The sequence below is a fragment of the Streptomyces sp. cmx-18-6 genome (assembly GCF_046548915.1).
Classification (GTDB): Bacteria; Actinomycetota; Actinomycetes; order Streptomycetales; family Streptomycetaceae; genus Streptomyces.
In genome coordinates this window covers 1-115,343 of sequence record NZ_JAEBEP010000011.1, presented here as the reverse complement: position 1 = coordinate 115,343, position 115,343 = coordinate 1, and the positions used below count along the sequence as shown (strand labels likewise).

Sequence of the window (115,343 nt, the reverse complement as noted above, 5' to 3'; positions counted from 1 at the left end):
CGCCGATGTTCGAGCCGAAGAGCTGGAGCTGCTTCGCGTAGTAGACCGGGGCAGCGGGGTTGATCTCCTCCACGATGCGGTGGTGAGCCTCTTCCCACGTCTTCGCGGCTTCCTCCGGCTCCTGGGTCACGGCCTTCTTGATGAGCTCGTTGACCTTGGCGTCGTTGATGTGCGAGTAGTTCGGCGCACCGTCAGCGATCAGGGTGCCGTCGTAGACGGGGGTGATCACCGTGGAGGGCGACGGCCAGTCCTGGCCCCAGCCGATGGTGTAGAGGTCGAACTTGTTGTCGACCTTGCCGATCTGCTCGTAGAAGCTCGCGGAGTCGATCTCCTTCGACTGGAGGTCGATGCCGATCTTCTTCAGCGCGTCCGCAACGAAGACCTGCTGCTTCTGGCCACGCGGGGTGTTGGCGTAGGCGTAGGTCAGCTTGGTGCCTTCCTTGAAGCCCGCCTCCTTGAGCAGTTCCTTGGCCTTCGCGATGTCACCGTTGGGCTTCTTCTGCTTGCCGAACGGGTCGTAGTTCGGGTCGTAGCCCGGCAGGGTCGGGGCGAGCAGACCGCCGGCCAGCTCACCGCCGTACTTGCCGCCGTCAGCCTGGAGCATGCTCTGGTTCGGGAGCGCGTAGGTGATGGCGTCGCGGACCTTCTTGTCCTTGATGCGGTCCAGGTTGAAGGTCGTCTGCCACACGTAGGGCTGGAAGCCCTTGATCGTGCGCTTGTTGACCGCGGGGTCTCCGACGACGTCCTTGATCTGGGCCGGGTCGACCGAGGTCGTGAACTGGATCGCGTTCTTGGCCTCGCCCTGGTCGGCGATCAGACGCTTCGTCTGGCTGGCCTGCTCGATCGTGGTGGTGAAGTCGTAGCCGTCCACGTACTGGTGGCGAACGGCGTCGGTCTTCGGGTCCCAGTTCTCGTTCTTGGCCAGCTTCATGGACTTGCCGGACTTGTACTCGACCAGCTTGTACGGACCAAGAGCCTTGGGGGCCTTGTCGTACTTCTCCTTCGTGTCCTGCTTCTCGGGCACGATGGCGTAGCCGGCCATGGCCAGGGCCTGCGGGAGGTCCGGCTGCGGCTTGTCGAAGTGGAAGATGACCGTCTTCTTGTCCGGGGTCTCCAGGACGGAGTCCGGCAGGTGCTTGCCCTTGTACGGGCCGTCCGGCAGCGCCTTGCGGTAGTCGGAGCCGGAGAGCCAGGTCTGGAGGAACGACGGACCGTCGAAGATGACCTTGGAGTACAGGCGCTCGACCGAGTGGCGGACGTCGGCGGACGTGATGACGTTGCCGTCCTCGTCCTTGATGCCGTCCTTCAGCGTGTACGTCCAGGTCTTGCCGCCGTCCGAGGACTTGCCGGAGTCGGTGGCTATGTCACCGACGACCGTCAGGTTGCCCTCAGCGTCCTCCTGGTAGTTCGTCAGCTTGCGGTGGATCAGGTTCGAGAACTGACCGGCGTCGCTGACGTAGATCTGGCCCGGGTCCAGGTGGGTCAGGTCCGCCTGCAGGTAGACGTTCATGGTGCCACCAGGGGTGGCGCCCTTCACCTCTTTGGCAGGACCGGTGGAAGCGGCCGCGTCACCGTACTCGACGGGCTTCGACTGTTTGGCGGCGTCTTCCTTGGTCTTGGACTGGTCCTTGGTGTTGCCACCGTCGTTGGAGGAGCAGCCGGTGAGCACCAGCGAACCCGCCGCGAGGGCGACGACCGCTGCGCGCGCGGAACGCGTTCTGATGGACTTCATGAGACTCGTGTACCTGCCTGTCGGTTGATATCCAGAGATGCTGCCTGACCAGCCGGTTGCCCGGCGCGGGGGCGGCAGCCGTCCCCGCACGTGGACGCTATCGTCCGGTCTTGGGGTCGAACGCGTCGCGGACCGAGTCGCCGAGAAGGTTGAAGGCCAGGACGAAGGTCACCAGCGCGACGCCGGTGAAGAGCAGGAACGACGGATTCTGTTCGTAGTTCCCACGAGCAGCAAGGGCGAACATCCGGCCCCAGTCCGGTGTCGGCTCGACGAACCCGACACCGACATAGGAGAGGAAGGCGATGGAGAGAATGGCGCTGGGAAGCATGTAGGTGCCCTGCACCAGGATCGGCGTCACGATGTTCGGCAGGATCTCCTTGCGGACGATCCGCCACCGTGAAGCGCCGGACACCTTCGCGGCCTCCACGAACTCCCGGTCACGCAGAGAAAGCACGGAACTGCGTACGAGACGCGCCATGCCCATCCAGCCGAGGAACCACATCACCAGGATGATCGCGGTGGCGCGCAGATAGGTGGGTGTCTCGTCCGAGGGCGAGACGAAGAGCGCCACGACGACCGGCATGAAGGCGATGAAGAACAGCTGGCTGGGGAAGGCGAGGAAGAAGTCGGTGACGCGGCCGAGCCAGTAGTCGACTTTACCGCCGAAGTACCCGCTGACCATGCCGATGAGGACACCGGTGACGACGCTCAGCACGGTCAGCACGACCGCCATGTACAGCGAGGTGCGCATGCCGTAGAGCAGCATGGTGAACACATCGCGTCCCATGTCGGGTTCGACGCCGAACCAGAAGTCCCCGGATACACCGCCGAAGCCGGCGGGCATACCGAAGTCGTCCAGCAGGAAGGGATAGTCCGGCTCCTGCGCGTAGAGCGTGTACGGGTTCTTGCCGTAGAGCGACGCGATCACCGGGGCGAGCGCGGAGACGACGAAGAAGAAGATCACCACGCCCGCCGAGACCATGCCGGTGCGGTCGCGCTTGAAGCGCATCCACATCAGCTGCCCCGGAGACCGGCCGATGGGTGCCTTCACGTCCGGGGCGGTGGTCTCCGCCGCGGGCTTCTTGTCCAAGGCGACAGAGGCCGTGGCGTCCTCGGCCTCAATTGGACTGGTCATGATGTGTCCATTCACAGATGTCGGGTACCGACGCTCCACATCGGGTAGGCGACGGTCGAGTTCACTTCACTCGGTGCGTCGCGCCTGACGCACGGCGATCCCGTGCCACGGAGCGCCCTGAGGGACGGTCGCGGGGCATGGCCGCCGCCTGATGGAGATCACCTCAGAGCGGAGCAGCCGGAAGGAGCGCCGACGGGAGTGGGTTTCACTACCGGGAACGCGAGTTGAGCGGTTTGGACGGGCCGAGAATCGTCAGCCGAAGCTGACGGCGGGGCCGGGCGATACTCGATGAACGAAACCGGCCTGGCACATCGTCCAGGACGTCGCGCCCCCACAGGTGCTCAGAGCACCACGCATGGGTTCCTCCTCGTGAGTCCACGTAAACAGTTCTGGTACCTGTCGTCCGTCGACACCCCTGCAGACGGAAAGAGCGGTACCCCGTGCGCTCGTGAGCCGGCACTCCCCACAGTGCGTGACCCATTGACCCGAGCTCAATGGAGCCAACTATTAAGTACGGCCGGGCTGTAAACCACACTCATAGGGTCTCGTTTTGACAACATCAATCGTGCGCGTAGACCCGAAATACGGACAAAGGGATACCAGACAGACACGGCCGAAACGGACCGTTAACACATGTTCCGGAGAGCGATGCCCGATAGTCGGACGTTCCGCCATTGAAATCGGGTTGCGTTTCGACGCCCCACGCTCAACGCTTTCGCCCGAGGCGCGTACGCACTCCGAACGCCTCGGAACGCCTTCGAGCGCCTCGGACCGCCGGCGCGACGTCCCGCCGGGCCGTGCGGGCCGACCGACAGGGCGCGCGGGCGGGTGAGGCCCCGGAAGGCCCGGCGGCGCTTCCCCGGCGGCCTTCAGCCGGCCTCGGGGGCATCGCAGGCCCCTGGTTCCCGGTGGGCGTGCCCCGCCCCCGTCCACCGGCGAACAGCGGTGACGCCCGCGACCCGCCCGCACCGCCGGTACGCGGCACGGGCGGGTCGATTATTTTCCCAACGACCTGTGCGGGAAAGTCTTTTGAGGAAAACTTGAGGCGCCGTCAGGGATGTGGGGCGGACCGGATCAGCAGTAGCTCTTCTTCGCGGCCGCCGCGAGGGTGCCCGCAGGGACGTTGGCCTTGCAGCGCACGCCCTGCGCCGACGCGGCGGACGCGGGCGCCACCACGGCCGCCGACATCGCGGCGCCGGCCAACGCCACTGCCAGGATCTTCTTCATGACCCACCCCTTGCTTCCGCGAATAGTCATGCCTCGCGGCCCGTCCCCCACCTCACCGATCGGCGCGGCTGCGTCACATCCTGAGTCCAGCAGGCGTGTGCTGGAGGCGAGTTGAGGAACATCTGAGGATCAAGCGCACGCGAGAACACAACGAGCAACTGGAGCAAGAGGCTCCGCATAGTGTTCCCGCCTGCACATGTCCCCGTACTTCACCGGACGCAAAAAGGCCCGGCCCCCTCCGTGCTGCCGATGGAGGGGGCCGGGCCTGCCGTCCGCGAGGCGCCGCGTCACCGATCGATGCGGGACCGTGGCGGGGCGCTCAGGTGCGTGCGTACGGTGATGCGGGTCAGCGCTTGGCGCGGGACGCGGCGCGGCCGCGCTCCTTCGCGTCCAGGACGACCTTGCGGATGCGCACGGTCGCCGGGGTCACCTCGATGCACTCGTCCTCGCGGCAGAACTCCAGGGACTGCTCCAGCGAGAGCTTGCGGGCCGGGACCACGTTCTCCGTGGTGTCCGCGGAGGCCGCACGCATGTTGGTGAGCTTCTTCTCCTTGGTGATGTTCACGTCCATGTCGTCGGCGCGCGAGTTCTCGCCGACGATCATGCCCTCGTACACCTCGGTGCCGGCCTCGGTGAAGATGACACCGCGCTCCTGGAGGTTGACCATCGCGAACGGCGTGACCGAACCCGAACGGTCCGCGACCAGCGAGCCGTTGTGGCGGGTGCGCAGCTCGCCGAACCACGGCTCGTGGCCCTCGAAGATGGAGTGCGCGATGCCCGTGCCGCGGGTCTGCGTCAGGAACTCCGTACGGAATCCGATGAGGCCGCGGGAAGGAACGATCCACTCCATGCGGACCCAGCCCGAACCGTGGTTCGTCATGGTCTCCATGCGGCCCTTGCGGGTCGCCATGAGCTGCGTGATCGCGCCGAGGTGCTCCTCGGGGGAGTCGATCGTCATGCGCTCGATCGGCTCGTGCGTCTTGCCGTCGATCTGCTTGGTGACGACCTCGGGCTTGCCCACGGTCAGCTCGAAGCCCTCGCGGCGCATCTGCTCGACCAGGATGGCGAGCGCGAGCTCACCACGGCCCTGGACCTCCCAGGCGTCGGGGCGCTCGGTGTCCAGGACGCGGAGCGAGACGTTGCCGATCAGCTCGCGGTCCAGGCGGTCCTTCACCTGGCGGGCGGTGACCTTGTGGCCCTTGCCGCCCTTGCCGACGAGCGGCGAGGTGTTGGTGCCGATGGTCATCGAGATGGCCGGCTCGTCGACCGTGATCAGCGGCAGCGCGATCGGGTTCTCGGGGTCGGCCAGGGTCTCGCCGATCATGATGTCCGGGAAACCGGCGACGGCACAGATGTCACCCGGGCCCGCCACCTCGGCCGGCTTGCGGGTGAGCGCCTCGGTCATCATCAGCTCGGTGATGCGGACGTTGGACATGGTGCCGTCGCGCTTGATCCAGGTGACGGTCTGGCCCTTGCGCAGCTCGCCCTGCTCGACGCGGCAGAGCGCGATACGGCCGAGGAAGTTGTCGGCGTCCAGGTTGGTGACGTGGGCCTGGAGCGGCGCGTCCTCGTCGAACTCCGGGGCGGGGACGTGCGAGAGGATCGTGGAGAAGAACGGCTCCAGGTTGTCGCTGTCCTGCGGGACGGTGCCGTCCTCGGGCTTGGTCAGCGAGGCGACGCCGTCACGGGCGCAGGCGTAGACGATCGGGAACTCGATCTGGTCCTCGTCCGCGTCGAGGTCCAGGAACAGGTCGTACGTCTCGTCGACGACCTCGGCGATCCGGGAGTCGGGGCGGTCGGTCTTGTTGATGCACAGGATGACCGGCATCTTCGCGGCCAGCGCCTTGCGCAGCACGAAGCGGGTCTGGGGCAGCGGACCCTCGGAGGCGTCGACGAGCAGCACGACCGCGTCCACCATCGACAGGCCGCGCTCGACCTCGCCGCCGAAGTCGGCGTGACCGGGGGTGTCGATGATGTTGATCGTGATCGGGTCCCCGCCGTCCTTGGGGTGATACTTCACCGCCGTGTTCTTGGCGAGGATCGTGATGCCCTTCTCACGCTCCAGGTCGTTCGAGTCCATCATGCGATCGTCGAGGTGCTCGGCGGCGTGGGCGGCGAACGCTCCGGCCTGCTTGAGCATGGCGTCGACCAGCGTGGTCTTGCCGTGGTCGACGTGGGCGACGATGGCTACGTTACGGATGTCGTGGCGCGTGGGCATGGGTGGCTTGCGCTTCTCTCGGATCGTGGGATCAGGCGTCTCAGTCGGTCTTCGAGTCCTCGTACGCCCGCCGGGCGGCACGCCACGGCTCGTCCCATGGTACGGGCCCTGCGCGTGCGGGGCTTCCCGGGCCGAACCGCAGAGGCGGTCTTCCGGTGTGATTCAGCCGATATTCAGCCGCTGTCAAGGAACAGTCCGAGCCACGAAGAGGGCCAGGAGAAGAGCCCGGGGGCAGGCCGGATGCGAGCGCGTACGGGCGCAGCCGCGAGTGACGAGCGCGGGGGGTGCGGGGGTGTGGGAGGCGTGGAGGGTGTGACGGGGAGGAGAGACGAACGGCCCGGGTCAGGGCAGGGACCACCTTGCCCGCCGCGGCGGCGACGGGCAAGGTTCTTGAGCAGCTTCTGAGCTTGGTCAGGCCGTTGACCTGCTAATTCTTCTGGTTCGCGGCGGAACCGGCCGCCTGCCGCTCCGTGAACCCGATGTCCTGGTAGCGAGGGGCGGCGAAGCCGAAGGCTCCGACGTTCGCGAGCTTCTTGTCCACCGCGACGAGCTGCGGGCGCTGGAAGAGCGGAATCGATCCGGCGGCGGCCCAGATCCGGGCGTCCGCCTGCTTGATCAGCTCCCGTCCGGCCTTCTCGTCGAGTTCCGCGACGGCCTGGTCGAAGAGCTGGTCGATGTGGTCCGTGCCGACCCGGGTGTAGTTCTGCTCGACGAGGAGCGATCCGTCGGTGGCCGGCTCCGGCTTGGCGTAGATCGGGCGGCCGTCCGTGGCGGGGTAGGCGGTGGCGGGCCAGGAGTAGAGGGCCAGGTCGTAGTCGCCGGAGGCGACGTGGTCCTTGAAGTAGCTCTCGTCGGAGACCTTGGTGATCTCCGTACCGATCCCGATCTTCTCCAGCATCACCGCGATCCGGTCGCCCACGGCGCGCAGCGACTGCGAGCCGGGCCCGGAGGGGAGCACGAAGCGCAGGGTCAGCGTCTTGCCGTCCTTGCCCAGCGGCCCGTTGACCGACGCGGGGGCGGGGGCGGCGGTGCCCACGGGGGCGTACGCACCGGCCGCGCCGCCGGGCTGCTTGTCCTGGGCCGCGAGCCGCGAGGGTACGCCGGCGGCGTCGCCGTCCTCCCGGAGCGCGCCGGCCTGACGGAGCACCGCGAGGCTCTGGACGGCGGCCGTGTGAGCGGGGGCGAGGGCGTGGGAGGAGGCGGCGGCGGAGTCGGTGCCCCGGAGGGGGGCCGCGCCCGGCTTGTTGTCCTCGCCGACGATGTAGAGGCCCTCGGCGCGGGAGGCGGCGGAGTCGGGGGCGGAGTCGGACCGGGAGCCGGAACCGGCGGCGGAGTCGGCCTTCTTGTCGTTCTTCTCGTCCGCCTCCTCTTCTTCCTTCTCTTCCTTCTCTTCCTTCTCTTCCTTCTCTTCCGTGTCGGCCTTCTCGCTCTTCTCGGTCTTCTCGCTCTTCGTCTCGCCCGCGTCCTTCTTCTCCGACTTCTCCTCGCCCTCTTCCTCTTCCTTCTTCTTCTCCGCCTCGCTGCCCGCCTTCGTGTCCTTGGGCAGCTCGGCCGCGCCGCCCCGGGTCCAGCCGGCGTCCGCCAGCAGGGCCTGGGCCTCCTTGGTGTTCTGGTCTCCGAGCGCCCCGCTGCCGTCCTTGTACCCGGGCTGTCCGGCGAGGGCCAAGTGGCTGCCGAGCGGCTTCGCCGGGAGCCCGAGCGGCTTGAGCACGGCCTCGGCCAGCTCCTGCCGGTCCAGGGCGCGGGCCACCGCCCGGCGCACCCGGTCGTCCGCGAGCGGGCCGGACTCGCCGTTCAGGGCGAGCTGGGTGTAGGCGGGCTCCAGGGACTTGCGTACGGCGTAACTGCGCAGGGCCTTCTGCTCGGCCCCGTACGCGACGACGGCCTTGCGGTTCTTCTCGCGGGCGGCCTGGGCGATCTCCGCCTGTTCCTCGTCGGAGCCGTGGGCCAGCGCCCAGGAGCGCAGGGCGGCGGCGGGCGTGAGGTCGGAGCCGGGGCCGTGGGTGAGCGGCTGTCCGTTGCCGCCCCGGTCGCGGGCGGCGAGGGCGATGCGGTCGGCGGTGGCCGGGTCGACGTCCGTGACGTGGACGGTCCCGTCCGCGAGGGCCTTGGTGCGGTCCTTGGGGGCGACAGCCCGGAAGACGAGGCCCTCCAGCTTGGCCTTCTCGCCCCACCAGCGGGGGTCGCGGGCGAGGGTGACGGTGCCCTTGGCCTTGCTCACGCTCTTCAGCCGGAAGGGGCCCGCGGTGTTCTTCAGGGCGGTGCGCGCCCCGTCGTTGAAGGCGTCCGGCGAGCCGGTGACCTCCTTCGGGTAGAGCGGCGAGAACAGCGAGCGCCAGTCCGCGTACGGCTTGGCGAACGTGACCCTGACCTGGAGGTCGTCCGCGCCGCGCTCGATCTTCTCGATGCGCTCGTAACCGGCGTTGCGGGCGGTCCAGAAGGCCGAGTCCTTCCCGCTGAGCGCCCGCCACTGGGCGACGAAGTCGGGGGCCCCGATCTCGCGGCCGTCGCTCCAGACCGCCTGTTGGTTGATCTTGTAGAGCACGACCTGCTTCGGCTCGCGCTCGATGATCTTCGCGGACTCCAGGTAGTCCGGGTTGAGCTTCGGCTGCCCGGCCGCGTCCATCGGGAAGAGCGTGGGCAGCAGAGCCCCGGTGATCTTGGTGGTGGCACTGTCGGCGTCGGCCTGGAAGGCGTTGAAGGTGGCGGGCAGCGCGTCGATCGCCCAGTTCACCGTCGACCCGTCCGCGACCCTGTCGCGGGTGGCGGCGGCGATGTCCTGCGGGACCCCCCTGGAGGTCTCCTCGGTGCCCGAGCTGCACCCTGCGAGCACCGGGATCGTGAGCACCCCCGTCGTGAGGAGCGCGAGCGAGCGGCGCTTTCGTACCGTCCCGCGCGGGACGCCGACGTGGGACATGGCTGATACCTCCGGGGCCGGCCCGGACCACCCCATACCGGAATGGACCGGATAGTGCTTATTTGGTGGCATTTGCAGTTGATCACACTGGTTCCTGCCACCCACTGAAAGCGTCCCTTCGCGCGAGGGGACGCCGACACGGCGGGCCGAGGCCCCAACCTCACCCGCCCGGAGGAACGTTTTCTCACTCCGGGCCTCCGGCCGCGCTCCCCCGAGCCGCCCCGATCTCACCCACCCCGCGCCGCCCGACCGCACTCCCCGGCGACCCACACCCCGGCACGACACCCGATACACCCGTAAAGTCCGTAAAGCCGAGAAGAGCACCAACCCACCAACCCACCAACCCACCGACCACACGACCCAACGACCAGCGGAAGGCGGCACCGGCATGGCAGGCACGATCCTCATCACCGGAGCGGGAACCGGATTCGGCAAGGAGGTCGCGCTGCGCCTGGCCGCGGCCGGGCACGACGTCATCGCGGGCGTGGAGATCGTCGCCCAGGTCACCGCCGTACGCGAGGCGGCGAAGGAGCGCGGCGCGCGGCTGCGGGTGGAGAAGCTCGACGTCACCGACCCCGACGACCGCGAGAACGCCTGGGCCTGGGACGTGGAGGTGCTGCTCAACAACGCGGGCGTCTCCGAGGGCGGCTCCACCGTGGACATCCCCGCCGACCGGCTGCGCCGCCAGTTCGAGGTCAACGTCTTCGGGCCCGTCCTGCTGACCCAGGGCTTCGCCCGGAGGATGGCCGCGCGCCGCAGTGGCCGGATCGTCTTCATGTCGTCCGTCGCCGGGCTCACCGTGGACCCGTTCACCGGGGCGTACGCGGGCTCGAAGCATGCCGTCGAGGCGTTCGCGGACGCGCTCGACCAGGAGCTGGCCGAGTTCGGCGTCACGGTCGCGACCATCAACCCCGGCCCGTTCCTGACCGGCTTCAACGACACGATGTTCGAGACCTGGAAGCAGTGGCGCGACGACCCGTCCCAGCGGCTCTTCGACTACTCGAAGATCGCGTTCCCGCACGAGCAGTACGATCCCGAGCCGGTGTACGACAGGACGGTCAAGGTGCTCCTCGGCGAGGACCCCCGCTACCGGCACGTGCTCCCGGCCGGGATGGAGCCCTCGGTACGGGACCAGGTCGCCGCACAGTGGGAGCGCCGGCTCAACGACGGTTCACGGCCCGAACTGGTCGAGAAGTCCTTCACCATCGCCCCGGCCACTCCCGTCGAGCGCTGACGGGACTCCGTACGGGGGCAGCACCGTCCCGTACGGAGTCCTGGCCTGATACATCGTCAACTGACGCTCACCGCAGACCCGTTACTCGTACCGGTACTTCAGCGAGTCCGCCTCCACCTGCTCGATGTCCGCGATCGTCAGTTCCGGCAGCCGCAGTTGGGCGAGCGTCACCTCGGCCGAGGTCGGCTGGGCGTCCGCCGACAACCACTGCTCCGGCTTCCAGGCCCCGCTGCGCAGGAGCGACTTGGGGCAGTGCGGATAGACCTCCTCGATCCCCACCACCAGCGCACTGGCCGGCGGCTTGCCCACGGCGGTCAGCTGCGACAGCAGCTCCGGACGGGTGGAGACCACGGCCCGGCCGTTCACCCGCAGGGTCGTGGTCCGCCCGGGGACGACGAACAGCAGCCCGGCCCGTCCGGTGGCGATGACGTTCTGAAAGGTGTCCAGCCGCTTGTTGCCGGTCGCGTCCGGTATCGCCACCGTCCGCGCGTCCAGGACGGCGACGAACCCGGCCGGGCCCCCGCGCGGGGAGACGTCGCAGTTGCCCTCGGCGTCCGCGCTGGCGACCAGGACCAGCGACGAGCAGCCGATCAACCGCCGCGTCTGATCGGTGAGTTCGGTGATCTGCTTGCGCACGGCGGCGTCGCTGGGGAGTTCGTAGACCCGGCGCAACGCCTCCTGATCGCGCACGGCGTCGAGGCTGAGCGAGTCGAAGGCACTGCCGGTGAGGGGTGTCGTCATGCCTCCGACCCTATGGGGGCGGACCCGTCCCCTTCCCTTCCTTCTACGCGGGGAACAGGTGCGGGTACTCCCCCGCGAGCGCCGCCTCCACCGCCGCTTCGTCGGCGGCGGCGTCCACGATCTCCCACCCGTGGCCGGAGGGGTGCCTGGCGAACAGTCCGCACGAGCTCTCGCCCCGGGCGTCGGGCGCCACGCACCACAGCAGCCCGGCGAGGTTCGTGCCGTTCGCGTTCCAACGGGCCCAGACGGCCTCGTCGTTCGCGTCGTCGTCCCACAGCATGGCCGCGTGGTCGCCCTCGTGGCCCTCACCGAGTTCGCAGAGTACGTGTCCGGCTTCCGGCGGGCTGCCGGGAGCGGCAAGTCGGACCACGTGCTCCGGGGGTGGCAGCAGGGCCGAGGCGGTGCATTGCTTCATGGGGCGGAATCCTCTTCACAGTTCGATGGGATGAGATGAGGGGGTACGGTCACGGGTCGCCGGCCGCTGTCAGGGATCGGCGATCAGCTCGCCGAGGGGGTCGGTCACGGAGAAGGAGTGCGCCCCCGGGTGGTGGTCGAAGTACACGCACCCGATGGTGGTCCCGGTGGCCAGGTGGCGGAGGACGGCGGGGCACACGGGCAGGACGTCCAGCCGGTGGACACGGCGTGCGCCGGAGCCGGTCCACAACAGCCACAGGTCCCGGTCGTCCCGGGTGTCGGCGGTCCAGATGTGGGCCGCGTGCTCGGTCGACTCCTCGTGCTCGCCCAGCTCGCACAGCCGGAACTCCGCCGGCTCCACGACGTCCCGCGCGTGCACGGGACCGCCCTCCATGGTGGCGAGGGCCAGAAGCGCTTCGAAGAACGGTACGTCGGTCACGGCGGTGCACTGGAGCACGTCAGGTCTTCTCTGTGTGATGCCGGGGAGGGACGGGCGGTACGAAGCCGGGCGACGGGCAGGCCGTTCTCTGCGTTCAGCCGGTCGCGCATGCGCTCAGGTGCTGCTGCCCGCGGCCGCTCCGGAGGGGCTCCGGCAGACGGCGGATGCCGGGCGAGACACGCCGGGGACACGGGCCATCCGGCCAGGGTCACGCACAGTCCGACAGCGGGGTCGACCACCGTGAGCAGCGCCGGCGAACCCGACTCCAGGGCCCGTATCGCGTGATCCTGGCGCTCGTCGTCACCCGCCCACGCCCGGAGCGCTTCCGGGGCGTCGGAACCGTGAAAGGTCACCTGCCCCACGTCTCTCGCCCGCAGCCAGGAAGCAGCGGTCGGCAGGTCCCGCCCGTGCCCTTCCGCGAGCCGCAGCGCCTGCCTGCGCAGCCACCGGAGGACGAGCCGACGATGGGGCACGACGATCCCGCCGAGCGAGAGGGTGCGTCCACCGGCCGTCGCGGTGACCCCGGCCACGTACACCTCGTCCCTCATGCGGCGCGCTCGCCGCTGTCCGGGGGAACCACCAGGCTCCGCAGCCGAGCGGCCGCCGCCTCGACGGCGTGCACCATCGCCTCGCGCTCCGCATCCCGGTCCGTGATCGCCGCGTCCAACTCCGCGAAGAACAAGGCCCGGTAGGCCGGGTCCGACTCGATGCGCCGCAACTCGGCGCAGGGCGGGCCGTGTTCGGCCGCCGCGCGCGGAGTGAGGGCCTGCGTGAGCCGGGGGAAGCGCAGCCGCAGACGGATTTCCGCCGCCCCCAGGGCGAGGGCGACGCGCACCGACAAGCGGGCCAAGGGCTTCGGCGACCTGCGGGCCCTCACAGCACTTCCCCGCGACTGCGCGCGTTCATCCGCGCGATCTTGGCCCGCAGTTGCTCCATGAGCAGCGCGGGCCGGACCCGCCGGGGCTCCGCCTCCCACTCGGTCCCGCCGCCCAGCGGGCGCAGCGACCAGTAGGGGCCGGCGACCCCACGGAACTCCCCCACCCGGTCCCCGTGACCGGTATCCACCACGAGGGTGCCGGGGGCCGGCGGGTCCGGGGGCTCATGGGTATTCGGGCAAACGTTCTGACCGCACACTTTCGCTCCTCTCTGTAGCCAAACGACTACCGGGGGGACCGAGCGTGGCCTACTGTCGATACGTCTTCAACGTGGCGGATTTGGGGGGTACGTTGGTAAACCGTAAGGAACTGAACCCTGACGCAGGCCCGAAAGCGGCCTACGGAGCGCGTTTGCGCAAGGCACGCGAGGCACGGGGCTGGAAGCAGGACGACCTTGGCCAGCGGATCGGATACACGGGGCGTCATGTCTCGGGCGTGGAAACCAGTAACAAGCCGCCAACTCGCAAGTTCTCGATCGGCGTTGACGTCGCACTCCAGTTCGTGGGGACGGCAGAGTCGTTCGAACGCGAGTGGAACGAGATCAAGTACGGCGTGCTGTTGCAGGGGTTCCCCGAGTACCTGGCACTGGAGGGCAAAGCAGCTGAGATCAGACTGTTCGAGTCTGGCGTGATCCCTGGTCCGCTTCAAACACTGGAGTACGCGCAAGCGCTGGCCGATGGTGCTGTCAAGCGAGGCGTTATCACCCGCGAGAAGGCAGACGAAGAGGTCAGGCTCCTCGTGGAGCGTCAGGCGGCATTGACTCGGTCCGTACCGCCCATGCTGATCGCGGTGTTAGACGAGAGCTGCATCCGTCGACCGATTGGCGGACCAGGCGTCATGGACGCGCAGTTGCAGCATCTGATCGACTTCGCCGGACAGTCGAACACCGTCCTCCAGATCGCCCCGTACAGTCTCGGTGAGCGCCGCCCTTTCTATCGGCAGGTGAACCTGCTGACCCTTCCGGACCGGTCCGTGGTCTCCTACGTCGAGTCGGAAACGCAAGGGCATCTGGACCGCGAACTGGCCTCCGTATTGCCGCTGGTGAGGAGCTACCATCAGCTACAGGCCGCGTCTCTGTCGCAGGCAGAATCCGTGGATGTGATCCACCAGCTTCGAAAGGGCACCCCGTGACGACGACCGACACCACAACCCCGTACTGGGTCAAGTCCTCCTACAGCGGCAACGGCGGCACTTGCGTGGAGTGGGCCCCGCGCACGGCGATCGCCACCGGCATCGTCCCCGTACGCGACTCGAAGAACCCCACCGGCCCGGTCCTCAGCGTCCCGGCCACCGCGTTCTCCGCCTTCGTGACGGGCGTCCGGGCCGGGGACTTCGGCACCGTCTGACCGGCCCCACCCCAACACCGCCCCACCGTGCCGAGCGCGGTGGGGCGGTGGCGTTGAAGCTGCCTCCCCTGCACGGGCCATCAGCCTCTGGTGGCAAGACCGCGTCAACTCGTATATTCAAGAGGAACCTTGAAGACGTGTCGGGCCTGATGGCCCGATGTTCGACCGGCTTGACCCACTGCTCCTGGTCCCACATCATCCGGTTGCGAAAGGGCACCCCGTGACGACAAGCGAAACGACGACCCCGTACTGGATCAAGTCCTCCTACAGCAACAACGGCGGCACCTGCGTCGAGTGGGCCCCGCGCACCGCGTCCACCACGGGCATCGTCCCCGTACGCGACTCCAAGAACCCCGGCGGCCCGGTCCTCAGCATCCCCGCCGCCGCGTTCGCCACCTTCGTCACGGGCATCCGCACCGGGGACTTCGACACCGTCTGACTCGGCCTGCCCGCCAGAGGCTTGGGGCACTCGCCGACGTCGTGCATCTGGAACCTCGCCATCAGCCCCTGGAGATCGCACCCACCGCATACGCAGCGGCCGAGATGAGACAGGCCCCGCCCACCCCCAGAAAGAGGACCCGGGTGACCGACTTGGCGACCACCGCGTTTCGCTCGTCCTGTCGCGCCGCGATCATTCTGCCCTGCGCCCGGGATGCATAGATTCCGATGGCGACGAACAGCACTCCGAGCAGGAGGAGCACGAGAACGGCAATCATGACGGGTCTCCTGATCTGAAATTGCCTGTTGACAAAGCCTTCGGCGGCAAAACTCCCGAATTCCGTCGCTGCGTAGCGGGCTGTGAAAGGGTGGAGGCCGGTGAGATCCTGGTAGCTGTCCGCGAATCGGTAGGACTGCGCCAGCGGTTCACTCGCGTCGGCGCAATGCACGCCGCGGGGGCTGTAGGCATAGGTGTTGTTGGCCTTGGCGCCCGCTTCGGCGGCCAGTGTGACGACGCTGCCGAGTGCGTCGGTGAGGTGATAGTGATTCTTGCCCGGCGGGTCATGGAGTTCAGGGTTCCCCCGGGTTCGCGGTTGAATCCCGTGTCCACTCCGGCCGTTGAGGTGCGGTGCCGGACGCCGTGACCTCGGTCATGACCCGCCGGACACCCCCTAATACTCCAGCCGTAGATCGTGATCTTGCTGCTGGGGCGACTGAGAGACGGGTACGGCCACCGCTGATCATCGGTGTGTGAAGACTGAAGATCATGTGGTGGCCGCAGGTCGCAGCGTAGACCCTGCCCGCTGGCAGGAGGCGTTCGAGGCCCTGATGGGTCGGATCGCGGGCCGATTCGCGCGGGTTGAACCCCGGCGCCGGGTGCGGGACTTGGTGCTGGGGCTGCTGTCGGACCTGCCGCGCAAGAACTGCTGGTCGATCGCCGAGTGGGCCGGAGAGGCCACTCCGGACGGTATGCAGCACCTGCTCGGTCGGGCCAAGTGGGATGCCGATACGGTGCGCGACGACGTGCGCGAGTACGTGCTGGAGTATCTGCACCACGAGGATGCGGTGCTGGTGGTCGACGAGACCGGGGACGTGAAGAAGGGCACCGAGACCGTCGGTGTGCAGCGCCAGTACACCGGTACCGCGGGCCGGATTGAGAACGCGCAGGTCGCCGTCTACCTGGTCTATGCGGGAGGGCGCGGGCACGCGGCGGTGGACCGTGAGTTGTACGTGCCGCGCTCGTGGACGTGTGACCCGGAACGCTGCCGGGCCGCGGGCCTGGGCGAGGACCCCGTCTTCGCGACCAAGCCGGAGCTGGCCGCCCGCATGATCGGCCGGTTCCTGGACGCCGGGCACCGCGTGGGCTGGGTCGCGGGCGACGAGGTCTACGGTGGCAACCCCTCGCTGCCCTCCGTGCTGGAAAATCGCCAGGTCGGCTACGTGCTCGCCGTTGCCTGCTCTCATGAAGTCACCACCGGCGCGGGGAAGTTCCGTGCGGACGCTCTGGCTGCGAAGCTGCCGAAGCGGGCCTGGCAGAAGCTGTCGGCCGGGGCCGGCGCCAAGGGGCACCGCTTCTATGACTGGGCCGTCATCGACCTGGTCGAAGGGTGGCCCGGCAGCCACCGGCTGCTGATCCGCCGCAACCGTACCACCGGCGAACTCGCCTACTACCGCTGCTGCTCGCCGACCCCGGTCTCCCTGGCCACGCTGGTCCGTGTCGCCGGATCGAGGTGGCGGGTGGAGGAGACATTTCAGGCCGGAAAGGGCCTGGCCGGGCTGGACGAGCACCAGGTTCGCCGCTATACCTCCTGGTCTCGCTGGGTCACCCTGGCTATGCTCGCTCACGCCTTCCTCGCCGTCGTCCGCGCCGACGAACACGCCCGCCACTCCGCCGCGGACGGACTGATCCCGCTGACCTGCAACGAGATTCAGCGCCTGTTCACGACGCTCCTCGTCCGGCCCGTACACGATGCAGCCCACCGGCTCCACTGGTCCGCTTGGAGGCGCCGCCACCAGGCCCGAGCCCAGGCCAGCCATTACCGCAGACAAGCCACGAATCAGCCCTGAAGATCACGATTCATAGCCGGGCTGCTAACGCCATTCGGCCACCAGCCACTTCCCGTCGACCTCGGAAAGCAGCAACTCGCTGATCTGGAGAGGGTTGTCATCGACGTTTATGTGTCCGAGGCTGCCGTCTCTCGGGAAGAACCGGGATGCGTAGGAGCCGGCCAGTTCGTCTCGTTCCGCGTCGCTCAAGGGGCCTATGAACGCTTCGACGGCATGCGGGCATGTGTCCTTGCGCTGGGCGGCAGCGAGTTCGGACCGCGCTGTCCGGGTCATGAGCGCGCAGGCTTCATCACCCTGCCCTGAGCCGAGGGCTTTCAGGAACGCCTTGCCGGAGTTCTCCAGAGCCCCGAGGTCGGCACGGGTCTCCCGAACCGCGGAGAAGAGCCCGATACCCGCGATCGCGAGCAGCAGGCCCAGCCCCCCATAGAACAACAGGAATCCCTTGTCCAGCCATTTCGTGCGGACCAATGTGGCTCATCCCCCGCTGCCGCAGTCTGCGCGCCTACCGGCGTGCTCGTCAGCGGAAGTGTCTCAGTACGGGACTCCTCCATGCGAGCCATACCCACGGAGGCGACGGCACACCCGAATGACGGCGACATCGGCGCCCACGACGCGGCTGGCTGATCTTCTGCCTCCATGCACCGGTGGTCACCGGTGACACGCACCGCTCCCTGACCGCCACCGCCACCGCCACCGCCACCGCCAGCAAAATCACGATCTACGGCTGGAGTACTAAGGGCTGTCCGCCCGGAGGTTCCGAAGGCAGATGATGCCGCAGGCGAGTTGTCGTAGTCCGAGGTGGAGATCAGCACGCATCTCGCAGCGGATCCGGAGTCTCTTGAACGATGTGGTGTTTGCTTCCTGGGCGGCCCCTGTCGACGGGCGATGGTCCGGTGTGAGCTCCCCCTTTCAGACTGAGGACGTATGAGCCGTCGATGGCACAGTCGTCCATCTCCAGGAGTCCGGCCTTTCGCAGCTCGGCGAGGATCGCAGCATGCAGGCGTGGCCAGACGCCGGCCTCGGTCCAGTCCCGTGGACGACGCCAGGCTGCACCCGTGCGCAGGACGAAGAGGATGCCTGCCAGGGTGGTGCGGTCCGTCTGTCCGGCGTCGTCCCGGATGCCGATTCCGCCGCTGCGGAGGGGGTGGCAGAATCGGAGCGATGCGGGCCCACAGGTCGTCGGGCACGAGATCTCTGATCACGTCGAGATCGTGGCGGAAGAAGCCCGACCAGCGGGTCTGTTCACCAGCGAACTCGCTTGATGAGTGTGAGCGGACAGCAGGGATTCTGCAGCGCCCCGTGATCTGAAGCCCGACTTCTTGCTACTTGCTCGTTTCTGAGACTGGGGTGGGCGAACGTGCTCGTGGTTCTTGTTCTGGCAGCCGGGGCTGTCGTGTGGGCGGTAGCGCTGTCGGTGTCTGACGTTCGGGGTCGGCAGCGGCGGATCTCTCTGGAGGTCCCGTGTTCCGGGTACGGGCCGGGCCGGTTCTCCTCGGATGAGACGCGTTATCACTTGGGACCGGTCGTGCACGAAGGGCGCGTGATAAAGGGCTCGCTGTACGGGAAGAAGTTGCGGATCTCAGTCGGCCAGGCCGTGAAGGTGGAGCTTGACCCGCGAGAGCCGACCCTCATGTATCTGCCGGGCACCATGCCACTGTTCGCACACAAGGTGGCAGCCCTTTTGTACGGAGGGCTGGGAATGGCCCTGATGGGGGCTGCGTTGGCGATCGGCGTGTGAGCGCATCAGCATGACGGTCGGGGGTGGACCGCGGCGGTGCTCCGGCCACCACCTCCACGACGCGCTCGCTCCTGGCCGACTCTTCAGGGACGGCAGGCTCGGACATGTTTCCATCGAGAGCGACGGAGACCACGTCCGAGCCCGCAGCCAACGTCTGACTACGACGCTTCATTGTGAAACGGTCAGTTAGTGCACCCGAGCGCGCGGGCCCGCCGGCGGCACACGGTGGTGCCTCGCCTTCTGCTCGGGGGTGGGTTCCCATGTCCTCCGGCAGCCGGCGCAGTACCAGACCCACCTGTGCGGGTGGGCCGGGGCGGTTCGGCTGGTGTCTCGCCAGAGCACCCGGCCGGCCGGGCAGTGGGGGCAGATCGGCGGCAGGTCCACGGCGTCCTCCTGAAAGGTCTCGGGTCAGCGTGTCCCGGCCGTGTGGGCGGTGCGGCGCTCACTCGCCTCGGCCACCCGGACGGGTGACGGGCGGGAGCGAGCGGGCGGGCGGGCGGGCGAAGAGGGAGTCGCCGCGTTCCGTCGCTCCGTAGGATCGCGGCATGCCTGCCGAAGAACGCGTCACCCGGTCCTCTCTCGCCCGTCGCCTTCAGCCGATATCCGATCCTCGGCCGATGCCACGACCGCCCCAGCGAATCTGGTCGGGCGACGAGTGGGAGCGGATTCAACTCGGCTACGCGTCACGCGGCATGGACGAGAAGTGGAACGTGTTCACCGAGGGCGACACCGTCTTCCTGCACCGGAGCTGGACCGGCAGAGGGATCTTCGCGGCGACCTTCGCGCCGGTCGACGACGGTGGGTGGCGGATCACCGACGCCGTGGCCGAGCGCGATCCCGAGCGCTACGGCGGAACGGACGACGCGTACGACTGCGTCATGCTCGAACTGGTTCTGAGCGCCATCGTGCTGGGCGAGCCGGCGGCTGATCTCCGCGCGAAGCTCGTGGAGTCGACGAGCCGGAACACCAGCTCTGCGGATGTGCCGGCCGGGCTCGTCCAGCACAGTGCGGTGGGGTTGCGTTCGGATTCCCCGACTGATGGACGTTCCGTCCAAGGCGGCTGAGGAAGGCGGCAGGCGCATCGGGCGGCGGGCGGCGGCCCAGGGGCACGTCCCATGACGTCCCGGCGAGGCTCCCGCGTACCGCCGATGTCCCAAGCATCCGACATTTGTGCAGGTCAGCGAGGTCGGCGTCCCGGGAACGCCTCATTTGCCGTCACGTCCACCGGGACGGCTCCACCGCTCCCTAGGGTTGTTCCCGAGCGGCTCACCAGGTTGACCCGCCCCAGCCGACCCGACCCCGCCCCCAGAAGGAGCACGCCTCCATGCCCCGCACAGCCCGCAGCGCCGCAGCCGTCACCCTCGCCGCCTCCCTCGCTCTGACCGGCGCCGCGCTGACCGCCCCGGCCGCCCACGCCGCGCCCAAGATCGACGGCTTCGCCAACACCATGCACCGGGACGGCTCCAGGACCATCACGGTGCGTCTCGACGGGAAGGTCGGCGGGAAGGTCACCTGGAACGCCGACAAGCACTCCACCGGGAACAACCGCAACGGCGACACGGTCTACATCACCGACAGCGCCGGCGACGGCTACTACATCCGCGCGGAAGTCATCGTCGCCGGCACGGGCAAGAGCGTCGTCAACCACACCAGCCGGGGGCACAAGGCCCCCGTCACCGTCTCCAAGGGCAAGAACATCGCCGAGAACACCAAGCTGAAGTTCCGCGCCTGCATGGGCAAGGGCGGCTACATCCACGGCTGCACCAAGCTGTACGACGCCAAGTCCTGAACCACCACTCCGAACAGCCCGGAACAGATCGCTTCACAGACGGGGCGGGTACGGGGGGTCCCGCCCCGCGTGACGAGAGCGGGCGCAGGGGCTCCCGTTCCGGCCGGCGAACCCTGAACAACAGGTCGAGTGCCGGGGCCGGGCCTCCCGCCACGCCCCCTGCGTCACTACGGCCTCCTACTCGTCGAGGTAGAGCAGCGCCGTGATCGTCTTCTTGCACACATCGCAGTGCATGGGGGCTTCCATGCTGGCCAGGTCGCATTCGATGGACGTGATACGGTCCACGACCCCCGTTTCCGCCTCGCCCCGCCAGGCTTCATGCCACCGCGCGGTGTTGCCCTGAAGCCGTGAGATGTATCCGCGCGTCATCTCGTAGAACGCTCGTACGCCATACTCCTTCATGTAGCCCCAGTTGAATTCGAGGCTGCGGAGTACGACGGGGAACGGGTGGAGGCCCTGCGTCCGGCCCCATGTCTCCAGCACGTCCTGAACGTCCAGCCTGGTGGCTCGCTCGTTCAGGACGTCCCACATGCCGGACGCGTCGTAGTCGCTGAACACCTGGTCGAGGATGCCCGCGCAGCGCAGAAGATTGGTCTTCTTGGCGTCGAACACGCGCGAGACCTGGGCGTGCGTCTCGTCCGTGCGTTCCTTACGCGCCTTGCTGATGGCGCGGGTCAGTTCCGTGCTGAGGGCTGCCTCGTCACAGAGTGAGTCCCCGAAACTGAGCCAGGGGTCCGGAAATCCCTGCTCGGCCGTGATCTGGAAGATGCGATCGCCTTGCGTTCCCATCCGTTCCTCCTCAGAACGAGTCGGCAGCGGAAGGGGCCCGCTGCGTCAACTGGAGGGCGCGCACCGCCGGGAGAGGTCTTCGGCGGCCTGATCGAACGGGACCTGGACCTGTTCACCGCTGTCCATGTCCCGCAACGTGACGGTACCGGCTTCGCGCTCGGCCGCGCCGTAAATCACGCAGAATCTGGCCCCCTGGTCACTGGCCCACTTCATCTGTTTGGCGAATTTCCCGCTTGACCCGAGGTAGACACCCGTGCGGACTCCGGCACGGCGGATCCGGGCCGCAAGTCGGAAGCTGTCTGCGGCCTGCTCCTCGCCCATGACCGTGACGGCAACGTCAATCTGCGCATACGGGGTTCCCTCGGCCGGGGAGAGCAGGGGCAGGATGCGTTCGATGCCCAGGGAACCACCGCAGGCAGGTGCGTCCTTGCCTCCGAGACGCCCGATGAGGCTGTCGTACCGTCCTCCCGATGCGATCGACCCGGGCACGCCGGGAGCGACCACCTCGAAGATGATGCCGGTGTAGTAGTCGAGCCCGCGCACGAGGTTCGGCGTGAATCCGATGCGCTCGGCGGGGATGGTGTCCTTGGTCAGGCTCAGCAGGTGGTCAACCTCGGCCAAGCCTGCCTGACCGGTTTCGCTGGACTTCAGGCGTGTCCGGACCCGTTCGACGGCATCGGGCGCCGTGAGATCGTCCACCAGCCCTTGGGCCATCTCCTGCGACAGGCCGCGACTGGCCACCAATTCGGTCACAACGGCTTCCGGAGAGAGCTTGTCGAGCTTGTCGAGCGTGATCAGCGCGCCGGAGCCGAGCTCGTCGGGAACCTGGTACGCCTCCAAGAGGCCGAACAGGGCGTGCCGGGAGTTCACCAGGAAACGGAACTCCGGCACTCCGAGTGAGTCGAGTGCGTCGTGCAGCGCCAGGACCACCTCCGCGTCCGACAGGGGTGAGGAAGAGCCAACGATGTCCAGGTCGCACTGGACGAATTCGCGGAACCGACCCTTGCCCGGCCGGTCCGCTCGCCAGACCGGGGCGATGGCGTAGCGCTTGTACGGAGAGGGAAGCTGGCTGCCGTACGCCGCCGCCGCTCGGGCCAGGGGGACGGTGAGGTCGTAGCGCAGTGCGAGATCAGCTTCTCCGCTCGCCTCGTGCTCGCCGCGCCGGAGGATCTTGAAGATCAGTTTGTCGCCCTCGTCTCCGTACTTGCCGGTGAGGACGTCCAGCCGCTCGAAAGCAGGGGTCTGGAGCGGCTGGAAGCCGTAGCGGGTGAACACGGTGCGGATCGTTGCGAACGCGTGCTCGCGCCGTTCGTATTCGGCTGCGAGGAAGTCGCGGGTCCCGGATGCGGGGTCGAACTGCTTCGAGGAGGCCATGCGGGCTATAGTCCCGGACGCCAGTGGCCGAGGGCAAAACGCTTGCGCGGCTCTGCTCATGGGCGCGTTGCGCAGCCCGCGAGCGCAGGCGGGAGAAGGCCGCGACCAGGGTCCGCCGCGTCACATGCGGAGTGTGACCGCATCCGTCCGACCATCTGATCGGAGTCGACTGATCGGAGTCGACGTTGACGCCTTCCTCCTCCGGACCTTCTATCGCGACGACGAGGACGACCTGTCGCGGATGCCGTCCCTGACCCTTGACCTCCTCGACATCCGAGGAGACCAGGAGGAGCGGGAATCGGCCACCCTGACCCCGGAGACGACGCACTCGGCAGACAGGGCGCATCTGGTGGGGGGTCCTCCCCCTGGAGCCCGGACGGCATCGGCTGTACTGGTCCTGCGGCGACTGGCCCGGCATCATCGCCTCGGACGCCGCGACCTCCGACAGCCCCGAAGGACTGCGGAAGGTCGCCGCCCACAGCCTGCCCGATGTGGCTCGCGCGCGGCCTTCGGACGATCCGTACTGCTGGAAGACCGCTCCACTGTTGGAGTCCTGACCTCGGCGCCGGCCTGATGACAACCCGAGGTTGTCGACGTACGCGTATTACCGGCGACGGCCCTTGCGTGAAAGGAACCAAGAGAGGGCCGGAACCGAGGCGATGGCGAAAATGAGCATCGCGGAAGTGCGCGATGCCGCGGAGATTCCGACGACCAGACCGATGGCGAGAAACACGAGAACGACGCGGAGGACAAGAGCCAATTGGCGTTTGTCCACCCGGTTCCTCGCGGATGTCAACGGTTTCCCTTTCGGCGGATCACGAAAATGAGCACCAGCGAGACGATCGCCACGACCAGAGCCGCCCACCAGGCAGCCGTGACAGCCAGAGCGTTCGGGGAGAAGACGACGAGACAGATCACGGCGATGGAGGAGATGAGGACGAGGACGGGACGCTGTGCCTCGTTCATGGCTGTCGCCCTCCCTTCCACAGGTCGTTGAACCAACGTGCCCCCAGGATGCCGGTTGAACCCCTGTCCGCGACACGCGTGGCGGCGATCCGTACGTCGGCCGGAGAAAAAGTCGGGCGAGGATGTCGAGAACCCGCAACCGGCTCCGTCCCCGTAGTGAACGCGACAGTGAACACGACCGGAACGACCGCCGCGCGACCCCCACGGGCCGCCCGCACCGAGGAGAAACCCATGGCCAAGTACCTGCTGCTCAAGCACTACCGGGGCGCTCCGGAGGCCGTCAACGACGTGCCCATGGACCGGTGGGCGCCGGAGGAGGTCTCGGCGCACATCCAGTACATGAACGACTTCGCCGCCCGGCTGGAGAAGAGCGGGGAGTACGTCGACGGGCAGGCGCTCGCTCCCGAGGGCGCGTGGGTCCGGTACGACGGTGAGGGGCGGCCGCCGGTCACCGATGGGCCGTTCGCCGAGACCAAGGACCTGATCGCCGGGTGGATGATCATCGACGTCGACACGTACGAGCGTGCCGTCGAGCTGGCCGGAGAGCTGTCGGCCGCCCCCGGCGCGGGCGGGAAGCCGATCCACGAGTGGCTGGAGGTGCGCCCGTTCCTGACCGCGCCGCCCACCATCGCGGAGTGACGTGACCGATGGACGAACCACTGCTCCGGAGCCTGACGCCGGGCGTGCTCGGGATCCTCGTCCGCCGCGGAGCCGACTTCGCGGCGGCCGAGGACGCCGTGCAGGACGCGCTGATCGAGGCGGTGCGGGTCTGGCCCGCCGATCCGCCGCGCGACCCGAAGGGGTGGCTGGTCACCGTGGCCTGGCGGCGGTTCCTCGACGCGACCCGGTCGGACGCCGCCCGTCGTCGGCGCGAGGAGCTCGTGGACGAGGAGCCGGGGCCCGGGCCCGCGCCCGGGGCGGACGACACGCTCCAGCTCTACTTCCTCTGCGCCCACCCGTCCCTGACGCCCTCGTCCGCCGTCGCGCTCACCCTGCGCGCCGTGGGCGGACTCACCACCCGCCAGATCGCCCAGGCGTATCTGGTGCCCGAGGCGACGATGGCACAGAGGATCAGCCGGGCCAAGCGGACCGTGTCCGGTGTGCGGTTCGACCGGCCCGGCGACGTCTCCACCGTGCTGCGCGTCCTCTACCTGGTCTTCAACGAGGGCTACTCCGGCGACGTCGACCTCGCCGCCGAGGCCATCCGGCTGACCCGGCAGCTCGCGGCCGCCGTCGACCACCCCGAGGTGGCGGGGCTCCTCGCCCTCATGCTGCTCCACCACGCCCGGCGCGCGGCCAGGACCACCCCGGACGGCAGCCTGGCGCCGCTGGCCGAGCAGGACCGGGGGCGGTGGGACACCCGGGCGATCGCGGAGGGCGTCGGGATCCTCCAGGCGGCCCTGGCCCGCGACCGGCTGGGCGAGTACCAGGCCCAGGCCGCCGTCGCCGCGCTGCACGCCGACGCGCCCACCGCCGGGGAGACCGACTGGGTGCAGATCGTCGAGTGGTACGACGAGCTCGCGCGCCTGACCGACAGCCCGGTCGTCCGGCTCAACCGCGCGGTGGCCGTGGGCGAGGCCGACGGGCCGCGCGCCGGTCTTACCGCCCTCGCGGAGCTGGACGACGCGCTGCCCCGGTACGCGGCGGTGGCGGCGTACCTCCATGAACGCGACGGCGACCTCACGACGGCTGCCCGGCTGTACGCGGAGGCGGCCCGCAAGGCCGCCGACCTGGCCGAGCGCGACCATCTGATCCGTCAGGCGGCCCGGCTCAACAGCGGCCGGGGGCGGTGAGGCCCCTGCCGGTCCCGCGCCCTGGCCAGGGAGGCCCTCAGCCCCTGGCCAGGGTCTCGTCGAGGAGCGGGAGCAGGCGCTCCCCGTGCTGCTTCAGCCCGCCGGCGTCGCTCAGGATGCGTTCGGTGGTGTGCGCCTCGATCGGGATCAACAGGTCCGTCAGGGCGTCCGCGCCCCGTCCGTCACCCGCTCCAGCCCGTAGAAGTCCGCCACGCACCCGCCCGGCCAGTAGGTGGCCCCGCCCCGGCTGAAGGGCTCCAGCATGCTGCTGATGGGGAGGCGTTCGTACGGCATCACCCGCTCGCCGTTCGCCGCCCCCTCCCGCAGCCGCCGGTCCTGCGCGTCCCACTTCTCGGCGCGCGCCCGCATGGTGGCGTCCAGGTTGAGCAGCGAGACGGCCGGGCCGAAGCAGACCAGGACGCAGAGCGCGGCGCACACCGCCTTCAGCGGTGCGGTACGCCGCGTCCCCTGCCGGACCGCGAGGCCCAGCAGCATGCCCAGGCCGACGAGGAGGATCACGTACAGCAGGAGGTAGTCGTTCCAGAGCCGGTTGGCGCTGGGGTCGCTCACCCGGTCCTGGAACACCGGGTAGGCGATCACCGTGCAGAGGTAGCCGGAGACGAGCAGCGTGAGCAGTCCGGCCCAGGCCAGCAGCGGCCAGTGGGCCGGCGGGGCGGGGGTGCGGCCGTCCCGGCGTCCGCACAGCAGGCCGAGGAGCACGCCGACCGCGACCACGCCGACGTACTGCCAGGTGGTGACCACCGTGACGGTAATCTCCGCGAAGGCGCGCAGCGAGGCGGCGAGCGAGTCGGGGGCGAGCAGCGAGGTGGTCTGCGCCCCGAACCGCTCCCGGCGGTGGGTGGAGCCGGGCGAGGTCATCAGGACGAGCGCGCCCGCCAGCGTTCCGGCGATGCCCGCCCCGCACCACAGGCGGACGAACGCGCGGGCCGGGGCGGGGACGAGCCGGCCGCTCAGGAGCAGCGTGGCCAGCAGCACCATCACCACCACGATCGCCGTCTCCTCCGAGAGGGTGGCGAGGAAGGCCCCGGCGAGCAGCGCGACAGCGAGGGCGGCCACCCGGCCCCGGCGGGTGCGGGCGAGCAGGAGCGGGATCAGGGCGGCGCAGGCCAGGACCGGTGGCAGGGTGTGGGAGACCGAGGCGGCGGGCCAGTAGAACGTCTTGTACGTGTTCGGCGTGACGAACAGGAAGGTCCCGGTCACCATCGCCGCGACCAGCAGCGGCAGCCCGCGCGGCACGGTGATCGCGCCCCGGCGGAGCGCCACGACGGTCGCCGCCCAGAGCACGGCGAGCACCAGCACCCCGCTGACCAGGGGGTACCACTGGTGTCCGGCGACCTGGAACTTCGCGTAGGAACCGACCAGCATCGCGTTGGCGACGCGCCCGTTGTCGTCGAAGTAGAACTTCCCGACCAGGCCGGTGATGCCGTCGTCCCGTACGGCGGGCAGGAAGCACCAGTCGTCGGCGCTGGGCCGCACCCACCGCCCGAACCAGGAGGCGGCGGCGAGCAGGGCGAGCGGCGGGAGCGCGAGAGCGGTGACCCAGAGCGAGGTCCACGGCCGCCGGCCGCGCCCCCGCTCCTCCTGCCGGACCTCGCCCGGGTCCGCCGGATCGTCCGGCACGGTGGTTCCCGGGGCGCGGTCGGTCATCCGTGTCTCACCGGTCCTCGGAGGAGCGAAGGGGGGTGTGGGGGGCGGGAGAGGTGCTCGTGGGGGCGGTCCGGGACGGGAGGGGGCCGTCCGCCTCCGGCCGTCCGGGGAGGGGCCGGGCCGGTCGCTCCGGTGCGGGGGGATCCGGTACGGAAGAGTCCGGTGCGGAGGAATCCGGCGCGGAGGAGCCCGGTGCGGAGGAGCCCGGTACGGAGGAGCCCGGTACGGACGACTCCAGCGCGGAGGAGCCCGGTGCGGAGGGATCCGGCGCGGACGACTCCAGCGCGGAGGACTCTCGTACGGAGGCCCCCGGCCGGTCCGGACGCCTCGACACGGCGTCCTCGGGGCGGCGGCCCGACATGATCGCCCACCGGGCCAGCAGGAACGAGACGGGGGTGACGAGGACCCCGGCCGCGAGCGCGGCGAGGTTCTTGTCCATCCCGAGTCCGCTCACCGCGCCGTAGAGCAGCGCCCCGGACGCCACCAGGTTGACCAGGCTGGAGACGGGATAGCGGACGAACGCGCGCCAGGTCGGCCGGGTCCGGCAGGTGACGTACGAGTTGAGGAGGAACGAGCACACGATGCTGACCGCGTAGCCCACCACATGGGCGACGAGGTAGGGGATCCAGCGGTTGAGCGAGGCGTAGACGCCCAGGTAGACGGCGGTGTTCACGAAGCCGATGGCGACGAAGCTGCCGAACTGCCGCACGGTGCGGGAACGGGTGGACCCTCCCGGCGGGGGCGGCTCGTCCGGTTCCGCGATGACGACGGGCCCGGTCGGCAGGCGGTGCGGCGGGGTCCGGCAGGTCGCGTCGGTCTCCCGCACCACATAGGGCGGGCGGTGCTTCGCCTCGTGGTAGATGCGGCCCACGTACTCGCCGATGACCCCGAGGGTGACCAGCTGGATGCCGCTGAGCGCGACGACGGCGGTGAGGAGGGTGGCGTAACCCGGGGTGTCCGCGCCGTGCAGGACGACGGTGATCACCGTCCACAGCGCGTAGGCCAGGGCCGAGACGAAGACCCAGAAGCCGGTGTAGATGGCGAGGCGGAGCGGGCGGTTGTTGAAGGAGAGCAGCCCGTCGATGCCGTAGTTCAGCAGCCGCCGACTCCCCCACTTCGACCGCCCGGCCACCCGCTCGCTGTTGCGGTAGCGGAAGCTGACCGTGTCGAAGCCGATCCAGGAGAAGATCCCCTTGGAGAAGCGGTTGCTTTCGGGGAGGGAGAGGACGCTCTCCACGGCCCGCCGGGACAGCAGCCGGAAATCGCCCGTCCCGTCGATGAGTTCCACGTCCATGCAGCGCCGCACCAGGGCGTAGTAGGTGTGGCTGAGCGTGGAGCGCACCACGCCCTCGCCCGTGCGGTCGCGGCGCGGGATGACCTGGTCGTAGCCGTGCCGGTGCAGTTCGAGCATGCGGGGGATCAGCTCGGGCGGGTGCTGGAGGTCGGCGTCCATGATGACCACGGCGGCCCCGCGCGACATGCGGAGACCGGCGAGTATGCCGGCCTCCTTGCCGAAGTTGCGGCTGAAGGCGGTGTAGTGGACCCGCTCGTCGCGCAGGGAGAGGGCGTGGAGGAGCTCCCGGGTCGCGTCGCCGCTGCCGTCGTCGACGTAACAGACCTCGAAGGTCTCGCCGAGGCCGTCCAGGACGGCGAGCAGGGCGGTGTGGAAGGCGTCGAGCACCTCGGCCTCGTTGAAGCACGGAACGACGACGGAGAGCTGAGGGCCGGTCACGTGACACCTCCGTACGTGGGCCGGTCGTCTGTACGGGTACGACGGCTGTCTGCTGCTGAGCCGCCTGTTGCTGAGCTGTCTGTTGCTGAGCTGTCTGCTGCTGAGCTGCCTGTTGCTGAGTTGTCCGTTGCCGAGCTGTCCGTTGTTGCACGGATATGACCGCTACCTGTCTAGGTTTGCCGCATTCGGTGGCGGAGACCGGCGCTTCCGCCCCCCGAAGGCGCGAGCCGTCGCGCCCTTTCATCCGAACAGCGCAGGGGCGGCGGAAGAGGCCGTCGGAGGGACCGGGACTCCGGTCGCGGGCTCCAGAAGCCGGACATAGCCTCGCAAAGGTGACGCCTCCCGTGGACCGCACCCGGAGCTCCCCGCCCGGCAGGGCCCTGCTCACCGGCCTGCTGGCCACGCTCCTCGCCGTGGGCTGGCTCGCCGTGCCCGGTGCGGTGGACGCCCGCGCCGACGATCCCGTGGAGCTCTCCCGGGACGGGCAGATCACCGACCGGGTCGGGGCGCTGCGCGACCGTACGGGCGCGGTGGAGGACGCCCTCGACCGGCTCTACGCGGCCCACCGCGTCCAGCTCTTCGTCGTGTACGTACGCGATTTCTCCCCCCGGTCCGGCCGGTCCGGGAAGCTGTCGGGGCAGGCGTGGAGCGACGAGACCGCCGCACGCAACGGGCTCGGCCAGGACGACGTGCTGCTCTCCGTCGCCACCCACGACCGGCAGTACGGCTACTCCGTGGACGCGGACTCCCGGCTCACCGACGAGCAGGTGCGCGAGGTGGCGAGCACCGCGATCGAGCCCGCGCTACGGCAGAACGACTGGGCGGGCGCGGCGATCGGGGCGGCGGACGGTTACGCCTCCGCGCTGGCCGGGCGGCCCGTCACCGCCCCCGCGATCACCCCGGGCCCCGCCGACCCCGGTACGGGGGCTTCCGGTCCCTCCGGTGCGGGCGACCTCATCCTCCCGGTGGCCGTCCTCGGCGGCGCGGGCGCGCTCGCCGCATACGCGTACGCCCGGCGCAAGCGCCGCTCGACGACCCGCACCACCCCGGCCACGACCGGCTGGGGGCGGCCCGCCGGGACGGGTGGTGCGCCGGTCCCGCTGGAGGAGCTGGACGCGCGGGCGAAGCAGGTGCTGGTGGACACCGATGACGCGGTGCGCACCAGCGAGGAGGAACTCGGCTTCGCGACCGCCCAGTTCGGGGAGGAGGCGGCGCAGCCCTTCACGGCGGCGGTCGAGCGGGCGAAGGACGAGCTGACGCGGTCGTTCCGGTTGCGCCAGCAGCTCGACGACGCCTTCCCCGAGGACGACGCGACCCGCCGCCGGATGCTGGAGGAGATCCTCACCCGGTGCGCGGCGGCCGACGAGGGGCTCGACGCGGTCGCGGAGGACTTCGACCGGCTGCGCGCCCTGGAACGCAACGCCCCGCAGGCCCTGACCGCCGTCGAGGAGGCGTTCCGCGAGGTCACCGGGCGGGTGTCGGGGGCCGAGGAGGCCGTCGCCGGGATGCGCGCACGGTACGGGGAGGGGGCCGCCGCCCCCGTCGCCGCCGACATCGAACAGGCCGGGGACCGGATCGCCTTCGCCACCACCGCCCTGACCCAGTCCCGCGAGGCCGTCGACCGCACCGACCGCTCCCGGGCCGCCGTCTGCATCCGGGCCGCCGAGGGCGCGGTCGGGCAGGCGGCCACCCTCATCGACGCGGTGGACCGGCGGGCGGCGGAGCTGGGCGAGGCGGCCGGGAAGCTGCCCGCCGCCCTCACCGAGACCGAAACGGACCTCGCCGACGCGCGCGGCCTCCTCGAAGGGACGACCGCCGCCACCTCCACCGCCGACCTGCGGGGCCGGATCGCCCGCGCGGAGGCCGTACTCGCCGACGTACGGCAGGCGATGGCGGCGGGCCCGTACGACCCGGTCGACGCGCTGCGCCGGGTGGAGGAGGCGGACGCGGCCCTGGACGACGCGCTCGCCGGGGCCCGGGAGCAGGAGCGGGGCGGGCGGCGGGCCCGCTCGCTGCTCGACCAGGCGATGCTCACCGCCCGGTCCGCGATCGGGGCGGCGGCCGACTACGTCACCACCAACCGGGGCGCGGTCGGCAGCCAGGCCCGCACCCGTCTCGCGGAGGCCCAGCGCCGCTGGGAGCGGGCCCGGGAGCTGTCCGGCGACGACGACGCGCAGGGCGCGCTGGGCGAGGCGCGGCAGGCGGACGCGCTGGCCCGGCAGGCGCTGAGCCTGGCCGAGCAGGACGTACGCGGCTTCCACGGCCCGCAAGGACCCGGCGGCCCGGGCGGAATGCGGGGCGGGGGCGGGGGCGGCGGGATGGGCGGGGCGGTGCTCGGCGGGATCATCCTCGGCGGCCTGTTCGGGGGCGGCGGCCGGGGCGGGGGCTTCGGGGGCGGCTTCGGGGGCGGCTTCGGGGGCGGGCCGGGCAGCTTCGGCGGGGGCGGCACCCGGGGGCGACGCGGCGGCGGGGGCCGCTTCTGAACGACCTGGTCCTCAGCCTCGACGCCGTACGGACGATCCCGTACGAGCGATCTCGCCCCGCCGACCCCGTACGGACGATCCCGTACGGGCGACCCGGTACGGGCGAGCTCGCCCCGCCGACCCCGTACGGGCGACCCGTAGCCGACCCCGTACAACCCATCGCGCATTCCAAGGAGCCGTGCCATGACCAAGCAGACCGTCCTGGGCCGCGTCACCCAGTTGGCGAAGGCCAACATCAACGCCCTGCTCGACCAGGCGGAGGACCCGCAGAAGATGCTGGACCAGTTGATCCGCGACTACACCGGCAACATCGCGGAGGCCGAACAGGCGGTCGCCGCCACCATCGGCAACCTGCGGCTGATGGAGCAGGACCACAAGGAGGACGTGGCGGCGGCGGCCGAGTGGGGCGGCAAGGCGCTGGCGGCGAGCCGGAAGGCCGACGAGCTGCGCGGTGCGGGGTCGGGCGCGGAGGCCGACACGTTCGACAACCTGGCCAAGGTGGCGCTGGGCCGCCAGCTCCAGTCGGAGCAGGAGGCGCGGACGGCCGAGCCGACGATCGCCGCGCAGACCGAGGTGGTGGCCAAGCTGAGGACGGGCCTGGACCAGATGAAGGCCAAGCTGTCCGAGCTGACGGCGAAGCGGGACGAGCTGGTGGCGCGCGCCACGTCGGCGCGGGCGCAGAACCGGATGATGGACGCGGTGAAGAACATCGACGTCCTCGACCCCACGAGCGAGCTGAGCCGTTTCGAGGACAAGGTGCGGCGCGAGGAGGCGCGGGCGCTGGGCAAGCAGGAGCTGGCCGCCTCCTCGCTGGACGCGCAGTTCGAGCAGCTGGACAGCCTGGGGGCGAGCGCGGAGGTGGAGGCGCGGCTGGCGGCCCTGAAGGCGAACGCGTCACGCCCTTGACCGCGAAGGCGAACTCAGGACGCGTTCAGGGCACGGGCCTCAGTACATGCTCAGCAGCTGCTCCACCGAGAGTTCGGCGGCCGGGGCCCCGTCCGGCAGGGTCAGTTCGAACCAGACCGTCTTGCCGCGCGGGGTGCGGCGCGAGCCCCACGCCGCGCTGAGCAGGCCGACCAGTTGCAGCCCGCGCCCGCCCTCGTCGGTGTCGCGGGCCCGGCGGCGGCGCGGCTGGACGAGTCCGGCGTCCCACACCTCGCAGACCAGGGTGCGGTCGCGCAGCAGCCGGAGCCGGATCTCGCCCTCGCCGTACCGCAGGGCGTTGGTGACCAGCTCGCTGACGAGCAGTTCGGTGGTGTCGACCAGGTCGTCGAGGTCCCAGGCCATGAGCTGGGAGCGGGCCAGCTCGCGGGCGCGGCCCACCGAGCGGGGTTCGCGCGGCAGCCGCCAGTCCCCGACCGCCTCCGGGGGCAGCCCCTGGATGCGGGCCATCAGCAGCGCGATGTCGTCCTCGCCGTGCCGGGTGTCGAGCGTGGAGAGGACGAAGTCGCAGGCGTCCTCCAGGGCCATCTGCGGTCCGGTCAGCACCGAGCGCAACGCGTCCAGGCCCTCGTCCAGCGGCTGGTCGCGGGACTCCACGAGCCCGTCGGTGTAGAGGGTGAGCAGGGCGTTCTCCGCGAGCTCCACCTCCACCTCCTCGAACGGTTCGCCGCCGACGCCCAGCGGCATTCCCGGCGGTACGTCGATGAGCCGGGCGGGCATGCCGGGCTCGACCAGCGCCGGGGGGAGGTGGCCGGCGTTGGCGAACGTACAGCGTCGGGTGACCGGGTCGTAGACCGCGTACACGCAGGTGGCGAGGTACACCTCGGAGAGGTCCGCCTCGCGGGACTTCTGCGCGGCGCGGGAGGGCCACTGGGCTCCCCCGCTGCCGCCGAGGCCGTTGCTGCGCTCGCCGCCGCCCGGGGAGCCGAGGCCGCGCGCGACCTCGTCGAGGGCGGAGAGCACTTCGGCGGGTTCCAGGTCGAGGAGGGCCAGGGTCCGCACGGCGGTGCGCAGTTCGCCCATCGCCACGGCGGCGCGCAGGCCCCGGCCCATGACGTCGCCGACGACCAGGGCGGTGCGGTGTCCGGGCAGTTCGATGACGTCGAACCAGTCGCCGCCGACCTCGGTGGCGGTGTTGCCGGGGAGGTAGCGGCAGGCGATGTCCAGTCCGGCGGCCTCGGGGTCGCCGGGGGGCAGCAGGCTGCGCTGGAGGATCAGGGCGCGTTCGTGTTCGCGGCGGTAGAGGCGGGCGTTGTCGATGCAGACGGCGGCGCGGGCGGCCAGTTCGGTGGCGAGCACCCGGTCCCGCTCCCCGAACGGCTCGCTCCCCTTCGTACGGGAGAACTGGACGAGGCCGACGACGGTGTCGTGGGCGACCATCGGCACGGCCAGCGTCGACTGCACGAACCCCATGTCGTCGCCGGGGACCGCCTCGACCTGGCCCGAGCGCAGGGCCGCCGCGCAGGGCGAGCCGAACGGGAAGCGGTGCACCGAGCCGAGTGCGGGCGGCAGGTCGTCCGGGCCGGGTGCGCCGCTGCCCGCCACGGCGGTGGGCAGGGCGTCGGCCACGGCGCTGGCGTGGGCGACCCGGCGCAGCTCCGCCGAACCGCCGGCGGACTCGCGGTGGGCCGGGGCCCAGGAGCCGGGTGCGGCCTCCTCGCCGGTGAGGAGCCCTTGGTAGAGGTCGACGGCGGCCAGGTCGCAGAAGCCGGGCACGGCGACGTCGAGGAGTTCGCGGGCGGTGGTCTCCAGGTCCAGGGAGTTGCCGATGCGGGCGCTGGCCTCGTTGAGGAGGGCGAGGTTCCGGCGGGCGCTGGCCGCCTCGCGGGCGGCGATGTGGCGGCGGGTGACGTCGGTGGCGAGTCCGGCGACGCCGATCGGGCGGCCGGAGCCGCTGTGCACCCGGTAGAGGTTCATGGACCAGTGGCGGCGGCCCGTCTCGCCCGGGGTGGGGCCGACCAGTTGGAGGTCGGTGACGGACTCGCCGGTCTCCAGGACGCGTTTCAGCGTGGCGGAGAGCCGGTCGGCCTCGGGGCGGGGCAGGTAGTCGTCGACCGTGCGGCCCCGGTGCTCGGCGGCCGCGCCGCCGAAGACCGTGGCGAAGCGCTGGTTGGCCCGGACGACGGTGAAGTCCGTGCCGAACAGCACGAAGCCGAAGGGAGATTGGCCGAATATGGCCTGCGAGGCGGCGAGGTCCGTCTCGATCTGCCGCAACGCCCGGACGTCCACGACGATACAGAGCGCGCCCCGCTCTCCGGCCGCCGTCAGACTGGGCATCACATAGACCTCGGCGAGCCCGTGCGCACGGCCTTCACCGGGAGCCCTGCCCCTGTTCCCGGCCTGGACCGGAATCCCGGCCTGGCCCTGGCTCCCTGCCTGGCTCTGGATCCCGGCCTGGCCCTGGCTCCCTGCCTGGTTCTGGCCCGGAATCCCGCCCTCGCCCTGGCCCGGGTTCCCTGCCTCGGCCGGCATCCGGAACGGGACGAGGCCCGTCCACTCCTTGCCGTCCAGGATCTCCCCGACCCGCCGGTGACCGTCCGAGCGCAGCTCGGCGGGCATGAACGCCTCCACCGGGTCCCGGCCGATCGCCTGCTGTGCGGTCATGCCGAAGAGACCGGCGGCCCGGCGGCTCCACTGCTCGATCAGGCCGTCCGGGCCGATCGAGAAAGAGGCGACTCTGATGTAGTCGTAGATCGAGCCGGGCGGACTGCTCTGCCACACGACGTCGCCCGTTGTCCCAGGTATTTCGCTCACGCGACCGTCCCCTCCAGCTCACACACCGGACCGGTCCTGCCCGCAGTATTCAGCACTACGGCCCCGACCGACACGGCGTTCACGATCACAGCAAGGTCTCAGTCCCTTTCAGCCAGGTCCTGCCCGACCTCTGGTGATCGCTGTGCGTCCCTCCCCACTCCTAACCAGGGAGAGCGAGCTCGAACCACACCGTCTTGCCGCTTTTTCCGCGACGAGTCCCCCAACGGCGTGCGGAACAGGCCACGAGCTGCAATCCCCGGCCGCCCTCGTCGTCGGGTCCCGCACTGCGTTCGGTGGGTGGATCCGGAAGCGGATCGGAGACTTCCACCAGCAGCCCGGGGGCGGCGGGCGGGGTGGGCGGGCGGGCGCCGATCCGGAGATCCGTGGAGAAGTCCCCCGTGAGCTCACCGGCCCCGTTGCCCGAGGCATCCGGACGCGACCTCTCCAGGCGTACGCCGATGGGGCCGGAGGCGTACCGCAGGGAGTTGGTGACCAGCTCGCTGACCAGCAGAACGGTCAGGTCCCCGACCGCCGCGTCCAGCCCCCAGGAGTGCAGGACGTCACGGACGGCGTGCCGGGCCCCGCGCACGGAACCCGGTTGGGCGGGGAAGGTCCACTCGGCGCAGTCGCCTTCGGTATCGATCACGCCGATCACTTCCCAGGGACGACCACGGGCGCACCCCACAGGAAAATGGGGACTAAACGTCCCATACCCACCATTTATCTCCGACTACCGCACAAGGGGTCGTTTGGTGCAGACGGCGTACGGGGGCCGAGCGCCGGCGGGCCCGTCAGGTCAGCTCGCCCGCCGCGTTGAGGTCGTCGAAAAGCAGTTGGTCCACCGGCGGCACGAGTGGCCGGTCGGCGAAGGAGAACCACGCCGTCTCCTCGATCTCGCTGCTCGCGGCCAGCGTCCCGCGATAATCGGCGTAGTAGCAGCTCATGCGTACGAGGGGGGCGTCCGTGCCCCCATGGGCGTGCGCCTCGTACGTCCCGGCGTGGACGACCGTCTCCGGGATCAGGCCGACCGTCAGCTCCTCCTCCACCTCGCGCAGGAGGGTCTCCAGATCGGTCTCCGCACCCTCGCGCTTGCCGCCGGGGATGTAGAAGACGTCCTTGCCCCGGGGGCGCGCGCAGAGGATCCTGCCGTCCTCGATCCGCACCCACGCCACCGTGTCGATCAGCACCGACATCACCGCTCCGCCCTCGCTCGCCGCGCCCGGCCTTCTCGTCACCGGACGGGCGGGACCCTACCGCGTGCGCGACGGGGCCCTGGGCGCGGAGGGCGCGGGTCAGGGTGCCGGGCACGGGGAGAGCGGGTGCGGCTCAAGCCCTCAGGGCCGGAGGCGGGTGCGGCTCAGGCCCTCAGGGCCGGCCGCCCTGGCTCAGGCGCTCCACCCGGTACACCTGGTGGTGCTTGCGGTCGTCGAGGCCGTCCGCGACCTTCTGCGCCTCGGCCTGGGTGGCGTATCTGCCGACGCGATAGCGGTTTCCGCTGTCGTCCTGCCGTATGACCAGCCACGGGAGCACGGCACCGCTGTCGCTCATCGTGTCGCTCCCCCGCATGTCGCCCCTCTTCCCACTCTCGTCACCGGCGTGCACGTCTCTATGGATAACCGGGAAACCGCAGTACGCATATGCCCGAGCCTACGCCTGACCTTCACTCAGCGCAGGCGTCTTTACACAAAGAGATACGCATCCAGCCATCACGAAGGGGGCGCATCCACAGGATGCGCCCCCTTCCGGCGTCCGCCCGCCCTCGCCGCGCCGCCGTTCCCGCGCGACCCGACGAGGGGTCAACTCACCTGACGGGCAGGTGATAGGCGATCCGGTAGCGGTCGGCCGGCACCACCACGTCGGCCGTCTCGACGGCCAGGCCCGAGGCGTAATACGTCCGCCCGATCACGATGACCACGTGGCCCGGCACCCCGCCGAGCGCAAGGAGCTCCTCCGCCAGCCCCGGGCGCGCGCCGACCTCCTCCGCCACGTTGTCCACGACGACGTCGATGGCCGCCATGCGGTCGACCACCCCGCTGCCGCCCAGCGGTCCTTCCTCCGGGAGCATCACCGGCGTACGCCCGGTGACAGCGAGGGGCTCCCAGGAGGTGGAGAGCATGATCGGTTCGCCCGCCTCCCGGAACACGTAGTGCGTGCGCATCACCCGGTCGCCCGGCTCGATGCCCAGCCGCTCGGCGATCTCCGGACCGGCCTCCTCCTGCTCGCTGCGCGACTCCCAGGTCCCGCGCACGCCGTCCGCCGTCTGCTCCTGCCGGAACGGGCTGGCCCCGCTCGTGGGCCGGTAGCCGGAGCGGGCGATCAGACGGGGGACGGGGCGCTCGCGCACGTACGTACCGGATCCGGAGCGGCCCTCGACCAGCCCCTCGGCCATCAGGACCTTGCGCGCCTCCAGGGCGACGGTGTCCGAGACTCCGTACTCCTCCCGGATGCGGGCCTGCGACGGCAGGCGGGTATGGGGCGGCAGCGCGCCGTTCACGATCTTCTCCCGCAGATCGCTCGCCACGCGCAGATAGGCGGGCTGCTCACCGAAAGTCACAGGCCACTCCCAACAGGTTGACAGTCTGCGACAGCCTGACAACCGTGGGTTGTACACCGCAAGCATGGGCCAGAGTTTCACTCAATGTGATGACAACGGGGTGGATCATGCATGGATCGACCATGAGCGCCAGAGCGCCTACCGGCCATTCCCCGCCCCGCACCCGCCCCCGAACCTGCCCCGAATCCCCCTGATCGACACCGCCCCGGAGACCCGCAACTCCCCGACCCTTGACCGTTTTTGGTCCAGACCAATACCTTCCTGTGCACAGCACGGCTCCGCATCCCCCTTCCGCACCGGATCACGCACAGGAACGAGCCTCATGCCCCGAAGAAACCTGTCCCGACTGACCATCGCCGGCGTCACCTTCGCCCTGCTGGCGAGTGCCGCTCCGGCCGCCGTGGCCGGCCCGGACCGCGGCCAGAGCACCAGCGGCGACCGCTCCAAGGGCCACCACCGCCCCGCCTACAAGAACATCGGCTACTTCACCCAATGGGGCGTCTACGGGCGCGACTTCCAGGTCAACGATCTCCAGACCAGCGGGTCCGCGGCCAAGCTGACCCACATCAACTACGCCTTCGGAAACGTCAGCGCCGAGGGCAAGTGCTTCACCGGCAACATCGCCGGCCAGGCCGACGCCTGGGCGGACTACGCCCGCCCGCTCGACGCGGCGAACTCGGTGGACGGCGTCGCCGACACCGACACCCAGCCGCTCGCGGGCAACTTCAACCAGCTCCGCAAGCTGAAGGCCAAGAACCCCGGCCTCAAGGTCATGATCTCGCTCGGCGGCTGGAGCTGGTCCACCCACTTCTCCGACTCGGTGCGCACCGCGGCCTCCCGCAAGGCGCTCGTCGCCTCCTGCATCGACCTGTACATCAAGGGCGACCTGCCGGTGGACGGGGTGCGCGGCGGCAAGGGCGCGGCGGCCGGCGTCTTCGACGGCATCGACGTCGACTGGGAGTGGCCCGGCTCGGCGGCCAACGAGGGCACGGTCTTCCGTCCGGAGGACAAGAAGAACTTCACCGCCCTGATCAGCGAGTTCCGCACCCAGCTCGACGCGTACGCGAAGAGCCGGGCCAAGGCCGCGACGGGCAAGGGCAAGGGCAAGGGCCACGGGCACCACAAGCCGAAGCCCAAGCACTACGACCTGTCGGCCTACGTCCCGGCCAACCCGAAGGCGATCGACGCGGGCTTCGACGTGAAGCGCCTCATGAAGGACTTCGACTTCGTCAACCTCCAGGGCTACGACTACCACGTGTCGGGCGAGAAGAAGACGGCCCAGCAGTCGGCGCTGTACGCGAAGAACGACTTCAGCGTGGACCAGACCGTGCGGGACTGGGTCCGGCGCGGCGCCCCCAAGCACAAGCTCGTGGTGGGCATGCCGACGTACGGCCAGGGCTGGACCGGGGTGAGCGGCGGCGGCAAGGGCCTCGGCCAGCCGGCCACCGGCCCTGCTCCGGCCACCTGGGCGAACGGCTACGAGGACTACAAGGTCCTGAAGAAGCTGGCCGCGTCGGGCGCGTTCACGGTGCACCGGGACGTGAAGAACGGCCACGCGTGGCTGTTCGACGGGACCACGCTGTGGACGTACGACGACCCGCAGGTGCTGCGCGCCAAGACCACGTACATCCGTGACAAGGGCCTGGGCGGCGCGATGTTCTGGTCGCTGGACGGGGACACGGAGAACGGCGAGCTGGTCACCGCGGTCGACCGCGGGCTCAACCGGCGGTAGACGGAGCACGGGGGCTGGGGCGGTCGCGTGTGGCGACCGCCCCAGCCTCTTGTCGCTTGTGTGCTTGTGTGCTTGTCTCCGTGCTGCTGCCGTCCGATCCGGGCCGTTCCGGTGAGGTCCGGTCGGATCAGGCCGGATCAGGTCGGATCAGGTCCGGTCGGATCAGGGCCGGGTCAGAAGTGCAGGCCCCAGCTGTTGATCCGCCCGGTGTCGAAGCGGGCGTTGTCGCTGACCCGGAGCTTCCAGGCGCCGTTGGCGACGACGGAGGACGCGTTGACCGTGTACGTGGTCACCACGTTGTCGCTGCTGCCGCCGGAGCCGTACGCCTTCAGGTTGAAGACCGTGCCGTTGGGCGCGACCAGGTCGATCCGCAGGTCACCGATGTAGGTGTGCGAGATGTTGACCGGGACCTTCAGCGCGGACGGGGCGTTGCCGGTGATCCCGGTGACGGTGACCGGGGACTCGACGGTGGAGTTGTCGTTGATCGGGTACCCGGTGGTGTTCTCGAACTTCTTGCCCGGGTCCGGGTCCGGCGGGGTGGTGCCGCCCGCGCCCACGTACAGGAGGCGGTTGGGCGAGCCGCTGCCCGGGTTGGTGACGACCCCGGGGGTGGAGGCCGCGACGAGACCGGCGGAGACCTGGGCGGGGGTCGAGCTCGGGTTGTCGGCGAGGTAGATGGCGGCCGCGCCGGCGACGTGCGGGCTGGCCATCGACGTACCGGAGATGGTGTTCGTGGCGCTGTCGCTGGTGTTCCACGTCGAGGTGATCGAGGAACCGGGCGCGAAGACGTCCACGATCGAGCCGTAGTTGGAGAAGCTGGAGCGGGCGTCGGTGTTGGTCGTCGAGCCCACCGTGATGGCCTCGGCGACGCGCGCCGGGGACTTGGTGGAGGCGTCGGTCGACTCGTTGCCCGCCGCGACGGCGTAGGTGATGCCGGCCGCGATGGACCGGCGCACGGCGGCGTCGAGCACCGAGTCCGCGCCGCCGCCGAGGCTCATGTTGGCGACGGCGGGCTTGACGGCGTTGGCCGTCACCCAGTCGATGCCCGCGACGACCTGCGCGGTGGTGCCCGAGCCCTGGTTGTTCAGCACCCGGACGCCGACGATCTTCGCCTTCTTGGCGACGCCGTGGGCGCTGCCCGCGACGGTGCCCGCCACGTGCGTGCCGTGGCCGTGGCCGTCCTGCGAGACGTTGTCGTTGTCGATGGCGTCGTAGCCGTTGAAGGCCCGGCCGCCGAAGTCGCTGTGGCTGATCCGCACCCCGGTGTCGATGACGTAGGCGGTGACGCCCTCGCCCGCCTTGTCCGGGTAGGTGTAGCGCTGGTCCAGCGGGAGGTTGCGCTGGTCGATCCGGTCCAGACCCCAGGAGGGCGGGTTGGTCTGGGTGGCGGAGACCGTGAAGGTGCGGTTCTGCGAGACGGACGCGACGGCCGGGTCGGCGGCGAACCTCTTCGCCTCCGCGGCGGTGGCCTCGACCGCGTAGCCGTTGAGGGCCGAGCGGTAGACCCGCTCGATGGTCGCGCCGTACTTCTTCGCGAGGGCCTTGCCCTGCGCGGAGTCGGACTTCGCGGCCGAGTCCTTCAGGGTCACGATGTAGCTGTCGCTGACGGCGCCCGGAGCGCCCGCGTTCTGAATCACGCCTTCGGGTGCGCGCTCGGCCGCGGTCGCCGGAAGGGCGGCGGTGGCGAGGGCGACGGCGGCTGCGGTGGCTATCACGGTCGCCGCGGCGAGTCTTCGACGTGCATGGGGGGTGTGACGCATCACTGACATGTGAGGGGTCCTCCTCATAGGCGGTGCGCTGGTGGGGGGTGGTGCCGGAGCCGCGCGAGACTCCAGACAGGGGCATGACAAATCGACCGTCCGAACGCCACGCTTTCTGCGTCGTCCGTGACCGGCATGCCCTGCTGCCAGCGAAAGATTGACCGATCCATGGCAAACCCACAAGGGTGCCTTGGGCCACGCCATACGCGCGCCATTCACCTGCCATATGCCTGACGCACCGGCGAACGTGACAGATCATCACGTTCGCGTGGACGGAACCCCGCCCGCCACTTCCACCCTGACCTGGTGCGGTCGGGCCTGCCCGGGGGCTTTGGGGACACGGCTTCCCACCCGCTCCGGGGACCGGCCCGAACGCCCTTCGCGGGCAGGCCAATTCATCTCGGTGTTACGAAGAGGTCCGCGGCCGGACGCGCCCGGTCAGGAGGTGCCGGATGCTTCCGATCGCCTCGGCGGGGTCCCCGACTGCCTGAGATAGGCGTCCAGTTCGGCGGCTCCGGACAGCATCGCGCGACCGCGGGCGGCGATCCGGCCGTGCCAGTCACGCAGGGCCGCCTCCAGCGGTTCCAGCCCGCCGGCCGCCCGGACCTGGTCGATCAGCGGGGCGATCTGCTCCAGCAGGTAGCCGCCGCGCCGGAGTTGGTGTGCCAGCAGGGCGTCCCGCACGTCGGCCTCGTCGTACACGCGGTACCCGGTCAGCGGGTCCCGGCCCGGGCGCAGCACTCCGGCGCGCTCCCACTTGCGCAGGGTGGCGGGCCGGATGCCGAGCCGGTCCGCCAGGGGGCCGATGAAGGCCGGGGCAGCCCTTCCGGCAGGCCCCGGCGCCGTCGCGTCCGGCCCCAGATCGCGCAGCGCGCTCTCCACCGCTCGCAAGGTCCGCCGGTCGTCCAGGAGTTGGGCATGGCTCTCGTCGACGAGGTGGAACGCCTCGTCCACCGAACCCCGGTTCACGGCCCGCATGATGCCCGACGCCGTCCGGTGGCCGTGGCCGGGCACCAGGGCGAGGAACGCGCCCAGGGCGCACGCGTGGAGCGGGGTGTAGGAGCGGTAGCCGCTCTCCGTGCGCTCGGCGGCCGGGAGGACGCCGGCCTCCTCGTAGTTCCGGACGGCCTGCGTGGACAGGCCGTGCGGACGGGCCAGATCGACCGGGCGGAGCCGTACCCCGCTTTGAAGCTTTTCCGTCACCTCAACCCCAGAATCCAGGTGCCGTCGAGTGCAAGTCTCCACCGAAAGTTCAACGATACCGTTGAATCCATGGCCCCGGACATCACGCATATCGCGCAGACCACCCATGCCCTCGAAGCCGCCGCCGTCATGAAGCTCCTCCCGGCCCGCCCCCGACTGCTCGCCCTGGGCGAGCCCACCCACGGCGAGGACACGCTCCTCGACGTACGCAACGAACTCTTCCGGAACCTCGTCGAGGAGGAGGGATACCGGACCATCGCGATCGAGAGCGACTGCCTGGCGGCCCTGCTCGTGGACGACTACGTCACCGGGGGCCCGGGCACGCTCGACGGGGCCATGGCGCACGGATTCAGCCATGCGCTCGGCGCATCCGCCGCCAACCGCGAACTCGTGCGCTGGGCAAGGGAGTACAACACCGACCGCCCCGCCTCCGAGCACCTCCGCTTCGCCGGTTTCGACGGCGGCCCGTTGGAGATCACCGGCCCCGCGAGCCCCCGCCCGGCGCTCACCGCGCTGCACGACCGCCTCGCGACCCTGCTGGACGCGGACGGCCTGCTCCCCTGCACGGCGGAAACGCTCGACCGGCTCCTCGGCGCCGACGAGCGGTGGACCGACCCCGCCGCGATGACGGACCCGTCCCGGTCCTTCGGCCGGTCGGCGGAGGCGGCGGAACTCCGTTTGCTGGCCGATGACTTGGCCTCACTGCTCGACGAGCACACACCCCACCTGATCGCCGTCGCCTCGTGGGAGGACGGGGACCGGGCGCGGCTGTACGCCCGCACCGCCGGCGGTCTGCTGCGCTACCACCACTGGATGGCCGACACCTCACCGGCCCGCATGACACGGCTGATGGGCGTGCGGGACCGGATGATGGCCGACAACCTCCTCGCCCTCGCCGCACGCGGCCCGGTCCTGGCCTTCGCCCACAACAGCCACCTCCAGCGGGAGAGGAGTTCGCTGCGGATGGGCGGCGAGCGGCTGGAGTGGTGGAGCGCCGGCTCGCTCGTGAGCGCCCGTCTGGGGGCGGATTACGCCTTCGTCGCCACGGCCCTCGGCACGATCCGGCACCACGGGGTGGACGCGCCGCCGCCGGAGACCGTGGAGGGGCTCCTGTACGCGCTGCCCGAGGACCGCTGCCTGGTCGACCCGCGCCGCCTGGCCGCCGCGCTGGGCGAGGTGCTCCCGACTCCCCGCGCCTCCCCGTACTTCGGATACTTCGGCCTGGACCCGGCGCATCTGGCGGATGCGGACGGGCTGGTGTTCGTCAAGGACCTGGCGCGGAGGTGAGGGGGCAGACGCCCCGGAGGTGAGGGGGCAGACGCCTGCTCCATCCGGCGGGCGCGTCCACGCCGCGTTTCCGGGGCGGGCGCGCCGTACCCGCGAGTGCCTGCTCCATCCGGCGGGCGCGTTCACGCCAGGTTTCCGGGGCGGGCGTGCCGTGCCGTCCGCCCGTGCGGCCGCCTCCCTACCTTCGTACCGTGAGCCTCTCGCGTATCTCCGTCCTCGCACCCCTGGTCGCGGTCGCCCTGATCGCACCGCTGCCGCCCCTCCCCCACGCGGCCGCCGCCACCCCGACGCCGCCGCCGTCGTCCCCCGCCGTCCCCGCCTGCGGCCGGGAGGACGGCCAGGGCGCGCCCGGGACCTCCTGGGCCCCGACCTCCACCCGCTTCGGGGAGGCCGAGGGCTACGACCCGTACGTCGGGAACGGCTATCTCGGCCACCGCGTCCCCTCCGCCGGCTCCGGCTACGCGGCCACCGGCGAGAAGACGGGCTGGCCGCTCTACACCCCCCGCTACGACGGCGCGTTCGTCTCCGGGCTCTACGCCCGGGACAAGGCGGTCTCCGAGGGCCGCGAGGTGATCGCCGCGCTGCCGAGCTGGACCACCGTCGAAGTGGGCGTCGGCGAGGAGAAGTTCGGCGCGGACACGCCCGCCGGACGGATCTCGCACTACCGGCAGACGGTCTTCCTCAGCTGCGGCCTGGTCCGCACCTCGCTGCGCTGGACGACCGGGGACGGCCGGGCCACCGACCTCGCGTACGACGTCCTGGCCGACCGTTCCGACGTCCACACCGGAGCCGTACGCCTGCGGATGACACCGCGCTGGAGCGGTACGGCGACGGTCACCGGCCGGCTGGACGAGCGGGGCGCACGCCGGATCACGCTGCGCGAGGACGGCACGTTCAGGACGCTCGGGACCGGCGTGGAGGGGGCCGTGGCGCAGACGATGCGGCGCGGTTCGGGGGTCGTGGAGACGCTGCGCCCCGAGTCGCGTACGGCCCCGAAGCCGACGCCGGTGCGCGAGGGGAGGACGTACACGTTCGAGAAGTACGTCGGCGTCGACACCGCCCTCACCTCCCGTACGCCCTCCGAGGACGCCCACGAGGCCGCCCACCGCGCCGCCCGGCGCGGCTGGGACCGGATCTTCGCGGCGAACGAGGCGGCCTGGCGCGAGGCGTGGTCCGCCGACGTCCTGGTCCCCGGCCGCCCGGAGCTCCAGCGGTGGCTGCGCTCGGCCCAGTACGGGCTGCTGGCGAACACCCGGCGCGGGTCCTCCGACAGCATCGCCCCCGCCGGTCTGACCAGCGACAACTACGCGGGGATGGTGTTCTGGGACGCCGAGACGTGGATGTTCCCCGGGCTGCTGGCCACCCGCCCGGACCTGGCGCGCTCGGTCGTCGAGTACCGCTACCGCACCCGGGACGCGGCCCGCGCGAACGCCGAGAAGTACGGCCACCAGGGCCTGTTCTACCCGTGGACCAGCGCGAGCCGGGGCCGTATGGACTCCGAGTGCCAGAGCTGGGACCCGCCGCACTGCCTGACCCAGAACCACCTCCAGGGCGATGTCTCGCTCGCCGTCCGGCAGTACTACCTGGCCACCGGCGACCGCGACTGGCTGGCGGAACGGGGCTGGCCGCTGCTGAAGGGCATCGCGGACTTCTGGCGGTCGCGCGCCACGGCGAACGCGGACGGCAGCTACTCCATCAAGAACGTGGCGGGCCCCGACGAGTACAGCAACGGGGTCGACGACGCCGTCTTCACCAACGCGGTCGCCGCCACCGCCCTGCGCAACGCGACCCGCGCCGCCCGCCTCCTCGGCCACCGCCCGCCCGCCGAGTGGGACCGGGTGGCGGACGGGCTCCGCATCCCGTACGACGCGGAGCGCAAGGTCTTCCTCCAGTACGCCGGTTACAACGGCTCGACGATCAAGCAGGCGGACACCGTCCTGCTGATGTACCCCCTGGAGTGGCCGATGGAGCCCGGCGCGGCCGCCGCGACCCTCGACTACTACGCCGCCCGCACCGACCCGGACGGCCCCGCGATGACGGACTCGGTGCACGCGATCGACGCGGCGGCGATCGGGGAGCCGGGCTGCTCGACGTACACGTATCTCCAGCGCGCGGTACGGCCGTTCCTGCGCGGCCCGTACGACCTGTTCTCCGAGGCGCGCGGCGAGAAGTCCGGCGCGGAGGACCCCTTGTCCGGGTTCCCCGCCGAGGACTTCCTGACCGGCAAGGGCGGGTTCCTCCAGGTCTTCACGCACGGCCTGACGGGGCTCAGGCTCCGCGAGGACGGCGTCCGCCTGGACCCGCTGCTGCCGCCCCAACTGCGTGAGGGCGTCACGCTGAAGGGCCTGCGCTTCCGGGACGCGACGTACGACGTCGAGATCGGCGAACGGACGAGCACGGTCCGCCTGACGTCGGGCACGCCGTTCACCGTCCACACGACGGATGGCCCGCGCCGCCTGACCTCCGCTCTCACCCTCCCCACCCGCCGCCCCGACCTGACCCCGACGTCCGACGCGGCCCGCTGCCGCCCGGTGACGGCCACCTCCCAGTCGCCCGGCCTCTACGCGGAGGCGGCGGTGGACGGCAGCCCGGCCACGTCCTGGTCCCCGGACGGCGCGACGGGGTCCCTGACCGTGGACCTGGGCCGCCACCCCCTGCGGATCACGGAGGTGACCCCGCGCTGGAGCGATGTCGCCCCGGCCTCGCACACCGTGGAGACCTCCGTGGACGGCCGCTTCTGGCGCCCGCACCTGGCGGGCGACACGGCACGCAAGGTCCGGGTGACGGTCCGCTCCCAGGCCCCGGAGAAGCCGGCGGGGATCGCGGAGCTGCGGGTGGAGGCGGGGCGGTAGCGGCGGGGTAGGGAGGGGGTCGGCCCGGGGGGCGGGCAAGCGGCGGGGTAGCGAGCGGGTCGGCCGAGGGGGCGGGCAAGCGGCGGGCGGTCATCCCGAGGCCGGACGGCCCGGACTTGTCATCCCACGTCGGCGGCCCGGAAGTAGAGGTTCGCCTTGTCGACCAGATGGGAGGCGTAGGCCGCCCCCACCATCGGTGTGCCGCTGTAGAAACCCACGTAACGGTGCGTGGTGTCGACGACGACGGGCCGGGCGAAGTAGGCGAAGCGGTTGCGCTGTTTCTCCTCGGCCCAGGCCATGGCCGCCGGGTCCACCCGGTCGCTGACGAGCACGGGGAAGGCGGCCACCCCGGTCTGCATGCCCACGGGCAGCCCGCCCTTGTTCTCCTTGGCGTACGTCAGGACCCGCGAGGTGAAGTCCTCGACGACCGGCACGGTGATCTCGGGAACGGCGGCGGCGACGGTGAACAGGTGCAGCTTGGTGGCCATCCACCGCATCCTGAAGTCGGCCCGCCGCCCGACCAGCACAGGCGCCCCGCCCAGTTGATCCCATCGCGGCTGACAGCCGTCGGCGGCGAGCTGCCGCTCGACCGAACCCAGGTACGTACGTATCGACTCTTCGCTCATGTACGGCATTCTCGGCCATCCCGAGGCCGGTCTATCCCGCGAGTCGGGGCCCGACGTGCGGCGAAGCCCGCGCTTCCCCGGCAGCGCGGGCCCGATGCGCCTTACTGCGGCGGTGTCGTGTCCGCCGCGTCGGACGGCCGGGGGACCACGCCGTCCAAGGGGGTCAGCAGCCAGTGCTCACCCTCCCAACTCACGGTCTCCACAACCTCGACGGGACGGCTCCCGGCTCCGGCGGATGCGGGGGTTCCTTTCGTCCCGGCGGATGCGGGGGCTCCCTTCGCTCCGGCGGATGCGGGGGCTCCTTTCGCTCCGGCTGTTCCGGCGGCCCCGGCGGTTCCCGTCAGCCGGACCTGCCAGACGTTCGCGAAGTCGGAGGTGCGGCTCCAGGTGACGTCCCACTTCTGACCGCCGTACGCCCCGATCCGGGCGCGGGCGTCGTCCTTGCCGTGCGGGTGGTCGTCGAGGAGACCGGCGAGACCGTCCTCGTCCGACTCGTTGAGCAGGGCCACGTACTGCCGGAGGAAACGGTCCTGTTCCGCCAGGTCCGCCTTCTTCTGCTCCCCGGCGCATGCGGAGAGCAGCCCCGCCGCGCACAGCACGGCCGCGCTCAGCGCACCGAGGCGGAGCACCCGGCGCACCGGGTCGGACGATGCGGAAGGCTCGGACTGCGCGGAAGGCACGGAAGGCGCGGACTGCGCGGTACGCCGCTCAGCACGCCGCTCAGCGGTTGAACGCCACATGGCGCGCCACCAACTCTCCAGATGTCGTCGGCTCGATTGAGTGAGGCGGTACGCCACTCGAACAGTTTGCCACCCGGAGGCTCCCGGGGGGGGGCGGGATCGGCTGCACCAACGAACGTACCGCTCAAGGCCGTTCAGGGTGCGAGCAAGGACTCGCCGGCGGTGGCTCCGCACAGGCGGAAAAGGTGCGCTAAAATGACTGACCAGTCAGTCATACAACGAGAGGCTGGTGACATGGCCAAGAAAGTCGACTCGGCGGCCCGCCGGGACATGATCCTGAAGGCCGCCGTGCGGGTCTTCGCCCGGCAGGGCTTCGCCGCGACCCGGGTGGACGACATCGCCGCTGAGGCGGGCATCGCCAAAGGCAGCGTCTACCTCTCCTTCGACAGCCGGGACGCTTTGCTCGCGGCGGCCTTCGAGGCGTACGCGGCGGGTTCGCGGACGGTGATCCAGCAGGCGCGCGCCGGTACGGGGGACGGGCTGGAGCGGCTCGCCCGGCTGGTGCGGTCGGTGGTGGACCTGGTGGTGGCCGAACCGGACCTCGCCCGGATCCTCGTCGACCTGTGGGCCGCCGGACGGGGGGAGGGCGCTGCGGCCGTGGACGACGCATCGGCGGTGAGCGCCCCTGCGGTGACCGCCTCCGTGCTGGACGTCCCGGGTGTGTACCGCGAGTACCGCGCGGTCGTCGCGGAGCTGCTCGCCGAGGCCGAGGCCCAGGGAATCCTGCGTTCCGGGGTGGGCGAGGGGCATGCGGCGGTCGTCGTCGGGGCCATCGAGGGCTGCGTTCTCCAGTGGATCGTGGATCCCGCGCTGCCGATCGCGGAGCTGACCGCCCCGCTCGTCGAGATGTGCGTCGAGGGCCTGCGGCGCGGGGAGGGGGCATGAGGACTTCGGGGTCGACGGCGGCGGGGCGGTGGCTGGACGCGCGGTTGGTGGCCCCGGAGGCCGAACGGGGCGAGCGGATCGTCTGTTACGCGGCCGCGGCGGGCGGCGCCGTGTTCGCCGTGGCCCTCGCTCTGCGCTCGCACTACGCGTGGCTGCCGCTGGTCGTGGTCGCCGTGGTGGCCTTCGACCTGTTCGGCGGCACGGTGGTCAACGCCACCCGGTCCGCCAAGCGCCGGTTCCACCGGCCCGGGCGCACCTCACGGCACCACTTCGCGTTCGTGGCCGCCCATGTGCAGCCGTTCGCCCTGGCCCTGCTCGTTCCCGGGTTCGGCTGGGGCCCCGCCGGTGTCGTCTACGTACTCACGCTGGTTGGGGCGGCGGTCACCCTGGCCGTCCCCTCCGACCTGCGGCGGCCCGTGGCTTTCGCCGTATCCGCACTGGTCATCGCCGCCGTGACGACCTCGCTGACCGTGCCGCAGGAGTTGGCGTGGTTCGCGCCCGTACTCGTGATCAAGCTGCTGCTGGCCCACCTGCTCCCGGAGGACGCGGCGCGGTGAGGGGGCGGGCGCGGATCTCCTGAGCGCTTGCCCCGCCGTCGTCGGCTCAGCCGCCGTCCTGCCGACTCGGCCGCCGTCCTGCGGCTCGGTCCGCCGGATGTCCTCGCTCGTCGATGCGTCGGACGTCCTCGCTCGCTGAGCCGCCGGACGGCTACGCCCGGCCCGGCCGCTGGGTCTCCCCCGCCGCCTCGGCCTCGGCCTTCGCGTCGCTCACGGCGACCGCGGCCTGCTTCGCGGCCTCGTCGGCGGCCGCGACAGCGTCCAGCGCGAGCGTCGAGTCCGCCTCGATCTCCGGAGCGCCACGCTCGTCCGGTGCCCCGGCGGCGGGTTCTTCCTCGCGTCGCGCGGTCGGGGGAGGACCCGTCGTCGACTGGTCGCCGAACGCACTGGTCACGGTGCGCACCGCCTCGGTCAGCTCGCCCGGGATCACCCAGAACGTGTTGTTCTCGCTCTTCGCCAGATGCGGGAGCGTCTCCAGGTACTTGTACGCCAGGACCTTCGGGTCGGCGTTGTTGCGATGGACGGACTTGAAGACCAGCTCCACCGCCTTGGCCTCGCCGTCCGCCCTCAGGATCGTGGCCTGCTGCGTGCCCTGCGCCTCCAGGATGTCCTTCTGCTTCGTGCCCTCCGCGGTGAGGATCTTGGCCTGCCGCTCACCTTCGGCGTGCAGGATGGCCGCGCGCTTGTCACGCTCGGCCCGCATCTGCTTCTCCATCGCCTCTTTGATGGTGTTCGGCGGGTCGATGGCCTTGATCTCGACGCGGTTGACCCGGATGCCCCACTTGCCGGTCGCGTCGTCGAGGACCGTACGCAGACGGGCGTTGATCTCCTCGCGCGAGGTGAGCGTCCCCTCCAGGTCCATGCTGCCGATGACGTTCCGCAAGGTGGTCACGGTGAGCTGGTCGATGGCCTGCAAATAGTCAGCGACCTCGTAGGCGGCCGCCCGGGGATCGGTGATCTGGTAGTAGAGCACGGTGTCGATGTTCACCACGAGGTTGTCCTCGGTGATCACCGGCTTGGGATCCGACGAATACACCTGCTCGCGCACGTCGAGTTTGGTGTTGACCCGGTCCGCCACCGGCATGACGAAGTTCAGGCCGGGTTGCAGCGTCCGGCGATACCGGCCGAACCGCTCGATGTTGTAGCGGCGCGCCTGCGGAACGATCCGCACCGTGGCGGCCACGAGAAACACGACGACGATCGCCGCCACGAGAATCGGGATGACAACCGGATCCATGAGCCCTCCTCGCCAGATGTCCAGCCGTTCACGATGTCCGGCCGTTCACGATGTGCGGTTGAGTTCACCCGTCACGGAAGCAGCTCACGCGGATACACGACAGCCGTGGCGCCCTCGATCTCCATGACGTCCACCAGCGTCCCCACCGGGATCACCTGGCTCTCGTCGAGAGCACGAGCGGACCATTCCTCTCCGGAGACCTTGATCAGGCCGCGTGTGGCCGTGACCTCCTGCATGACCTCGGCCCGCTTGCCGATCAGCGCGTCGCTGCCCTCGTGGGACACGGGTGACTGCGCCAGCTGCCGCAGGGCGACGGGGCGCACGACGAGCAGCCCCGCTGCCGCCGCCAGTCCGAACGCCACGAGCTGTCCGAGCACACCGATGCCCAGACCGGCCACCACGGCCGTGACCAGTGCGGCGCCGGCCAGCAGGCCGAAGACCAGCGTCAGGGTGAAGAATTCCGCGGCGCCGAGCGCCGCGGCGGCGAGCAACCATGCGAACCACGGCATCGAATCAGCCTCCCCAAGGGGCCCTATACAGCAACGTACCCGCTGTAACGCGGACAGAACCGCACATCACACGCGAATTGTGATCGGGGCAGGTGAGCAGGCTTGGTGATCAGGCTCGGTGATCAGGGTTGACGATCAAGGTTGGTGATCAAGGTTGGCGATCAAGGTGCGTTCGATGATCGGGCCGCCGGGGCACTGACCACCGCCGAAAGGACGCGTGACACCCTTCCCGAACGACTTCCGAACCGCCCTCGGCCGGATCCACGGGGGATCAACGGGAGTCAACAGGAATCAACGGGGATCAACCGGAACACCGGGGTCCACCAGATCAACCGGGTCAACTGGATCACCAAGGTCCACCGGGCCAACGGGGGAAGGCAACGCGATGCGATGGATACGGGGGCGCACCTGGCTCCCCTATGCGATGGCGGGCGGTCTGCTCGCTGTCGTCGTCGCCGGGGTCATGATGTGGCTCTCGGCCGGCCGGGCGCAGCAGCGCGCCGACAATCTGAAGCAACTGGACCGGGGCTGTGCGGGGTTGCTGCCCCAGGAGCAGTTGCGGGACTTCGTGCCGGACGACGAGGCCGGAGTCCTCGAGGAGTACGGCACGATGCTCGATCCGGATCAGGAGAGCCGGGCGCTGCTGCACTGCGCGCTCTTCTGGGGCGAGGGGCGGTGGGAGCCCGACACCCAGGTCCGGGTCCGGGCGGAGGCCCTGGTCACGGCTCAGGTCAAGAAGGAGGACGCGGATGACCGTGCCGTCGACGACTTCCCCCTGCCCCTTCCGCCCGGCGTGAGCGGATCCACGTCGGGGGACGACCGGATCAAGAGCAGTGGGGTGAGCGCCCGGCTGCGGGTGGAGTGCCCCGGCGGGCTGCGCGGCCGCAGCGGCCCGTCCAAGGCGCTCAGCGTACGGGTGGAGCTGCCGTCGCGGTCGGACGGAGCCTACGACGTCCCCGCCGCCGACCATCTGCTCGCCGCCCGCACGGCCGTGGCCGCCGCCAACTGGGTCACCGAGCGTCAGGACTGCGGCCGCGAGCCGATCCGTACCGACGCCTCGCCCCGCCCGGCCGCGGGCGCCACGCCGACGAAGCTGTGCGCGTGGATCGACCCGGTCGAGATGGAGTTCGCCACGGACGCGTGGGAGTTCTCCGGCGACGACACGTACAACCGCCGGTACGGGTACTGCGACGGCAACATCACCGGATACGGCGCTCCTCCCGGCCTGCCCGTCGTGGGGATGCGGGCGGAGAGCTGGTCGGGCGAGTTCGCCCAGGGCGCGTACGAGCGGCACGCCCGCGCCGGAACCGCGCCCGGGCAGCGCGCACCGTCGCCCGCCGCCCCGGACGGCAGCGTGGTGATCAAGACCTCGGAGTTCTCCTCGCCGAAGCTGGCCCTGTGGGCCGAGTCGGTTTGCGACGGCGGCCGGAGCTATCACCGGATCGCCCTCACCCCGGCGTTCGAATCCGGTGAGAAGAAGAAGATCAAGGTCGAGGGCGAGGTCCGCAAGAGGCTGTCGACGGACGCGCGCGCCACGCTGGACCGCTACCTCGCGGCCGCGGACGGCTGGCCGCAGCGTGCGCGCTGCCACGGCACGAAAATCCTGGGCGAGGTGGAGGAATGGCCCCGATGACGCCGAAAACCCCTACGGATCCGACGGATCCGACCGATCCGACCGATCCGAAGCCCCCGACGAACCCGACGAACCCGAAGAACCCGAAGAACCCGGCGACCCCCATCACTCCTATGACCCCGATGACCCCGATGAAGCGCTACGCGCTGCGCGCCGGCGCAGGGCTGGGCGCGCTGGCGGTGCTCGCGGGCGGCATCTTCTATTTCAGCGGCGGCTACGACCGCTGGTCGTCCGGCCGGCTGCTCACGAACGCGTGCGAGGGAGTGCTCCCCGTCGACGGGATGCGCGCCCTCCTGGGCGACCGCAACCTCGAGTCCGGCGAGGGCACGAGCGAGGGAAGCCTCGACGACGCCAAGACCTCACTGCGGGTGGCGTGCGACATCAAGCGGGGCACCGGGGAGAACACCGGCAAGCACACCCGCAGCGGTTCGGTGACCGTCAGCGTCAACGGCGTACCGACACTCGACCGCGAGGCCCTGCGGTACGACAGCCTCTACCCCATGGTGCAGTCCAGCCTGCCGCCCGTTCCGCTCGGCCGGGGGTGGAACGGCGTGTTCGACGCGGGCTCCTCCCGTGAGGCCAAGGCCACCACCGCCGTCCTGCTGGACTGCGCCCCGGGCCGCGGCGACCTGCTGGTCACCGTCTCCGTGGACGTGCGGGGATACCCGGGCGACACACCGCTCGACAACCCCGAGCGCCGCACCGCGTACGCGCGCATAGCCACCGACACGGCCGCCAACGCCTCCCGCCGGTGGAACTGCGACGCCGACCTCGGCGAGGCGCTGAGGACCGTGCCCCTGCCGGTGGACGAGGACGAGTACGTGGCCCCGGCGGACGCCGAGGGGACCTGCGCCGGCATCCCCGCCCGGGGGAAGAGCGTGACCCGGGCCTGGGAGAGCGAGCGCAGTACCGCCCTGTACGAGAAATGCGTGCTGGGCGGGGTCGAAGGCCGCCCCACCCATGAGTTCGCCGCGCACTACGGCCCGTACGCGGAGGGCGCCCGGCACCACCACATCGAGCCCTCCAGGGATCGCGATCCGATCGCGTCCGGGGAGCGCTCGGGCCTGCTGCCCGGCGGCAGCCTCTGGACCATCGCCGACTGCCCCGGGGGCGGCGGACCCGCGTTCTTCACGGCCCGGCCGCACGGCGACGACGACAAGAGGTCGGAGGCCGAGTGGGCGTACGCGCGCTCGGCGCTGAAGGTCTTCGCCGAGCGCTCCGCCGCCGCCCACCACTGCTCCGCGCCGGCCGCGCCCACCGGGCCCGAGAAGGGACAGCCGTGATCGGGCGACGGGCCAGGGCGGTAGGGGGAGCGCTCGTCCTGGCGCTCGCGGCCGGCGGGCTGATCTGGGGGTTCGGCCTGCGGGGCGGCGACTCGAAGGGGGTCCCCGAGGACACCTGCCGGGGAGCACTGGCGGTCGAGGAGGCCGGGAAGTTCTTCGGTGAGGCCGAGATGGGCTTCGAGGGTCACACCTCGGACTGGATGGGCCACGAGACCGAGTACTGCACGGCGTCGGCCCGTGGCGGGGAATCCCGTGGCGTGCGGCTCGAACTGAAGATCCGCCCGGCGGCGGCCCACCGTGCCAGCGGCGCGGCGGAGGACACCTACTCGACGCCGATCGGATTCGGCTGGAACGGCTCGTTCGTCTCCGGCCACACGCCCAGGGCCGCGGTGCTCGTCGACTGCGCTCCGCTGGCCGGCAAGGGCCTCCTCGTCCTGACGGAGGCGGCCGAGGACGTCAGGGAGCTCTCCGCCGAGCAGATACTCCAAGTGGCCCGGTTCACCACCGAGTCGGCGCGCCGGGCGGCGGCACGCCTCGGCTGCGAGGGATCCCTCGGACAGCGCCCCACGACCGTCGACCGCACCCCGCGGCGAACGCTCCCCTTCGCCCGGGCGAAGGGAACCTGCCGCGACGTCGTCAGCTCGCGGGACGCGGCCCGGCTGGGGCTCACGACGGCTTCGGAGATGCCGGCCGGACGAGCGCTCACCGAGGAGTGCACCCTGGAACTGCCGGCCAAGGGCCACCACGTCCGCCTGACCGCCTACTACGGGCCGTCCGCGCAGCAGGAGATGTACCTGGACGGCCGCTACCCGGGCAGCGTGAAGGGTGCGATCATGCGGCCGCACCCCTGCAAGGGCGCCCTGGGGACGGCGTACTACAAGTTCGAGGAACTCCCGATGCGGGACGCCGAGAAGGGGGTGCGGAGCACGGTGCGCGGCGAGGACGGGAAACGGCTGCTGGCGGCCTTCGCCACCGCATCCGGGGAGCGGCACGGCTGCCCCGTGACCTGACGGGCGCTTCGACGGCCGTACGGGCGCGCCGCGCTTCGGGCCAGCGGGCGACCGTACGCCCAAGGAGGCTGTCAGGCAGGCTCCTTGGGCGTACGGCGCTGCGTGCTACCAGCCGATGAGCCGGTACTCGGCGCACACCGCGAGGAAGACCAGCGCGGCCAACGCGCTGCCCGTGTAGTGCAGTCGGCCCGACAGCCGCCACCAGCGGCGACGCCAGGCGAGCCCGGCGCACAGCACCATGGCGCAGGTGGTGGCGAGCGCGACGGCGGTCAGCGCCGGTACGGCCGTCAGCAGCGCCGAATCGCCCACCATCACCGTACGGTTGAGGGCGTTGGAGTCGGCGGACAGGACCAGGAAGCCCACCGTGGCGGCGGTGATCAGCGCCCCGGTCGTCCAGAGCAGCAGCCTGGCGGCCCGCGCACCGCCGGGCGAGCCGGGCGAACGTCGGCGCAGCAGGGCCACCGGCGTAGCCACCGTCAGCACCAGCACGGTCAGGGCGAGGAACGCCAGGCTGCCGAGCAGCGCCCACTGGTGCAGGGCCGGGGACCGGTACCAGGGCAGCCGCTCGTACGCGACGGAGGCGTCCGACGCGACGACGAGCCGGCCGTCCCGGAAGGCGATGCGGTCCTGGCCGCCCTTCTCCTGGAAGAGCCCCGGGCTCAGCTGCACCCAGTGCCGCGCGGCGGGGTCCGGGTCGCGCGTCAGCGGGCCCGTCGTGATGAGGGTGGCGTCCGCTCCGGCGTCCACCCGGACCGAGCCGGTCAGTGCGCCGGCCTTGGTGAGCTCGGACGAACTGGTGCGCGTGGACCGGTAGTCACCCTCGTACGGGGTGACGGCGGCGTGCGCCGTGGAGCGCTCCGCGGGCCGGGCCGAGCCGAAGTGGTCGGCGACCAGGTTCACCGCTTCCTGCCCGGCCCAGGTGGCGCTGCCGTCCTCGCCGTCGCCGTTGTAGACGACGTACACGCCCACACCGCGTTCCGGCAGCAGGGCCAAGTTGCCGTGGAATCCGGGCAGATCGCCGTCCTTGACCAGCATCCGCTGTCCGCTGCGGACCCGCTCCTCCAGGATGTAGCCGAGGCCGGGGAGGCGTACGTCGTTGCCGAACTGCCGCTGGATCAGGGCGGATCGGGAGGCCGGAGCCAGCACGGGGCTGCCGTCAGCGAGCAGGGCGCGCAGCAGCCGCCCGACGTCACCGGCCGTGCTGACCGCGCCCGCCCCGGTCGGCCCCCAGTCCCCGTACTGCCCGTTCTGCGCCAACTGCCCCTCCCCGTCAGGCCGGTGACCGCGTGCGAGCCGCGCCTCCAGGTCCGGGGAGTGCGGCTGGGCGAAGCTGGTGCCCCGCATGCCCAGCGGCCGCAGGATCGACCGGTCCACGTAGCGGGCGAACGGGGTGCCCGTGACGGCCTCCACCAGGTGCCCGGCGAGCGCCACCCCGTAGTTGTCGTAACTGGCGACCGTGCCCGGCGGGCGCACCCGGCGGGGCTGGTGCTCCGCGAGGCTCTCGCCGAGCGGGCGCACGTCCTCGGGGCGGACGGCGGCCCGCCCGATGATGGCGTTGTCGAAGCCCGCCGTGTGCGTCAGGAGGTCCCGTACGGTCACGGGGCGTCCCGGAAAGGTGTCGGCCACCTGGAAGGACTTCAGGTACCGGTTGACGTCGGCCCCGAGGTCCAGCCGGCCCTGCTCGACCTGCTGGAGCACCGCGATCGCGGTGAACAGCTTGGCGTCGGAGGCCAGGAAGAACGCGGTGCGCTCCGGGTCCACGGGCGTGCCGGCGGCGACGTCCGCGAGCCCGTACCCCTTCGCGAAGACCTGCCGCCCGTCCTGCACGACCACCACGGCCGCGCCCGGGATGCGGTGATCGGCGAGCTGCTCCCGTACGAGAGCGTCGAGCGCCCCCGCCAGGGCCCCCTTCTGCGCCGAATCCCCCTTCTGCGCCGGGGGCCGAAGAGCGACGTCCCGCCCCGGCGCGGCGGCCTGCCCCGGTCCGGCGGCCTGCGCCGGTCCGGCGGCCTGCGCCGGTCCGGCGGCCTGCGCCATCCCGCCGCCGAGCATCACGAGCAGGGTCAGCAGGAGCGCCTGGAGCGCGAGGAGGGGGCGGCGCGGGCGCTGTCGATTGGTCATGCCCCGAGTCAATCCCGTACGCAGGACTCAGCCCAGGGCCTTGAGCGGCGTCCATGGGGGGCCTAGGTACACCATGCCACCGGGAACGAAAGCCCAGCGCCCGCCGCCGAGGCGGCCTCGGGCTCCCGAACCCGGCCGCAGACGAAAGGACAGGATCCCGTCACAACGGCGCAGGTACAGGTCACGACCTCGCAGGAACAGCCGGCCCCACCGTCGCCCATCCTCTTGTCTGGACGGTGACGCGTACGCTGGCGGCACCCCGGCTGGACGGTTTATGGCTGGTCCGGCAGGAACTGACCGACCAGCCGTACGACGCCTGCCCCGACCCGACCTGACCCGACCTGACTGACCTGACTGACCTGACCTGACCTGCGAACGAGAGGCGAACGGCATGCGGTGGACGGTCCACGGTGAACACGGCCTGTACGACACCCCGTGGGTTGGCCTGCGCTCGCTGGACGTCGAGCGGCCTGACGGAACCCGGGGCGACTACCACGTGGTGAGGCTGCGGGACGTCGCCGTGACGGCGGCGGTCGACGCGGAGCGCCGGGTCCTGATGATGTGGCGGCACCGCTTCGTCACGGACACCTGGGCGTGGGAGCTGCCCATGGGCCTGGTCGAGGACGGCGAGGGCTCCGAGCGGGCCGCCGCACGGGAGTTGGAGGAGGAGACCGGATGGCGGCCCGGGACGCTGCGGGAGTTGGCGTACGCGGAGCCGGCGGCCGGCATCACCGACGCCCGCCACTTCGTCTTCCGCACGGACGACGCGGTGCGGATCGGCGAACCGACCGAACGCAACGAGTCGGACCGGCTGGAGTGGATCCCGCTGTCCCGGATCGCCGGGATGATCGCCCGGCGGGAGATCGTCAGCAGCGCCACGCTGGTCGGCGTGATGGCACTGCTGCTGGACGTCAGCCCCGAGGGGGGCGTCTGAGCACCCCGCCCCCGCTGACGGGAACTGCAAGACGCCCCGTTCGGCTCCCGTCCAGCACAGGGAGACGAAGGGGCCCGCCTCCGAGGAGGCGGGCCCCTTCCGACCTGCGCGCTTGACGAATCACCTGGCGCGAAGCAACGACACGACTACACGTTGAAGCGGAATCCGTAGTACAGGGCTCCGACCTGCGGAAACGCTGGTTTTGCAGGGGTCATCCCAGCACCATCCCAGCACGGGCGTTCTATCCCAGCACCATGTAGGCCAGACGCCCCTCGTACGCCTACGCAGCTCGGGTGCCAGCGCTCCAGCTCGCCTCCTTCGTCGGCAGGGGATGCGGGTCGCATGGCGTGCTGTAGGACTTCCCGGCAGCGATCCCACGCGCTGGGCAGCAGATGCCCGTAGATATCGACCGTGGTCTTGACCGAGCGGTGGCCCAGCCAGCGCGACACCTCGTGGATCGGCACACCGTTGGCTAGGGCGGTGGAGGCGAAGAAGTGCCGCAGGCTACGAGGCGTGTACTTGGCATTGCCGTCCAGATCGACCAGGCCGGCCGAGAGACATGCCTTCTTGAACTGGTAGCCGTAGGAGGAGATGGACGGCATCACGCCAACGCCAGGCGGACGCGGAGCAAAGTAGGTCTCGAGCCGAATCCGCTTGCCCTTCTGACCGGCGAAGACCACGGGAACCGGCTTCCACTTGAGGAGATGAGCGTCGATCTCCTGCTCGACGAACAGGGCGGTTGGGACGTCTCGGCACTCCTTCTCCAGCCGATGCTTGAGGGGAACGAAGGGTGACTGGCAGTCCTCACGGTGCGCCTTGGAGCTGACCTGCCATCGGATCCTGACAAAGCCACGCCGCCTGCACTCGGTTGAGAAGGCCAAGGCTTCGCTGGGGCGCTGGCCTGTGCCGGACTGCAGGTAAACGGTGAGCCGGAACTGTGGTGCGATGTGCTCCGCGATCAGATCCACCTCGACTGGCGTCGGAACTTCGTCTTCGTCCACCGCCACAGCATCCCTACGGGATATCCGGGTGCCCCGGGCAGGGTTCTCCGTGATGCGCTTGTCGACGACGGCCGCCTCCATGATGGCGGCCACCATCACCATGCGGTCATTCACTGTCGATGCAGCCAGCCCTGCACCGCCCCGGTAGATATCCCTAACGAACCTCTCAAAGTCCCGCCGCGCCAGCCCAGCCAGCGGCTTACGACCAAGGCTCGGCACGAGATGGTTGCGGACGAACCCTTCGTAGTTGCGGCGGGTCGCCTCACCGACGACTCGTCGATCAAGCCACTCCTCAGCCCACACCGACAAGGACATGGCACCGCGCGCGGGGTCAACGCAGACGCGGCCCTTCTTGTCCTTCTCCACACCGGCGGCAAAGGCGTCCGCACCGTCCAGGCCGATCCTCCGCGGAAACGACTTCTCCCGCTGCCGCCCCCACCTGCCACCCGGCTCCCGATACCGCACGGTCCATACGTGTCCGCATCTTGGGCGCGTACACGGATAATTCCGATCGCGGACATCACGCTTACACCTCTGGAAGACGCTCGCCACCTCAGTCTCCGATCTGCAGCCGGACCCAGCACTTGAGATCGTCGCCAGCGCCTCACAGCCGGACAAGACGCTTGTCATTAATCCGCCCTTTTCAGCGAACGTGGTCTTTCAGTCCCAGGCCGAGCCAACGGCCTTGCTGGTCTGGCTGTTCTCCCGGACGCCGGGGGCACCACGCCTACGGAGCGCCGGGATGCGCGGGTCAGAAGACGCCAGCCGCCGGACAGCACCGGATCGACGAGGGGCTGCGTCGCCACACCCAATCTGGTTGCTCACAGCGAGCCCACCGAGCTGGGACTGCCTTGCCCTGAGGGGCCTTCGCAATAGAGGTCGTCGGCTGCGAGTGTCCGGTATGTGATGCCTTCGCAGCTGTTGAGGTCTACGGCGAACCGGCTCTCCGCTTCATCCTCCAGGTAGACACGGACCATGCGTGCGCCACCGCGTTTACGCTGCCTCTCGACGCTATACGTCACATCGGAGATCGCGCGGTTGGCTTCGATGGCGTAGCGCTTCCCGAGCTCGAAGAGCCTGAAGTGGTTCTTGACCCGCGCGATGAGCGTGGCGTCCCAGGATGCCGGCGGGCTGACGAAGAAGCGCAGCCGCACCGTGCCCGAATCATGGATCGATCGCGCATCCAACCAACCCTCATGGGATACCCGGTCGAGATATGGATGCAGGAGTGTGTTCTCGGCGCTGTCCGGCCGCTTGTTCCCCTTGATCAAATTGCACCGCTCACAGACGGGGACAAGATTGAGCGGATCGACGCACAGCACGGGGAAATGACTCTTTGGCATGAAGTGGTCAAGTTGGCGAACGGTGCCCTGTCTGCACAACGGGCATCTTTCGTTGGGCGGAGCGGCCATCAGCTCGTCACGTATCACCCGCCCCCCGACGGTCTGCATGCCGTTCTCGTAGGCCCAATCCACGAAGGCGTCATCAGCGATCTCGGGGACCTTAAAGCCCTTCGGATCAAGGTCATGCAGATTCCTGGCAGCCGCAGCCTCACGCAGCGCCTGGCCAGCCTTCTGCACAGCGTTGGCCGCGTTGAGCAGCCGCTCACGCCGCTCTTCCGCCTTGGTAAGAGCGACACATGCCCGGTAGCTGTCACTCGCCTTCCGCATGGGAACCTTCAGGGGCCACATCAAAGGGGCCCATCCGTCTTCTCGGCGAGAAGGACCCGGACCAACCCTTTTGCCTCTCCGCCGAGCTTGCCGTCGAAGTGGGCAAGAATCTCTTCGTATGTGTCCAGCGCGGCCACCGCTTTGCCGATCTCCGCATAGAAGCCGGACTCCATCACCTCCAGTCCGAATGCCTCGTGGGTCAGCACACCTACGTTCTCGCCGTACGTCTCAATCAGCGGGCGCTCAGCACGGCTGCTCTCGCCCTGGTGTATGAGCTTGTAGACGCAGGACTGTGGGACCGTTTGAAGTACGACGGGTGAGTGCGTAGCAACTACTGCGGCGCCGTTGCGAGCGGACAACAAGTTGGACAGTGCCTGCATAAAGGAAGCCAGCAGCGGCGGATGCAAATGGGCCTCGGGCTCGTCCACTAGGACTAGGGACTGCTCAGCCACGAGATGCACGAGCTGTGTCATGGTCAACGTTACGATCGCGTGCCCTGAGCTCATCCGCCCGAAGGCAGAGGTCAGGTCCCGCACGTGGGATTCTGTAACTTTCACGCCGGCCCGTATGTCGCGGGCATAAGCCGCGATGGCGGAGTTCGCGAACTGTGGGTCACGGCTCAACAGCATGATGGCCTCGCGCCAGCGTATGAGGTCCCGCGAGTTGATGACGGCATGGATTCCAGCGTTGAAGGCCGTTTGTAGTCGTTGCTGCTGGGTGCCAGTGGGCAGATCATCCGGCGAGGTGTTTTGGAGTCCGACGTAGGTGTACTTCACTGCTTGAGGATCGCTCTCCTCGACCACTTCTACAAAGGGATCGAAGGCGCTGAAGGTAACCGAGACTACGTTCACGAACCGCTCGCCGGTTGCGGACGTGGGCGTCGGGAGCACATCCACGCGGCCGAACTCCGCGTGCCTCTCGGGCCAGACAACCGCAGCGGCGAGATTCCGCAGCAAGGTCGTCTTGCCAACTCCGTTGCGACCGATGAGGACGTGGATATTGCTGGACGGCGTGGAGTCAGGGTCGATTTTGAAGTCGAGGGTGCTTTCAGCGCCATGCCCCGGTGCTGTGAAGCGGAACTGGTACTCGGTCAGGCGCACTCCGCCGCGCGCGATCCGGTTGAACTGCACCCTGACCGTCTGTTCCTCGATCGTCCGCAACAGTGATGAGCGTGTCACCGGATACTGCATGGCGGTTTCAAGATGGCCCAGGTTGTAGGCCACGTCAGACAGTCCTCGGAAGATTGCTTCGCGCCTGTCGTGTCCAAGCTTCTTGATGTTGTCGTAGTAACGATCACTCTGCCCGAGCGAGAAGAGTTCGCCCGGTGGTGATCCATCGTAGACCCCGGCACGGATGGGGCTGGGGCCATCTTCCTGCCCAGCAACGGCGACCTTGACGAAACCCAGGTTCGTCTGTGACTGCGAGTCTCTGTACCAGAGCGTGTAGCTGGTGCGGAAGCCGAAGTCATCCCAGTCATCGGCCACTAGGACCACAGCCTCCGGGCCTGCACGCACCGGCGAGCCTTGGGGCAGGACAATGAACTTCACCGGGTCGAGCCTCCGGAGCTGTGGCGGACACCCGCACTTCAGTGGAACTGAGTTTGGACCCTATCGCCTCGCTCTGACAGGACGATGTCGGCGCCTTCGGCTCAGAACGGCCCGTCTGGCAGCTCAGGCCGACATCTACACAGTCATCCTGATTGCGATGGTTCGCCCTACAGTAGGCCCTTTCTCCCGCTCCATCAGGCCCACTCTTCCTCTGCAAGTGGCGCGTCATTTAGCTGGTCGCGAAGGATCCGCCAAGTCGGAATTGACCTGTCCATGAGCTTGGTAAAGCGCTCATCATGGTTGCGTTCGAAGTAGTGCGTCATCTCATGGACAACGATGTACTCAAGGCAGCCTGCAGGCTTCTTGGCAAGCTCGACGTTGAACCAGATGCGCCCGGACTCACGATTACACGAGCCCCACTTGGTCTTCATCCGCTTAATTTGCCACCGTGGCACCGAGACCTTGAGGACGGCTTCCCACTTGGCAATCAAATCCGGGATCACATGTCGAAGCTGCTCCCGATACCAACGGTCGAGCAACTCTCGCCGCCGTTCCGCCGTTGTGCCGGACGGAACGTAAAGCAGGAGCCGTTCACCGTCTAGCTCGAAGTGAGCCCGCCCTGGGCGCTCCACGACCTTCATCCTGCGGCGGATGCCCCACACATAGTGGGACTCGCCAGTGACCATCTCTCGCGTGGACTGCCGTGCGGCTGATCGAAGTTGCTCGCGCTGCTCTTTGATCCACGGTAGGCGTTGGATTACAGCGAGTCGCACCTGATCATTGTCGAGCTGGTGCGGCGCAGCTACGCGGACGCGTCCAAGCGGTGGGTAGACGCCGATGTGTAGGTTCTTGATGTTTTTGTAGATGACGTCAACGTCGATGCCAAGGATAGTGAGAGAGGCACTAGCGGTACTCATGCCGGGCCTTCAGTAGTTCCAGTAGCTCATCAAGCCGGTCGAAGTCATCGGCCAATGCCCGAGCAAGCGCGCGCCTGACCTTTTTCTCCTTCATCACGTTGCCCACCCATGAGTCGGGCTTGGTGTGGAGAAGGGTGGTGTCAACTACCACGGCCAGCTCCGGTGACTGACCGAAGAAATCAATCAGAGCACGGCGAGCACCGTTGTCGGCCCACTCCGGGTACTTGGTGTCTGACTCACCCTTACCAAGCTTCGACGCGTGCTCTAGAAGCTTCGCGAGATATTTTTTGTAGTCCAGAGCACTCTGCCGCCGTTCCTCAAGTATGGCGTCAAGCAACTCCGACATCTTGTCGTAGTACTTGGGGTTCATCGGGCGCTCGTCGATGATCACCGTGCGCATGTTATTGGCGATCGTTTCCGCCACCGATTCCGGGTCTTTCTTGATACCCGTAGGAAGCTTGTCAAGCGCGCCGGCTCCCATCTCGACAATCAACTGGACCAGCCCGGCTTCCTGAAAGTCAGAGACCACCTCGGCGTGGCTGGCGCTGATGTACGTGTCCAGCAGGTGTCGCATGCCGGCCTCGTACTGCTTGAAATCGACATTCTCGCCAGCGCCGAGTTTCACCTCTTCTCGCACGTTGACATAGTGGGCGATTTCTTCCTTGATTGCTGCAGCTTCGACGTCGCTGTACCCAGCGGCTCGCATTTCGTTGGCGAGGTTGGCATACGCACGGGTCGCGGTCGCCACAGACTTGTAGAGCTCAACTCGCTTGGGCTCGTTGGCCTTGAGCTGCTCGCCGTTGCCCTGCTCTCGGGCACAGAAGTAGTGCTGGTACTGGCGTGTGTTCTTCGGTGGTTCGACTGGCTCGCAGAGCGCCCGGAGTTTCTCCAGAGCTTCGTCGAGGTCGTCACGGGCCTTATCGATCCGGTCTGCCAGCAGCCCTTCGACGTCCTTCGTCTCGTAGCCTTCAAGGGCACCGCCGGTGTATTCCTTGATTGCGGACTCAAGGGAGTTGAACAGATCGCGGTAGTCGACGATGTAGCCGTAGTCCTTGTCTTCGCCGTCGAGGCGGTTGACCCGGCAGATCGCCTGGAACAGACCGTGGTCCTGCATCTTCTTGTCGATGTAAAGATACGTCGCGCTCGGGGCGTCGAAGCCGGTCAGGAGCTTGTCGACGACGATAAGTAGCCGCATCTGGCCCGGGTCATGGATGAAACGCTCCTTGACCTCCCTTTCGAACTGCTCGACCTTTCCCATTGCCTCGTCAGCATGCTCGTTGAAGTGATCCGCAAGCATCTGCCGGTAGATGTCGTACTGGCGCAGCCGCTCGGTCGCGCCGTGGCCTGAGTCCTCCTTCGCAATGTCACTCGCCTGCGGTGTGTACGACGTGATGATGGCGCACTTGCCCTTGAACCCGGCCTGGATGAACAGCTCGTAGAACTTGCACGCCTGGTAAATACTCTGGCTGACGAGCATGGCATTGCCCCGGCCATCCATCAGCCGCGGCTTGGTCTCCATGTCGAACAGAATGTCATTGACGATCTCCCGGGCTCGCGGCTCCGAGCTTGCGACCTTCTGAACAGTGCCCCAGCGCTTCTTGAGCTCGGCACGCGAGAGGTCCGTCATGCCTCGAGTCTTGGCCTCAAACCACCGGTCAACCTTCGCCGGCGAGGTCAGGTCCTGGTCGATGTTGCGAGCCTCATACCGCAAGTCGAGTACGACGCCGTCTGCGACGCCCTCGTTGAACTTGTAGGTGTGAATAAAGCTACCGAACCGCTGGACAGTGGTGTCCTTGTCCTCCTTGAGGAGGGGTGTGCCGGTGAAGCCGATGAACATGGCCCCAGGCATGAGCGCCTTCATGGCATCGTGCATCTTGCCCGACTGTGTACGGTGGGCTTCGTCTACGAAGACGAAGATGTTTCCCTTGGCCCGGAAGTCCTTCGGAACGGTCGCTTTGAGTTCACGAATGAACTCGCTCTCAGCTACATCGCGGGCGTCCTCGTCTTCCGAGCCGCGGAACTTGTGGACCAGCGAGCAGACCAGCCACTCTTCGCTTACGTTCAACGTGGCGAGGAGATCAGCACTGCTCTTGGTTCGGTAGATAGGCTCTTTGGTTCCCTGGAAAACCTTCTGAATCTGATCATCCAGTTCGGTCCGGTCAGTGATCAGCAAGACCCGTGGGTTTGTCCCAACTTGGGACTCCCGGATCCACTTGGCCAGCCACACCATCGTCAGCGACTTGCCCGAACCCTGTGTATGCCAAATGATGCCGCCCTCGCGCTTGGCGATCCGCTCCTGAGCCGCCTTGACGCCGAAGTACTGGTTGGGCCGACACGTCTTCTTCTGTCCCGCATCGAAGACCATGAAGTCGTGAACCAGCTCTAGCAGGCGCTCCTTCGAGCAGAGCTGCGTCAAGGACCGATCGAGGGGATCGGCGATGTCGGAGGGTTCACGCCATGCGAGCCAGTACTTCTCCGGCGTGTCGATGGCGCTATAACGCAGCCCCTCCACATCGTTGCCGGCCATGACGAGCTGCACCGTGGTGAAGAACGGCCGAATGAACTCGGGTCGCTGGTTTCCTATGCTCTGCCGGATACCTTCGGAAACGGCAACCTTCGAGCGCTTGAGCTCGATGGTCCCAAAGGCGATGCCGTTGACGTACAGCACGATGTCCGGGCGCTTGGTGTGCTGCCCCAGCACCGTCACTTCCTCCGCCAGGGAAAAGTGATTGGCTTCGGGGTGCGCCCAATCGACAAGCCACACTGTCTCCATGTGCTCGCTGACACCCGGCTTGACCTTCACCCCATACCGAAGCAGGCCGTAGACGTCCCGGTTGGCCTCATACAGGTCGCGCCCGCCACCGAGCGAGGCATCGCTCTTCAGCTTGTCGCTCGCCTTGTTGATGAGGGTATCGCTGTAGCCCCGGGCCCGGAGATTTTGCGTGAGCAGCCCGACGTCGACGTTTGAGTTTGCCGCGCGGTGCTCCCAGTTTCCCAGGTACTCGTAGCCCAACGATTCTCGGAAGAACTCAATGACGCGATCTTGAGTCTTGCGCTCAGGCTGACCGACATTGCTCATGCTGCGCTCTCCTTGGCAGAGAGACGTGCGCGACCGGTTAGCAATTGCTGCACCATTCCCGCCTTCGTCAACCGCGCCTTGGCAAGCCGGTGCTGCAGGAGTTCGATCTCGTTCTCGGCGTCATCGAGGATGCCTGCGATCACTCGCTGCTCATCCGCCGTCGCGGGTAGACGCAACTCGAAGCCTTTGAAAGTGGGAAGTCGCAGCGAGTCGACAGTGGCCTTGACACTGTTCTCCAACGCGTGTGCCCCGAAGAACTGACGCATGTAGTGATAGACGAACCGACCACTTACCCGCTCAGCGAAATGGCTGATCTTGTAGACGCGCTGATGAACTTCGAACTTGCCGTTAATATAGTGGAAGATCGAGCCGATCCCCCCTTCGCCAGGCACAAGAATTGCCTCACAGTCGTACGAATAAGAGTTGATCTTTTCTACTGTTGCCGATCGAACAAAGAATGGATAAGCGCCAAGTGACTCCTTATCCTGGCTATTGCGCGATCCGGTCTTGATGCGCGCAATCTCTCCGAGACGACAATCCATCCAAGGGTCGGTAAAACCGGACACTCGGGTAGCACCAGCCAGAAGCTGTTGCATCATACCTTGCTTAAGCGCCTGCTTCTTGACAATCAAGCGCCCCACCGACTCGATTAGTTCATCTACGCCAGAAAGGGCCTCAGCAATCTTTCGTTGCTCTTCGATGGGCGGCAGCGAGACACGTACCTTCTTCATATCTCGCTGACCAACGTTTGCCCTGATCCCTCCCTGACCGTGAGCGATGATCTGCTCACGTACGCTGTTCACTCTCAATGCGTACTTGGAGTAATTTGAATCCAGTTTGTTCGTCTTCGGTCGTGCTCGAAAAACAAACCCACCAAAGACGACTGGAGAGTCGCCAAGATAAACCGAAGCCAGCCCTACCTCATCCTGCGTCTCCGATGTTCGATTAAGAAGTACGTCGCCATATCTGACCTGATATCTTGCCACCAAACGCGACGAGAGCTTGATGCGGCCAGGAATATCCTTGCTTGTCAAAGCCTCATTCGAGATCACCTCAAGGACGTTGACGAATGGAACTCCTTCACCATAAACCGACTTGTCGGCATTGACTCCGTTGCTGAATTCAAATAGCTCACCCAGCGTGGAAGTCTTCCACTCAGCCGGAACGGTCGCTCCTTGCATTAAACGACCCCCATGTCTGCCAGATGTTTGGTCACACTGACATCTAGGTCCGCGATCTTCGCCTCAATATCCCCTACTGTTTCCACGTAGCGTTCACCGAGCTGCTGGATACGACCGACCAGAGCAAGCGTCAGTGAGTTGACCACGTGGGCAACTCGACCTTCCGTCCTCGCATACCACTTGTCGTCGAGTACAAGTTGCTTGATCTCAGGATCGGCGAGGTCGCCATACTGATTGAGGGTCGCGAGATCAAGGGCGGCCTGGGCTTCCTTGACAACCTTCTTGGCGACAGCCTCTTCATTGAACAGCTTGATCAGGAGCTGCAGCGCCTTGATCTCCTCCGCGTCAACGCCTTCGTGCCGAGCTACCTTGAGGCGCGTCGAAGCGAGAGCTTTAGAGATCTTGCCGTCGTCCATCGCTTCAGCTAGCAAGCCGTCCTCGACAGCATGTTCCTCGATGTACTCCTCGACAGCACGGCTTGCTTCTTCGGCTGCCACGTGCAGTTCATCGACCTTGGACTGCTCATCCGCGAAGTACCGAGCTACGACCAGCTTCGGCGAGATGAGGTCCATCTTGTACTTGGTGGCGCTGCGCCCGGAGCCAATGACAAGGTCTGGGGTCTCGGAGAGCTTGCGCTCCTTGTCCTCGATGGTTTTGCGGGGCTTCGCTGCCTTACGCCACCCGTCGCTCATGATGAGGAAGACGTCGTCGTGCATGACGCCGTGCCAATAGGCCATGAGCTGCTCATAGACGTCGTATTCGCTGAGCAGAGGTGTTCTCTTGAACCGGGCCAGTAGGTCGTCGCTGATCTGGTCGATCAGATCTTTCGGGACAGTGTTGGCGTCGAGCGCCTGCAGGATGGGCCGGTGGGCAGCGAACCAGTCGTTCACCTGGCCGCGCACGTCGGTGGCGAACTTCTGGAACTCGCTGGAGTCCAAGATGGCCTGATGTACCTCAGTCACGTCGACAGCCAGATCGCTGTAGCCGGGGCGGTTGGGCTTGAATAGTGCGCCACGAAGGCTCGGGAATGCCTGCCAGTACCCATCGAGTGCATCCAGGTCACGGTCCGGGACCCCACCATGCATGTGGGCGTGAAGATCCTGGATATCCTCCGGCTCGGAGGAGTCGATGTACCGCGGGATGTTGAGGTTGTAGACGTTCTTCGGGTCGGCGATCTCGTGGAGCGGCACCATCCGCGAGTAGCGCTCGATCTCGGTCTGCTTGTTGAAGACATCGACGATCTTGTGGATGTCCTGGCTGCGGAGGCGGTTCTTATTGCCGTCCTTCATAAAACCCTTGGAAGCGTCGATCATGAAGACGCCAGTTCGCGCCTGGGCGTTCTCCTTGTCGAGGATGATGATGCAAGCCGGGATGCCGGTGCCGTAGAAGAGGTTCGCGGGGAGGCCGATGATGCCCTTGACGTAGCCGCGGCGCAGCAGTTCTTTGCGGATATTGGCCTCGGCGTGACCGCGGAACAATACACCGTGCGGCAAGATGACTGCGGCCTTGCCGTTGCTTTTGAGGGACTTGAGGATGTGCAGAAGGAAGGCGTAGTCGCCGTTCTTCTCCGGCGGCCAGCCAAATTCGAAGCGACCGTAGTCGTTCTCCAGGCCGTTGCTCCACGACTTGGTCGAGAACGGCGGATTGGCGACGGCGAGGTCGAAGGTCTGTAGCCGTGCACCCTGGGTGAACTGTGGGCTGGTAATCGTGTCGCCCTTGCGGATGTCACGGTCCTCGTAGCCGTGGAGAATCATGTTCATCTGGGCCAGCGCCCAGGTGGCGTTGTCCTTCTCCTGACCGTAGATGGTGAGGCCGCGCGGGGCCTCGTCAGCAACCTTGAGGAGCAACGAGCCGGACCCGCACGTCGGGTCGTAGACCGTGTGGTCCTGCCGGGTACCCACTCCGATACCGACGACCTTGGCAAGTACCCGCGAGACCTCGGCCGGGGTGTAGAACTGCCCCTTCGACTTGCCCGACTCCGTCGCGAAGTGCCGCATCAGGTACTCGTAGGCGTCGCCAAGCAGGTCGTCGCCCTCAGCGCGGCTACCCCGGAAATCGAGATCAGCGAAGATCGTCACAAGCTTGGAGAGGCGATCCTGCATCTCCTTGCCCTTACCGAGCTTTTCCTCGTCGTTGAAGTCGGCCAGGTCGATAACCTTCTCAAGCCCGTTGGCTTCGGCGAGCTGGCCGATGATCTTGTTGATCTTGTCGCCGATCTCCTTATCGCCCTTGAGAGCGACCATGTCATCGAAGGATCCGCCGGCGGGGACGTCGATCAAGGAGTTCGGATCGGACTTTGCCTTGTCCGTCACGTACTTCACGAATAGCAGCGTCAGGATGTAGTCCTTGTACTGGCTGGCATCCATGCCGCCACGCAGCTCGTCGCAGCTCCGCCACAGGGAGCTGTACAGGTCAGACTTCTTGAGGGCCACTAGCACGCCACCCCCTTGCCAGCGCCGAGCCCAGAGCCTGACCGCGAACCCGCGGTGAGATGTACGTGCGACCTGCCCATTCTTCGGCGCCCATCCTTCGTATGTCAGTGCGCGACAGCTTTGCCACTAGCGGCACAGCCCAAGCTAAGTACCCCAACGATAGCGCCGGGTTCTTGCGCAGGATGCCGTTAGTCCGCGGCACTCAAGGACCCAGTCCGTGTCACATGCGCTGAGTTGGACGGGGCGCCTTCACAGACATCAGGGTGTGGTGGTCAGCCCGCGATCGAGGGGCGAAGGTCGCAGCGCGAGTAGTGGCCCGGCTGGGCCAGGCGGCCGTGCTCCCGCCGCGAGGTGCAACTCCTCATGTTCCGCGCTACTCAAGCCCCAGCGTCCGCCTGCATCAACCTCGGCCTGGCCACCCCACCGTCGAACGGCACTGTTGAGGAGGTGGGGGGAACCCGAGGCCGAGTCGACACAGCATCTGCAGAGCTCTGCGAGCTCGGCCTTGGAGCTGCAAAGCACAATGTCAGCACGGGACAGCACCCCGAGGGTGGTCACAGGTGCCGACAGGTGGTCCGATCCGGCCCTCCGGGACGGCATCCAGCACCAAAGCACCGTCCGACCTTCGATGGAGCCGCAAAGGGGACCGTCTTGGATTGACGGACCCCTCTTGACCTGCGGCTTTACGGGACGAGCAATTTAGTTGAAACTTCAATTAAACATTGAAGCGGAACTCCACCACGTCCCCGTCCTGCATCACATAGTCCTTGCCCTCCATGCGCGCCTTCCCCTTCGCGCGGGCCTCCGCGACCGAGCCTGTCTCGACCAGGTCGTCGAAGGAGACGATCTCCGCCTTGATGAAGCCCTTCTGGAAGTCGGTGTGGATCACACCGGCCGCCTCCGGGGCCGTGGCGCCCTTCTTGATCGTCCAGGCGCGGGCTTCCTTCGGGCCTGCCGTGAGGTAGGTCTGGAGGCCCAGGGTCTCGAAGCCGACGCGGCCGAGGGTGGCGAGGCCGGGCTCTTCCTGGCCCATGGACTGGAGGAGTTCGAGGGCCTCGTCGTCGTCCAGCTCGATGAGCTCGGACTCGATCTTGGCGTTGAGGAAGATCGCCTCGGCGGGGGCGACCAGGGCGCGCTGCTCGTTCTTGAAGTCCTCGTCGACGAGCTCGTCCTCGTCGACGTTGAAGACGTAGAGGAACGGCTTGACGGTGAGGAGGTGCAGCTCGTGGAGGAGCCTGCCCTTTTCCGTGGACGCGGTGATGCCGGCGGCGAAGAGGGTCTGGCCGGACTCCAGGATCTTCTGGGCCTCCTCGACCGCGGCGAGCACCGCGACCTTCTCCTTCTGGAGGCGGGACTCCTTCGTCAGGCGCGGGACGGCCTTCTCGACGGACTGGAGGTCGGCGAGGATCAGCTCGGTGTTGATCGTCTCGATGTCGTCCTTGGGCGAGACCTTGCCGTCGACGTGGACGACGTTCTCGTCCTTGAAGGCGCGGATGACCTGGCAGATCGCGTCGGACTCGCGGATGTTCGCCAGGAACTTGTTGCCCAGCCCCTCGCCCTCCGACGCGCCCCGGACGATGCCGGCGATGTCGACGAAGTCCACCGTGGCCGGCAGGAGCTTCTGACTGTTGAAGATCTCCGCGAGCTTGTTCAGGCGCGGGTCCGGGACGCCGACCACGCCGACGTTCGGCTCGATCGTGGCGAACGGGTAGTTGGCCGCCAGCACGTCGTTCTTGGTCAGGGCGTTGAACAGGGTCGACTTGCCGACATTCGGCAGACCGACGATTCCGATCGTGAGCGACACTTTGGCGACTTCCTGGAGTGAGGAGGGGGTCAGGGGCGTCCGGGGCCGGCTCGGCTGTTCGGACCGGGTCACGGAGTGGACCGATTCTCCAGTTTACGGGCGGGGGCGCGCCGCCCGTCACGGGTCCGCCGAAGCCCCACGGAGGTGGCCATGGGCCGGGGGCTCCCGTACGCCTCACGCACCCTCCCGTACACCGCCGAACAGGTCTGCTTTTCACCGCCGAACAGGTCTGCTTTTCGGCCGTGTGGCATCGAACGCAACGCCAAGGTCGGCCAAAGCGCGTGTCCAACGCCTGATTCCTTCCGCCCCGCGACCTACGTTGGGCACGTGGAGCAGCACAGGACACGTCCCCCGCAGCGCAGGCAGTCCCCGCAGGCCGCGCCCGCACCCCCGGGCCCGCCCGCCCCGACCGCCCCGCCCGCGCGGGGCGTCGTGGGCGAGAGCACCTCCGTCTACCGGGTGATGGGGAAGCGGGGCGGACGGGTGCGTACCGTGCCGCCCGTGCTGCTCGCGCTCCGGCGGTTCCCCAATCCGCGGCTGACCGGGATCGGGGCCGGGCTGTTCGCCGCCCTCACGATGTTCGTGCTGGCCTGTCTGGACCGGTTGCTGTTCGACGGCTCGGAGCTCGTCTACGGGCTGCTCTTCCTGCCGGTCAGCGCGCTCACCGCGCTCTGGGTCCGGCCCGCCGACCTGGTGACGGCCCCGATCAGCGTGCCGATCGCCTTCGCGGTGGGGGTCTTCCCGATCTCCGGGGGCTCGGGCGGCTTCGGCGGTCAGACCATGGCCCTGGTCACCGCGCTCGCCGTGCACGCCGGCTGGCTGTACGGGGGGACGCTGATCGCCGGCCTCATCGCCTCCGTACGCAAGGTGCGGCACATGCGGGCCCGGCAGCGGTATCTGCTGGCTCAGGGGCGTACGGCCGCGGCGAGCGGGCCGCGGCCGCCGTCCCGTACCCGTAGTACGCCGAAGAAGGCCGCCGGGGCAGCCGGAGCCGCCGCCCTGCCCGCGCGCGCCGACCGCTCCTGAGGCGGGGCGACCGCTCCGGAAAGCCCGCCGACCGCTCCTGAGGGTGGGGCGACCCCTCCTGAGGCGGGCCGGTACCGGTTGCCGGTGGCGGGGCGGCACCGGTTGCCGGTGGCGGGCCGGTACCGGTCGCCAGTACTGACGAAGCCGGGCCGCACCCGCTTCTACTTCTCAGCCGCCGCCATCGCCGCCCCCACGATCCCCGCGTTGTTCTGGAGCTCCGCCGGGACCATCTCCGCGCGCACCTTCTCGATCAGCGGCAGGAACTTCTCCGCCTTGCGGCTCACACCGCCCCCGATGATGAACAGCTCGGGCGAGAACAGCATCTCCACGTGCAGCAGATACTTCTGCACCCGGTGCGCCCAGTGCTGCCAGCTGAGGTCCTCGTCCTCCTTGGCCTTCGTGGAGGCGCGCTTCTCCGCGTCGTGGCCGTGCAGCTCCAGGTGGCCGAGCTCCGTGTTGGGGACGAGCCGGCCGTCGACGAAGAGCGCGCTGCCGATCCCCGTACCGAACGTCAGCATGACGACCGTGCCCTTACGGCCCCGGCCCGCGCCGAACGTCATCTCCGCGACCCCGGCCGCGTCCGCGTCGTTCAGGATCGTGACGGGCTGCCCGACCCGCTCGCCCAGCAGGGCGCGGGCGTCGGTGTCGATCCAGCCCTTGTCGACATTGGCCGCCGTGCGCGTGACGCCGTCCGTGACGACGCCCGGGTACGTGATCCCGATCGGGCCCGACCAGTCGAAGTGGCCGACGACCTCGGCCACGCAGTCGGCCACGCGATCGGGCGTTGCCGGCTGGGGCGTCAGTACTTTGTGGCGCTCCTGCGCCAGGTCTCCGCGGTCCACGTCCACGGGAGCGCCCTTGATCCCTGAACCGCCGATGTCCACGCCGAAGATCTCCATGGAAACACCGTACGGGCAGGCCGGGCCCCGTGCCCCGGTTGTCGGCCTACTCGGCGGAAAGGGCAGCCGCCTCGGCGCGCAGGTCCCGGCGGAGCTCCTTGGGGAGGGAGAAGGTGATCGACTCGTCGGCCGTCTTGACCGTCTCCACGTCCGCGTAACCGCGCTCCGCGAGCCACTCCAGGACTCCGTCGACCAGGACGTCGGGGACGGAGGCCCCGGAGGTCAGGCCCACCGTGCTCACGCCTTCGAGCCACGCCTCGTCGATCTCGCTCGCGAAGTCGACCAGATGGGCGGCGGGGGCTCCCGCGTCGAGGGCGACCTCGACCATGCGGATGGAGTTGGAGGAGTTCTTCGAGCCGACCACGATGACCAGCTCGGCGTCCTCGGCCAGCTTCTTCACCGCGATCTGGCGGTTCTGCGTGGCGTAGCAGATGTCGTCGCTGGGCGGCGAGAGGAGGTTGGGGAACTTCGACTTGAGCGCGTCCACCGTCTCCATCGTCTCGTCGACGGACAGGGTGGTCTGGGAGAGCCAGACGACCTTCGACTCGTCGCGGACCTCGACGTTCGCCACGTCCTCGGGGCCGTCGACCAGGGTGATGTGGTCGGGGGCCTCTCCGGAGGTGCCGATGACCTCTTCGTGGCCCTCATGGCCGATGAGGAGGATGTCGTAGTCCTCCTTGGCGAACCGGACGGCTTCCTTGTGGACCTTGGTGACCAGCGGGCAGGTCGCGTCGATGGTGGCGAGCTTGCGCTCGGCGGCCTCCGCGTGGACGGTGGGTGCGACTCCGTGCGCGGAGAACATCACGATGGAGCCCTCGGGCACCTCCGCGGTGACGTCCACGAAGATCGCGCCCTTCTTCTCCAGGGTCTGCACGACGTACTTGTTGTGCACGATCTCGTGGCGGACGTAGATCGGGGCCCCGTACTGCTCCAGGGCCTTCTCGACGGCGATCACGGCGCGGTCCACGCCCGCGCAGTAGCCACGGGGTGCGGCGAGCAGGACACGACGGGCAGGCGTTGCAGTCATGCGTCCCATCGTAAGGCCGTACCCAGCAGGCGCCGCGACGGCCGGGTGGGAAGACTGATGGCTGCACGTGTGTAGCGGACGGTGACTGTGGAGGGTTCATGACGTCTGTCTCGGGGAGCGGTACGGGGTCCGAGGGCGGCAGCGGGGCGGGAAGCAGCGTCGAGGGGGGCAAGCTGCGGCGGACCCTCGGGTTCCGGGACCTGGTCGTCTACGGGCTGCTGTTCATCGCCCCGATGGCCCCTGTCGGCATCTTCGGCACCCTGGACGCCAAGTCCGGCGGCTCGGTCGCCCTCGTCTACATCGTGGCCACCGTCGTCATGGGCTTCACCGCCTTCAGTTACGCCCAGATGGTGCGGGTCGCCCCCTTCGCGGGCTCGGTCTTCACGTATGCCCGCAAGGGACTCGGGGAAGGGCCCGGGTTCATCGCGGGGTGGATGGCGATGCTCGACTACCTGCTGATCCCGGCCGTCGCCTATCTCTTCTCCGGGATCGCGATGAACGCCCTGGTCCCGGAGGTGTCGCGGTGGGTGTGGACCGCGATCGCCGTCCTGATCACCACCCTGCTCAACCTGTGGGGGGTGCGGGCGGCCGCGCGGGTCGGGTTCGCCGTGCTGGCCATGGAGATCGTGGTGCTGGTGGTCTTCGTGGTGTCGGCCGTGGTCGTTCTCGTACGGGACGGGGCGCAGCGCGGGTGGCTGACGCCGCTGACCGGGGACTCGGCGTTCTCCATGGCGGCGGTGCTGGGCGCGGTGTCGGTGGCCGTGCTGTCGTATCTGGGGTTCGACGCCATCGCCTCGTTCGCCGAGGAGGTGACGGGCGGGTCGCGGAAGGTGGCGCGGGCGGTGCTGTTCTGCCTGGTGCTCGCGGGGGTCCTGTTCATCGCCCAGACGTATCTGGCGGCGCTGCTGGAGCCGATGAGCTCGGCGGAGCTGGCGGCCGATCCGGCGGCGCAGGGGTCGGCGTTCTACGACGCGGTCGACGCCTCGGTCGGGACCTGGCTGCACGACCTGGTGGCGGTCAGCAAGGCCATCGGTGCGGCGTTCGCGGCGCTGGCGGGGCAGGCGGCGGCCGGGCGGCTGGTCTTCGCGATGGCCCGGGAGCGGCGGCTGCCGCACCTCCTCGCGAAGGTGGACCCGAAGTCGGGCGTACCGCGGCTGGCGATCCTGGGCGCGGCGATCGTGACGCTGGTGGCGGCGGTGTGGGCAGCCCGGCGCGACGACGGCCTGGACCATCTGGTGTCGGTGGTGGACATCGGGGCGCTGACGGCGTTCGTGCTGCTGCACGCGTCGGTGGTCGGCTGGTTCGTCGTACGCCGGATGTCGGGGCCGCCCGTCTGGTGGAAGCACGTGTTCGCCCCGGTGGTGGGTGCCGGGGTGCTGATCGCGGTCATCATCGAGGCGACGACGAGCGCCCAGGTGGTGGGGCTGTGCTGGCTGGCGGTGGGGTTCGTGGTCCTCGCGGTGCAGGGGGCGGGCGGGCGCGGGGCGAAGGGGGGTGCCGGGAGCTGAGGGGGGAGTGTCGGGCGCTGAGGGGGTGCCGGGAGCTGAGGGGGGGAGTATCGGGCGCTGAGGGGGGTGCCGAGAGCTGAGGGGGGTGCCGGGCGCTGGGGGGCCGCTCCCCCGGCGGTTCGCGGTCTCGGGGTGAGGGGCCGCTCCCCCGGCGGCTCGTGGTCTCGGGCTGAGGCGCTGCTCCTCCCCCGGGTGGCTCGTGGTCTCGGCCGTGGGGCCGCTCCCGCGGGCGGCTCGCGGTCTGGGCCGTGGGGCCGCTCCCCGGTGGGCTGTCGTTCGCGAACCGCCTGCGCTGTCAGCGGGTCCCGATACCCTCGGGCGCATGGCTCTCAACACGTCCGCGGAAGCGCCGCTGCCCGTCGGTGAGGTGTCGCGCCTGATCGGGGGGTGGATCGACCGGCTCGGCGCCATCTGGGTGGAGGGGCAGATCACCCAGCTCTCACGGCGGCCGGGGGCCGGGGTCGTCTTTCTGACCCTGCGCGACCCGTCCCACGACATCTCGGTGAGCGTGACCTGTTTCCGGCAGGTGTTCGACCGGATCGCCGACGTGGTGAGCGAGGGCGCGCGGGTCGTCGTCCTCGCGAAGCCCGAGTGGTACGCGCCCCGGGGGCAGTTGTCGCTGCGGGCCACCGACATACGGCCGGTCGGCATCGGCGAGCTGCTGGTGCGGCTGGAGCAGCTGAAGAAGTCGCTGGCCGCCGAAGGTCTTTTCGCCCTGGACCGCAAGAAGCCGCTGCCCTTTCTGCCGCAGCTGATCGGGCTGGTCAGCGGGCGGGCATCGGCCGCCGAGCGCGATGTCCTGGAGAACGCGCGCCGCCGCTGGCCCGCCGTGCGCTTCGAGGTCCGCAACACCGCCGTGCAGGGGGTGAACGCGGTCAGTCAGGTGGTCCAGGCGATCGAGGAGCTGGACGCGCTGGCCGAGGTGGACGTGATCGTCGTGGCTCGGGGCGGCGGCAGCGTGGAGGACCTGCTGCCGTTCTCCGACGAGCAGCTGATCCGAGCCGTGGCCGCCTGCCGTACGCCGGTGGTCTCCGCGATCGGCCACGAACCGGACTCCCCGCTGCTGGACCTGGTGGCCGACCTGCGCGCCTCCACGCCCACGGACGCGGCCAAGAAGGTCGTCCCCGACGTGGGCGAGGAGCTGGACAAGGTGCAGCAGCTCCGGGACCGGGCGCTGCGGACCGTCCGGGGCATCCTGGACCGCGAGGAGCGGGGGCTCGCGCACGCGCTCGGCCGGCCCGCGATGGAGCGGCCGCAGCGGCTGGTGGACGAGCGGGAGGCGGAGGTCGACGCGCTCGTCGGGCGCAGCCGCCGGGTGCTGGGCCATCTGCTGGACCGGGCCGACTCGGAGCTCGCGCACACCCGGGCCCGGGTCGTCTCGCTGTCGCCCGCCGCCACCCTGGAGCGGGGCTACGCGGTGCTCCAGCGGCCGGACGGCCACGTGGTGCGCTCCCCCGAGGAGGCCGGGGCGGCCGGGGAGCCGCTGCGGGCGCGGGTGTCGGAGGGCGAGTTCACGGTGCGGGTGGAGGGGTGACCCGGCGGGACGGCAGCGGGGACAGGGCGCGGGACGGCGGCCGGGGCAGGGCTCAGGACAGACGCCGGGACAGCGCGCGGGACCTCGGCCGGGGCTGAGCACGTGCAGCACAGTGCAAGGTCGGGTGCAGACACAGTGCAAGGTCAGGTGCAGACGCAGTGCGAGGTCAGGTGCAGGGCGGCACAGGGCGGTGCAGGGCAGGTGCAGAGCGTCGCAGCGTAGGCGTCGCGGCGTAGGTCAGGTGCAGAGCAGGGCAGAGCGGCACAGTGCAGCACAGGGCGGTGCTGGGCAGTGCGCCGCAGAGCGCCACGGCGCAGCGCAGAGCAGTACCCACGATGACGTAGCGGCTCACATTCAAGGTCACATTCAAGGGTGGATCACATGACGAACGACGGTACGGCGGCGGCTGCCGCGACGAGCACGCTCGGGTACGAGCAGGCGCGGGACGAGCTCATCGAGGTCGTACGCCGGCTGGAGGCGGGCGGCACGACGCTGGAGGAGTCGCTGGCCCTGTGGGAGCGCGGCGAGGAGCTGGCGAAGATCTGCCGCCACTGGCTGGAGGGCGCCCGCGCCCGCCTGGACGCGGCGTTGGCCCGTCCGCGGGACGAGCCCGGCGGGGGTCCGGCCTCCGACGACTGATCACCTGCGGGAGTTGTGGAGTGGATCACTCCGCTCCGCTTTTAGTTGAAAGTTAACCTATCTCTCGGTTACGGTCGGCGGGTAAGTCCCCCCGTGCCCGTTCGGAAGGTTTGCCCCCAGATGTCCCTCATTCTCGACCCCGCCGCCCAGGACCTTCTCTTCCGCGAGGCCCGCACCGCCAACACCTTCACCGACGAGCCGGTGACCGACGAGCAGGTCCAGGCGATCTACGACCTGGTCAAGTTCGGCCCGACCGCCTTCAACCAGTCCCCGCTGCGCGTCGTCCTGGTCCGCTCCGCCGAGGGCCGCGAGCGTCTGGTGCAGCACATGGCCGAGGGCAACCGCCCCAAGACCGCCACCGCCCCGCTGGTCGCGATCCTGGCCGCCGACAACGAGTTCCACGAGGAGCTCCCGGCGCTGCTGCCGCACTTCCCGCAGGCCAAGGACATGTTCTTCTCGGAGCGCCCGGCCCGCGAGTCGGCCGCCGGCCTCAACGCCGCGCTCCAGGCCGCCTACTTCATCATCGGCGTCCGCGCCGCCGGCCTGGCCGCCGGGCCGATGACCGGCTACGACGCCGCCGGCGTCCAGAAGGAGTTCCTGGACGGCGACCACACCCCGCTGATGGTCGTCAACATCGGCAAGCCGGGCGAGGACGCCTGGTTCCCGCGCAGCCCGCGCCTGTCCTACGACGAGGTCATCAAGACCGTCTGATCCGCATACGTGAAGGGGCCCCGGAACGCATCACGTTCCGGGGCCCCTTCACGTACGTACAGCGGAAATTCGCGTACGTACAGCGGAAAACGCCGCCCGTCAGGAGGCCGGAGCCGAGGCCGGAGCCGACGAGGGCGAAGCCGAGGCCGGGGCGGCCGGCGTGGGCCCGCCGACCGGCTCCGTCCTCAGCGCCTCAACCATCTCCACCAGCCGCTCCTTGGGCGCCGAGCCGGTCACGACGGTGGTGTGCCCCTTGCCCGGCAGGACGAGGGCGTTGTACTTCGCGCCCTTCCAGTACTGCCACTCGCGGCCCGCCACCGTCTCGGTGGTCCCGTTGTCCTTCGCCTTCTGGCTGACCTGGGGGATGTACGTGCGCGGCTCGGCGGTGGACTGCTCGACCGCGACGTACTTGCCGTCCGGGTCGAGGAAGCCGAGGTGCCACGCCTTGCCGTCCGCGGCGGCGTACGAGACGGAGGTCGGCTTCCACTTCTCCGGCAGCCCCTCCGGCGCGGCGACCGGGTAGGGGGCGGCGACGCGCACGGTCGCCAGTTCCACGGTGAAGTCGACGGCCTTGACCGGGTCGGCGTTCTCGTCGTGCGGGACGAAGATGTAGATGACGCCCGCACAGGCGGCGGTCACCAGGGTCGACAGAAACATGTTCCGGACCGTCTGCTTGCCTTGCTTGCTTGCCACGGCATCCATGGTGGCACGCGGCCTGACACGCCCGGCCGCAGGGTGGGCGCTGACGGTGGGTGGCGGCGGGGGTACGGACAGCGGTGCTCATGCGTGACCCGCACTGCTCATTTTATCGACCTACCGATAGAGTCGCAGCACCCTCATATCCGGTCGTCGCCGTACAGAAAGGTGCGCTCCGATGTCCGAGCATCATCTGCCGTCCCAATTGGAGGTCTCCCCGGAGGCCCCCGACCGCAACCTGGCCCTGGAGTTGGTCCGGGTCACCGAGGCCGCCGCGATGGCCGCCGGGCGCTGGGTGGGCCGCGGCGACAAGATCGGCGCCGACGGCGCCGCCGTGAAGGCCATGCGCACCCTCGTCTCGACCGTCTCGATGAACGGCGTCGTCGTCATCGGGGAGGGCGAGAAGGACGAGGCGCCCATGCTGTTCAACGGCGAGCGGGTCGGCGACGGCACAGGCGCCGAGGTCGACATCGCGGTCGACCCGATCGACGGCACCACGCTCAACGCCAAGGGCATGCCGAACGCGATCGCCGTGCTGGCGGCCGCCGACCGCGGGGCGATGTTCGACCCGTCCGCGGTCTTCTACATGGACAAGCTGGTCACGGGGCCGGAGGCGGCCGACTTCGTCGACATCAACGCCCCGGTCTCGGTGAACATCCGGCGGGTGGCGCGGGCGAAGAACTCCACGCCCGAGGACGTCACCGTCGTCATCCTGGACCGCCCGCGCCACGAGGGCATCGTCAAGGAGATCCGGGAGACCGGCGCCCGGATCAAGTTCATCTCCGATGGCGACGTGGCGGGTTCGATCATGGCCGCCCGCGAGGGCACCGGCGTCGACCTGCTGATGGGCATCGGCGGGACGCCCGAGGGCATCATCTCGGCGTGCGCCATAAAGTGTCTCGGCGGTGTCATCCAGGGCAAGCTGTGGCCCAAGGACGCGGCGGAGCGGCAGCGGGCGCTGGACGCGGGCCACGATCTGGACCGGGTGCTGTCGACCGACGACCTGGTCAGCGGCGACAACGTGTTCTTCGTGGCGACGGGGATCACGGACGGCGAGCTGATGCGCGGTGTGCGGTACCGCGCGGAGACGGCGACCACCGAGTCGATCGTGATGCGCTCCAAGTCGGGCACGATCCGGACGATCTCCTCGACCCACCGTCTGTCGAAGCTGCGCGCCTACAGCGCCATCGACTTCGACCGCGCGAAGTAGCGGACGGGCAGGAAGCGGCGGACGGACCGGCTGCGAGCTGTCGTACGGGAGGAGGCGCGGGGGCCACGGGCCTCCGCGCCCCCTCCCCCGTCGCGTCTCAGCCCGCCGCGGCTATGCGCTCCGCCGGTGCGGCGGCGGCCAGTTCGATGTCGCGCCTGCGGCGGCGGGCCAGCGCGACCCGGCGCTCGGCGGCGGTGAGGCCGCCCCACACCCCGTACGGCTCGGGCTGCATCAGTGCGTGTTCCTGGCACTCCACCATCACCGGGCAGCGGCCGCAGACGCGCTTGGCGGCCTCTTCACGGGCCAGTCGGGCGGCGGTCGGCTCCTTCGACGGGGCGAAGAACAGCCCCGCTTCGTCACGGCGGCACACCGCCTCCGAATGCCAGGGGCCCGCCTCGTCCTCCCGGGCGGGGGTCCGCTGGGCAGGAACGGCGGCGACCTGGAGGGGCTGATGCGGCGGTTGCAGCACGGTCTACTCCTGACGACGGCTACGGCTTCGCGAGCGAGAGACGATGCAGCAGTCCATACCCGCTGTGTGTTCGCCTATGCACTGCGTGGCACCGGCGCGCGGCGCACGGGAAGGGGGCCGCGCGCCGTTCTGGCCGATTCTCGAAGTGCGCTCGCCCCGCCGTCCTCAGTGCCCGAAGTGCTTGCGCAGCCGCTGCTGGAGGTCCGCGACGAACTTGCCCCGCTTCGGCCGGCCCTCCACGCCGCCGAAGACGGAATAGCCGTTCACCACCACGACCGGCGCTTGTGGATCCGCCGATTCCATCGTTCGCACCTCGAACGCGCCGAAGACGCCGGTGCCGTTGCCGCGCAGCGAGATGTTCTCCGGCACCCTGATCTCGACGCTGCCGAAGATGGCCGTCGCGTTGATCACGGTCAGTCGTTGGCCGAAAAGCGCTTCGGTCAGATCGATCTCCACGCTGCCGAAGAGCGCGAAGGCGTTCGTCCGGCCGCCGACCCGCCAACGGCCCTTGCGGGTGGAGCTGCTGAAGATCGCGACGAGGCTCTCGGCGGGGCCGTCCGGGGTCTCGGGGCCGTACGCGTACGGCTGGTGCGGATCCGTGCGCCCGGCGGGGCCGGACGCGGGCAGATCGCGGACCAGCGGCTGGAGTTCGCCGACGGTCTTGGCCCGGTAGACGAGGTCGACGCGCTCCGCGTGCTCGTCCGCCGTGAGGCGGCCCTCGGCCATCGCCTCCCGCAGGATGTCCGCGATCCGGTCGCGGTCGGCGTCGGAGGCGCGGAGGCCGTCGCCGGGCGCGAACCGCTCGGGCGAGACCTGGTGGGCGGCGCTCTGCTGGGCGGCCGGCGCCTGGGCGGTCGGTGGAGCGGCCGGCGCGGCGGGCTGCTGGGGCTGCTTCTCTAGGTCCACCGGCCCAGCGTACCCAAACGCGATAGATCGCGACTACCCCTCCCATCGGCGCGCCCCGCAGGGAAGCCCCCGGGGGGAGTCCGGCGGAAGGGGCCCTCGCACCCCGCCGGCAGAACCCCTCGCGGACCCCCTCGGCGGAGCCCCACCCCGCCGTCCTCCAGGTGAGCCTTACCTCACAGGATCGGGCCGGAAGCGGCGTTCTACCCTGGTTGACGCGCTGCCCAAGGGAGGTCAGCCGCTGTCGCCGAGTGAGGAATGGCCGTAATGCCAGAGTTTGCGTACTCCGATCTGCTCCCCCTGGGAGAGGACACCACGCCGTACCGTCTGGTGACCGCCGAGGGTGTCTCCACCTTCGAGGCCGATGGCCGTACGTTCCTCAAGGTCGACCCGGAGGCGCTGCGCACGCTGGCCGCCGAGGCGATGCACGACATCTCGCACTATCTGCGCCCGGCCCACCTTGCGCAGCTGCGGCGGATCATCGACGACCCGGACGCCTCCTCCAACGACAAGTTCGTGGCGCTGGACCTCCTGAAGAACGCGAACATCGCCGCCGCGGGCGTCCTGCCGATGTGCCAGGACACCGGCACGGCGATCGTCATGGGCAAGCGCGGGCAGAACGTGCTGACCGAGGGCGGCGACGAGGAGGCCCTCTCGCACGGCATCTACGACGCGTACACCAAGCTCAACCTGCGCTACTCGCAGATGGCCCCGCTGACCATGTGGGACGAGAAGAACACCGGCTCCAACCTCCCGGCCCAGATCGAGCTGTACGCCACGGACGGCGGCGCGTACAAGTTCCTCTTCATGGCGAAGGGCGGCGGCTCGGCCAACAAGTCGTTCCTCTACCAGGAGACGAAGGCCGTCCTGAACGAGACCTCCATGATGACGTTCCTGGAGGAGAAGATCCGCTCGCTGGGCACCGCGGCCTGCCCGCCGTACCACCTGGCGATCGTGGTCGGCGGCACGTCGGCGGAGTTCGCGCTGAAGACCGCCAAGTACGCCTCCGCGCACTACCTGGACGAGCTGCCCGCCGAGGGCTCCCCCACCGGGCACGGCTTCCGGGACAAGGAGCTGGAGGAGAAGGTCTTCGAGCTGACGCAGCGGATCGGGATCGGCGCGCAGTTCGGCGGCAAGTACTTCTGCCACGACGTGCGCGTGGTGCGCCTGCCCCGGCACGGGGCCTCGCTGCCCGTCGCGATCGCCGTCTCCTGCTCGGCGGACCGCCAGGCCACCGCGAAGATCACCGCCGAGGGCGTCTTCCTGGAGCAGCTGGAGAAGGACCCGGCGCGCTTCCTCCCCGACACCACCGACGAGCACCTCGACGAGGCCGGCGACGTCGTGGAGATCGACCTCAACCGCCCGATGGACGAGGTGCTGGCCGAGCTGACCAAGTACCCGGTCAAGACCCGGCTCTCGCTGACCGGCCCGCTGGTCGTGGCGCGCGACATCGCGCACGCCAAGATCAAGGAGCGGCTGGACGCGGGCGAGGAGATGCCGCAGTACCTGAAGGACCACCCGGTGTACTACGCGGGCCCCGCGAAGACGCCCGAGGGGTACGCCTCCGGCTCCTTCGGCCCGACGACGGCCGGCCGCATGGACTCCTACGTCGAGCAGTTCCAGGCGGCGGGCGGCTCCAAGGTGATGCTCGCCAAGGGCAACCGCAGCAAACAGGTCACCGACGCCTGCGGTGCGCACGGCGGCTTCTACCTGGGCTCGATCGGCGGCCCGGCGGCCCGCCTCGCGCAGGACTGCATCAAGAAGGTCGAGGTCGTCGAGTACGAGGAGCTCGGCATGGAGGCGGTCTGGCGGATCGAGGTGGAGGACTTCCCCGCGTTCGTCGTCGTCGACGACAAGGGCAACGACTTCTTCACCGCGCCCGCCCCGGCCCCGACGTTCACCAGCATCCCGGTGCGGGGCCCTGGTCTGGGCTGACCGGCCGCCGGAGCCACGAGGAGGAGGGGACGCCCGTTCGGGCGTCCCCTCCTTCCGTGTTCGGGCACGTCCTTCCGTCTTCGGGCACGGTCGGGCGGTGCGTACGGCGAGATCCAGCCAATCTCGCGGGAGCCCGCGCCGCGCTCGCGGCCCGGCCCGGGGCGGGGTCGCCGCACGTCGTGGCGCACCCGCCGCCGGTCGCCCGGACCGCCCGCGCCCGGCGGACGGAAGCGTCGACGACGGCCCCGACCGGGCTACGCGCGCCCCGGCGTCCGGGAACCCCGCCGCGCCCGGGGCCTCGCCGCCTCCCCGTCCGGTGCGCCGGTCCCCGGCCCGGGGGCGGGGAGGCGGCCGGTCGGGCACCGCCGCTTTCCCGCAGGGGGCCGCCTTCCGGGCTTGCGCCGCACCGCCGGGCGGCGAAGGGTTGTTCAACGTTCCTGAAATTCACCCCGGGCACCACCGGCCCCGGGCACCACCGGCCCCCCGGGACCCCACCGGTCCGGGGATCGCCGGACGCCCCCTCACGGCCCGGCCGGCCCCCGCCCGCGCAGCCACTGCCGAACTCCGGAAAGGCGGACGCCGAATGACTCCGGCCCCCCACCGCAGCCACACCGACGACCTGCTCGCCTTCATCGCCGCCAGCCCCTCCCCGTACCACGTGGTCGCGAGCGCGGCCCAGCGGCTGGAGAAGGCCGGATTCCGCGAGCTGCTCGGCACGGACGACTGGACGGGGGCGAGCGGTGGCTGCTTCGTCAGCCGGGCCGGTGCGCTGATCGCCTGGTACGTCCCCGAGGGCGCGCCCGCGCACACCCCGTTCCGGATCGTCGGCACCCACACCGACTCGCCGAACCTCCGCATCAAACCCGCACCCGACACCGGCAGTTCGGGGTGGCGGCAGATCGGGGTGGAGATCTACGGCGGGGTCCCGCTGAACACCTGGCTCGACCGGGACCTCGGCATCTCCGGCCGGCTCGCCCTGCGCGGCGGCCCGCACGGCGACCCGCGCAGCAGACTCGTCCAGATCGACGAACCCCTGCTGCGCGTGCCCCAGTTGGCCATCCATCTGGACCGCTCGGTCAACGACGGGGTGGCGCTGGACCGGCAGCGCCACATCGCCCCGATCTGGGCGCTCGGCAACCCGCGTGAGGGCGAGCTGCTGCGGCTGGTGGCGGAGGCGGCCGGGGAGGACGCGGCCGACGTACTGGGCTGGGATTTGATGCTGCACGACGTCCAGCCGCCCGGATACCTGGGCGCGGAGCGGGAGTTCGTCGTCGCGTCCCGGCTGGACAACCAGGTCTCGGTGCACGCCGGCGTGACGGCCCTGGTGGACGCGGCGACCGGGGTCACCGAGCCGGCCTACGTTCCGGTGCTGGCCGCCTTCGACCACGAGGAGGTCGGCAGCGGTTCCGAGACGGGCGCGCAGAGCCCGCTGCTGGAGCGGGTGCTCTCGCGCTCGGTCTCGGCCCGGGGCGGCAGCGACGAGGACTGGTCGCGGGCGCTGGCGGGTGCGTTCTGCGTCTCCGCCGACATGGCCCACGCGGTGCACCCCAACTACGCGGAGCGCCACGACCCCGACCACCGCCCGCTGCCCAACGGCGGCCCCACGGTCAAGGTGAACGTCAACCAGCGGTACGCCACCGACTCCACCGGCATCGCCGTGTTCACGGCCGCCTGCGAGCGGGCCGGGGCTCCGTGGCAGCCGTTCGTCTCCAACAACGCGATGCCCTGCGGGACGTCGATCGGCCCGCTCACCGCCGCCCGGCTCGGCGTCACCACGGTGGACGTGGGGGTGCCGGGCCTCTCCATGCACTCGGCGCGCGAGCTGTGCGGGGTGGACGACCCGGCACACCTGGCGGCGATCCTGGGCGCGGTGATGGTCGGGGGCTGAGAACTCCCGTGCGGAGGTGGGGTGGTGGCCGCCGCTCCCGGCGCCCACCACCCCGAACCGCCCTTACGCGAAGCGCTGCTTGGCACTCCCGTCGCACGTCTGGAGCTTCAGCGGGTCCTTGGCCCCCGCCAGCGTCAGACAGAGCCCGGTCGCCGCGGCCGGGCGGATGGTGCCCGCCTGGCGGACGAACTTCTGGTTGGCCGCGCCCGCGCAGTTCCACACGATGAGGGTCGCGCCCGGGTTGTACTTGGCGCCCGACACGTCCAGGCACCGGTCGTGGCTGAGCGCGGTGCGCAGGGTCTGCGTACCGGTGTCGTACCACCAGTTCTGGTTGCGGCCGCCGTGGCAGTCCCAGCCGCCGATCGCGGTGCCGTTACGGGTCACCGAGGCCGGGACGTCCACACAGGCGCCGGTCGCCTCGTTCCTCACCGGGGCGAACACGTCGTCCCAGGCCGCCCGTTGGAGCACCGGGTTCCCCGTGCCGGCCGGGTCGGCGCAGCTCGCCTCGCGGAGCCCGGAGTCGTACATCTGGGTCAGGCAGGAGGCGAAGGCGCGGTGACCGGCCGCGTTGGGGTGGAAGGACTGGCGTACGGAGTTCTCGTCGGGCAGTCCGGGCTTGCTCAGGTCGATGTAGAGGCCGCGCGCCCAGGGGGCCTCGCTGCACACCTCGTGGCCGTGGAAGAGGCGGGAGTTGTCGAGGTAGGCGGCCCCGGTGGAGGCGGCGGCCTTGCGCATGCCGGCCTGGAAGGCGGGCACGGCGACGTTGCGGCCCCAGGCGGTGTCGGAGTCATAGCCGAGACCGCCGCAGATCAGCTTGCCGGGGAACTGCGGGTTGTCGTAGAAGTCCGGGCCGATCGGGCTCGGGTAGCCCATCAGGACGAGCTTGTAGTCGCTGTTCGCGTACCCGGCGTCGGTCATCACCGTACGCAGGTCGCGGACGGTCGACTCGACCTTGGGGACCAGGGCGTCCACCCGGGCCTGCCAGCCGCCCGCGTACTTGGACTCGCACGGGCCCTGGAGGCTGAGGTAGCGGACCACGCAGTCGGTCATGACCGGGCCGAACTGGAGGTCGTCGTTGGCCCCGGCGACCAGGACGATCATCTTGATCCGGGTGTTGCGGGCCTTGATCGCGAGGGTGTCGCTCTGGACCAGCTCGTCGGCGTACTGCTTGTTTCCGCCGATTTTGATGTTCCCGGTATAGGCCCCGGAGCAGGAGACGTTGTACGTGAGGTCCGCCGCGATGCCCGTGCGGTGGATGGCGGCCTCCGGCGAGCGGTGGCACCAGTTGTCGGGGCCGTTGGTGCCGGGGTCGTAGGTGCCGACGCCCTCGCCGGAGATCTCGCTGTCGCCCAGCGAGATCAGCCCGGTCTTGCGTTCGGCGAGCGGCCGTTCGGCGGGGCTGCCGTACAGCCGGGTGGCCTCGGCCGCCCGGATCGATTCCAGCGCGGGCGGAAGAGGAGTGGATGCGATAGTGCTGGTGCCGGTACCCGACTCGGCAGCGCCGGCCGGTCCGGCGACCGCCATGGTGGTGGCGGCCACCGCGAGCGCGGCGGTGACAGCGGCCGTACAGCGGAGCCGGCGAAGGCTGCGGAGCCCTCGAAGTCTGAGCCTGGTGCGCCTCATTGCGCCTCCCGGGTGAGTGGTTACCCCCGGTATTTACTGGCCGGTAGGCGACTTGGGAATACCTAGAACAAGACACGTGCTCATCTTTTCCAGGAGGTTTAAACACGATGGTCGACACATCGGCAGATACGCAGGACGGCCCGGAGTTCCGGATCGAGCACGACTCCATGGGTGAGGTGAGGGTCCCCGCCCACGCCAAGTGGCGGGCGCAGACCCAGCGGGCGGTGGAGAACTTCCCCGTCTCCGGGCAGCGGCTGGAGCGGGCCCACATCGAGGCGCTGGCCCGGATCAAGGGTGCGGCGGCCAAGGTCAACGCCGAGCTGAAGGTGCTCGATCCGGACATCGCGACCGCGATCCAGGAGGCCGCCGCCGAAGTCGCGTCCGGCCGCTGGGACGACCACTTCCCGGTCGACGTGTTCCAGACGGGCTCCGGCACCTCCTCGAACATGAACACCAACGAGGTCATCGCCACCCTCGCCACCGAGCGGCTGGGGCGCGAGGTCCACCCCAACGACCACGTCAACGCCTCGCAGTCGTCCAACGACGTCTTCCCCTCCTCCATCCACATCGCGGCGACCGCCGCCGTCACCGCCGACCTGATCCCCGCCCTGGACCATCTGGCGGAATCCCTGGGGCGGAAATCGGCCGAATTCTCGGAGGTCGTGAAGTCGGGCCGTACGCATCTGATGGACGCCACCCCGGTCACCCTCGGCCAGGAGTTCGGCGGCTACGCGGCGCAGATCCGCTACGGCGTGGAGCGGCTGCGCTCCTCCCTCCCCCGGCTCGCCGAACTCCCCCTGGGCGGTACGGCGGTGGGCACCGGCATCAACACCCCGCCCGGCTTCTCCGCCGCCGTGATCGCGGAGGTGGCATCGGCCACCGGGCTGCCGCTGACCGAGGCCCGCGACCACTTCGAGGCGCAGGGGGCCCGGGACGGTCTTGTGGAGACCTCGGGCCAGCTCCGTACGATCGCCGTCTCGCTGACGAAGATCTCCAACGACCTGCGGTGGATGGCCTCGGGACCGCGCACCGGCCTGGCCGAAATCAATCTGCCCGACCTCCAGCCGGGCTCGTCGATCATGCCCGGCAAGGTCAACCCGGTCATCCCGGAGGCGGTCCTGATGGTCGCCGCCCAGGTCACCGGCAACGACGCCACGGTCGCCACGGCGGGCGCCGCGGGCAACTTCGAGCTGAACGTGATGCTCCCGGTCATCGCGAAGAACCTGCTGGAGTCCGTACGGCTGCTCGCCAACGCCTCCCGGCTGCTGGCCGACCGCACGGTGGACGGCGTCACCGCCAACGTGGAGCGGGCCCGCGCCTACGCGGAGTCCTCGCCCTCGGTGGTCACCCCGCTCAACAAGTACATCGGGTACGAGGAGGCCGCGAAGGTCGCCAAGCGGTCCCTCAAGGACGGCACGACGATCCGGGAGACCGTGCTGGCCTCGGGGTATGTGGAGCGCGGCGATCTGACGGTGGAGCAACTGGACGCGGCGCTGGACGTGTTGCGGATGACCCGCCCGTGACGTGTGCGCGGATGACACGGCCGTGACGGACGGGACGCGTGAGGTCACCCGGTGACACCCGGGTGACCTGAGTCGCAGCGAGCGGGCGGGGACGCTCCGTAAGATCCCTTCATGACAGGTACGGGAGAGAGCCCACGCTGGGCGCCGGGGGACCAGATCCTCTGGCGCTACCGCGACAACGGACGGGCCCACCGGGCGCCCGGCGCCCCGCCCGTGCACATCTGCCGCCCGGTGACCGTCGTCCAGGACACCGCCGAGCTGCTCGCCGTCTGGATGGCGCCCGGCACCGAATGCGTACGCCCGGTCCTGGCCGACGGCACCCAGGTGCACGCCGAGCCGCTGGCCACGCGCTACACCGCGCCGCGCACCACGGCCCGCTCCACCTGGTTCGGCTCCGGGGTGCTGAAGCTCGCCCGGCCCGGGGACCCGTGGTCGGTGTGGCTGTTCTGGGACCGGGGCTGGCTCTTCAGGAACTGGTACGTGAACCTGGAGGAGCCGCGCACCCGGTGGTCCGGAGGGGTGGATTCCGAGGATCACTTTCTCGACATCTCCGTGCACCCGGACCGGAGCTGGAAGTGGCTCGACGAGGACGAGTTCGCCCAGGCCCAGCACGTCGGCCTGATGGACCCGGCGACCGCGGCGGGCGTGCGGGAGGCGGGCCGGGCGGCCGTCGAGGTGATCGCGGCGTGGGGCCCGCCGTTCCGGGACGGCTGGGAGCACTGGCGGCCCGATCCGCGGTGGCGGGTGCCGCCGCTGCCGGATGACTGGGACCGCACCCCCGCCCATATCCCGTCGTGAGACCCTGGACGCACCCCTCGGGGGCCGGTCGGCAGGACCGGTCGCCCCAGGGGCGCGCCGGTCGGGCCGGCGCACACCACACCGGATCTGACCACAAGTCATCGCGCCGGTCGTGCGGAAGGACGGGCCACGGACCCGGCCGGGCCGCCCGGTCGCGGGACCACCACGAGGGGGTGGAGACGTGTTCGCTGCCCGCTGCCGCGCCGCCGTGCGCAGACCGGCCGCCGCGCGGAACGTCGTCGTCCGGCCATCGTGCGGACGTACGGTTTCGGCCCCGTGCGCCGGGGCATCCGCAGACAGCCGTTGTTCTCACCGCGCTTGCCGGGGCACAGTAGCGCCCCACGAGGTCACTGCCTCATACAACCGGCCCGGACGGACGGAACCCCACGCGTGACGGAGCACCCCACCTCCCACGAAGGCCGGCAGCCTCTCGCGGCGCGGCAGCAGGAGCGCACCCGGCCCCGGCAGCAGGACGCGGCGGCGGCGTCCGCCGCCGCGGCGATCCCGGCGCCGGCCCCCGTGCCGAACCCGGGCCCCGCCCCGGCCGCCGTCACCGAGGCGCAGGCGGCCACCCGCCGCGAGGGCGACCGGCTGCGCTTCATCGGGGCCGCGACCCGGCGGATCGCCCGGGGCATAGACCTGGACGAGATCGTGCTCGGCCTGTGCCGGGCGAGCGTGCCGACGTTCTGCGACGCGATCATGGTCTATCTGCGCGACCCGCTGCCGGTCGGGGACGAGCGGCCGGTGAGCCCGTTCGTCCTGCGGCTGCGCCGCAGCGACCGGCTCCGGCTCACCGACGAGGAGGGCGAGGCCGGCGCGGAGGCGGAGCGGCCGCGTCCGCTCGTCACCGACCCGGCGGCCGACCTGCTGCCCGCCGCCGAGCTGTGCGAGGTGCGGGCGGGCGGCGCGCTGGCCGAGGTGCTGCGCGGGGTGCGGCCCGTCTTCGGGGACTCGGCGGCGGCCCGGGCGGCGCTGCCCGAGCTGCTGGGGCCGGGGCGTCCGGTGCCCACCGGCCACCGGGCGATCCTCGCCCCGTTGCGCGGCAGGCGCCGGGTGATCGGCGCGGCGGTCTTCGTACGGTCCACCGAGCGGGCCCCGTTCGAGGCCAGTGACCTGCTGGTGGCGGCCCAGCTGGCGACCCACACCGCGCTGGGCATCGACAAGGCCGTGCTGTACGGGCGCGAGGCGTACATCGCGGACGAGCTCCAGCGCACCATGCTCCCCGACTCGCTCCCCCAGCCCACCGGCGTGCGCCTCGCCTCGCGCTACCTCCCGGCGGCCGAGACGGCCCGGGTCGGCGGGGACTGGTACGACGCGATCCCGCTGCCCGGCAGCCGGGTCGCCCTGGTCGTCGGCGACGTCATGGGCCATTCCATGACCTCGGCGGCGATCATGGGCCAGCTCCGCACGACGGCCCAGACCCTCGCCCAGCTCGACCTGCCGCCGCAGGAGGTGCTGCACCACCTGGACGAGCAGGCGCAGCGGCTGGGCAGCGACCGGATGGCGACCTGCCTGTACGCGGTGTACGACCCGGTCGCGCACCGGATCACCATCGCCAACGCCGGCCACCCGCCGCCCGTGCTGCTGCACCTGGGCGGCCGGGCCGAGGTGCTGCGGGTGCCGCCCGGCGCGCCGATCGGGGTGGGCGGGGTCGACTTCGAGGCCGTCGAGCTGGACGCCCCGGCCGGCGCCACGCTGCTCCTCTACACGGACGGGCTGGTGGAGTCGCGGCTGCGGGACGTGTGGACGGGCATCGAGCAGCTGCGGGAGCGCCTGGCGGCGACCGCGCAGCTCACCGGGGCGGACCACTCGCCGCCGCTGGAGGCCCTGTGCGACGACGTGCTCGACATGCTGGGGCCGGGCGACCGGGACGACGACATCGCGCTGCTCGCCGCCCGCTTCGACGGGATCGCGCCGAGCGACGTGGCGTACTGGTATCTGGAGCCGGAGGACGCGGCTCCGGGCCGGGCCCGCAGGCTGGCGAGGCGGGCGCTCGCCCGGTGGGGTCTGGACGAGATGTCCGACGAGGTGGAGCTCCTGGTCAGCGAGGTCGTCACCAACGCGGTGCGCTACGCGGAGCGACCGGTGACGCTGCGGCTGCTGCGGACCGACATCCTGCGCTGCGAGGTCGGCGACGACTCCCCGCAGCTGCCCCGGCAGCGCCGGGCGCGGGAGACGGACGAGGGCGGGCGCGGGCTGTTCCTGGTGAACCGGCTGGCCCGGCGGTGGGGCGCGACGCGGCTGTCGACGGGCAAGGTCGTCTGGTTCGAGATGGCGACGCGAAGGCCATAGGGGCGGCCATCGCGGGCAGACGGGCGGCATGGGGAGGTCCACGGTGACGGACCGTGGCGAAATGTTGCCGACCCCGATACGTCGGAGTTGACTGCATTCGGGGCGGATGAACCCGCATGCTCCCCATCTGAACCTGAATACTCCCCCACGACTCGACGGGAGAACGCTCGTGACCGAGAAGACCCCGCAGCTTCCCTACACCACGAACAACGCCGGGATTCCGGTGGAGAGCGACGAACACTCGCTCACCGTGGGGCCGGACGGCCCGATCCTGCTCCAGGACCACTATCTGATCGAGAAGATGGCCCAGTTCAACCGTGAACGGGTCCCCGAGCGGGTGGTGCACGCCAAGGGATCGGGAGCGTACGGAACGTTCGTCGTGACCAACGACGTCAGCCAGTTCACCAAGGCGGACCTGTTCCAGCCGGGCAGGCGGACCGACATGCTGGCCCGCTTCTCCACCGTCGCCGGTGAGCAGGGCTCGCCCGACACCTGGCGCGACCCGCGCGGCTTCGCGCTGAAGTTCTACACCGAGCAGGGCAACTACGACATGGTCGGCAACAACACGCCGGTCTTCTTCGTACGGGACCCGATGAAGTTCCAGGACTTCATCCGCTCGCAGAAACGCCGCCCGGACAACGGGGTGCGCGACCACGACATGCAGTGGGACTTCTGGACCCTGTCCCCCGAGAGCGCCCACCAGGTCACCTGGCTGATGGGCGACCGGGGCGTCCCGAAGACGTACCGGAACATGGACGGCTTCAGCTCGCACACCTATATGTGGGTCAACGGGGGCGGCGAGCGGTTCTGGGTGAAGTACCACTTCCGGACCGACCAGGGCAACGACTTCCTGACGCAGGAGGAGGCCGACGACCTGGCCGGCACGGACGGCGACGCCCACCGCCGCGACCTGTTCGAGTCGATCGAGCGCGGGGACCACCCGAGCTGGACGCTGTCGGTGCAGGTCATGCCGTTCGAGGACGCGCCGGACTACCGGTTCAACCCGTTCGACCTGACCAAGGTGTGGCCGCACGGCGACTACCCGCTGATCGAGGTCGGCCGGATGACGCTGAACGAGAACCCGGAGGACTTCTTCGTCCACATCGAGCAGGCGTCGTTCGAGCCGTCGAACCTGGTGCCCGGCATCGGCCCGTCGCCGGACAAGATGCTGCTGGGCCGGCTCTTCTCGTACCCGGACACCCACCGCTACCGGATCGGCCCGAACTACGCGCAGCTCCCGCCGAACCGGCCGCGGCACGGGGTGAACTCGTACGCCAAGGACGGACCCATGCGGTACGAGCCGTCGCGCACGGGTGCGGTGTACGCGCCGAACTCGTACGGCGGTCCCGCGGCCGACACCGCCCGGTTCGGCGACCCCGCCGGCTGGGCCACGGCGGGCGAGATGGTGCACGAGGCGTACAAGCTGCACAGCGAGGACGACGACTGGGGCCAGCCGGGCACGCTGGTGCGCGAGGTCCTGGACGACGCGGCGCGCGACCGGCTGGTGTCGAACATCTCCGGCCACCTCCTGGACGGCGTGAGCCGTCCGGTGCTGGACCGGGCGCTCCAGTACTGGCGCAATGTCGACAAGGACCTGGGCGACCGGGTCGCGAAGAAGGTCAACGGCGGCTGAGCGGCTTGAGGGACGTTCCGTACGCGTGAGGGAGGGGCGGCACCGACCGGTGCCGCCCCTCCCTCACTTCATGTCCCTCACTTCACGGCCGCAGGCCCGGGTCACTCCCCGAAGAGCCCGCCGCCGCCGGGCCGCTCGCCCGGCTGCCCGTCGCTCTCCCCGGGCAGCGGCGGCAGCTCCGGGCTCTTGGTCGGCGGGGTGGGGGGCGGGGTGATGGTCGGCGGGGGCGAGGATGTCGTCGGAGGGGCGCTGGGCGTCACGGACGGGGTCCTGGACGGCGTCCTCGACGGGGTGGGCTCCTCGGACTCGGTCGGCGTGGGTTTCTCGGACGGTGTCCGCGAGGGCGTCGGCGGTGCGGGGACCTCGCCGCGCTCCACGTCCTCCAGGTCGAACTTCGCGTTCGAGCCGCTGCCCAGGGCGCCGAGGGTGTAGTGCGCCCAGATCCTGGCCGGGAAGCCGCCGCCGTTGGCCCGGCCGGAGTTGGCCGTGCCGGTGAGGGAGACCTGCTTGCGGCCGCCGTCGCCCTCGCCGAAGAGGGCGACGACCGTGGTCAGCTCGGGGGTGTACCCGGCGAACCAGGCCGACTTGTTGTCCTCGGAGGTGCCGGTCTTGCCCGCCGCGTCGTAGGCGGAGGTGTCAGCCGCGCTGCCGGACCCGGAGTCGACGACGCCGGTGAGCGCCGAGGTGACGGTGTCGGCCGACGCACGGCTGATCACCTGCTGCTTCTTGGGCTCCGGGGGGTTGACCGAGCGGTCGCGGTGCTCGGCGGACTGGAGGATGTGCGGGGTGACCTTCTTGCCGTGGTTGTCGAGCGTGGCGTAGGCCGCCGCCATGTCCCAGGTCGAGGCGTTCATCGCGCCGAGGGAGACCGCGGGGCGCTCGGGGAAGTTCTTGTCCGGCATGCCGAGGGCGAGCGCGGTCCGCTTGGTCGCGGCGGGCGTCACGTCCACGATCATCTGCGCGAAGACGGAGTTGACCGAGCTGTTCATCGCCTGCTGGACGGAGATGGGGCCGTAGTCCTTGTCGTCCTCGTTCTGCGGGTTGAACGGGGTGTCGCTGCCGACGACGGGCCGCTTGCTGGTGCCGTCGTAGATCGTCCTGAGCCCGATCAGGCTGCCGTCCTGGGTCTTGGCCTCGTTCTCCAGGGCGGCGGCGAGCACCAGGGGCTTGAAGGTGGAGGCGGGCTGGTAGTCCTGGCGGGTGGCGTTGTTGATGTAGTGCTTGACGTAGTCCTCGCCGCCGTACATCGCGACGACCTTGCCCGTCTTCGGGTCGACGGAGGTCGCGCCGGCCTGGACTCCGGCGTCGACCTTGTTGGCCTTGCGGTCGAGCTTGGACTCCAGCTCCTGGTCCACCGACTTCTCCAGCTGCTGCTGGCGCTTCTTGTCGACGGTGAGGGTGAAGGTCCAGCCGCCGGCCTCGCGGTCCGCCGCGGAGACGCCCTGCTTCTCCAGCTCGTTGTTCACCGCCTCGACCAGATAGCCGGTCTGGCCCTCCATGCCCTTGGCGGGCTTGGGCCTCTGCGGATAGGGGAACTTCTGCTGCGCGCGCTCGGACTCCTCCAGCCAGCCCATCTCCACCATGTTCTTCAGGGTGTAGGCCCAGCGGTCCTTGACCAGGGTCCTGCCGGTCTCGGTGGCGGTGGACCAGTCGTACTGGCTGGGGGCCTGGAGGAGCGAGGCGAGGTAGGCGCCCTGCGAGACGTTCAGGTCCTTGGCGTCGATGCCGTAGTACGCCTGGGCGGCGGCCTGGATGCCGCTGGCGCCGCGCCCGTAGTAGGCGGTGTTGATGTACCCGGCGAGGATCTGCTCCTTGGACTGCTCCTGGTCGACCTTGAGCGAGATCACCAGCTCCCGGAGCTTGCGGCTCACGGTGGCGTCCTGCTTGAGGTAGTAGTTCTTCACGTACTGCTGGGTGATGGTCGAGCCGCCCTGCTTGCCCTTGCCGCTGAGCGTGTTGAACAGAGCGCGGGTCGTGCCCTTGAGGTCGACGCCCTGGTCCTTGTAGAAGGTCTTGTTCTCGGCGGCGACGAAGGTCCGCTGCACCTTCTCGGGCACTTCGTCCAGGTCCACGATCTGCCGGTTGATCCCGTTGTTGGACCGGGCGAGGACCGTGCCGTCGCTGTACTTGTAGACGTTGCTCTGCCGCTCCGCCAGCACGTTGGGGGCGGGGACGCCGACGTACAGGTAGAGCGCGGTGAACGCGCCCATGGCCAGCAGGCAGAACCCGAAGAACGTGCCCAGCAGCTTCTTCCACGTGAAGAGTCCGCGTATGCCGCCGCTCTTCGCGGCCCGGCGCGATTCCCGCGCCCGGGCTCGTCGCGCATCCGCTCGACCCATTGCTGTGTTGCTCCCGCTTCTCTGCTCGACCGGCTCGCTCGGTTCAGTCAGTTCGTTCAGACCTGCCAGCTAACACTGTCGGCAGGGATGAAGGACGAGCGATCCGGTCTTCTACGGACGTGACAATCAGCACCCGCTCCCCCAGGAACCGACTCCTCAAGGGTGCACAAGGTTGCGAGAACCGATAATGTGACATCACATTGATAGCGCGACGACAGGTCGCGCGGAACGGGGGACCCCATGACGGAACAGCACGACGGCCACCGCCCGGACGCACCCGCGGCCGACCTCGCCCCCGACACCCCCGACATGCCCGCACCGCAGGTCAGGGAAGTGACCGCGCACTCCATCCCGGGCGGCCTCGGACTGCTCCTGACCGTCGTCGGCGTGTTCGCCGGCATCGGTCTGGCCATCCTCGGAGGCGTGATCGGCGCGGGCGGCAACAACGGCGTCGGCGTCCCGCTCCTCATCCTCGGGATCCTGCTCACCATCACCTCGTTCTTCTGCATGAGCGGTGTGAAGATGGTCGCTCCGGGCGAGGCCCGGGTGATCCAGCTCTTCGGGCGGTACGTCGGAACCATCCGCGCGGACGGGCTGCGCTGGATCAACCCGCTGACCTCCAGCCGCCGGATCTCCACCCGGGTCCGCAACCACGAGACCGCCGTCCTCAAGGTCAACGACGCCTACGGCAACCCGATCGAACTGGCCGCGATCGTCGTCTGGAAGGTCGAGGACACCGCGCAGGCCCTCTTCGAGGTCGACGACTTCCTGGAGTTCGTCGCCACCCAGACCGAGGCGGCGGTGCGGCACATCGCGATCGAGTACCCGTACGACGCCCACGAGGAGGACGGCCTCTCGCTGCGCGGCAACGCCGAGGAGATCACCGAGAAGCTGGCCGTCGAGCTGACCGCCCGGGTGAAGGCGGCGGGCGTCCTGATCATCGAGTCCCGCTTCAGCCACCTCGCGTACGCCCCCGAGATCGCCTCCGCCATGCTCCAGCGCCAGCAGGCCGGCGCGGTCGTCGCGGCCCGCCAGCTGATCGTGGAGGGCGCGGTGGGCATGGTCGAGACGGCGCTCGCCCGGATCGCCGAGCAGGGCATCGTGGAGCTCGACTCCGAGCGCAAGGCGGCCATGGTCAGCAACCTGCTGGTGGTGCTGTGCGGCGACCGCGCGGCGCAGCCGGTCCTCAACACGGGCAGCCTCTACCAGTGACCGACCCGACGCCTCCCCGGCGGACGCCGCCGGCGTCCCGGTCGCGGCAGCGCAAGCAGATGCTGCTGCGGCTGGACCCCGCGGTGCACGACGCGCTGGCCCTCTGGGCCTCGGACGAACTGCGCAGCGCCAACGCGCAGATCGAGTTCCTGCTCCGCCAGGCGCTGGAGCAGGCGGGGCGGCTGCCGGGGTCGGCGGCTCCGATCGCCCGCCGGGGACGGCCGCCGAAACGGGCGCCGGAGGAGCCGGAGAGGCCGCCCGGGGAGCCGAGGAGGCCGCCGGAGGAGCCGGAGAGGCCGCCCGGGGAGCCGAGGAGGCCGCCGGAGGAGCCGGAGAGGCCGCCGGAGGGCCCAGAGAGGCCGCCGGAGGAGCCGAAATCGCCACCCGCGGCTGACGACGCGTAGCGAGCAAGCCCCCTGCCCCTTGGTCCATCCCACGGGCCAGGGGGCTCTTTTCGGACGTGTATACACACCGGGTATACACCCCGTGTACAGTGCTCCTCATGTCAATCGGTCACACCCTCCTAGGACTCCTGGAGTCCGGCCCGCGCCACGGCTACGACCTCAAGCGCACCTTCGACGAGAAGTTCGGCCAGGACCGCCCGCTGCACTACGGGCAGGTCTACTCGACGATGTCCCGGCTCCTGAAGAACGGGCTGGTCGAGGTCGACGGCGTCGAGAGCGAAGGGGGGCCCGAACGCAAGCGTTACGCGATCACCGACGCCGGGATCACCGATGTCTCCCGCTGGCTCGCGCAGCCCGAGAAACCGGAACCGTACCTTCAGTCGACGCTCTACACCAAGGTCGTCCTCGCGCTCCTCACCGACCGCAGCGCCGCCGCCCTGCTGGACTCACAACGCTCGGAGCACCTGCGGATGATGCGCATCCTCACCGACCGCAAGCGCCGGGGCGACCTCGCCGACCAGCTGATCTGCGACCACGCCCTGTTCCACCTGGAAGCCGATCTGCGCTGGCTGGAACTGACCGCCGCCCGCCTGGACCAGCTCGCGAAGGTGGTCGCCCCGTGATCCCCGAAGGCTCCCTGCTCGCCGCCCGCGACCTGCGCAAGACCTACGGCTCGACGCCCGCCCTGGACGGCGCGTCGTTCTCCGTGCACCCCGGGGAGGTCGTCGCCGTGATGGGCCCCTCCGGCTCCGGCAAGTCGACCCTGCTGCACTGTCTGGCCGGGATCATCACCCCGGACTCCGGCACCATCGCCTACGCGGGCCGCGAGCTCTCCGCGATGTCGGACGCCGAGCGCAGCGCCCTGCGCCGCAGCGACTTCGGCTTCGTCTTCCAGTTCGGCCAGCTCGTGCCCGAACTGACCTGCGTCGAGAACGTGGCGCTGCCGCTCCGCCTCGACGGTGTGAAGCGCAAGGCGGCCGAGCGCACCGCCCGGGAGTGGATGGAGCGCCTGGAGGTCGACGACCTCGGCGCGAAGCGCCCCGGCGAGGTCTCCGGCGGCCAGGGCCAGCGCGTCGCCGTGGCCCGCGCCCTGGCGGGCTCCCCGAAGGTGATCTTCGCCGACGAGCCGACCGGGGCCCTGGACTCCCTCAACGGCGAGCGGGTGATGGAGCTGCTCACCGCGGCCGCCCGGTCGTCCAACGTGGCCGTGGTCCTGGTGACCCACGAGGCCCGGGTCGCCGCCTACTCCGACCGGGACGTCACCGTGCGCGACGGCCGGGCCCGCGACCTGGAGCACTCCGTATGACGCTGCTCGACTCCCGTAACCCTCCGGCCGCCGAACAGGACCGCCCGAAGCCGCCCTCGCGCGGCGCGGCCGTCCTCCGGGACCTCGGCCTCGGCATCCGGTTCGCCGCGTCCGGGGGCCGCGAGGGCTGGATACGTACGCTGCTGACGGCGGTCGGCGTCGGCCTCGGGGTCGCGTTGCTGCTGCTCGCCTCCTCCGTACCGCACATGCTCGACGAGCGCTCCGCGCGGGAGCAGGCGCGCGGCGAGTCCGCCGCCTCCGAGGGGCGCCCCGCGAAGTCGGACGCCTCGGTGCTGCGGATCTCGACGACCACCGAGTACCGCGGCCGGACCGTCATCGGCCATCTGATGCGGGCGGAGGGTTCGGCGCCCGTCCGTCCGCCGGGCGTCGACCGCTTCCCCGGGGCGGACGAGATGGTGGTCTCCCCCGCGCTGCGGGACCTGCTCGCCGCCCCCGGGAACGAACTCCTGCGGGAGCGGCTGCCGTACGGGATCACCGGCACGATCGGTGACGCCGGGCTGCGCTCGCCCGGCGAACTCCTCTACTACGCGGGCAGCGACACCCTGACCCCCGCCGCGGGCGGCCAGCGGATCACCGGATACGGGAACTCCCGCGAGGCCGATCCGCTGCCGCCGCTGCTGGTGATGCTGACCATCATGGTCTGCGTCGTGCTGCTGGTGCCGGTCGCGATCTTCATCGCCACCGCCGTGCGCTTCGGCGGCGACCGGCGCGACCGCAGGCTCGCCGCGCTGCGCCTGGTCGGCGCGGACATCCGCACCACCCGGCGCATCGCCGCCGGGGAGGCGCTGTTCGGCGCGGTCCTCGGGCTGCTGTGCGGCCTGGTGTTCTTCCTGGCGGGGCGGCAGTTCGTCGGTGCGGTGGAGATCTGGGACGTCAGCGCGTTCCCGGCGGACCTGGTGCCCGATCCCCGGCTGGCGCTGCTGATCACCCTCGCGGTGCCGCTGACCGCCGTGCTCGTCACGCTGGTCGCGATGCGTTCCGTGGTGATCGAACCGCTCGGCGTCGTACGCCGCGGCCGCGACCGGGCCCGCCGGTTCTGGTGGCGGCCGCTCATGCCGCTCGCGGGTCTGGCGGTGCTCGGTTTCACGGGCCGGATCAACGACTACGAGTACGCGCCCATGAAGCCGTACGGGATCGCGACCGGGGCGGTGCTGGTGCTGGTCGGGCTCGCCCTGCTGCTGCCCTGGCTGGTCGAGGCGTGCGTGAGCCGGCTGCGCGGCGGCCCGGTGCCCTGGCAGCTCGCCACCCGCAGGCTCCAGTTGAGCAGCGGGGCCGCGTCCCGTGCGGTCAGCGGGGTCACGGTGGCGGTGGCGGGGGCGATCGCCCTGCAGATGCTGTTCGCCGCGATGAACGCCGACTTCAACCGGATGACCGGCCAGGACCCCACGCGGGCCCAGTTCGCCACGTACTCCGAGAAGGTCACGGGTGAGGCGGCCACCTCGGCCATCGAGCAGTTCCGCGCCACGAAGGGCGTGGACATGGTGATCGGCTCGGTGCAGGCGTACGCGTCCAAGCCGGGCGTCTACGCGGACGACGACATCCCGCCCACCACCTCGCTGACCATCGGCGCCTGCGACACCCTGCGCGAACTGGCCCGGATCGGCGCCTGCGAGGACGGCGACACGTTCGTCGTCCACCCGCCGGGCGACGAGGACATGTCCGCCTGGATCGACCAGGCCGCCCGCAAGGGCAAGGAGATCGAGATCGGCTCCGGGGAGGGGAAGCCGGTGCGGTGGACCCTGCCCGCCGACTCCCCGACCGTGCAGGGCCGCAAGGACCCGATGGGCGAGACGCACCACGGGATCATGGCGACCACCGGGGCGATCGACGCGGGCACGCTGCCCGGCGCGCAGATCACCGCCCAGATCCGGGTCGACAAGAACGTGCCGGACGTCGCCGAGCACGTACGGAACACGGCGGCCAGGATCGACCCGCGCATGTTCGTCGTCACGCTCGACAAGGTGGAGCGCGACCGGCAGTACGCCAGCGTCCAGAGCGGGCTCCAGGTCGGGGCGAGTGTGGTGCTGCTGCTGATCGCCGCGTCGATGCTGGTCTCCCAGCTGGAGCAGTTGCGCGAGCGCAGGCGGCTGCTGTCGGTGCTGGTCGCCTTCGGCACCCGGCGTACGACGCTGAGCTGGTCGGTCCTGTGGCAGACCGCCGTCCCCGTGGTCCTCGGCCTCGCGGTGGCGGTGGCCGGCGGGCTGGGACTCGGCGCGACGCTGGTCTGGATGGTGGAGAAGAGCGTCTCCGACTGGTGGCTGTTCCTGCCGCTGACCGGCATCGGCGCGGGGCTGATCCTGCTGGTGACGGCGTTGTCGCTGCCCTCGCTGTGGCGGCTGATGCGGCCGGACGGGCTGCGCACGGAGTAGCGGGGGCAGCCGGCGCGCGGGTGCGGCCGGGCTGAAGTCCGGCCGCACCCGCGCGTTAGAAGTCCGACCGCACCCGCACCCGCACGCGGTCAAGGTCCGGCCGCCATCGCACGCGTTCAAGGTCCGGCCGCACCCGCACGCGTTCATACGTCGGGCTCTCCCACCACCCGCACCGGCAAGGGCTCCATCGCCCCGCGCAGCGCGGCGGCGAACTCCTCGAACTCGCCGCCCCGCGCCGACCCGGTCCGCATCGCGAGGGCCACCCGCCGGGTGGGGGCCGGGTGGGCGAAGTACCCGGTGGCCAGGGCGTCGTTGCGCGCGGTCTCCACCGTCACGGCGGTGCGCGGCAGCAGCGTCACCCCGAGCCCGCCCGCGACCAGCTGGACCAGGGTGGAGAGCCCGGCGGCGGTCGTGGTCACCGGCGCCCCCTCCGTACGCCCGGCCTCCCGGCAGATGTCCAGGGCCTGGTCGCGCAGGCAGTGGCCCTCGTCCAGGAGGAGCAGCGGCAGCTCCCGCAGGGACTCGCGCGGGATGTCGGCGCGGCCGCCGAGCCAGTGGTCCTGCTCCATGACCAGCACGAAGTCCTCGTCGAAGAGCGGGATCTCGCTGACCCCGGGGACCCCGAGCGGCACGGCGAGGAGCAGCAGGTCCAGACGTCCGGCGGCGAGCCCCTCCAGCAGGGAGGAGGTCTGCTCCTCGTGGACCTGGAGGTCGAGGTCCGGGTAGCGCTCGTGGACCAGCCGGAGCACGGTGGGCAGGAGATACGGGGCGACGGTCGGGATCACGCCGAGCCGGAGCACTCCGGTGAACGGCGCGCGCGCCGCCTCCGCCTCCTCCATCAGCGCGGCGACGGCCTCCAGCACCACCCCGGTGCGCGCCGCGAGCCGCTCCCCCGCCGGTGAGAGCAGCACCTTGCGCGTCGTACGCTCGATGAGCTGGACACCCAGTGCCTCCTCCAGGGCGGACACGGCTCCGGAGAGTGCCGGCTGACTCATCCCGATTGCTGCCGCCGCGTCCCGGAAGTGCAGATGCTCCGCCACGGCCGCGAAGGCGCGGAGCTGCGACAGGCTGGGCTGCTTGGCGGTCGGCTTACCGGTCTGCTTCGGGCGAATGCCCTGTTTTCCCTGGGCCACTGATAGGCACCTCCGATCATCACGACCGAGTGTAGCTATTTCCCTGATCAATGCACTCTGTGCCAAGGTGGATCTCGTCCAACCCTCAGGAAATCTCCCAAAAGGGGATTTCCTACGCTGCAAGGAGAGCGCGTGCTCACTGTCGGTGACAAGTTCCCCGAGTTCGACCTGACTGCTTGTGTTTCGCTGGAGAGCGGCAAGGAGTTCGAGCAGATCAACCACAAGACCTACGAGGGCAAGTGGAAGATCGTCTTCGCGTGGCCGAAGGACTTCACCTTCGTGTGCCCCACCGAGATCGCCGCCTTCGGCAAGCTGAACGAGGAGTTCGCCGACCGCGACGCGCAGGTCCTCGGCTTCTCCGGTGACTCCGAGTTCGTGCACCACGCCTGGCGCAAGGACCACCCGGACCTGACCGACCTGCCGTTCCCGATGCTGGCCGACTCGAAGCACGAGCTGATGCGGGACCTCGGCATCGAGGGCGAGGACGGCTTCGCCCAGCGCGCCGTCTTCATCGTCGACCAGAACAACGAGATCCAGTTCACGATGGTGACCGCCGGTTCCGTGGGCCGTAACCCCAAGGAGGTCCTGCGGGTCCTCGACGCGCTCCAGACCGACGAGCTGTGCCCGTGCAACTGGACCAAGGGCGAGAACACCCTCGACCCGGTCGCCCTCCTCTCGGGCGAGTGAGCTGATACCCATGGCTCTCGACGAACTCAAGTCCGCCGTACCGGACTTCGCCAAGGACCTCAAGCTGAACCTCGGCTCGGTCATCGGCAACAGCGACCTCCCGAAGCAGCAGCTGTGGGGCACCGTGCTGGCCTGCGCGATCGCCTCGCGCTCGCCGCGGGTGCTGCGCGAGCTGGAGCCCGAGGCGAAGGCCAACCTGTCGCCGGAGGCGTATGCCGCGGCGAAGTCGGCGGCCGCCGTCATGGCGATGAACAACGTCTTCTACCGGACCCGGCACCTGCTGTCGGACCCGGAGTACGGCACGCTCCGCGCGGGCCTGCGGATGAACGTCATCGGCAACCCGGGCGTGGAGAAGGTCGACTTCGAGCTGTGGTCGCTCGCCGTCTCCGCGATCAACGGCTGCGGCCAGTGCCTGGACTCCCACGAGCAGGTGCTGCGCAAGGCCGGCGTGGACCGTGAGACCATTCAGGAAGCCGTCAAGATCGCCTCGGTGATCCAGGCGGTCGGTGTGACCCTCGACGCCGAGGCCGTAATCGCCGAGTAGTCACCCGCACCACCCCGCATACGAGAAGAGCCCCGAGGACGACCGACCGTCCTCGGGGCTCTTCTTTTTCGCGTCTGCGCCTACTTCTCGGCCCTGGGGTCCGCCGACGGATCCGAGGATTCCACCGCCGGTACGGGCTCGGCGCCGGGCGCGTCCACGACCGCGTCCGGCGCGGCGGGCGGCGGCGTCGGGGCGACCCCGAGGGCGGTGGCCCCGTGCTGCCCGCCGACCGGGCCGGGGGTCGCGTAGGAGCGGAGGTAGCCGACCACCGTGTTGGTCACGGCGACCAGCGGTACGGCGACCACCGCGCCGCCGATGCCCGCGACCAGGCCGCCGGTCGCCACGGCGAGGACCACGGCCAGCGGATGGACCCGCACCGCCCGGCCGAGGATGAACGGCTGGAGGATGTGGCCCTCGATCTGCTGCACCGCCAGGACCACCAGCAGCGCTATCAGCGCGGTGAACACGCCCTCGGTGACCAGCGCGACGACCACCGCGAGCGCACCGGAGACCACCGCGCCGATGAGCGGGATGAAGGCGAACAGGAAGATGAACACGGCCAGCGGCACCGCGAGCGGCACATTGAGGAAGTAGAGGCCGAGGCCGATGAAGATGGCGTCGATCAGGGCGACGAGCACCGTGCCGCGTACGTAGGCGGTCAGCGTGCGCCAGGCGCGCGGTCCGGCCCCGGCGACTCCGGGCCGGGCCTGGGCGGGCACCAGCTTGAGCGTCCACAGCCAGATGCGCTTGCCGTCGTAGAGCAGGAAGAGCGTGGAGAACATCGCCAGCAGCAGCCCGGTGAGGAACTCCACCATGAAGGTGACGCCCTGGAGGCCGGCGGAGGTGATCTCCTCGGTGTTGGTGCCGATGGTGTCGTTGAGGTTCTTGGCGATGTCGTTGATCTGCGACTCGGTGACGTGGAAGGGGCTGTCCAGCAGCCAGCGCTTCAACTCGTCGATGCCGTCGCGGACCCGGTCGGAGAGCGTGTCGAGGTTCTCCATCACCTGCCACACCACGAACCAGCCGACCAGGCCGATGATGACGAACCCGAGCACCGCGGTCACGGCGGTGGCGAGCCCGTGCGGCAGCCCGAACCGCTTGAGCCGTACGACGGTCGGCTGGAGCATCGCGGTGATGAGCAGGGCGGCGGAGAACGCGAGGACGACGAGCTGCACGGCGCTGATCACCTGCATCAGCACCCACAGGGTCCCCGCGAGGACGAGCAGCCGCCAGCCGGCCTCGGCCGCGACGCGCATCCCCCACGGAATCGCCGCGACCGGATCGGGCTTGGCGGCGACGGAGGGGGCGTAGGAGGGGGGCGGGGGCACCTGCGCGAGGTCCTCCGAGGCGGCGGCCGCCCCGAGGGGCTCGTCGTCGTCGGCACGCGCCCGGCGTTCCTCCAGGCGTGCGCCCAGCTCCGTCAGTTCGGACCCGAAGCGTCCCAGCCAGCCCGGCAGTTTCGACATGTCTCTTTCCCTTCCCCCAACTTCGCTCCCCAGCGCCCTCCGGGATCACCGGAATCGCCGGATGCGACCGTACACGCGCGAGGCCCCTCACCGCGTTCACGGTGAGGGGCCCCGGACGTCGAGGGTCGGGCTAGTACCAGTTGTTGGCCTGCCAGAAGGACCAGGCGCCGCACGGGGAGCCGTAGCGGCCGTCCATGTAGCTGAGGCCCCACTTGATCTGGGTGGCCGGGTTGGTCTGCCAGTCGGCGCCGGCGGAGGACATCTTGTGGCCCGGCAGGGCCTGCATGAGTCCGTACGCGCCGGAGGACGGGTTGACCGCGCGGTAGTTCCACGTCGACTCGTGGTTCACGATGTTGCTGAAGCACTGGAACTGGTCGGCGGGCACCATCTGACGGGCCATCGCCTGCACCTGGGCCACGCTGTACGAACCCTGCGCGGAGAACGAGGAGGCGTCGCGGACGGAGGACCGGCTGGCGCGCTCGGCCTCTTCCTTCTTCTGCTTCGCCGCCTTCTCCGCGGCCTGCCGATCGGCCTCGGCCTTCGCCTCGGCCGCCTGCTTCTTGGACTTGGCGTCCTTGGCGGCCTGGATACGGGCGGACTCCTCGGCCGACTTCTTCGCGGAGGCGTGGGCGGCGGACGCCTGGGCGTCGGCCTGCTGCGTCAGCGAAGCGGTCTGCACCTGGGCCTGCTGGCCCGCGGGGATGTCTGCGAGCAGCGTGGTGTCGGCTGCGGCAGCCTCGAAGTTGTTGTCGTCGGCGGCAGGTGCGCCGCCCGCAGCAACGCCTACGACGGCGCCAACGGTGGTGACCGCGGTGGCAGATGCCACGGCGAACCCCCGGACCGAGATCCGGCTCACATGGTGTCCTTCCAGCATCGTCCGCTTAGGTGACCTCGCGGGCGCGTTCGTGCCCCTGGCACTGGCCTCCCTACTGCGTGGGTCACGGGAGGCACGGGCCCGTCCGGCAACCCCCGTGAGGAGGCTGCCGCGTGGTACTCGCGGGCGGCATACGGGCGTCTCGTGTTGAGTTGTGTGGTGCGTGGCGCCTCTGGAGGCGCCCAAGTGCCGTATGCGGGGCCTGACGGAAGCAAGACTCTGCCGGACGGGGACGCCACAGGGCAATTCTGTGTTGCGTGGGAAAGGTCACACCCCGTTTGGGCCATCGGTTTTACGGAAATGACGGCGCAGCACGATGCCGCCCGGCTAAGCTCCTTGGCTCGCCGGGCGGCATCAAGCAGGACATGCAGGTCAGATGTGGCCTTCCTCCAGCATTTCGGTCACCAGTGCGGCGATCTGCGAACGCTCCGAACGCGTGAGCGTCACATGGGCGAAGAGCGGATGCCCCTTCAGTTTCTCGACGACGGCGACGACTCCGTCGTACCGGCCGACCCTGAGGTTGTCCCGCTGGGCCACGTCATGGGTGAGCACCACACGTGAATTCGCCCCGATCCGGGACAACACGGTCAGCAGGACGTTCCGTTCGAGCGACTGCGCCTCGTCGACGATCACGAACGCGTCGTGCAGCGAACGGCCGCGGATGTGGGTGAGCGGCAGGACCTCCAGCATCCCGCGCCCGAGCACCTCCTCGATGACCTCGCGCCCGGCGACCGCCGAGAGCGTGTCGAAGACCGCCTGCGCCCAGGGGCTCATCTTCTCGGCCTCGCTGCCGGGGAGATAGCCGAGCTCCTGGCCGCCCACCGCGTACAGCGGCCGGAAGACCATCACCTTCTTGTGCTGCTGCCGCTCCAGCACCGCTTCCAGACCGGCGCACAGGGCCAGGGCCGACTTGCCGGTGCCGGCCCGGCCGCCCAGCGAGACGATGCCGACGTCCGGGTCGAGCAGCAGGTCGAGGGCGATCCGCTGCTCGGCGCTGCGGCCGTGGATGCCGAACGCCTCCCGGTCGCCCCGCACCAGCCGCACATTGCCCTCGGCGGTCACCCGGCCCAGCGCCTTGCCGCGCTCGGACTGGAGGACCAGGCCGGTGTGCACGGGGAGCTCGGCGGCCTCGGGGACGTACAGCGTCTCCTCGGTGAAGAGCAGGTCGACCTGCTCCCCGGAGACGGACAGCTCGGTCATTCCGGTCCAGCCGGAATCGGTGATGGCGAGCTCGGCGCGGTACTCCTCGGCGAGGAGGCCGACCGAGGACGCCTTGATCCGCAGGGGCAGGTCCTTGGAGACGACCGTGACGTCGTACCCCTCCGCCTGGAGGTTGCGGGCGACCGCGAGGATCCGGGAGTCGTTGTCCCCCAGCCGGTAGCCGGCGGGCAGGACGCCGGGGTCGGAGTGGTTGAGTTCGACGCGGAGCGTCCCGCCCAGATCCCCGAGCGGGATCGGGGCGTCCAGCCGGCCGTACCGGATGCGGAAGTCGTCCAGCAGGCGCAGGGCCTGCCGGGCGAAGTATCCGAGCTCCGGATGGTGCCGTTTGGCCTCCAGCTCCGTGACCACCACGATCGGCAGCACGACTTCGTGCTCGTCGAAGCGGGCCATGGCACCGGGATCGGCCAGCAGGACGCTGGTGTCGAGAACGTATGTGCGCCTGTCGGGCATGCGGCGCTTGCTACTGGTCACCACGGAAGGACGTACCCCCTCGGACGAGGTCGGGGAGTGCGACGAACGGTCGCTGAGCTTCCCGAAGGGAGAGGACGGACCGGGATCGGGCCCCTGTGCGCGGGCCGGACCACGGCCTCCGCGTCGGCCGCAGACTGTCTACGGTCCTTCGTGTGCAAAGGGCCTCCCGGGCGAGCGGGCTGGGTGCCGCTCACTTGGATGCGACATCCGCCTGGTTGATGACCGGATGTCGACCTGCCAGGGGTATTCCCTCTTCGGCCCGAAGCCATGCCGCTGCATATGACACGGTGTGGAGAAGTCCCGGTGGACGGGCGATGACTCCCCTATATAGAGGAGTCACCGGGCAACGCGGGCGAAGGGCCGTTCAGGCCCCGTAGCGGCGGTGGCGGGCGGCGTAGTCGCGCAGCGCCCGCAGGAAGTCGACCTTGCGGAAGGCCGGCCAGAAGACCTCGCAGAAGTAGTACTCCGAGTGGGCGCTCTGCCAGAGCATGAAGCCCGACAGGCGCTGTTCCCCGCTGGTGCGGATCACCAGGTCGGGGTCGGGCTGGCCGCGGGTGTAGAGGTGCTCGGAGATCAGGTCGGTGGAGACGACCTCCGCCAGCTCCTCGAAGGTCGTGCCCTTCTCCGAGTGCTCCAGGAGCAGCGAGCGCACGGCGTCCGCGATCTCCTGGCGGCCGCCGTAGCCCACGGCGACGTTGACGATTATCCCGTCGACATGGGCGGTCGACTGCTCGGCCTCCTTGAGCACCGTCTGCGTCCCGGCGGGCAGCAGGTCCAGCGTGCCGACGTGGTGGACGCGCCACCGCCCGTCGGCGGCCAGGTTGCGCACGGTGTTCTCGATGATGCCCAGGAGCGGTTTCAGCTCGTGCTCGGGCCGGTCGAAGTTGTCCGTGGACAGCATCCAGAGGGTGACGACCTCGACATCGGTCTCGCTGCACCAGCCGAGCAGCTCGGAGATCTTGTCCGCGCCGGCCTGGTGGCCCTGTACGGCCGAGCCGCCGGACGCCTTCGCCCACCGGCGGTTGCCGTCGAGGATGACCCCGATGTGCTTCGGCACCTGGTCGTGGTCCAGGCGGCCTTCCACCCGGCGCGCGTAGAGCCTGTACACCAGGTCGCGGAAGTTCACTGAGTTCACCCTCTCGGTTCCGTACGGGCCCGGGGCCCGCCCTCCCCGTCGCCGGGGGTCCGGGGTCCACCCCCGCGGGGAGCGCTGCGCGGTCCGCACGGACCCGCGCGGCCATGAGCCGCGCCGCACATCGGCATTTCCCGAAGCCGCCACATTACTGCGATCGGGTCACGGGGGCCCAACCCGGTCTGTCACAACTCCGTGATAAGGAGGGAAAATGACTGATTACCTCTCCCCCGACCTGTACTACCGCGCCGCCGATACGCGCTACGACTCCATGGAGTACCGCCGCACCGGGCACAGCGGCCTCAAGCTGCCCGCCCTCTCGCTGGGCCTGTGGCACAACTTCGGCGACGACCGGTCGCTCGACTCCCAGCGGGCGATCCTGCGCCGCGCCTTCGACCTGGGGGTGACGCATTTCGACCTGGCCAACAACTACGGCCCGCCGCCCGGCTCGGCCGAGCTGAACTTCGGCAGGCTCTTCGCCCAGGACTTCGCCCCGTACCGGGACGAGCTGGTCATTTCCACCAAGGCCGGCTATCTGATGCACCCGGGGCCGTACGGCGAGTGGGGCTCCCGTAAATACCTGCTGTCCTCGCTCGACGCCTCCCTCAAGCGGATGGGCCTCGATTACGTCGACATCTTCTACTCGCACCGCTTCGACCCGCACACTCCGCTGGAGGAGACGATGGGCGCGCTGGCGTCCGCGGTGCGGCAGGGCAAGGCGCTGTACGCCGGCGTCTCCTCGTACAACGCGGAGCAGACCGCCGAGGCGGCCGGGCTGCTGAGGGAGATGGGCGTCCCGGCCCTGATCCACCAGCCGTCCTACTCCATGATCAACCGCTGGATCGAGGACGACGGCCTGCTCGACACGCTGGAGACGGCCGGAATGGGCTGCATCTCCTTCGTGCCCCTCGCGCAGGGCCTGCTCACGGACAAGTACCTGAAGGGCATCCCGGAGGGCTCGCGCGCCACCCAGGGCAAGTCGCTGGACCCGGGCCTGCTCTCGGACGAGGTGCTGCGCCGGCTGCGCGGGCTGAACGACATCGCACAGGGCCGCGGCCAGTCGCTCGCCCAGCTGGCCATCGCCTGGGTGCTGCGCGACAGCCGGATGACGTCGGCGCTGATCGGCGCGTCGAGTGTGAAGCAGTTGGAGGAGAACGTGGCCGCCCTGGCCGGACCGACCCTGACGGCCGAGGAGTTGAAGGAGATCGACGCGTTCGCCGTGGACACGGCAGGCACCAACATCTGGGCGGGACGGGGCTGAGGGGGCCGGGGGCCAGGGGGTCAGGGGGGGCGACGGGGAGCGGGGCCGGAAGGCTGCTGTGCGGGTTCCGCGTGGGGACGCCTGACGCGGTGCGGACGTGTACGGGCCGGTCCTGACGCGGTGCGGACGTGTACGGGCCGGTCCTGACACGGTGTGCGAACGTACGGGCCGGTCCTGACGCGGTGCAGAAGAACCGGGCCGGTGCGGACGCGGCGCGGAAAACAGGCCGGTCGGGACGCAGTACAGAAAAGCAGTACAGAAAAGCAGTACAGAAAAAAAACGGGCCGGTCCGTGGGGGGGATACGGACCGGCCCGAGGGGGGTTTCCACCATAACCCTTCGTAAGTGCCGCGGCGTGCCACGCCACACCGCAGCTACTCTCCGAGTTCGCCCCGACTCCCCGCCGGTGACACGGACACGTCCCCGCGCCGGGCCTTCGGCCCTGGCCACGGCCCGGAGCCGGGCAGTCGGCGCGGGAGATCCGCCCGAAACCGGAACCTCATGAGGACAGTTTCTGGCCTGAAGGGGCTCTACGTTCGAGGTATGACGACCCGAGCTCGTGCGACCGCGCCCGTGACCGTGACCTGGACCGAAGCGAACACCCGGAGGCTGGTCCGCCAGCACCTGTACGCCGACGCCTCCCCCGCCGCCCCCGCCGAGCCCCCGTTCGCCTCTCCCGCCGACGCCGTGGGCGCGATGCTCGGTGCGCACGCCCAGGTGCTGTCGGCGGCCGAGCTCTCGGTGGGGCTTCGGTGCGACGGGATGACGCGCGAGGACGTACGTACGGCGCTGTGGACCGACCGCACCCTGGTCAAGACGTTCGGGCCGCGCGGCACGGTCCATCTGCTGCCCGCGGCGGAGCTGCCGCTGTGGACGGGCGCGCTGTCGGCCGTGCCCACGGGCCCGAACCCGTTCCCCAAGAACGCCCGGATGACCCCCGACGAGGTGGAGGCGGTCGTGGCGGCGATCGGGGACGCGCTGACCGGGGCGGAGCTCACCATCGACGAGCTCTCCGACGAGGTCGTCGCCCGGACCGGGCCGTGGGCCGGGGACCTGGTGATGCCCGGGTTCCAGGCGATGTGGCCGCGCTGGCGGCAGGTCCTGCACCTGGCCGGCCACCGAGGCGTCCTGGCCTACGCGCCGAACCGGGGCCGCAAGGCGGCGTACACCAACCCCGGCTACTCCCCGCTGCCCGGCCCTCAGGCGCTGGCGGCCCTGCTGGAGCGCTACCTGTACGCGTACGGGCCGGCCACCCCGGCCCACCTCGCCCAGTGGCTGGCCGCCCCGAAGCGGTGGGCGGCCGAGCTGTTCGCCGCCTCGGCCGCGTCCGGGGCCATCGAGGAGGTGGTGTTCGGGGACGCGGGGCCCGCCTGGGTGGTGGCGGGCGACACGGACTTCCCGGCCGCGGCCGGCCCGGCAGGGGGTACGGCGGAGGGGGTGCGGCTGCTCCCCTACTTCGACGCATTCGCCATCGCCTCGCACCCCCGCGAGCGGCTGTTCCCGGGCCGGGCGTTCGAGCGGGTGCTCGGGGGCGGGCAGGCGGGGAACTACCCGATGCTGCTGGTGGACGGCACGGTGGCGGGCGTCTGGCACCAGCGCCGTTCGGGCCGGCGGATCGCGGTGACGGTGGAGCCGCTGGAGCCGCTGTCGGGGGCGCGGCTGCGGGATTTGGAGAAGCAGGTGGAGCGGGTGGGGGCGATCATGGAGGGGACGGCGGAGCTGACGGTCGGCACGGTGTCGGTGGGGCCGCACGCGTAGACGGGCGGCGGAGTGTCGGTGGGGCCGCACGCGTAGACGGGCGGCGGAGTGTCGGTGGGGCCGCACGCTTAGGGGCGCGCAGGGGGCGTACGGGTAGGGGCGCGCAGAGGGGCGTACGGGGAGGGGGCGTCGTACGCGTAGGGCACGAGTACGCGTAGGGCACGAGTAGGGGGCCCGTCAGTCAGGAGCCGTCAGTGGTCACCGGGGTCAGTGGTCACCGGGTCAGTGGTCACCGGGGGTGGAAGCGGACCGCCAGCGTGTCTCCCGCGGTGACCACGAAGTCCCCTTCCTCGCACCGGATGACGGCCTCATGGACCTCGCCGTTCCCGTCCCTGCGCTCCAGCGTGCCGACGACCGTCCAGGCTCCCCCGTACGGCACCGGCGGCAGTTGCGTCAGCGGGGCGTGCTGCCACTGGTTCGCCGGTACGCACCAGTCGGGCAGTCGCGGCCAGCTGCCGGGGGTGATGCGCAGCGTCCAGTCGGAGGTGCAGGTCAGCAGGACGGACTGGCCTTCGAAGAGCACGAACTCGACCGCCTCCGGCTCCCCCGCGCGCCCCTCGGGCCGGTAGAAGACACCGCGTACGGCGGTGATCCGGGAGCCCGTGAGCCAGTCGGAGTTGCCGTGCCGCGCGCGTCCGGCCGGCCCGCAGCACTCTTCCCTCTCCACCGTCATGGCCGCTCCCCGTTTCCCTCGCCGTAGGTGCTCCCGATGGGTAGGACGGTGGCTCCCGCGATCCCGTTGCCTGTGGGGCAAGGGTGAACTGGCGTCCGGGGTAAGCGGGTTGACGGGAATCCCTCCCTTGCGGATCCCCTCCCTGTCGGATACGTCACCGGGGCTTGCGGGCCTCGATGAGGAACCGGGTGGTGTGGGCGAGGAACGGCCCCTCGTCCTCGATCCGCCGGTGCAGCGCGGCCAGTTGGGGCCGGTAGCGCTCCACGGTGAAGCCCGGCACCATCCAGATCACCTTGCGCAGGAAGTAGACCACCGCGCCGATGTCGAAGAACTCGGTGCGCAGCCGCTCCGGCCGCAGGTCGAGGACGTCCAGTCCGGCCGCCTCGGCGGCGGCCCGCGCGTCCTGTGGGTCACGGCCGCGGCGCACCTCGGGCGGCTGCGGGCCGAGGAAGTACTCGACGAGCTCGAAGACGCTCGCGGGGCCGACCTGCTGCGAGAAGTACGTACCGCCGGGGGTCAGCACCCGGGCGATCTCCTCCCACCAGGTGGTCACCGGATGCCGGCTGACGACCAGGTCGAAGGCCGCGTCGCCGAAGGGCAGCGGCGGCTCGTCCTCGTCCGCGACGACGACCGCGCCGAGCGGGTGCAGGAGCGCGGTGGCGCGGGCGATGTTCGGCGGCCAGGACTCGGTGGCCACGGTGACCGGCGGGAGCTTCGGCGCGGCGGCCAGCACCTCGCCGCCCCCGGTCTGGATGTCGAGCGCGGCCCGGGCCTGCCCGAGCCGGTCGGCCATGGCCCGGGCGTACCCCCAGGAGGGGCGCTGCTCGGTGGCCCGTCCGTCGAGCCAGGAGAAGTCCCAGCCGTCGACGGAGACGGAGTCGGCCTCGGCGACGAGGGCCTCGAAGCGGTCGCGGGAGGCCGGGGAGGCGAAGGGCGTCGAGGGCGTCGAGGGCGGAGGGGGCTGTTCGGACATACGGGAATCGTGTCAGGCCGGGACGGGGGGCGCGACCGGATTCCGGGTCGACGGCCGGGTTCCTCGGGCGTCAGGCGGCCGACGCCCCCAGGAGCACGCCGACCAGCGCTCCGGTGATCATGAACGGGCCGAACGGGATGCCGGTCTTGCGGCCGGCCCGGCGCAGGAGGACGAGCCCGAGCCCGTACACCGCACCGAACAGGAACCCGGCGAACCCGCCCAGGAACAGCACCGCCCAGCCGTACCAGCCGAGGGCGACGCCCAGGGCGAGGGCCAGTTTCACATCGCCGAAGCCCATGCCGTTCGGGTTGATGAGGAAGAGCAGGAGATAGAAGCCGCCGAGCGCCGGCCCGCCGAGCAGCGCGGAGGTCCAGGAGCCGGCGTGTCCGGGGAGGAGGGCCGCGCCTCCCAGCAGCAGGACGGCCGCACCGGCCAGGGGCAGGGTGAGCGGGTCGGGCAGCCGGTGGACGCGGCGGTCGACGACGGCGAGGAGGACGGCGACCGGGGCCAGCAGCAGCCACCCGAGGAGCTCGGGCCTGGGCCCCGTGGCGGCGGCGAGCGCGACACAGACGAGGACGGTGACGGCGGGCGCGAGGGCCCCGGGCCCGTAGGGGATGCCGCCGGCGGTGGGTGGGCGGAGGGCTGCGGGGCGGCGGTCCCCGTTGCTTGGGTCGGGGTCGGCGGGGAGGTGGTCGCCGTTGCTTGGGTCGGGGTCGGCGGGGCAGTGGTCCCCGTTCCCCGGGTCGGGGTCGGCGGGGCGGTGGTCGCCGTTGCTTGGGTCGGGGGTCCCGGCGTCGTCTCCGTACGGTACGGGGGTCTGCGCGCGGGGCCCGCAGGGTGCGCAGCGGGCCGGCCCCAGCCAGCCGCCGAGCGGGCCGGTGAACGTGTGGCCGAAGGGGCAGGCGGTGCGCCAGGGTTCCTCCGGCTCGACGGCGAACCGGTAGGCGGCACGCGGGATCAGCAGCCCGGTGACGGCACCCCAGACAGCGGCGAGGGCGAGCAGCGCGATGTCCACGGGTCGACCCTAATCGGCTTGGCAACGGGGAGGCTTGGGCCTTCGGACCAGCGCCCGCACCCGCTCCTGCTCCCAGCGCCCGCACCTGCTCCTGCCCCTACTCCCGCTCCCGCCCCTGCTCCTGCTCCTGCTCCTGCTCCTGCTCCTGGCGTTCGTGACCCGAGGGCGGGTGTCGACGGCTACGGTCGGTGGCCATGAGGACTTGGCGTGATGGCGACGGGACGCTGACGGTCGGCGGGGAGGCGGGGGCCCGGGAGGTGCCGCTGCGGATCGCGGCCTCGTACCGGGCCCGCTCCCGGGGGCTGCTCGGGCGGGACGGGATCGACGGGGCGATGATGCTCACCCCGTGCGGGAGTGTGCACACGTTCCGGATGCGGTTCGCCATCGATGTGGCGTACCTGGACCGGAAGTTCACCGTGCTGGCCGTCCGCACGATGAAGCCGGGCCGGCTCGGCCTGCCCCGGCTGCGGGCCCGCCATGTGGTGGAGGCGGAAGCCGGGGCGATGGAGGGGTGGGGGGTACGGCCGGGCGTCCGGGTGGAGTTGCGGGCCGGGGAGGCCGTGTAGGGGGGCGGGGACGCCGGCTGAGGGATACTGGCTGCCGACTGCGGAATACCCGGCTAGGTGTGTGGTTCGGACAGGTTGGTGACGCGGCTGGCGGGTGGCTGGCCCCCGATTCCGGTGTGGGGTCGGTGGTAGTTGTACCAGTGCAGCCAGTCGGTGAATGCTTCCATCCGGTCCAGGTCT

At 69.9% G+C, this 115,343-nt stretch carries 95 protein-coding genes and 3 pseudogenes (1 of these 98 running past the window's edge); 43 read left to right on the top strand and 55 right to left on the bottom strand.

Annotation, left to right across the window (positions count from 1 at the left end; genetic code table 11):
* From ACLJPL_RS24680 to ACLJPL_RS24660, 5 genes are all read right to left on the bottom strand, one after another.
* A protein-coding gene (locus ACLJPL_RS24680) for an ABC transporter substrate-binding protein (RefSeq protein WP_411083108.1) crosses the window boundary here: on the bottom strand, window positions 1–1,732 show its 5' portion. It extends 65 nt beyond the left edge of the window; the window shows 1,732 of its 1,797 coding nt (coding positions 1–1,732); the start codon lies at window positions 1,730–1,732; the stop codon falls past the left edge of the window.
* Between the two features lie 97 nt (window positions 1,733–1,829).
* Entirely contained in the window at window positions 1,830–2,867 is a 1,038-nt protein-coding gene (locus ACLJPL_RS24675; RefSeq protein ID WP_411083107.1) for an ABC transporter permease, read from the bottom strand.
* 1,074 nt (window positions 2,868–3,941) lie between these two features.
* On the bottom strand, window positions 3,942–4,094 hold the full coding sequence (locus tag ACLJPL_RS24670) for a hypothetical protein (RefSeq protein ID WP_411083106.1): 153 nt from the start codon (window positions 4,092–4,094) through the stop codon (window positions 3,942–3,944).
* Between the two features lie 346 nt (window positions 4,095–4,440).
* Window positions 4,441–6,312, bottom strand: a complete 1,872-nt coding sequence (gene typA / locus ACLJPL_RS24665) for a translational GTPase TypA (protein ID WP_411083105.1) — start codon at window positions 6,310–6,312, stop codon at window positions 4,441–4,443.
* A gap of 427 nt (window positions 6,313–6,739) precedes the next feature.
* Window positions 6,740–9,229 (bottom strand): ABC transporter family substrate-binding protein, encoded by a 2,490-nt coding sequence (locus ACLJPL_RS24660; RefSeq protein ID WP_411083104.1) that lies wholly within the window; start codon window positions 9,227–9,229, stop codon window positions 6,740–6,742.
* Between the two features lie 388 nt (window positions 9,230–9,617).
* Between ACLJPL_RS24660 and ACLJPL_RS24655 the strand changes: the two genes are divergently transcribed.
* Window positions 9,618–10,463, top strand: a complete 846-nt coding sequence (locus ACLJPL_RS24655) for an SDR family oxidoreductase (protein ID WP_411083103.1) — start codon at window positions 9,618–9,620, stop codon at window positions 10,461–10,463.
* 81 nt (window positions 10,464–10,544) lie between these two features.
* Here ACLJPL_RS24655 and ACLJPL_RS24650 read toward each other — a convergent pair whose 3' ends face one another.
* From ACLJPL_RS24650 to ACLJPL_RS24625, 6 genes and pseudogenes are all read right to left on the bottom strand, one after another.
* Entirely contained in the window at window positions 10,545–11,204 is a 660-nt protein-coding gene (locus ACLJPL_RS24650) for an MSMEG_1061 family FMN-dependent PPOX-type flavoprotein (RefSeq protein WP_411083102.1), read from the bottom strand.
* Between the two features lie 43 nt (window positions 11,205–11,247).
* A complete protein-coding gene (locus ACLJPL_RS24645) occupies window positions 11,248–11,619 on the bottom strand; it encodes a hypothetical protein (RefSeq protein WP_411083101.1) in 372 nt (123 codons plus the stop codon).
* A gap of 69 nt (window positions 11,620–11,688) precedes the next feature.
* Window positions 11,689–12,057, bottom strand: a complete 369-nt coding sequence (locus tag ACLJPL_RS24640; protein ID WP_411083100.1) for a hypothetical protein — start codon at window positions 12,055–12,057, stop codon at window positions 11,689–11,691.
* Between the two features lie 161 nt (window positions 12,058–12,218).
* Window positions 12,219–12,605 (bottom strand): annotated as a pseudogene (locus tag ACLJPL_RS24635) (hypothetical protein); the annotation flags it as partial.
* A complete protein-coding gene (locus ACLJPL_RS24630; RefSeq protein ID WP_411083099.1) occupies window positions 12,602–12,934 on the bottom strand; it encodes a hypothetical protein in 333 nt (110 codons plus the stop codon). The gene ACLJPL_RS24630 and the pseudogene ACLJPL_RS24635, both read right to left, overlap by 4 nt.
* Complete coding sequence (locus tag ACLJPL_RS24625; RefSeq protein ID WP_411083098.1) at window positions 12,931–13,191, bottom strand: hypothetical protein; 261 nt, start codon at window positions 13,189–13,191, stop codon at window positions 12,931–12,933. The genes ACLJPL_RS24630 and ACLJPL_RS24625 overlap by 4 nt, the downstream gene beginning before the upstream one ends.
* Before the next feature lie 92 nt (window positions 13,192–13,283).
* Between ACLJPL_RS24625 and ACLJPL_RS24620 the strand changes: the two genes are divergently transcribed.
* From ACLJPL_RS24620 to ACLJPL_RS24610, 3 genes are all read left to right on the top strand, one after another.
* Window positions 13,284–14,123 carry a helix-turn-helix domain-containing protein gene (locus tag ACLJPL_RS24620; RefSeq protein WP_411083269.1) on the top strand — a complete coding sequence of 280 codons (840 nt, stop codon included), beginning with the start codon at window positions 13,284–13,286 and terminating at the stop codon, window positions 14,121–14,123.
* Complete coding sequence (locus ACLJPL_RS24615; RefSeq protein WP_411083097.1) at window positions 14,120–14,338, top strand: DUF397 domain-containing protein; 219 nt, start codon at window positions 14,120–14,122, stop codon at window positions 14,336–14,338. The genes ACLJPL_RS24620 and ACLJPL_RS24615 overlap by 4 nt, the downstream gene beginning before the upstream one ends.
* 220 nt (window positions 14,339–14,558) lie before the next feature.
* Window positions 14,559–14,777 (top strand): DUF397 domain-containing protein, encoded by a 219-nt coding sequence (locus ACLJPL_RS24610; RefSeq protein ID WP_411083096.1) that lies wholly within the window; start codon window positions 14,559–14,561, stop codon window positions 14,775–14,777.
* 61 nt (window positions 14,778–14,838) lie between these two features.
* On the opposite strand, the gene ACLJPL_RS24605 is transcribed toward ACLJPL_RS24610, so the two are convergent.
* Window positions 14,839–15,225, bottom strand: coding sequence for a hypothetical protein (locus ACLJPL_RS24605; RefSeq protein WP_411083095.1), 387 nt, complete (start codon window positions 15,223–15,225; stop codon window positions 14,839–14,841).
* A 379-nt stretch (window positions 15,226–15,604) separates the two neighbouring features.
* On the opposite strand from ACLJPL_RS24605, the gene ACLJPL_RS24600 reads away from it, so the two are divergent.
* Window positions 15,605–16,843: an IS701 family transposase gene (locus ACLJPL_RS24600; RefSeq protein WP_411083268.1), complete on the top strand. Its 1,239-nt coding sequence runs from the start codon at window positions 15,605–15,607 to the stop codon at window positions 16,841–16,843.
* A 24-nt stretch (window positions 16,844–16,867) separates the two neighbouring features.
* On the opposite strand, the gene ACLJPL_RS24595 is transcribed toward ACLJPL_RS24600, so the two are convergent.
* The gene (locus tag ACLJPL_RS24595; RefSeq protein ID WP_411083094.1) at window positions 16,868–17,311 is read right to left on the bottom strand and encodes a hypothetical protein; all 444 of its coding nucleotides are present in this window, start codon (window positions 17,309–17,311) and stop codon (window positions 16,868–16,870) included.
* Window positions 17,312–17,684: 373 nt separating this feature from the next.
* Window positions 17,685–18,045: pseudogene (locus ACLJPL_RS24590) on the bottom strand (transposase); the annotation flags it as partial.
* 155 nt (window positions 18,046–18,200) lie between these two features.
* On the opposite strand from ACLJPL_RS24590, the gene ACLJPL_RS24585 reads away from it, so the two are divergent.
* From ACLJPL_RS24585 to ACLJPL_RS24575, 3 genes are all read left to right on the top strand, one after another.
* A complete protein-coding gene (locus ACLJPL_RS24585; RefSeq protein ID WP_411083093.1) occupies window positions 18,201–18,581 on the top strand; it encodes a hypothetical protein in 381 nt (126 codons plus the stop codon).
* Between the two features lie 617 nt (window positions 18,582–19,198).
* A complete protein-coding gene (locus ACLJPL_RS24580) occupies window positions 19,199–19,645 on the top strand; it encodes a hypothetical protein (protein WP_411083092.1) in 447 nt (148 codons plus the stop codon).
* Window positions 19,646–19,905: 260 nt separating this feature from the next.
* Window positions 19,906–20,370 carry a hypothetical protein gene (locus tag ACLJPL_RS24575; protein WP_411083091.1) on the top strand — a complete coding sequence of 155 codons (465 nt, stop codon included), beginning with the start codon at window positions 19,906–19,908 and terminating at the stop codon, window positions 20,368–20,370.
* A 177-nt stretch (window positions 20,371–20,547) separates the two neighbouring features.
* Here ACLJPL_RS24575 and ACLJPL_RS24570 read toward each other — a convergent pair whose 3' ends face one another.
* From ACLJPL_RS24570 to ACLJPL_RS24560, 3 genes are all read right to left on the bottom strand, one after another.
* The gene (locus ACLJPL_RS24570; protein WP_411083090.1) at window positions 20,548–21,159 is read right to left on the bottom strand and encodes a hypothetical protein; all 612 of its coding nucleotides are present in this window, start codon (window positions 21,157–21,159) and stop codon (window positions 20,548–20,550) included.
* Between the two features lie 45 nt (window positions 21,160–21,204).
* Entirely contained in the window at window positions 21,205–22,533 is a 1,329-nt protein-coding gene (gene hisS, locus ACLJPL_RS24565) for a histidine--tRNA ligase (RefSeq protein WP_411083089.1), read from the bottom strand.
* A 792-nt stretch (window positions 22,534–23,325) separates the two neighbouring features.
* Window positions 23,326–23,499 (bottom strand): hypothetical protein, encoded by a 174-nt coding sequence (locus ACLJPL_RS24560; protein ID WP_411083088.1) that lies wholly within the window; start codon window positions 23,497–23,499, stop codon window positions 23,326–23,328.
* Between the two features lie 231 nt (window positions 23,500–23,730).
* On the opposite strand from ACLJPL_RS24560, the gene ACLJPL_RS24555 reads away from it, so the two are divergent.
* Window positions 23,731–24,138: a YciI family protein gene (locus tag ACLJPL_RS24555; RefSeq protein WP_411083087.1), complete on the top strand. Its 408-nt coding sequence runs from the start codon at window positions 23,731–23,733 to the stop codon at window positions 24,136–24,138.
* A gap of 8 nt (window positions 24,139–24,146) precedes the next feature.
* Window positions 24,147–25,292 (top strand): RNA polymerase sigma factor, encoded by a 1,146-nt coding sequence (locus ACLJPL_RS24550; RefSeq protein WP_411083086.1) that lies wholly within the window; start codon window positions 24,147–24,149, stop codon window positions 25,290–25,292.
* A 159-nt stretch (window positions 25,293–25,451) separates the two neighbouring features.
* Here ACLJPL_RS24550 and ACLJPL_RS24545 read toward each other — a convergent pair whose 3' ends face one another.
* Entirely contained in the window at window positions 25,452–26,960 is a 1,509-nt protein-coding gene (locus ACLJPL_RS24545; RefSeq protein WP_411083085.1) for a DUF6056 family protein, read from the bottom strand.
* A 7-nt stretch (window positions 26,961–26,967) separates the two neighbouring features.
* Window positions 26,968–28,692 (bottom strand): glycosyltransferase, encoded by a 1,725-nt coding sequence (locus ACLJPL_RS24540; RefSeq protein ID WP_411083084.1) that lies wholly within the window; start codon window positions 28,690–28,692, stop codon window positions 26,968–26,970.
* Between the two features lie 344 nt (window positions 28,693–29,036).
* Between ACLJPL_RS24540 and ACLJPL_RS24535 the strand changes: the two genes are divergently transcribed.
* Together ACLJPL_RS24535 and ACLJPL_RS24530 are read left to right on the top strand one after the other, a co-directional pair.
* The gene (locus tag ACLJPL_RS24535; protein WP_411083267.1) at window positions 29,037–31,175 is read left to right on the top strand and encodes a TPM domain-containing protein; all 2,139 of its coding nucleotides are present in this window, start codon (window positions 29,037–29,039) and stop codon (window positions 31,173–31,175) included.
* 183 nt (window positions 31,176–31,358) lie between these two features.
* Entirely contained in the window at window positions 31,359–32,081 is a 723-nt protein-coding gene (locus tag ACLJPL_RS24530; RefSeq protein WP_411083083.1) for a PspA/IM30 family protein, read from the top strand.
* Between the two features lie 39 nt (window positions 32,082–32,120).
* Here the strand turns inward: ACLJPL_RS24530 and ACLJPL_RS24525 are convergent, their stop codons facing one another.
* The 5 genes from ACLJPL_RS24525 to ACLJPL_RS24505 all read right to left on the bottom strand — a co-directional run bounded on the left by ACLJPL_RS24525 (window position 32,121) and on the right by ACLJPL_RS24505 (window position 37,425).
* Complete coding sequence (locus tag ACLJPL_RS24525; RefSeq protein WP_411083266.1) at window positions 32,121–34,838, bottom strand: SpoIIE family protein phosphatase; 2,718 nt, start codon at window positions 34,836–34,838, stop codon at window positions 32,121–32,123.
* A 193-nt stretch (window positions 34,839–35,031) separates the two neighbouring features.
* Complete coding sequence (locus ACLJPL_RS24520) at window positions 35,032–35,526, bottom strand: ATP-binding protein (protein ID WP_411083082.1); 495 nt, start codon at window positions 35,524–35,526, stop codon at window positions 35,032–35,034.
* Window positions 35,527–35,662: 136 nt separating this feature from the next.
* Window positions 35,663–36,067 carry an NUDIX hydrolase gene (locus ACLJPL_RS24515; protein WP_411083265.1) on the bottom strand — a complete coding sequence of 135 codons (405 nt, stop codon included), beginning with the start codon at window positions 36,065–36,067 and terminating at the stop codon, window positions 35,663–35,665.
* A gap of 169 nt (window positions 36,068–36,236) precedes the next feature.
* Entirely contained in the window at window positions 36,237–36,437 is a 201-nt protein-coding gene (locus ACLJPL_RS24510; RefSeq protein ID WP_411083081.1) for an SPOR domain-containing protein, read from the bottom strand.
* Window positions 36,438–36,672: 235 nt separating this feature from the next.
* A complete protein-coding gene (locus tag ACLJPL_RS24505; protein ID WP_411083080.1) occupies window positions 36,673–37,425 on the bottom strand; it encodes a GntR family transcriptional regulator in 753 nt (250 codons plus the stop codon).
* Between the two features lie 322 nt (window positions 37,426–37,747).
* Here ACLJPL_RS24505 and ACLJPL_RS24500 point away from each other — a divergent pair, with 322 nt between their 5' ends.
* Entirely contained in the window at window positions 37,748–39,157 is a 1,410-nt protein-coding gene (locus tag ACLJPL_RS24500; RefSeq protein ID WP_411083079.1) for a glycoside hydrolase family 18 protein, read from the top strand.
* A 173-nt stretch (window positions 39,158–39,330) separates the two neighbouring features.
* Here the strand turns inward: ACLJPL_RS24500 and ACLJPL_RS24495 are convergent, their stop codons facing one another.
* A complete protein-coding gene (locus ACLJPL_RS24495) occupies window positions 39,331–40,926 on the bottom strand; it encodes a S8 family peptidase (protein ID WP_411083078.1) in 1,596 nt (531 codons plus the stop codon).
* Window positions 40,927–41,355: 429 nt separating this feature from the next.
* A complete protein-coding gene (locus ACLJPL_RS24490) occupies window positions 41,356–42,120 on the bottom strand; it encodes a TioE family transcriptional regulator (protein WP_411083077.1) in 765 nt (254 codons plus the stop codon).
* Between the two features lie 69 nt (window positions 42,121–42,189).
* On the opposite strand from ACLJPL_RS24490, the gene ACLJPL_RS24485 reads away from it, so the two are divergent.
* Window positions 42,190–43,407 carry an erythromycin esterase family protein gene (locus ACLJPL_RS24485; RefSeq protein ID WP_411083076.1) on the top strand — a complete coding sequence of 406 codons (1,218 nt, stop codon included), beginning with the start codon at window positions 42,190–42,192 and terminating at the stop codon, window positions 43,405–43,407.
* A gap of 191 nt (window positions 43,408–43,598) precedes the next feature.
* Window positions 43,599–46,259: a glycosyl hydrolase family 65 protein gene (locus ACLJPL_RS24480; RefSeq protein ID WP_411083075.1), complete on the top strand. Its 2,661-nt coding sequence runs from the start codon at window positions 43,599–43,601 to the stop codon at window positions 46,257–46,259.
* Between the two features lie 119 nt (window positions 46,260–46,378).
* On the opposite strand, the gene ACLJPL_RS24475 is transcribed toward ACLJPL_RS24480, so the two are convergent.
* Window positions 46,379–46,885 (bottom strand): levansucrase, encoded by a 507-nt coding sequence (locus tag ACLJPL_RS24475; RefSeq protein ID WP_411083074.1) that lies wholly within the window; start codon window positions 46,883–46,885, stop codon window positions 46,379–46,381.
* Between the two features lie 101 nt (window positions 46,886–46,986).
* Window positions 46,987–47,565, bottom strand: coding sequence for a hypothetical protein (locus ACLJPL_RS24470; protein ID WP_411083073.1), 579 nt, complete (start codon window positions 47,563–47,565; stop codon window positions 46,987–46,989).
* A 294-nt stretch (window positions 47,566–47,859) separates the two neighbouring features.
* Between ACLJPL_RS24470 and ACLJPL_RS24465 the strand changes: the two genes are divergently transcribed.
* Both ACLJPL_RS24465 and ACLJPL_RS24460 read left to right on the top strand, forming a co-directional pair.
* Window positions 47,860–48,510, top strand: a complete 651-nt coding sequence (locus tag ACLJPL_RS24465) for a TetR/AcrR family transcriptional regulator (RefSeq protein ID WP_411083072.1) — start codon at window positions 47,860–47,862, stop codon at window positions 48,508–48,510.
* The gene (locus ACLJPL_RS24460; RefSeq protein WP_411083071.1) at window positions 48,507–49,067 is read left to right on the top strand and encodes a hypothetical protein; all 561 of its coding nucleotides are present in this window, start codon (window positions 48,507–48,509) and stop codon (window positions 49,065–49,067) included. Before ACLJPL_RS24465 ends, ACLJPL_RS24460 begins: the two co-directional genes overlap by 4 nt.
* Before the next feature lie 151 nt (window positions 49,068–49,218).
* Here the strand turns inward: ACLJPL_RS24460 and ACLJPL_RS24455 are convergent, their stop codons facing one another.
* Complete coding sequence (locus tag ACLJPL_RS24455; protein ID WP_411083070.1) at window positions 49,219–50,304, bottom strand: SPFH domain-containing protein; 1,086 nt, start codon at window positions 50,302–50,304, stop codon at window positions 49,219–49,221.
* Between the two features lie 71 nt (window positions 50,305–50,375).
* Window positions 50,376–50,813: an NfeD family protein gene (locus ACLJPL_RS24450; protein WP_411083069.1), complete on the bottom strand. Its 438-nt coding sequence runs from the start codon at window positions 50,811–50,813 to the stop codon at window positions 50,376–50,378.
* A gap of 385 nt (window positions 50,814–51,198) precedes the next feature.
* Between ACLJPL_RS24450 and ACLJPL_RS24445 the strand changes: the two genes are divergently transcribed.
* The 3 genes from ACLJPL_RS24445 to ACLJPL_RS24435 all read left to right on the top strand — a co-directional run bounded on the left by ACLJPL_RS24445 (window position 51,199) and on the right by ACLJPL_RS24435 (window position 54,739).
* A complete protein-coding gene (locus ACLJPL_RS24445) occupies window positions 51,199–52,446 on the top strand; it encodes a hypothetical protein (protein WP_411083068.1) in 1,248 nt (415 codons plus the stop codon).
* 122 nt (window positions 52,447–52,568) lie between these two features.
* Window positions 52,569–53,729, top strand: a complete 1,161-nt coding sequence (locus tag ACLJPL_RS24440) for a hypothetical protein (RefSeq protein WP_411083067.1) — start codon at window positions 52,569–52,571, stop codon at window positions 53,727–53,729.
* Window positions 53,726–54,739, top strand: coding sequence for a hypothetical protein (locus tag ACLJPL_RS24435; RefSeq protein WP_411083066.1), 1,014 nt, complete (start codon window positions 53,726–53,728; stop codon window positions 54,737–54,739). The genes ACLJPL_RS24440 and ACLJPL_RS24435 overlap by 4 nt, the downstream gene beginning before the upstream one ends.
* A gap of 105 nt (window positions 54,740–54,844) precedes the next feature.
* Here ACLJPL_RS24435 and ACLJPL_RS24430 read toward each other — a convergent pair whose 3' ends face one another.
* Entirely contained in the window at window positions 54,845–56,860 is a 2,016-nt protein-coding gene (locus tag ACLJPL_RS24430; protein ID WP_411083065.1) for a serine hydrolase domain-containing protein, read from the bottom strand.
* A gap of 391 nt (window positions 56,861–57,251) precedes the next feature.
* Between ACLJPL_RS24430 and ACLJPL_RS24425 the strand changes: the two genes are divergently transcribed.
* A complete protein-coding gene (locus ACLJPL_RS24425) occupies window positions 57,252–57,794 on the top strand; it encodes an NUDIX hydrolase (protein WP_411083064.1) in 543 nt (180 codons plus the stop codon).
* Between the two features lie 146 nt (window positions 57,795–57,940).
* Here ACLJPL_RS24425 and ACLJPL_RS24420 read toward each other — a convergent pair whose 3' ends face one another.
* The 8 genes from ACLJPL_RS24420 to ychF all read right to left on the bottom strand — a co-directional run bounded on the left by ACLJPL_RS24420 (window position 57,941) and on the right by ychF (window position 71,425).
* The gene (locus tag ACLJPL_RS24420) at window positions 57,941–59,161 is read right to left on the bottom strand and encodes a tyrosine-type recombinase/integrase (protein ID WP_411083063.1); all 1,221 of its coding nucleotides are present in this window, start codon (window positions 59,159–59,161) and stop codon (window positions 57,941–57,943) included.
* A gap of 455 nt (window positions 59,162–59,616) precedes the next feature.
* Window positions 59,617–60,465, bottom strand: coding sequence for an HNH endonuclease (locus ACLJPL_RS24415; protein WP_411083062.1), 849 nt, complete (start codon window positions 60,463–60,465; stop codon window positions 59,617–59,619).
* Window positions 60,466–60,485: 20 nt separating this feature from the next.
* Window positions 60,486–62,012 (bottom strand): AAA family ATPase, encoded by a 1,527-nt coding sequence (locus ACLJPL_RS24410; RefSeq protein WP_411083061.1) that lies wholly within the window; start codon window positions 62,010–62,012, stop codon window positions 60,486–60,488.
* A 194-nt stretch (window positions 62,013–62,206) separates the two neighbouring features.
* Entirely contained in the window at window positions 62,207–62,929 is a 723-nt protein-coding gene (locus ACLJPL_RS24405) for a M48 family metallopeptidase (RefSeq protein ID WP_411083060.1), read from the bottom strand.
* Entirely contained in the window at window positions 62,916–66,008 is a 3,093-nt protein-coding gene (locus ACLJPL_RS24400; protein ID WP_411083059.1) for a type I restriction endonuclease subunit R, read from the bottom strand. The genes ACLJPL_RS24405 and ACLJPL_RS24400 overlap by 14 nt, the downstream gene beginning before the upstream one ends.
* Window positions 66,005–67,189, bottom strand: a complete 1,185-nt coding sequence (locus ACLJPL_RS24395) for a restriction endonuclease subunit S (RefSeq protein ID WP_411083058.1) — start codon at window positions 67,187–67,189, stop codon at window positions 66,005–66,007. Before ACLJPL_RS24395 ends, ACLJPL_RS24400 begins: the two co-directional genes overlap by 4 nt.
* The gene (locus tag ACLJPL_RS24390; RefSeq protein WP_411083057.1) at window positions 67,189–69,621 is read right to left on the bottom strand and encodes an N-6 DNA methylase; all 2,433 of its coding nucleotides are present in this window, start codon (window positions 69,619–69,621) and stop codon (window positions 67,189–67,191) included. The genes ACLJPL_RS24395 and ACLJPL_RS24390 overlap by 1 nt, the downstream gene beginning before the upstream one ends.
* Before the next feature lie 715 nt (window positions 69,622–70,336).
* Window positions 70,337–71,425: a redox-regulated ATPase YchF gene (gene ychF / locus ACLJPL_RS24385; RefSeq protein WP_411083056.1), complete on the bottom strand. Its 1,089-nt coding sequence runs from the start codon at window positions 71,423–71,425 to the stop codon at window positions 70,337–70,339.
* A gap of 462 nt (window positions 71,426–71,887) precedes the next feature.
* Here ychF and ACLJPL_RS24380 point away from each other — a divergent pair, with 462 nt between their 5' ends.
* Window positions 71,888–72,451, top strand: a complete 564-nt coding sequence (locus tag ACLJPL_RS24380; RefSeq protein ID WP_411083264.1) for a DUF6542 domain-containing protein — start codon at window positions 71,888–71,890, stop codon at window positions 72,449–72,451.
* Window positions 72,452–72,612: 161 nt separating this feature from the next.
* Here the strand turns inward: ACLJPL_RS24380 and ppgK are convergent, their stop codons facing one another.
* Together ppgK and ACLJPL_RS24370 are read right to left on the bottom strand one after the other, a co-directional pair.
* Entirely contained in the window at window positions 72,613–73,350 is a 738-nt protein-coding gene (ppgK, locus tag ACLJPL_RS24375) for a polyphosphate--glucose phosphotransferase (RefSeq protein ID WP_411083055.1), read from the bottom strand.
* 46 nt (window positions 73,351–73,396) lie between these two features.
* Window positions 73,397–74,386 (bottom strand): 4-hydroxy-3-methylbut-2-enyl diphosphate reductase, encoded by a 990-nt coding sequence (locus ACLJPL_RS24370; protein ID WP_411083054.1) that lies wholly within the window; start codon window positions 74,384–74,386, stop codon window positions 73,397–73,399.
* 89 nt (window positions 74,387–74,475) lie between these two features.
* Here ACLJPL_RS24370 and ACLJPL_RS24365 point away from each other — a divergent pair, with 89 nt between their 5' ends.
* The 4 genes from ACLJPL_RS24365 to ACLJPL_RS24350 all read left to right on the top strand — a co-directional run bounded on the left by ACLJPL_RS24365 (window position 74,476) and on the right by ACLJPL_RS24350 (window position 78,769).
* Window positions 74,476–75,885: an APC family permease gene (locus tag ACLJPL_RS24365; protein ID WP_411083053.1), complete on the top strand. Its 1,410-nt coding sequence runs from the start codon at window positions 74,476–74,478 to the stop codon at window positions 75,883–75,885.
* A 322-nt stretch (window positions 75,886–76,207) separates the two neighbouring features.
* Entirely contained in the window at window positions 76,208–77,419 is a 1,212-nt protein-coding gene (gene xseA / locus ACLJPL_RS24360) for an exodeoxyribonuclease VII large subunit (RefSeq protein WP_411083052.1), read from the top strand.
* A 381-nt stretch (window positions 77,420–77,800) separates the two neighbouring features.
* Complete coding sequence (locus ACLJPL_RS24355; protein WP_411083051.1) at window positions 77,801–78,058, top strand: exodeoxyribonuclease VII small subunit; 258 nt, start codon at window positions 77,801–77,803, stop codon at window positions 78,056–78,058.
* A gap of 120 nt (window positions 78,059–78,178) precedes the next feature.
* Window positions 78,179–78,769, top strand: a complete 591-nt coding sequence (locus ACLJPL_RS24350) for a malonic semialdehyde reductase (RefSeq protein ID WP_411083050.1) — start codon at window positions 78,179–78,181, stop codon at window positions 78,767–78,769.
* A gap of 99 nt (window positions 78,770–78,868) precedes the next feature.
* Here the strand turns inward: ACLJPL_RS24350 and ACLJPL_RS24345 are convergent, their stop codons facing one another.
* Window positions 78,869–79,471 carry a DUF4245 domain-containing protein gene (locus ACLJPL_RS24345; RefSeq protein ID WP_411083049.1) on the bottom strand — a complete coding sequence of 201 codons (603 nt, stop codon included), beginning with the start codon at window positions 79,469–79,471 and terminating at the stop codon, window positions 78,869–78,871.
* 172 nt (window positions 79,472–79,643) lie between these two features.
* On the opposite strand from ACLJPL_RS24345, the gene glpX reads away from it, so the two are divergent.
* The gene (glpX, locus tag ACLJPL_RS24340) at window positions 79,644–80,675 is read left to right on the top strand and encodes a class II fructose-bisphosphatase (protein WP_401161720.1); all 1,032 of its coding nucleotides are present in this window, start codon (window positions 79,644–79,646) and stop codon (window positions 80,673–80,675) included.
* A gap of 97 nt (window positions 80,676–80,772) precedes the next feature.
* On the opposite strand, the gene ACLJPL_RS24335 is transcribed toward glpX, so the two are convergent.
* Window positions 80,773–81,144: a WhiB family transcriptional regulator gene (locus ACLJPL_RS24335; RefSeq protein WP_411083048.1), complete on the bottom strand. Its 372-nt coding sequence runs from the start codon at window positions 81,142–81,144 to the stop codon at window positions 80,773–80,775.
* A gap of 165 nt (window positions 81,145–81,309) precedes the next feature.
* A complete protein-coding gene (locus ACLJPL_RS24330; RefSeq protein ID WP_411083047.1) occupies window positions 81,310–82,050 on the bottom strand; it encodes a DUF1707 domain-containing protein in 741 nt (246 codons plus the stop codon).
* A 264-nt stretch (window positions 82,051–82,314) separates the two neighbouring features.
* Here ACLJPL_RS24330 and ACLJPL_RS24325 point away from each other — a divergent pair, with 264 nt between their 5' ends.
* Window positions 82,315–83,982 carry a fumarate hydratase gene (locus tag ACLJPL_RS24325; RefSeq protein WP_411083046.1) on the top strand — a complete coding sequence of 556 codons (1,668 nt, stop codon included), beginning with the start codon at window positions 82,315–82,317 and terminating at the stop codon, window positions 83,980–83,982.
* 583 nt (window positions 83,983–84,565) lie between these two features.
* Complete coding sequence (locus tag ACLJPL_RS24320) at window positions 84,566–85,870, top strand: M18 family aminopeptidase (RefSeq protein WP_411083045.1); 1,305 nt, start codon at window positions 84,566–84,568, stop codon at window positions 85,868–85,870.
* Between the two features lie 63 nt (window positions 85,871–85,933).
* Here ACLJPL_RS24320 and ACLJPL_RS24315 read toward each other — a convergent pair whose 3' ends face one another.
* Entirely contained in the window at window positions 85,934–87,493 is a 1,560-nt protein-coding gene (locus ACLJPL_RS24315; RefSeq protein WP_411083044.1) for a ricin-type beta-trefoil lectin domain protein, read from the bottom strand.
* Window positions 87,494–87,600: 107 nt separating this feature from the next.
* On the opposite strand from ACLJPL_RS24315, the gene ACLJPL_RS24310 reads away from it, so the two are divergent.
* The 4 genes from ACLJPL_RS24310 to ACLJPL_RS24295 all read left to right on the top strand — a co-directional run bounded on the left by ACLJPL_RS24310 (window position 87,601) and on the right by ACLJPL_RS24295 (window position 93,739).
* Window positions 87,601–89,016, top strand: coding sequence for a class II fumarate hydratase (locus ACLJPL_RS24310; RefSeq protein WP_411083043.1), 1,416 nt, complete (start codon window positions 87,601–87,603; stop codon window positions 89,014–89,016).
* A gap of 111 nt (window positions 89,017–89,127) precedes the next feature.
* Window positions 89,128–89,814, top strand: a complete 687-nt coding sequence (locus ACLJPL_RS24305) for a DUF402 domain-containing protein (protein ID WP_411083042.1) — start codon at window positions 89,128–89,130, stop codon at window positions 89,812–89,814.
* A gap of 390 nt (window positions 89,815–90,204) precedes the next feature.
* Window positions 90,205–92,106 (top strand): SpoIIE family protein phosphatase, encoded by a 1,902-nt coding sequence (locus ACLJPL_RS24300; RefSeq protein ID WP_411083041.1) that lies wholly within the window; start codon window positions 90,205–90,207, stop codon window positions 92,104–92,106.
* A gap of 169 nt (window positions 92,107–92,275) precedes the next feature.
* On the top strand, window positions 92,276–93,739 hold the full coding sequence (locus tag ACLJPL_RS24295; RefSeq protein ID WP_411083040.1) for a catalase: 1,464 nt from the start codon (window positions 92,276–92,278) through the stop codon (window positions 93,737–93,739).
* 101 nt (window positions 93,740–93,840) lie between these two features.
* On the opposite strand, the gene ACLJPL_RS24290 is transcribed toward ACLJPL_RS24295, so the two are convergent.
* The gene (locus tag ACLJPL_RS24290) at window positions 93,841–96,078 is read right to left on the bottom strand and encodes a transglycosylase domain-containing protein (RefSeq protein ID WP_411083039.1); all 2,238 of its coding nucleotides are present in this window, start codon (window positions 96,076–96,078) and stop codon (window positions 93,841–93,843) included.
* Window positions 96,079–96,318: 240 nt separating this feature from the next.
* Here ACLJPL_RS24290 and ACLJPL_RS24285 point away from each other — a divergent pair, with 240 nt between their 5' ends.
* The 5 genes and pseudogenes from ACLJPL_RS24285 to ACLJPL_RS24265 all read left to right on the top strand — a co-directional run bounded on the left by ACLJPL_RS24285 (window position 96,319) and on the right by ACLJPL_RS24265 (window position 101,390).
* Window positions 96,319–97,290 (top strand): SPFH domain-containing protein, encoded by a 972-nt coding sequence (locus ACLJPL_RS24285; protein WP_411083038.1) that lies wholly within the window; start codon window positions 96,319–96,321, stop codon window positions 97,288–97,290.
* Window positions 97,287–97,553, top strand: a pseudogene (locus tag ACLJPL_RS24280) (hypothetical protein); the annotation flags it as partial. The gene ACLJPL_RS24285 and the pseudogene ACLJPL_RS24280, both read left to right, overlap by 4 nt.
* Window positions 97,554–97,792: 239 nt before the next feature.
* Window positions 97,793–98,317, top strand: a complete 525-nt coding sequence (locus ACLJPL_RS24275) for a PadR family transcriptional regulator (protein ID WP_411083037.1) — start codon at window positions 97,793–97,795, stop codon at window positions 98,315–98,317.
* Window positions 98,314–99,000, top strand: a complete 687-nt coding sequence (locus ACLJPL_RS24270; protein WP_411083036.1) for an ABC transporter ATP-binding protein — start codon at window positions 98,314–98,316, stop codon at window positions 98,998–99,000. The genes ACLJPL_RS24275 and ACLJPL_RS24270 overlap by 4 nt, the downstream gene beginning before the upstream one ends.
* On the top strand, window positions 98,997–101,390 hold the full coding sequence (locus tag ACLJPL_RS24265; protein ID WP_411083035.1) for an ABC transporter permease: 2,394 nt from the start codon (window positions 98,997–98,999) through the stop codon (window positions 101,388–101,390). The genes ACLJPL_RS24270 and ACLJPL_RS24265 overlap by 4 nt, the downstream gene beginning before the upstream one ends.
* 143 nt (window positions 101,391–101,533) lie before the next feature.
* On the opposite strand, the gene ACLJPL_RS24260 is transcribed toward ACLJPL_RS24265, so the two are convergent.
* On the bottom strand, window positions 101,534–102,523 hold the full coding sequence (locus tag ACLJPL_RS24260; RefSeq protein WP_411083034.1) for a hydrogen peroxide-inducible genes activator: 990 nt from the start codon (window positions 102,521–102,523) through the stop codon (window positions 101,534–101,536).
* Window positions 102,524–102,655: 132 nt separating this feature from the next.
* On the opposite strand from ACLJPL_RS24260, the gene ACLJPL_RS24255 reads away from it, so the two are divergent.
* Window positions 102,656–103,210, top strand: coding sequence for a peroxiredoxin (locus ACLJPL_RS24255; protein WP_007452441.1), 555 nt, complete (start codon window positions 102,656–102,658; stop codon window positions 103,208–103,210).
* Between the two features lie 10 nt (window positions 103,211–103,220).
* Window positions 103,221–103,754 (top strand): alkyl hydroperoxide reductase, encoded by a 534-nt coding sequence (locus ACLJPL_RS24250; protein ID WP_411083033.1) that lies wholly within the window; start codon window positions 103,221–103,223, stop codon window positions 103,752–103,754.
* Between the two features lie 80 nt (window positions 103,755–103,834).
* Here ACLJPL_RS24250 and ACLJPL_RS24245 read toward each other — a convergent pair whose 3' ends face one another.
* The 4 genes from ACLJPL_RS24245 to ACLJPL_RS24230 form a co-directional block, all read right to left on the bottom strand.
* Window positions 103,835–105,220, bottom strand: a complete 1,386-nt coding sequence (locus tag ACLJPL_RS24245) for an AI-2E family transporter (protein WP_411083032.1) — start codon at window positions 105,218–105,220, stop codon at window positions 103,835–103,837.
* A 130-nt stretch (window positions 105,221–105,350) separates the two neighbouring features.
* Window positions 105,351–106,076, bottom strand: coding sequence for a transglycosylase SLT domain-containing protein (locus tag ACLJPL_RS24240; protein WP_411083031.1), 726 nt, complete (start codon window positions 106,074–106,076; stop codon window positions 105,351–105,353).
* 390 nt (window positions 106,077–106,466) lie between these two features.
* A complete protein-coding gene (locus ACLJPL_RS24235) occupies window positions 106,467–107,789 on the bottom strand; it encodes a PhoH family protein (protein WP_411083030.1) in 1,323 nt (440 codons plus the stop codon).
* A gap of 361 nt (window positions 107,790–108,150) precedes the next feature.
* Window positions 108,151–108,912: an isoprenyl transferase gene (locus ACLJPL_RS24230; RefSeq protein ID WP_411083263.1), complete on the bottom strand. Its 762-nt coding sequence runs from the start codon at window positions 108,910–108,912 to the stop codon at window positions 108,151–108,153.
* Window positions 108,913–109,129: 217 nt separating this feature from the next.
* Between ACLJPL_RS24230 and mgrA the strand changes: the two genes are divergently transcribed.
* Together mgrA and ACLJPL_RS24220 are read left to right on the top strand one after the other, a co-directional pair.
* Window positions 109,130–110,179: an L-glyceraldehyde 3-phosphate reductase gene (gene mgrA / locus ACLJPL_RS24225; RefSeq protein ID WP_411083029.1), complete on the top strand. Its 1,050-nt coding sequence runs from the start codon at window positions 109,130–109,132 to the stop codon at window positions 110,177–110,179.
* A 542-nt stretch (window positions 110,180–110,721) separates the two neighbouring features.
* Complete coding sequence (locus ACLJPL_RS24220) at window positions 110,722–111,936, top strand: winged helix DNA-binding domain-containing protein (RefSeq protein ID WP_411083028.1); 1,215 nt, start codon at window positions 110,722–110,724, stop codon at window positions 111,934–111,936.
* Window positions 111,937–112,165: 229 nt separating this feature from the next.
* On the opposite strand, the gene ACLJPL_RS24215 is transcribed toward ACLJPL_RS24220, so the two are convergent.
* The 3 genes from ACLJPL_RS24215 to ACLJPL_RS24205 all read right to left on the bottom strand — a co-directional run bounded on the left by ACLJPL_RS24215 (window position 112,166) and on the right by ACLJPL_RS24205 (window position 114,597).
* Window positions 112,166–112,609, bottom strand: a complete 444-nt coding sequence (locus tag ACLJPL_RS24215; RefSeq protein WP_411083027.1) for a hypothetical protein — start codon at window positions 112,607–112,609, stop codon at window positions 112,166–112,168.
* Between the two features lie 154 nt (window positions 112,610–112,763).
* Window positions 112,764–113,582: a class I SAM-dependent methyltransferase gene (locus tag ACLJPL_RS24210; protein ID WP_411083026.1), complete on the bottom strand. Its 819-nt coding sequence runs from the start codon at window positions 113,580–113,582 to the stop codon at window positions 112,764–112,766.
* Between the two features lie 70 nt (window positions 113,583–113,652).
* Window positions 113,653–114,597, bottom strand: a complete 945-nt coding sequence (locus ACLJPL_RS24205) for a prepilin peptidase (protein WP_411083025.1) — start codon at window positions 114,595–114,597, stop codon at window positions 113,653–113,655.
* 194 nt (window positions 114,598–114,791) lie between these two features.
* On the opposite strand from ACLJPL_RS24205, the gene ACLJPL_RS24200 reads away from it, so the two are divergent.
* Entirely contained in the window at window positions 114,792–115,163 is a 372-nt protein-coding gene (locus tag ACLJPL_RS24200) for a DUF192 domain-containing protein (RefSeq protein WP_411083024.1), read from the top strand.
* 53 nt (window positions 115,164–115,216) lie between these two features.
* Here the strand turns inward: ACLJPL_RS24200 and ACLJPL_RS24195 are convergent.
* The coding region (locus tag ACLJPL_RS24195) for an integrase core domain-containing protein (RefSeq protein ID WP_411079414.1) at window positions 115,217–115,343 on the bottom strand (127 nt) is incomplete at its 5' end.

What these genes read in the sequence shown, in the direction of transcription:
- ACLJPL_RS24415 (WP_411083062.1), bottom strand. Translation starts at nt 60,465, where the DNA reads ATGCGGAAGGCGAGTGACAGCTACCGGGCATGTGTCGCTCTTACCAAG.
- ACLJPL_RS24495 (WP_411083078.1), bottom strand. Translation starts at nt 40,926, where the DNA reads ATGTCAGTGATGCGTCACACCCCCCATGCACGTCGAAGACTCGCCGCG.
- ACLJPL_RS24600 (WP_411083268.1), top strand. Translation starts at nt 15,605, where the DNA reads ATGGGTCGGATCGCGGGCCGATTCGCGCGGGTTGAACCCCGGCGCCGG.
- ACLJPL_RS24365 (WP_411083053.1), top strand. Translation starts at nt 74,476, where the DNA reads ATGACGTCTGTCTCGGGGAGCGGTACGGGGTCCGAGGGCGGCAGCGGG.
- ACLJPL_RS24475 (WP_411083074.1), bottom strand. Translation starts at nt 46,885, where the DNA reads ATGAGCGAAGAGTCGATACGTACGTACCTGGGTTCGGTCGAGCGGCAG.
- ACLJPL_RS24500 (WP_411083079.1), top strand. Translation starts at nt 37,748, where the DNA reads ATGCCCCGAAGAAACCTGTCCCGACTGACCATCGCCGGCGTCACCTTC.
- ACLJPL_RS24445 (WP_411083068.1), top strand. Translation starts at nt 51,199, where the DNA reads ATGCGATGGATACGGGGGCGCACCTGGCTCCCCTATGCGATGGCGGGC.
- ACLJPL_RS24460 (WP_411083071.1), top strand. Translation starts at nt 48,507, where the DNA reads ATGAGGACTTCGGGGTCGACGGCGGCGGGGCGGTGGCTGGACGCGCGG.
- ACLJPL_RS24370 (WP_411083054.1), bottom strand. Translation starts at nt 74,386, where the DNA reads ATGGGACGCATGACTGCAACGCCTGCCCGTCGTGTCCTGCTCGCCGCA.
- ACLJPL_RS24425 (WP_411083064.1), top strand. Translation starts at nt 57,252, where the DNA reads ATGCGGTGGACGGTCCACGGTGAACACGGCCTGTACGACACCCCGTGG.
- ACLJPL_RS24550 (WP_411083086.1), top strand. Translation starts at nt 24,147, where the DNA reads ATGGACGAACCACTGCTCCGGAGCCTGACGCCGGGCGTGCTCGGGATC.
- ACLJPL_RS24485 (WP_411083076.1), top strand. Translation starts at nt 42,190, where the DNA reads ATGGCCCCGGACATCACGCATATCGCGCAGACCACCCATGCCCTCGAA.
- ACLJPL_RS24450 (WP_411083069.1), bottom strand. Translation starts at nt 50,813, where the DNA reads ATGCCGTGGTTCGCATGGTTGCTCGCCGCCGCGGCGCTCGGCGCCGCG.
- ACLJPL_RS24455 (WP_411083070.1), bottom strand. Translation starts at nt 50,304, where the DNA reads ATGGATCCGGTTGTCATCCCGATTCTCGTGGCGGCGATCGTCGTCGTG.
- ACLJPL_RS24440 (WP_411083067.1), top strand. Translation starts at nt 52,569, where the DNA reads ATGACCCCGATGAAGCGCTACGCGCTGCGCGCCGGCGCAGGGCTGGGC.
- ppgK (WP_411083055.1), bottom strand. Translation starts at nt 73,350, where the DNA reads ATGGAGATCTTCGGCGTGGACATCGGCGGTTCAGGGATCAAGGGCGCT.
- ACLJPL_RS24345 (WP_411083049.1), bottom strand. Translation starts at nt 79,471, where the DNA reads ATGGATGCCGTGGCAAGCAAGCAAGGCAAGCAGACGGTCCGGAACATG.
- ACLJPL_RS24675 (WP_411083107.1), bottom strand. Translation starts at nt 2,867, where the DNA reads ATGACCAGTCCAATTGAGGCCGAGGACGCCACGGCCTCTGTCGCCTTG.
- ACLJPL_RS24655 (WP_411083103.1), top strand. Translation starts at nt 9,618, where the DNA reads ATGGCAGGCACGATCCTCATCACCGGAGCGGGAACCGGATTCGGCAAG.
- ACLJPL_RS24310 (WP_411083043.1), top strand. Translation starts at nt 87,601, where the DNA reads ATGGTCGACACATCGGCAGATACGCAGGACGGCCCGGAGTTCCGGATC.
- ACLJPL_RS24265 (WP_411083035.1), top strand. Translation starts at nt 98,997, where the DNA reads ATGACGCTGCTCGACTCCCGTAACCCTCCGGCCGCCGAACAGGACCGC.
- typA (WP_411083105.1), bottom strand. Translation starts at nt 6,312, where the DNA reads ATGCCCACGCGCCACGACATCCGTAACGTAGCCATCGTCGCCCACGTC.
- ACLJPL_RS24400 (WP_411083059.1), bottom strand. Translation starts at nt 66,008, where the DNA reads ATGAGCAATGTCGGTCAGCCTGAGCGCAAGACTCAAGATCGCGTCATT.
- ACLJPL_RS24555 (WP_411083087.1), top strand. Translation starts at nt 23,731, where the DNA reads ATGGCCAAGTACCTGCTGCTCAAGCACTACCGGGGCGCTCCGGAGGCC.
- ACLJPL_RS24670 (WP_411083106.1), bottom strand. Translation starts at nt 4,094, where the DNA reads ATGAAGAAGATCCTGGCAGTGGCGTTGGCCGGCGCCGCGATGTCGGCG.
- glpX (WP_401161720.1), top strand. Translation starts at nt 79,644, where the DNA reads ATGTCCGAGCATCATCTGCCGTCCCAATTGGAGGTCTCCCCGGAGGCC.
- ACLJPL_RS24465 (WP_411083072.1), top strand. Translation starts at nt 47,860, where the DNA reads ATGGCCAAGAAAGTCGACTCGGCGGCCCGCCGGGACATGATCCTGAAG.
- ACLJPL_RS24350 (WP_411083050.1), top strand. Translation starts at nt 78,179, where the DNA reads ATGTCCCTCATTCTCGACCCCGCCGCCCAGGACCTTCTCTTCCGCGAG.
- ACLJPL_RS24325 (WP_411083046.1), top strand. Translation starts at nt 82,315, where the DNA reads ATGCCAGAGTTTGCGTACTCCGATCTGCTCCCCCTGGGAGAGGACACC.
- ACLJPL_RS24405 (WP_411083060.1), bottom strand. Translation starts at nt 62,929, where the DNA reads ATGAGTACCGCTAGTGCCTCTCTCACTATCCTTGGCATCGACGTTGAC.
- ACLJPL_RS24220 (WP_411083028.1), top strand. Translation starts at nt 110,722, where the DNA reads ATGACGACCCGAGCTCGTGCGACCGCGCCCGTGACCGTGACCTGGACC.
- ACLJPL_RS24530 (WP_411083083.1), top strand. Translation starts at nt 31,359, where the DNA reads ATGACCAAGCAGACCGTCCTGGGCCGCGTCACCCAGTTGGCGAAGGCC.
- ACLJPL_RS24570 (WP_411083090.1), bottom strand. Translation starts at nt 21,159, where the DNA reads ATGGGAACGCAAGGCGATCGCATCTTCCAGATCACGGCCGAGCAGGGA.
- ACLJPL_RS24650 (WP_411083102.1), bottom strand. Translation starts at nt 11,204, where the DNA reads ATGACGACACCCCTCACCGGCAGTGCCTTCGACTCGCTCAGCCTCGAC.
- ACLJPL_RS24355 (WP_411083051.1), top strand. Translation starts at nt 77,801, where the DNA reads ATGACGAACGACGGTACGGCGGCGGCTGCCGCGACGAGCACGCTCGGG.
- ACLJPL_RS24575 (WP_411083091.1), top strand. Translation starts at nt 19,906, where the DNA reads ATGCCCCGCACAGCCCGCAGCGCCGCAGCCGTCACCCTCGCCGCCTCC.
- ACLJPL_RS24380 (WP_411083264.1), top strand. Translation starts at nt 71,888, where the DNA reads ATGGGGAAGCGGGGCGGACGGGTGCGTACCGTGCCGCCCGTGCTGCTC.
- ACLJPL_RS24510 (WP_411083081.1), bottom strand. Translation starts at nt 36,437, where the DNA reads ATGCGGGGGAGCGACACGATGAGCGACAGCGGTGCCGTGCTCCCGTGG.
- ACLJPL_RS24245 (WP_411083032.1), bottom strand. Translation starts at nt 105,220, where the DNA reads ATGTCGAAACTGCCGGGCTGGCTGGGACGCTTCGGGTCCGAACTGACG.
- ACLJPL_RS24320 (WP_411083045.1), top strand. Translation starts at nt 84,566, where the DNA reads ATGACTCCGGCCCCCCACCGCAGCCACACCGACGACCTGCTCGCCTTC.
- ACLJPL_RS24660 (WP_411083104.1), bottom strand. Translation starts at nt 9,229, where the DNA reads ATGTCCCACGTCGGCGTCCCGCGCGGGACGGTACGAAAGCGCCGCTCG.
- xseA (WP_411083052.1), top strand. Translation starts at nt 76,208, where the DNA reads ATGGCTCTCAACACGTCCGCGGAAGCGCCGCTGCCCGTCGGTGAGGTG.
- ACLJPL_RS24215 (WP_411083027.1), bottom strand. Translation starts at nt 112,609, where the DNA reads ATGACGGTGGAGAGGGAAGAGTGCTGCGGGCCGGCCGGACGCGCGCGG.
- ACLJPL_RS24285 (WP_411083038.1), top strand. Translation starts at nt 96,319, where the DNA reads ATGACGGAACAGCACGACGGCCACCGCCCGGACGCACCCGCGGCCGAC.
- ACLJPL_RS24290 (WP_411083039.1), bottom strand. Translation starts at nt 96,078, where the DNA reads ATGGGTCGAGCGGATGCGCGACGAGCCCGGGCGCGGGAATCGCGCCGG.
- ACLJPL_RS24580 (WP_411083092.1), top strand. Translation starts at nt 19,199, where the DNA reads ATGCCACGACCGCCCCAGCGAATCTGGTCGGGCGACGAGTGGGAGCGG.
- ACLJPL_RS24430 (WP_411083065.1), bottom strand. Translation starts at nt 56,860, where the DNA reads ATGACCAATCGACAGCGCCCGCGCCGCCCCCTCCTCGCGCTCCAGGCG.
- ACLJPL_RS24275 (WP_411083037.1), top strand. Translation starts at nt 97,793, where the DNA reads ATGTCAATCGGTCACACCCTCCTAGGACTCCTGGAGTCCGGCCCGCGC.
- ACLJPL_RS24395 (WP_411083058.1), bottom strand. Translation starts at nt 67,189, where the DNA reads ATGCAAGGAGCGACCGTTCCGGCTGAGTGGAAGACTTCCACGCTGGGT.
- ACLJPL_RS24200 (WP_411083024.1), top strand. Translation starts at nt 114,792, where the DNA reads ATGAGGACTTGGCGTGATGGCGACGGGACGCTGACGGTCGGCGGGGAG.
- ACLJPL_RS24305 (WP_411083042.1), top strand. Translation starts at nt 89,128, where the DNA reads ATGACAGGTACGGGAGAGAGCCCACGCTGGGCGCCGGGGGACCAGATC.
- ACLJPL_RS24210 (WP_411083026.1), bottom strand. Translation starts at nt 113,582, where the DNA reads ATGTCCGAACAGCCCCCTCCGCCCTCGACGCCCTCGACGCCCTTCGCC.
- ACLJPL_RS24250 (WP_411083033.1), top strand. Translation starts at nt 103,221, where the DNA reads ATGGCTCTCGACGAACTCAAGTCCGCCGTACCGGACTTCGCCAAGGAC.
- hisS (WP_411083089.1), bottom strand. Translation starts at nt 22,533, where the DNA reads ATGGCCTCCTCGAAGCAGTTCGACCCCGCATCCGGGACCCGCGACTTC.
- ACLJPL_RS24560 (WP_411083088.1), bottom strand. Translation starts at nt 23,499, where the DNA reads ATGAACGAGGCACAGCGTCCCGTCCTCGTCCTCATCTCCTCCATCGCC.
- ACLJPL_RS24315 (WP_411083044.1), bottom strand. Translation starts at nt 87,493, where the DNA reads ATGAGGCGCACCAGGCTCAGACTTCGAGGGCTCCGCAGCCTTCGCCGG.
- ACLJPL_RS24645 (WP_411083101.1), bottom strand. Translation starts at nt 11,619, where the DNA reads ATGAAGCAATGCACCGCCTCGGCCCTGCTGCCACCCCCGGAGCACGTG.
- ACLJPL_RS24545 (WP_411083085.1), bottom strand. Translation starts at nt 26,960, where the DNA reads ATGACCGACCGCGCCCCGGGAACCACCGTGCCGGACGATCCGGCGGAC.
- mgrA (WP_411083029.1), top strand. Translation starts at nt 109,130, where the DNA reads ATGACTGATTACCTCTCCCCCGACCTGTACTACCGCGCCGCCGATACG.